The 115,343-nt window shown below is 62.2% G+C and carries 105 protein-coding genes and 6 tRNA genes (2 of these 111 cut by a window edge); 72 read left to right on the top strand and 39 right to left on the bottom strand.

Annotated features, from left to right (window positions below):
• A protein-coding gene (locus I6E04_RS01315; protein ID WP_235421348.1) for a PLP-dependent transferase crosses the window boundary here: on the top strand, positions 1-316 show its 3' end. 788 nt of this gene lie to the left of the window's left edge; 316 of the gene's 1,104 nt are visible here — the last part of the coding sequence; the start codon falls outside the window, past its left edge; the stop codon is at positions 314-316.
• A gap of 78 nt (positions 317-394) precedes the next feature.
• Positions 395-970, top strand: coding sequence for a manganese efflux pump MntP (locus tag I6E04_RS01310; RefSeq protein ID WP_235421347.1), 576 nt, complete (start codon positions 395-397; stop codon positions 968-970).
• Positions 971-1,080: 110 nt separating this feature from the next.
• On the opposite strand, the gene I6E04_RS01305 is transcribed toward I6E04_RS01310, so the two are convergent.
• Entirely contained in the window at positions 1,081-1,416 is a 336-nt protein-coding gene (locus I6E04_RS01305) for a winged helix-turn-helix domain-containing protein (protein ID WP_235421345.1), read from the bottom strand.
• A 218-nt stretch (positions 1,417-1,634) separates the two neighbouring features.
• Between I6E04_RS01305 and I6E04_RS01300 the strand changes: the two genes are divergently transcribed.
• From I6E04_RS01300 to rpoD, 12 genes are all read left to right on the top strand, one after another.
• On the top strand, positions 1,635-3,146 hold the full coding sequence (locus I6E04_RS01300) for an IMP dehydrogenase (RefSeq protein ID WP_235421343.1): 1,512 nt from the start codon (positions 1,635-1,637) through the stop codon (positions 3,144-3,146).
• 490 nt (positions 3,147-3,636) lie between these two features.
• A complete protein-coding gene (gene leuS / locus I6E04_RS01295) occupies positions 3,637-6,204 on the top strand; it encodes a leucine--tRNA ligase (RefSeq protein ID WP_235421341.1) in 2,568 nt (855 codons plus the stop codon).
• Between the two features lie 378 nt (positions 6,205-6,582).
• Complete coding sequence (locus I6E04_RS01290; protein WP_235421339.1) at positions 6,583-8,007, top strand: sodium:solute symporter family protein; 1,425 nt, start codon at positions 6,583-6,585, stop codon at positions 8,005-8,007.
• Positions 8,008-8,338: 331 nt separating this feature from the next.
• Entirely contained in the window at positions 8,339-8,833 is a 495-nt protein-coding gene (gene rimP / locus I6E04_RS01285; RefSeq protein ID WP_235421337.1) for a ribosome maturation factor RimP, read from the top strand.
• Positions 8,833-10,089 (top strand): transcription termination factor NusA, encoded by a 1,257-nt coding sequence (gene nusA / locus I6E04_RS01280; RefSeq protein WP_235421336.1) that lies wholly within the window; start codon positions 8,833-8,835, stop codon positions 10,087-10,089. Before rimP ends, nusA begins: the two co-directional genes overlap by 1 nt.
• Positions 10,090-10,183: 94 nt before the next feature.
• Positions 10,184-12,865, top strand: a complete 2,682-nt coding sequence (gene infB / locus I6E04_RS01275; RefSeq protein WP_235421334.1) for a translation initiation factor IF-2 — start codon at positions 10,184-10,186, stop codon at positions 12,863-12,865.
• An 11-nt stretch (positions 12,866-12,876) separates the two neighbouring features.
• On the top strand, positions 12,877-13,287 hold the full coding sequence (gene rbfA / locus I6E04_RS01270; protein ID WP_235421332.1) for a 30S ribosome-binding factor RbfA: 411 nt from the start codon (positions 12,877-12,879) through the stop codon (positions 13,285-13,287).
• Entirely contained in the window at positions 13,280-14,323 is a 1,044-nt protein-coding gene (locus I6E04_RS01265) for a DHH family phosphoesterase (protein WP_235421331.1), read from the top strand. The genes rbfA and I6E04_RS01265 overlap by 8 nt, the downstream gene beginning before the upstream one ends.
• Positions 14,324-14,334: 11 nt before the next feature.
• Positions 14,335-15,276: a tRNA pseudouridine(55) synthase TruB gene (truB, locus tag I6E04_RS01260; RefSeq protein ID WP_235421329.1), complete on the top strand. Its 942-nt coding sequence runs from the start codon at positions 14,335-14,337 to the stop codon at positions 15,274-15,276.
• Entirely contained in the window at positions 15,273-16,289 is a 1,017-nt protein-coding gene (gene ribF / locus I6E04_RS01255) for a riboflavin biosynthesis protein RibF (RefSeq protein WP_235421327.1), read from the top strand. The genes truB and ribF overlap by 4 nt, the downstream gene beginning before the upstream one ends.
• On the top strand, positions 16,276-18,204 hold the full coding sequence (dnaG, locus tag I6E04_RS01250; RefSeq protein WP_235421326.1) for a DNA primase: 1,929 nt from the start codon (positions 16,276-16,278) through the stop codon (positions 18,202-18,204). Before ribF ends, dnaG begins: the two co-directional genes overlap by 14 nt.
• A 144-nt stretch (positions 18,205-18,348) precedes the next feature.
• Positions 18,349-19,653 carry an RNA polymerase sigma factor RpoD gene (gene rpoD, locus I6E04_RS01245; protein ID WP_235421325.1) on the top strand — a complete coding sequence of 435 codons (1,305 nt, stop codon included), beginning with the start codon at positions 18,349-18,351 and terminating at the stop codon, positions 19,651-19,653.
• 169 nt (positions 19,654-19,822) lie between these two features.
• Here the strand turns inward: rpoD and I6E04_RS01240 are convergent.
• Positions 19,823-19,897 (bottom strand) — tRNA-Asn (locus I6E04_RS01240).
• A gap of 301 nt (positions 19,898-20,198) precedes the next feature.
• Here I6E04_RS01240 and I6E04_RS01235 point away from each other — a divergent pair.
• From I6E04_RS01235 to holA, 15 genes are all read left to right on the top strand, one after another.
• Complete coding sequence (locus tag I6E04_RS01235; RefSeq protein ID WP_235421323.1) at positions 20,199-21,323, top strand: KamA family radical SAM protein; 1,125 nt, start codon at positions 20,199-20,201, stop codon at positions 21,321-21,323.
• 234 nt (positions 21,324-21,557) lie between these two features.
• Complete coding sequence (locus tag I6E04_RS01230) at positions 21,558-22,637, top strand: KamA family radical SAM protein (RefSeq protein WP_235421321.1); 1,080 nt, start codon at positions 21,558-21,560, stop codon at positions 22,635-22,637.
• 322 nt (positions 22,638-22,959) lie between these two features.
• Positions 22,960-23,541 carry a bifunctional pyr operon transcriptional regulator/uracil phosphoribosyltransferase PyrR gene (pyrR, locus tag I6E04_RS01225; RefSeq protein ID WP_235421319.1) on the top strand — a complete coding sequence of 194 codons (582 nt, stop codon included), beginning with the start codon at positions 22,960-22,962 and terminating at the stop codon, positions 23,539-23,541.
• A gap of 5 nt (positions 23,542-23,546) precedes the next feature.
• A complete protein-coding gene (locus tag I6E04_RS01220; RefSeq protein ID WP_235421318.1) occupies positions 23,547-24,491 on the top strand; it encodes an aspartate carbamoyltransferase catalytic subunit in 945 nt (314 codons plus the stop codon).
• Positions 24,475-25,764, top strand: coding sequence for a dihydroorotase (locus tag I6E04_RS01215; protein WP_235421317.1), 1,290 nt, complete (start codon positions 24,475-24,477; stop codon positions 25,762-25,764). Before I6E04_RS01220 ends, I6E04_RS01215 begins: the two co-directional genes overlap by 17 nt.
• Before the next feature lie 171 nt (positions 25,765-25,935).
• Positions 25,936-26,730, top strand: a complete 795-nt coding sequence (locus I6E04_RS01210) for a dihydroorotate dehydrogenase electron transfer subunit (RefSeq protein WP_235421316.1) — start codon at positions 25,936-25,938, stop codon at positions 26,728-26,730.
• An 11-nt stretch (positions 26,731-26,741) separates the two neighbouring features.
• Entirely contained in the window at positions 26,742-27,650 is a 909-nt protein-coding gene (locus I6E04_RS01205) for a dihydroorotate dehydrogenase (RefSeq protein ID WP_235421514.1), read from the top strand.
• The gene (pyrF, locus tag I6E04_RS01200) at positions 27,644-28,363 is read left to right on the top strand and encodes an orotidine-5'-phosphate decarboxylase (RefSeq protein ID WP_235421315.1); all 720 of its coding nucleotides are present in this window, start codon (positions 27,644-27,646) and stop codon (positions 28,361-28,363) included. Before I6E04_RS01205 ends, pyrF begins: the two co-directional genes overlap by 7 nt.
• Positions 28,364-28,566: 203 nt before the next feature.
• Positions 28,567-28,875 (top strand): integration host factor, actinobacterial type, encoded by a 309-nt coding sequence (gene mihF / locus I6E04_RS01195; protein WP_235421314.1) that lies wholly within the window; start codon positions 28,567-28,569, stop codon positions 28,873-28,875.
• The gene (gene gmk / locus I6E04_RS01190; protein WP_235421313.1) at positions 28,876-29,445 is read left to right on the top strand and encodes a guanylate kinase; all 570 of its coding nucleotides are present in this window, start codon (positions 28,876-28,878) and stop codon (positions 29,443-29,445) included.
• Between the two features lie 6 nt (positions 29,446-29,451).
• Positions 29,452-29,733, top strand: a complete 282-nt coding sequence (locus tag I6E04_RS01185) for a DNA-directed RNA polymerase subunit omega (protein ID WP_235421312.1) — start codon at positions 29,452-29,454, stop codon at positions 29,731-29,733.
• Positions 29,734-29,741: 8 nt separating this feature from the next.
• Positions 29,742-30,971 carry a tRNA uracil 4-sulfurtransferase ThiI gene (gene thiI, locus I6E04_RS01180; protein WP_235421311.1) on the top strand — a complete coding sequence of 410 codons (1,230 nt, stop codon included), beginning with the start codon at positions 29,742-29,744 and terminating at the stop codon, positions 30,969-30,971.
• 252 nt (positions 30,972-31,223) lie between these two features.
• Positions 31,224-31,916: a helix-hairpin-helix domain-containing protein gene (locus I6E04_RS01175; protein WP_235421309.1), complete on the top strand. Its 693-nt coding sequence runs from the start codon at positions 31,224-31,226 to the stop codon at positions 31,914-31,916.
• 224 nt (positions 31,917-32,140) lie between these two features.
• A complete protein-coding gene (locus I6E04_RS01170; RefSeq protein ID WP_235421307.1) occupies positions 32,141-34,237 on the top strand; it encodes a DNA internalization-related competence protein ComEC/Rec2 in 2,097 nt (698 codons plus the stop codon).
• 31 nt (positions 34,238-34,268) lie between these two features.
• Positions 34,269-35,228, top strand: coding sequence for a DNA polymerase III subunit delta (holA, locus tag I6E04_RS01165; RefSeq protein WP_235421305.1), 960 nt, complete (start codon positions 34,269-34,271; stop codon positions 35,226-35,228).
• A gap of 428 nt (positions 35,229-35,656) precedes the next feature.
• Here holA and rpsT read toward each other — a convergent pair whose 3' ends face one another.
• Positions 35,657-35,920: a 30S ribosomal protein S20 gene (gene rpsT, locus I6E04_RS01160; protein WP_235421303.1), complete on the bottom strand. Its 264-nt coding sequence runs from the start codon at positions 35,918-35,920 to the stop codon at positions 35,657-35,659.
• 196 nt (positions 35,921-36,116) lie between these two features.
• On the opposite strand from rpsT, the gene lepA reads away from it, so the two are divergent.
• From lepA to hflX, 34 genes are all read left to right on the top strand, one after another.
• A complete protein-coding gene (lepA, locus tag I6E04_RS01155) occupies positions 36,117-37,925 on the top strand; it encodes a translation elongation factor 4 (protein WP_235421302.1) in 1,809 nt (602 codons plus the stop codon).
• Positions 37,926-37,972: 47 nt separating this feature from the next.
• Positions 37,973-39,016 carry a tRNA dihydrouridine synthase gene (locus I6E04_RS01150; RefSeq protein ID WP_328225257.1) on the top strand — a complete coding sequence of 348 codons (1,044 nt, stop codon included), beginning with the start codon at positions 37,973-37,975 and terminating at the stop codon, positions 39,014-39,016.
• A gap of 6 nt (positions 39,017-39,022) precedes the next feature.
• Positions 39,023-40,237: a radical SAM family heme chaperone HemW gene (gene hemW, locus I6E04_RS01145; RefSeq protein ID WP_235421300.1), complete on the top strand. Its 1,215-nt coding sequence runs from the start codon at positions 39,023-39,025 to the stop codon at positions 40,235-40,237.
• A 153-nt stretch (positions 40,238-40,390) separates the two neighbouring features.
• Positions 40,391-40,861, top strand: a complete 471-nt coding sequence (locus I6E04_RS01140) for a deoxycytidylate deaminase (protein ID WP_235421512.1) — start codon at positions 40,391-40,393, stop codon at positions 40,859-40,861.
• A gap of 135 nt (positions 40,862-40,996) precedes the next feature.
• On the top strand, positions 40,997-42,097 hold the full coding sequence (locus I6E04_RS01135; RefSeq protein ID WP_235421299.1) for a DnaJ domain-containing protein: 1,101 nt from the start codon (positions 40,997-40,999) through the stop codon (positions 42,095-42,097).
• Positions 42,098-42,207: 110 nt separating this feature from the next.
• On the top strand, positions 42,208-43,356 hold the full coding sequence (dnaJ, locus tag I6E04_RS01130) for a molecular chaperone DnaJ (protein ID WP_235421297.1): 1,149 nt from the start codon (positions 42,208-42,210) through the stop codon (positions 43,354-43,356).
• Between the two features lie 8 nt (positions 43,357-43,364).
• The gene (locus tag I6E04_RS01125) at positions 43,365-44,687 is read left to right on the top strand and encodes a MiaB/RimO family radical SAM methylthiotransferase (protein ID WP_235421296.1); all 1,323 of its coding nucleotides are present in this window, start codon (positions 43,365-43,367) and stop codon (positions 44,685-44,687) included.
• Positions 44,688-44,695: 8 nt separating this feature from the next.
• Complete coding sequence (locus tag I6E04_RS01120) at positions 44,696-45,703, top strand: PhoH family protein (RefSeq protein ID WP_235421295.1); 1,008 nt, start codon at positions 44,696-44,698, stop codon at positions 45,701-45,703.
• Positions 45,684-46,193, top strand: coding sequence for an rRNA maturation RNase YbeY (ybeY, locus tag I6E04_RS01115; RefSeq protein ID WP_235421293.1), 510 nt, complete (start codon positions 45,684-45,686; stop codon positions 46,191-46,193). Before I6E04_RS01120 ends, ybeY begins: the two co-directional genes overlap by 20 nt.
• A gap of 12 nt (positions 46,194-46,205) precedes the next feature.
• The gene (locus tag I6E04_RS01110; RefSeq protein ID WP_235421291.1) at positions 46,206-46,586 is read left to right on the top strand and encodes a diacylglycerol kinase family protein; all 381 of its coding nucleotides are present in this window, start codon (positions 46,206-46,208) and stop codon (positions 46,584-46,586) included.
• A gap of 24 nt (positions 46,587-46,610) precedes the next feature.
• A complete protein-coding gene (gene era, locus I6E04_RS01105) occupies positions 46,611-47,711 on the top strand; it encodes a GTPase Era (protein WP_419179981.1) in 1,101 nt (366 codons plus the stop codon).
• 63 nt (positions 47,712-47,774) lie between these two features.
• On the top strand, positions 47,775-48,527 hold the full coding sequence (gene recO, locus I6E04_RS01100; RefSeq protein ID WP_235421289.1) for a DNA repair protein RecO: 753 nt from the start codon (positions 47,775-47,777) through the stop codon (positions 48,525-48,527).
• A gap of 263 nt (positions 48,528-48,790) precedes the next feature.
• Positions 48,791-50,620 carry an NAD(P)-binding protein gene (locus I6E04_RS01095; protein WP_235421287.1) on the top strand — a complete coding sequence of 610 codons (1,830 nt, stop codon included), beginning with the start codon at positions 48,791-48,793 and terminating at the stop codon, positions 50,618-50,620.
• A complete protein-coding gene (locus I6E04_RS01090; RefSeq protein ID WP_235421285.1) occupies positions 50,614-52,356 on the top strand; it encodes a [FeFe] hydrogenase, group A in 1,743 nt (580 codons plus the stop codon). Before I6E04_RS01095 ends, I6E04_RS01090 begins: the two co-directional genes overlap by 7 nt.
• 164 nt (positions 52,357-52,520) lie before the next feature.
• Positions 52,521-53,027, top strand: coding sequence for a hypothetical protein (locus tag I6E04_RS01085; RefSeq protein WP_235421283.1), 507 nt, complete (start codon positions 52,521-52,523; stop codon positions 53,025-53,027).
• Between the two features lie 201 nt (positions 53,028-53,228).
• Positions 53,229-53,981: a transposase gene (locus I6E04_RS01080; RefSeq protein ID WP_235421281.1), complete on the top strand. Its 753-nt coding sequence runs from the start codon at positions 53,229-53,231 to the stop codon at positions 53,979-53,981.
• A 96-nt stretch (positions 53,982-54,077) separates the two neighbouring features.
• The gene (locus I6E04_RS01075) at positions 54,078-55,391 is read left to right on the top strand and encodes an NCS2 family permease (RefSeq protein WP_235421278.1); all 1,314 of its coding nucleotides are present in this window, start codon (positions 54,078-54,080) and stop codon (positions 55,389-55,391) included.
• A 339-nt stretch (positions 55,392-55,730) separates the two neighbouring features.
• Positions 55,731-56,009, top strand: coding sequence for a 30S ribosomal protein S15 (gene rpsO, locus I6E04_RS01070; protein ID WP_235421277.1), 279 nt, complete (start codon positions 55,731-55,733; stop codon positions 56,007-56,009).
• 143 nt (positions 56,010-56,152) lie between these two features.
• Positions 56,153-58,405, top strand: a complete 2,253-nt coding sequence (locus tag I6E04_RS01065; RefSeq protein ID WP_235421275.1) for a polyribonucleotide nucleotidyltransferase — start codon at positions 56,153-56,155, stop codon at positions 58,403-58,405.
• Between the two features lie 259 nt (positions 58,406-58,664).
• The gene (locus I6E04_RS01060; protein ID WP_235421272.1) at positions 58,665-60,344 is read left to right on the top strand and encodes a ribonuclease J; all 1,680 of its coding nucleotides are present in this window, start codon (positions 58,665-58,667) and stop codon (positions 60,342-60,344) included.
• A 1-nt stretch (position 60,345) separates the two neighbouring features.
• Positions 60,346-63,159 carry an FtsK/SpoIIIE family DNA translocase gene (locus tag I6E04_RS01055; RefSeq protein WP_235421271.1) on the top strand — a complete coding sequence of 938 codons (2,814 nt, stop codon included), beginning with the start codon at positions 60,346-60,348 and terminating at the stop codon, positions 63,157-63,159.
• Entirely contained in the window at positions 63,159-64,598 is a 1,440-nt protein-coding gene (locus I6E04_RS01050) for a helix-turn-helix domain-containing protein (protein WP_235421269.1), read from the top strand. Before I6E04_RS01055 ends, I6E04_RS01050 begins: the two co-directional genes overlap by 1 nt.
• A gap of 43 nt (positions 64,599-64,641) precedes the next feature.
• Positions 64,642-65,139 (top strand): YajQ family cyclic di-GMP-binding protein, encoded by a 498-nt coding sequence (locus I6E04_RS01045; protein ID WP_235421268.1) that lies wholly within the window; start codon positions 64,642-64,644, stop codon positions 65,137-65,139.
• A 29-nt stretch (positions 65,140-65,168) separates the two neighbouring features.
• Positions 65,169-66,509 carry a 30S ribosomal protein S12 methylthiotransferase RimO gene (rimO, locus tag I6E04_RS01040; protein WP_235421266.1) on the top strand — a complete coding sequence of 447 codons (1,341 nt, stop codon included), beginning with the start codon at positions 65,169-65,171 and terminating at the stop codon, positions 66,507-66,509.
• 10 nt (positions 66,510-66,519) lie between these two features.
• Complete coding sequence (gene pgsA, locus I6E04_RS01035) at positions 66,520-67,158, top strand: CDP-diacylglycerol--glycerol-3-phosphate 3-phosphatidyltransferase (protein WP_328225249.1); 639 nt, start codon at positions 66,520-66,522, stop codon at positions 67,156-67,158.
• Positions 67,159-67,169: 11 nt separating this feature from the next.
• Positions 67,170-67,682: a CinA family protein gene (locus tag I6E04_RS01030; protein ID WP_235421264.1), complete on the top strand. Its 513-nt coding sequence runs from the start codon at positions 67,170-67,172 to the stop codon at positions 67,680-67,682.
• Between the two features lie 270 nt (positions 67,683-67,952).
• A complete protein-coding gene (recA, locus tag I6E04_RS01025; RefSeq protein WP_235421263.1) occupies positions 67,953-69,044 on the top strand; it encodes a recombinase RecA in 1,092 nt (363 codons plus the stop codon).
• Positions 69,044-69,739 (top strand): regulatory protein RecX, encoded by a 696-nt coding sequence (locus tag I6E04_RS01020; RefSeq protein WP_235421262.1) that lies wholly within the window; start codon positions 69,044-69,046, stop codon positions 69,737-69,739. The genes recA and I6E04_RS01020 overlap by 1 nt, the downstream gene beginning before the upstream one ends.
• A 269-nt stretch (positions 69,740-70,008) precedes the next feature.
• Entirely contained in the window at positions 70,009-71,559 is a 1,551-nt protein-coding gene (gene rny, locus I6E04_RS01015) for a ribonuclease Y (RefSeq protein WP_235421260.1), read from the top strand.
• Positions 71,560-71,564: 5 nt separating this feature from the next.
• The gene (locus tag I6E04_RS01010; RefSeq protein WP_235421259.1) at positions 71,565-72,653 is read left to right on the top strand and encodes an ATP-binding protein; all 1,089 of its coding nucleotides are present in this window, start codon (positions 71,565-71,567) and stop codon (positions 72,651-72,653) included.
• Between the two features lie 79 nt (positions 72,654-72,732).
• Complete coding sequence (locus I6E04_RS01005; RefSeq protein ID WP_235421258.1) at positions 72,733-73,059, top strand: stage V sporulation protein S; 327 nt, start codon at positions 72,733-72,735, stop codon at positions 73,057-73,059.
• 3 nt (positions 73,060-73,062) lie between these two features.
• Positions 73,063-74,421 (top strand): tRNA (N6-isopentenyl adenosine(37)-C2)-methylthiotransferase MiaB, encoded by a 1,359-nt coding sequence (miaB, locus tag I6E04_RS01000; protein ID WP_268830255.1) that lies wholly within the window; start codon positions 73,063-73,065, stop codon positions 74,419-74,421.
• Complete coding sequence (miaA, locus tag I6E04_RS00995) at positions 74,418-75,374, top strand: tRNA (adenosine(37)-N6)-dimethylallyltransferase MiaA (protein WP_235421255.1); 957 nt, start codon at positions 74,418-74,420, stop codon at positions 75,372-75,374. The genes miaB and miaA overlap by 4 nt, the downstream gene beginning before the upstream one ends.
• Complete coding sequence (gene hflX / locus I6E04_RS00990) at positions 75,371-76,660, top strand: GTPase HflX (protein ID WP_235421254.1); 1,290 nt, start codon at positions 75,371-75,373, stop codon at positions 76,658-76,660. Before miaA ends, hflX begins: the two co-directional genes overlap by 4 nt.
• Positions 76,661-76,662: 2 nt before the next feature.
• Here the strand turns inward: hflX and I6E04_RS00985 are convergent, their stop codons facing one another.
• Together I6E04_RS00985 and lexA are read right to left on the bottom strand one after the other, a co-directional pair.
• Positions 76,663-77,394, bottom strand: coding sequence for a heparan-alpha-glucosaminide N-acetyltransferase (locus I6E04_RS00985; protein WP_235421253.1), 732 nt, complete (start codon positions 77,392-77,394; stop codon positions 76,663-76,665).
• A 9-nt stretch (positions 77,395-77,403) separates the two neighbouring features.
• Positions 77,404-78,042 (bottom strand): transcriptional repressor LexA, encoded by a 639-nt coding sequence (gene lexA, locus I6E04_RS00980; protein ID WP_235421252.1) that lies wholly within the window; start codon positions 78,040-78,042, stop codon positions 77,404-77,406.
• Positions 78,043-78,196: 154 nt separating this feature from the next.
• Between lexA and I6E04_RS00975 the strand changes: the two genes are divergently transcribed.
• From I6E04_RS00975 to dut, 3 genes are all read left to right on the top strand, one after another.
• Positions 78,197-78,604 (top strand): LysM peptidoglycan-binding domain-containing protein, encoded by a 408-nt coding sequence (locus tag I6E04_RS00975; RefSeq protein ID WP_235421251.1) that lies wholly within the window; start codon positions 78,197-78,199, stop codon positions 78,602-78,604.
• 92 nt (positions 78,605-78,696) lie between these two features.
• Positions 78,697-79,140, top strand: a complete 444-nt coding sequence (gene nrdR / locus I6E04_RS00970) for a transcriptional regulator NrdR (RefSeq protein ID WP_235421249.1) — start codon at positions 78,697-78,699, stop codon at positions 79,138-79,140.
• 4 nt (positions 79,141-79,144) lie between these two features.
• Positions 79,145-79,588 (top strand): dUTP diphosphatase, encoded by a 444-nt coding sequence (gene dut / locus I6E04_RS00965; RefSeq protein ID WP_235421247.1) that lies wholly within the window; start codon positions 79,145-79,147, stop codon positions 79,586-79,588.
• Between the two features lie 65 nt (positions 79,589-79,653).
• Here dut and I6E04_RS00960 read toward each other — a convergent pair whose 3' ends face one another.
• The gene (locus I6E04_RS00960; RefSeq protein ID WP_235421245.1) at positions 79,654-80,850 is read right to left on the bottom strand and encodes an MGDG synthase family glycosyltransferase; all 1,197 of its coding nucleotides are present in this window, start codon (positions 80,848-80,850) and stop codon (positions 79,654-79,656) included.
• Positions 80,851-81,103: 253 nt separating this feature from the next.
• Here I6E04_RS00960 and I6E04_RS00955 point away from each other — a divergent pair, with 253 nt between their 5' ends.
• Entirely contained in the window at positions 81,104-82,051 is a 948-nt protein-coding gene (locus tag I6E04_RS00955) for an NAD(P)/FAD-dependent oxidoreductase (protein WP_235421243.1), read from the top strand.
• Positions 82,052-82,557: 506 nt separating this feature from the next.
• Here the strand turns inward: I6E04_RS00955 and I6E04_RS00950 are convergent.
• On the bottom strand, positions 82,558-83,430 hold the full coding sequence (locus I6E04_RS00950) for a DegV family protein (protein ID WP_235421242.1): 873 nt from the start codon (positions 83,428-83,430) through the stop codon (positions 82,558-82,560).
• Positions 83,431-83,598: 168 nt separating this feature from the next.
• Between I6E04_RS00950 and I6E04_RS00945 the strand changes: the two genes are divergently transcribed.
• Entirely contained in the window at positions 83,599-84,213 is a 615-nt protein-coding gene (locus I6E04_RS00945) for a DUF1836 domain-containing protein (protein WP_235421239.1), read from the top strand.
• 94 nt (positions 84,214-84,307) lie between these two features.
• Here I6E04_RS00945 and I6E04_RS00940 read toward each other — a convergent pair whose 3' ends face one another.
• From I6E04_RS00940 to I6E04_RS00820, 25 genes are all read right to left on the bottom strand, one after another.
• Positions 84,308-85,717, bottom strand: coding sequence for a Sapep family Mn(2+)-dependent dipeptidase (locus I6E04_RS00940; RefSeq protein WP_235421237.1), 1,410 nt, complete (start codon positions 85,715-85,717; stop codon positions 84,308-84,310).
• A 141-nt stretch (positions 85,718-85,858) separates the two neighbouring features.
• Positions 85,859-86,392, bottom strand: coding sequence for an adenine phosphoribosyltransferase (locus I6E04_RS00935; RefSeq protein ID WP_235421236.1), 534 nt, complete (start codon positions 86,390-86,392; stop codon positions 85,859-85,861).
• 10 nt (positions 86,393-86,402) lie between these two features.
• Positions 86,403-87,254, bottom strand: coding sequence for a transcriptional regulator FtsR (gene ftsR / locus I6E04_RS00930; RefSeq protein WP_419179980.1), 852 nt, complete (start codon positions 87,252-87,254; stop codon positions 86,403-86,405).
• Between the two features lie 2 nt (positions 87,255-87,256).
• A complete protein-coding gene (locus tag I6E04_RS00925; protein ID WP_235421235.1) occupies positions 87,257-87,691 on the bottom strand; it encodes an FHA domain-containing protein in 435 nt (144 codons plus the stop codon).
• Positions 87,692-87,736: 45 nt separating this feature from the next.
• On the bottom strand, positions 87,737-88,492 hold the full coding sequence (locus tag I6E04_RS00920) for a CDP-alcohol phosphatidyltransferase family protein (protein WP_235421233.1): 756 nt from the start codon (positions 88,490-88,492) through the stop codon (positions 87,737-87,739).
• A gap of 108 nt (positions 88,493-88,600) precedes the next feature.
• Positions 88,601-88,677 (bottom strand) — tRNA-Pro (locus tag I6E04_RS00915).
• Between the two features lie 120 nt (positions 88,678-88,797).
• Positions 88,798-90,003, bottom strand: coding sequence for a bifunctional phosphopantothenoylcysteine decarboxylase/phosphopantothenate--cysteine ligase CoaBC (gene coaBC, locus I6E04_RS00910; RefSeq protein ID WP_235421232.1), 1,206 nt, complete (start codon positions 90,001-90,003; stop codon positions 88,798-88,800).
• Positions 90,003-90,716, bottom strand: coding sequence for a zinc ribbon domain-containing protein (locus I6E04_RS00905; RefSeq protein WP_235421231.1), 714 nt, complete (start codon positions 90,714-90,716; stop codon positions 90,003-90,005). The genes coaBC and I6E04_RS00905 overlap by 1 nt, the downstream gene beginning before the upstream one ends.
• On the bottom strand, positions 90,713-91,519 hold the full coding sequence (locus I6E04_RS00900) for a Nif3-like dinuclear metal center hexameric protein (protein WP_235421230.1): 807 nt from the start codon (positions 91,517-91,519) through the stop codon (positions 90,713-90,715). Before I6E04_RS00900 ends, I6E04_RS00905 begins: the two co-directional genes overlap by 4 nt.
• 6 nt (positions 91,520-91,525) lie before the next feature.
• Entirely contained in the window at positions 91,526-92,707 is a 1,182-nt protein-coding gene (locus I6E04_RS00895; RefSeq protein WP_328225236.1) for a cysteine desulfurase family protein, read from the bottom strand.
• Positions 92,708-92,712: 5 nt separating this feature from the next.
• Positions 92,713-93,393, bottom strand: coding sequence for a ribulose-phosphate 3-epimerase (gene rpe, locus I6E04_RS00890; RefSeq protein ID WP_235421227.1), 681 nt, complete (start codon positions 93,391-93,393; stop codon positions 92,713-92,715).
• 14 nt (positions 93,394-93,407) lie between these two features.
• Positions 93,408-94,415, bottom strand: coding sequence for an NAD(P)H-dependent glycerol-3-phosphate dehydrogenase (locus I6E04_RS00885; RefSeq protein WP_235421226.1), 1,008 nt, complete (start codon positions 94,413-94,415; stop codon positions 93,408-93,410).
• Entirely contained in the window at positions 94,412-95,119 is a 708-nt protein-coding gene (gene plsY, locus I6E04_RS00880) for a glycerol-3-phosphate 1-O-acyltransferase PlsY (protein WP_235421225.1), read from the bottom strand. The genes I6E04_RS00885 and plsY overlap by 4 nt, the downstream gene beginning before the upstream one ends.
• Positions 95,119-96,465 carry a ribosome biogenesis GTPase Der gene (gene der, locus I6E04_RS00875; protein WP_235421224.1) on the bottom strand — a complete coding sequence of 449 codons (1,347 nt, stop codon included), beginning with the start codon at positions 96,463-96,465 and terminating at the stop codon, positions 95,119-95,121. Before der ends, plsY begins: the two co-directional genes overlap by 1 nt.
• A 31-nt stretch (positions 96,466-96,496) precedes the next feature.
• Positions 96,497-97,906 carry a DUF512 domain-containing protein gene (locus I6E04_RS00870; protein WP_235421223.1) on the bottom strand — a complete coding sequence of 470 codons (1,410 nt, stop codon included), beginning with the start codon at positions 97,904-97,906 and terminating at the stop codon, positions 96,497-96,499.
• Positions 97,903-98,760 carry a 4-hydroxy-3-methylbut-2-enyl diphosphate reductase gene (gene ispH / locus I6E04_RS00865; protein WP_235421222.1) on the bottom strand — a complete coding sequence of 286 codons (858 nt, stop codon included), beginning with the start codon at positions 98,758-98,760 and terminating at the stop codon, positions 97,903-97,905. The genes I6E04_RS00870 and ispH overlap by 4 nt, the downstream gene beginning before the upstream one ends.
• Position 98,761: 1 nt before the next feature.
• On the bottom strand, positions 98,762-99,490 hold the full coding sequence (locus tag I6E04_RS00860) for a lysophospholipid acyltransferase family protein (protein WP_235421221.1): 729 nt from the start codon (positions 99,488-99,490) through the stop codon (positions 98,762-98,764).
• Positions 99,491-99,492: 2 nt separating this feature from the next.
• Positions 99,493-100,170 carry a (d)CMP kinase gene (cmk, locus tag I6E04_RS00855; RefSeq protein WP_235421220.1) on the bottom strand — a complete coding sequence of 226 codons (678 nt, stop codon included), beginning with the start codon at positions 100,168-100,170 and terminating at the stop codon, positions 99,493-99,495.
• Entirely contained in the window at positions 100,167-101,033 is an 867-nt protein-coding gene (locus I6E04_RS00850; RefSeq protein ID WP_235421219.1) for a pseudouridine synthase, read from the bottom strand. The genes cmk and I6E04_RS00850 overlap by 4 nt, the downstream gene beginning before the upstream one ends.
• Complete coding sequence (scpB, locus tag I6E04_RS00845) at positions 101,023-101,730, bottom strand: SMC-Scp complex subunit ScpB (protein ID WP_235421217.1); 708 nt, start codon at positions 101,728-101,730, stop codon at positions 101,023-101,025. Before scpB ends, I6E04_RS00850 begins: the two co-directional genes overlap by 11 nt.
• Positions 101,731-101,732: 2 nt before the next feature.
• Positions 101,733-102,530, bottom strand: a complete 798-nt coding sequence (locus I6E04_RS00840) for a segregation and condensation protein A (RefSeq protein ID WP_235421215.1) — start codon at positions 102,528-102,530, stop codon at positions 101,733-101,735.
• A 52-nt stretch (positions 102,531-102,582) separates the two neighbouring features.
• Positions 102,583-103,272 carry a site-2 protease family protein gene (locus tag I6E04_RS00835; protein ID WP_235421214.1) on the bottom strand — a complete coding sequence of 230 codons (690 nt, stop codon included), beginning with the start codon at positions 103,270-103,272 and terminating at the stop codon, positions 102,583-102,585.
• 7 nt (positions 103,273-103,279) lie between these two features.
• Complete coding sequence (locus tag I6E04_RS00830) at positions 103,280-103,576, bottom strand: hypothetical protein (protein ID WP_235421213.1); 297 nt, start codon at positions 103,574-103,576, stop codon at positions 103,280-103,282.
• Entirely contained in the window at positions 103,563-105,593 is a 2,031-nt protein-coding gene (locus I6E04_RS00825) for an ABC-F family ATP-binding cassette domain-containing protein (RefSeq protein WP_235421212.1), read from the bottom strand. Before I6E04_RS00825 ends, I6E04_RS00830 begins: the two co-directional genes overlap by 14 nt.
• 105 nt (positions 105,594-105,698) lie before the next feature.
• Positions 105,699-105,773 (bottom strand) — tRNA-Val (locus I6E04_RS00820).
• 165 nt (positions 105,774-105,938) lie between these two features.
• On the opposite strand from I6E04_RS00820, the gene I6E04_RS00815 reads away from it, so the two are divergent.
• The 4 genes from I6E04_RS00815 (at position 105,939) to I6E04_RS00800 (ending at position 107,639) form a co-directional block, all read left to right on the top strand.
• Positions 105,939-106,014 (top strand) — tRNA-Ala (locus I6E04_RS00815).
• A 251-nt stretch (positions 106,015-106,265) separates the two neighbouring features.
• Positions 106,266-107,348, top strand: coding sequence for an isocitrate/isopropylmalate dehydrogenase family protein (locus I6E04_RS00810; protein WP_235421211.1), 1,083 nt, complete (start codon positions 106,266-106,268; stop codon positions 107,346-107,348).
• A gap of 92 nt (positions 107,349-107,440) precedes the next feature.
• Positions 107,441-107,513, top strand: a tRNA-Ala gene (locus I6E04_RS00805).
• A gap of 50 nt (positions 107,514-107,563) precedes the next feature.
• Positions 107,564-107,639 (top strand) — tRNA-Ile (locus I6E04_RS00800).
• A 104-nt stretch (positions 107,640-107,743) separates the two neighbouring features.
• Here I6E04_RS00800 and I6E04_RS00795 read toward each other — a convergent pair.
• The 7 genes from I6E04_RS00795 to I6E04_RS00765 form a co-directional block, all read right to left on the bottom strand.
• Positions 107,744-108,322: a haloacid dehalogenase-like hydrolase gene (locus I6E04_RS00795; protein WP_235421210.1), complete on the bottom strand. Its 579-nt coding sequence runs from the start codon at positions 108,320-108,322 to the stop codon at positions 107,744-107,746.
• Positions 108,323-108,439: 117 nt separating this feature from the next.
• Complete coding sequence (locus I6E04_RS00790; protein WP_235421507.1) at positions 108,440-110,143, bottom strand: proline--tRNA ligase; 1,704 nt, start codon at positions 110,141-110,143, stop codon at positions 108,440-108,442.
• Between the two features lie 135 nt (positions 110,144-110,278).
• Positions 110,279-111,343, bottom strand: a complete 1,065-nt coding sequence (ispG, locus tag I6E04_RS00785; protein ID WP_235421209.1) for a flavodoxin-dependent (E)-4-hydroxy-3-methylbut-2-enyl-diphosphate synthase — start codon at positions 111,341-111,343, stop codon at positions 110,279-110,281.
• 52 nt (positions 111,344-111,395) lie between these two features.
• On the bottom strand, positions 111,396-112,763 hold the full coding sequence (locus I6E04_RS00780) for a M50 family metallopeptidase (RefSeq protein ID WP_235421208.1): 1,368 nt from the start codon (positions 112,761-112,763) through the stop codon (positions 111,396-111,398).
• A gap of 29 nt (positions 112,764-112,792) precedes the next feature.
• Positions 112,793-113,980 carry a 1-deoxy-D-xylulose-5-phosphate reductoisomerase gene (gene dxr, locus I6E04_RS00775; protein WP_235421206.1) on the bottom strand — a complete coding sequence of 396 codons (1,188 nt, stop codon included), beginning with the start codon at positions 113,978-113,980 and terminating at the stop codon, positions 112,793-112,795.
• Positions 113,980-114,750: a phosphatidate cytidylyltransferase gene (locus I6E04_RS00770; protein ID WP_235421204.1), complete on the bottom strand. Its 771-nt coding sequence runs from the start codon at positions 114,748-114,750 to the stop codon at positions 113,980-113,982. The genes dxr and I6E04_RS00770 overlap by 1 nt, the downstream gene beginning before the upstream one ends.
• Positions 114,751-114,884: 134 nt before the next feature.
• A protein-coding gene (locus tag I6E04_RS00765) for an isoprenyl transferase (RefSeq protein WP_235421199.1) crosses the window boundary here: on the bottom strand, positions 114,885-115,343 show its 3' portion. 330 nt of this gene lie beyond the right edge of the window; the window shows 459 of its 789 coding nt (coding positions 331-789); its start codon lies off the right edge, out of view — the gene reads right to left on this strand; its stop codon occupies positions 114,885-114,887.

Below are 115,343 nucleotides of genomic sequence, written 5' to 3'. Positions count from 1 at the left end.
GGACGTTCCTTCCGTCGGGTATCCAGGCCTTGCGAGCCATCCCGATCATGATGTCGCCGCGCGCACGTTGCAGCACGGCTTCGGTCCCGCCGTGGACTTCGAGCTTCCCTGGGGTGTGACCGCCGGCGCTTTTCTCGATGCCTGCGACTGCTCCCATCGGGCTTGCCCCGCCGGCGGTCCGCTTACGCGCCTCTCTCCGCTGTGCGGCGATGACGGCACCTACATCCGCCTGATCGCCGGACTCGATGATCCGTTGGATATCGTCGACAGCCTCGATCAGGCGATGCGCCTGTTCTGCGATCCTCCCCACGCCTGATAGGTGCAGGGCCGAGCGGCCTCACATCACAAATCCATAGCACGACCGACTACGATCCATCGCATCGGGGAGGATGTCTTGATCGCTTCGTTTACGCTCGCCAATTTGGTCGAGGCGCTCGTTTTGGGCGTCGCGCTCGCCATGGATGCCATGGCCGTCACCCTATCCAACACGCTGTGCGAACCGGATATGCCGCGTTCGCGTAAGCTCGCCATGCCGGTTGCCTTCGCGCTGTTCCAGATGGGCATGCCGATCGCCGGCTATTTCGGCGGTACGCTCGTGGCCCCGCTCATCGAGGCGTACGCCGGTATCGTTTCGTTCCTCATCCTCGCGTTCGTCGGAGGGAAGATGGTATGGGAGGCCGTACGCGAGCTCCATGAGCCGGAAAGCTGCCCGTCGAGCCGGCTCACCTGGCCGACGATCTTCATGGAGGCCATCGCCACCTCCATCGATGCGTTCGTCGTCGGCGTTTCGTTTGCCGCGAGCGGCAAGGATATCGTGTTGTACGGCGGCGCCATCGGCGTCACGACGTTCGCGTGCTGTTTGGCGGTGCTTGTCGTCGGGCGCAAGCTCGGGTCGCATTTCGGTCCGCGCGCCACGATCGCGGGCGGCATCGTGCTGATCCTCATCGGCCTGAAGGCCCTGTTCGGCTGATTTATCTGCGCGGATGAAATGAGGCTGGACGTAGGTGAAATCACGTCCGACGTACTTTCACATAGTGGACGCATGAGCTCACGTCCGACCTCATATCGCCTGCTCACGCGCTAGAGATCCTCGAGTTCATGAGCGCGACGGGCGAGGATCTCGTCGACGTCGTGCTGGATGGACCAGAACACCTCGAGGGCGCGCTTTCCCTTGTCGGTGAGGGTCGAACCGCGGGCACCGTCGCGCTCGAGCAAGTCGTATCCCAACTGGGTTTCCGCCTCTCGCACGATTCGCCATGCTTTGGAATAGGCCATGCCCATGCGTTTGGCGGCACGGTTGAGCGAGTGCTCCTCCTCGACGCCGGCGAGCAGCAGCGCGATGCCGTAGCCGAAGGCGCCCGGCGCCTCGATGTCGGGGTTCTTGAATTTGAGTCGTGCCGTCGCCACAATCGCCATCCGTGCGCTCCTTTGCGCTAAAGCCCGTCCTCGGCGTTTGGAAAACCGTGGGCAAAATGCTTGAAATCTTGCACCACACGGCATTGTAGCAGCATTTTTGCACTACAATGGCTCAATGAACCGCCTGCCATGCGGTTCGAACGCGAAACCGCGCGACGTGTCCTCGGTGCCGCTGCGCCCGAAGACGGATCGCGCCCGAACTCTGAGGAGGAGTATCCATGGCAATGTTTTTCCCCGGTGAGTCCCACACGTTCTCCGAGTATCTTCTGGTGCCCGGTTACTCGTCTTCCGAGTGCATCCCCAACAACGTCTCGCTCAAGACCCCGCTCGTTCGCTTCAAGCGCGGCGAGGAGCCTTCCATCAGCCTGAACATCCCCATGGTTTCCGCGATCATGCAGTCCGTGTCCGGTGTGGACATGGGCGTGGCGCTCGCCACCGAGGGCGGTATGAGCTTCATCTACGGCTCGCAGACCCCCGAGCAGGAGGCCGCTATGGTCAAGGCCGTGAAGGACCACAAGGCGGGCTTCGTCGAGTCCGACTCCACGCTCACGCCCGATATGACCATGGAGCAGGTCATGGCGCTCAAGGAGACGACCGGCCACTCCACCATGCCCGTCACCGACGACGGCACCCCGCGCGGTCGTCTGCTCGGCATCGTGACGAGCCGCGACTACCGTCCCTCCCGCGACGACCATTCCAAGAAGGTCTCCGAGTTCATGACGCCGCGCGAGAAGCTCATCGTGGGCGACAAGGACATCACCCTCAAGCGCGCCAACGACGTCATCTGGGACAACAAGCTCAACGCCCTGCCGTGCGTCGATGAAAACGATCATCTGGTCGGCATCGTGTTCCGCAAGGATTACGACTCGCACAAGACCAACCCCAACGAGCTGCTCGACGCCAACAAGCGCTACATGGTGGGCGCGGGCATCAACACGCGCGACTACGCCGAGCGCGTGCCGCTGCTCATCGAGGCCGGCGCCGACGTGCTGTGCATCGACTCCTCCGAGGGCTTCTCCGAGTGGCAGAAGCGCACCATCGAGTGGATCCGCGCGAACTACGGCGATTCCGTCAAGGTCGGCGCCGGCAACGTCGTGGATGCCGACGGCTTCCGCTTCCTGGCCGACTGCGGCGCCGACTTCATCAAGGTCGGTATCGGTGGCGGTTCGATCTGCATCACCCGCGAGACCAAGGGCATCGGACGCGGTCAGGCGACGGCGCTCATCGACGTGTGCCGCGCCCGCGACGAGTACTTCGAGGAGACCGGCGTCTACGTTCCCGTCTGCTCCGACGGTGGCATCGTGTACGACTACCACATGACGCTCGCGCTCGCCATGGGCGCCGACTTCATGATGCTCGGCCGTTATTTCGCGCGCTTCGACGAGAGCCCGACCACCCGTGTGAACGTCAACGGTCAGTACATGAAGGAGTACTGGGGCGAGGGCTCGGCGCGCGCCCGCAACTGGCAGCGCTACGACCTGGGCGGCGCGGCGAAGCTTTCCTTCGTCGAGGGCGTCGACTCCTACGTGCCCTATGCGGGCTCGCTTAAGGACGGCGTGAGCAATACGCTCTACAAGGTCAAATCGACCATGTGCAACTGCGGCGCGCTCACCATCAAGGAGCTGCAGCAGAAGGCGCGTCTCACGCTCGTTTCCGCGACCTCGATCGTCGAGGGCGGTGCGCATGACGTCGTGGTGAAGGATTCCCAGCAGACGGTGAGCTACAACTAAGACGGCGACGCGATACCGAAACGCGTATATGGACAGGGGCTTTGCGGCGGCGCCGCAAAGCCCCTGTTTTGCTATGGCGATCGCGTACCGCCGTATCCTTGGGAACCGGATTTCGAGGTTAAATCGTTTGTGCGGAGCGCGTGTCCGATATCAACTTGCTAGATTTGCAGTTTTCGGGGGTTTTGAGTCTGAAATTCAGAAAGTCCACTATGACCGTTAATGAAAGTGCTGGTAAACAGCTATGTCATATTTCGGTGACATACTGAATGACTCGCGTGCAGCCGAAAACCCCCGAAAACTGCAAATCTAGCAAGTTGCCGCATCGGTAGGGGAGCATACGGCATCGTGCCCCCTCCGCGAATGAGCCGGGAGCCCGGGTTTGCGCCATCGTCATGGGAAATGGGGTATATCCCGCTTCGTCCACTCCATCATGCGCGAGCGTTTTGCTAGAATCTGGAACGTTACTGTTTGTATCCGCAAAGGAGCCTGTATGTGCGACTGCACCGATCATAAGGAGATCCCCGCGTACGACGCGGCTGCGATCGAGGCCAAATGGATCGAAGCCTGGGATCGCGACGACGTGTTCGCGGTCGATACCGATTCCGACAAGCCCAAGAAGTACGTGCTCGAGATGTTCCCGTATCCCTCGGGCGATCTGCACATGGGCCACGCCCGCAACTACACGATCGGCGACGCCATGGCGCGTCAGGCCCGCATGCGCGGCTTCGACGTGCTGCATCCCATCGGCTTCGATGCGTTCGGCCTGCCCGCCGAGAACGCCGCCATCAAGCACAACACGCAGGCCGGCGCCTGGACGTACAAGAACATGGACCAGGCTCTTGCCACCATGAAGCGCATGGGCTTCTCCTACGACATGGACCGTTTGGTCAAGACCTGCAGCCCCGATTACTACCGATGGGGTCAGTGGATCTTCGAGAAGATGTGGGAGCGCGGTCTCGTCTATCGCAAGAAGAGCCCGGTCAACTGGTGCCCCACCTGCAAGACGGTGCTCGCCAACGAGCAGGTTACCGAGGGCAAGTGCTGGCGCTGCGGTTCCGAGCCCGAGAAGCGCGATCTGGAACAGTGGTACTTCAAGATCACCGACTACGCGCAGGAGCTCCTCGACGATCTCGAGAAGCTGCCCGGCTGGCCCGAGCGCGTCAAGCAGATGCAGGCCAACTGGATCGGCCGCTCCGAGGGCGCCGAGGTCGACTTCACGATGTGCGACGCAGACAGTGAGCCGATCGCGGGCGACGAGGGTAAGATCACCGTGTTCACCACCCGCGCCGACACGCTGTTCGGCTGCACGTTCTTCCTGCTCGCGCCCGAGTACGAGGGCCTTCACGACCTCGTCGCCGGTACCGAGTACGAGCATGACGTCATGGCGATCGTCGAGGGTGCCAAGAAGATCTCCGCGGTCGAGCGCGCCCAGGGCACGCTCGAGAAGCACGGAGCGTTCACGGGCCGCTATGTCGTGAACCCCGTGTCCGGCCAGAAAGTGCCGGTCTGGGTCGCCGATTACATCGTGTCCGATTACGGCACCGGCGCCGTCATGGCGGTGCCCTGCGGCGACCAGCGCGACTTCGAGTTCGCCCGCAAGTACGACCTGCCCATCGTGCCGATCATCCTCATGGACGATGAGCGTGCTGCCATCGAGGAGGCGGGGGAGTCCATCGATACCTATCATGCCGAGACGGTCGACTGGGACTCCGCGCATGCCGCCGAGGGCACGCTCGTCCAGTCCGGCAAGTATACCGGCATGCGCGGCGGCAAGCACTCCGAGGGTGAGGCCGCGATCGTGGCCGATCTCGAGGCTGCCGGCACCGGTCGTCGCAAGGTCGAGTTCCGCCTGCGCGACTGGCTGATCTCCCGTCAGCGTTACTGGGGCAACCCCATCCCGGCCATCCACTGCGATCACTGCGGTATCGTGCCGGTTCCGGAGGACCAGCTTCCCGTCATGCTGCCGGACAACCTCGATTTGGGCGCGGGCGAGACGCTCGCCGAGTGCGCGGATTTCTACGAGACGACCTGCCCGGTGTGCGGCAGGCCCGCCCGTCGCGAGACCGACACCATGGACACCTTCACGTGCTCCAGCTGGTACTACCTGCGCTATTGCGATCCGCATAACACGGAGTTGCCGTTCTCCCGCGAGGCTGCCGATCGCTGGATGCCCGTCGACAACTACATCGGCGGCATCGAGCATGCGATCCTGCACCTGCTGTACTCGCGCTTCTTCACCAAGGCCCTGCGCGATATGGGTATGCTCGACGTGGACGAGCCCTTCACCAACCTGCTGTGCCAGGGCATGGTCAAGGATGCCAACGGCGAGACGATGTCCAAGTCCAAGGGCAACGTCGTGCCGCCCTCGAGCGTGATCGAGCCCTACGGCGCCGATACGATGCGTCTGGCGATCCTGTTCATCGCCCCGCCCGAGAAGGACTTCGATTGGGACGAGGATGCCGTCGCCGGTGCGAACCGCTTCCTCAAGCGCGCGTGGCGCATCGTGTGGACGCTCGCCAACGCCGGCGATGCGAACGCCGTGCTCGATAAGGGCGCCCTGTCCGCTGCCGCGATGAAGCTGTACCGCGAGCGCCATCGCACGATCGCCAAGTGCACCGAGGATTTCGACCGCCAGCAGTTCAACACCGCGATCTCGGCCATCATGGAGCTCGTCAACGCGGCGAGCGCCTATCTCAACACCGGCGAGGACCTCGACGCCGCGCTCAGCTATCTGGTCGCGACCGACATCGTGTCCGTGCTCGCGCCGATCTGCCCGTTCTGGGCCGATGAGCTGTGGCACAACGCGCTGGGCCACGACTCTTACGCCTATACGGCGAGCTGGCCGACGTTCGACCTTGCCGAGACCGTCGAGGACGAGGTCGAGATCGCCGTGCAGGTGCTCGGCAAGATGCGCGCTCGCGCCATGGTTCCCACGAACGCCACGTCCGAGCAGATGCAGGCGGCCGCCGTCGCCGTCGCCGGCAAGTGGCTCGAGGGCAAGACCCTCGTCAAGGCCATCTGCGTGCCTGGCAAGCTCGTGAATCTCGTGGTCAAGTAGCCGATCGCTCGATAATCCAGCCGCATGGTGAGTCGCGGTCCCGATTGTGGGACCGCGGCTTTTGATTGCAGGCGACAAGGGCGCGGCGGACAGGCTGTCCTGACGACTGCACGACACGATGGGTTGACGATCGCGCCGGGTATCCGAACGCGGGGTGTCGTTGCGACTTCACGAGACGTTGAGGCCGCCTGTCGCTCGCGCTCGCGCGACCTGGTATTCGAGCTGGCGATTCGCATCGGCGTAACGCCCACCCGCCGCATTCCACCGTTCGCCCAACTGATGTGTCGAAATTCCCATCGTGATAATACTCTCTTATTGCGTGCAAGAAATTATTATTGCACTAAGGTTGTCTGCACTCGCTAGGGAAGAAGGGATTCGATGCACCTCAACACGCAAGCCCTGATCATCGTGGGCGTGTATCTTGTCGTGATGCTGTCGATCGGCTTCATCGTCGGCAAGCTCAACATCAAGAACAGTGAAGACTACATGGTCGCCGGTCGACGGATGGGCCTGCTCTTCGTGGCGTTCTCGCTGTCCGCCAACAACATCGGCGGCGGCTCCACCACCGGTCTGGCGCAGCGCGCCTACGGCGAGTGGGGCATCAGCGCCGTGTGGTACGTGCTCGCGGCATCCATCGCCATGATCCCGCTCGCGTACTTCGCGCCCAAGATCCGCAAGACCATGGCCGTGACCATCCCCGAGGTCGTCGGTCGTCGCTTCGGCGACACCTCGAGCACCATCACCGCCGTGCTCTCGGTCCTGTCCCTGTTCTGCCTGACCTCCTCGCAGATCACCGCCGCCGGCAGCGTCGTCTCCACGCTGGTCGGTATCCCCACCAACGTCGCACTCGTCGCGGCGGGTTTCGTCGTGATCTTCTACACCACCTTCGGCGGTATGGTCGCCGACCAGGTGGCCGACCTCATCCAGTTCTGCGTCATCCTCATCGGTCTGGCGATCGCCACGCCGATCGTCATCGAGGGCTGCGGCGGTTGGGATACCGTGGCCGCGGCGTTGCCGCCCGCGCAGCTCGACTTCACGACCATCGGCGTCGTGACGATCATAGGCTACATATTCAACTACTTCTGCACCTTCCTCGCCGGTCCCGAAATGGTTACGCGCTTCGAGTCCGCTAAGGACGAGAAGACCGCCACGCGCGCCGCTTGGCTGTCAGCCGTCTTGATGGCCGCCATGGCGTTCTTCCCGACGCTGCTCGGTCTGTGCGCCGCCGCGACCATGCCCGGCTTGCCGAACGCCGGTGCCAACGCCATGCTCGAGGTGACGACCGCCCATGCGCCGGGCTTCGTCTCCGGCATCGTGTGCGCCGCGATCATCTGCGCCACCATGTCGTCGGCCGACTCCAACCTGCTGTGCATGTCGACGATCCTCATGAAGGACCTGTACCTCAAGTACGGCGGTCGTGAGCTCAACGATAAGCAGACGGTTTTCTACACCCGTGCCTGCAACGTCGTGTTCGCCATCATCGCCATCTGCATCTCGATGTTCGGTGTCCCGATCGTCACCATGAACACGTTCGCCTTCGGCATCCGCTGCGCCGGCCCGTTCGCGGCCTACGGCCTGGGTCTCGTGGTCAAGAACGCCACGAAGAACTCCGGCATCCTCTCGCTGGTGGGCGGTACCATCGGCTTCATCTTCTGGCAGGTGCTGTCCGGCGGCGACTTCCTGTTCGGCATCCTACCCGTCGTGTTCGGCTGCTTTATCTCCGTCGTGGTGTTCTTCGTCGTGAACGCCATCGAGTGGAAGCGCGGCGTGCCCGCGGCTCCGTCCGCCTATCTGGAGGAGTAGCCGCATCACGGCACACGACTCGGTATCGACGGGGTCCCGCTTTCCGCGGGGCCCCGTTTCGCGTGTCCGGGGGATAGGGGGATCCTTCCGATCGTTCGTGCCGACGTGGGGCACGATTCACGGTACCGCGCCTGGCACATCCGCCATGGCGCACCGTCCGCCGAGCGGTATTGTGTGCAATTTGCGAAGGCCCATGGCCAGAAATCGGCCGTCATCGCGCCGTAAACACGCATCTGACCTGCATATGCTATGATAGACGGGCAATTGAAGCTGTAACGGTAAGGGAGTGCGGGTTCGCCCGCGCTTCCTTTCTTGTATGGGGAGGTGCTGCATGGTCAAAAGCAAGCTCGAACAGCAGGTCATCGACGCGCTCGAGGCCGTCGCGCCCGATCACGGCATCGATGTCGTCGATGTCGAGGTCGTCGGTGCGACGAAGGCGCCCTGCCTGCGCGTGCGCATCGATCGCGCGGACGGGGATCCGATCTCGCTCGACGAGGTGACGGCGCAAAGCGCGTGGGTGAGCGCTGTCATCGAGAAGCTCGATCCCATCGCCGGTTCCTACACGCTCGAGGTGTCGAGCCCCGGCATGGCGCGCCCGCTGCGTCGTCCGAGCGATTTCGAGCGCTTCACGGGCGAGGCCGTCGAGCTCACGACCACGGCGACCGAGGGCAGGCGCAAGTTCAAGGGCGCCATCGTCTCGGTCGACGAGCACGCCGTGACGCTTTCGCTCGAGGACGACGAGACCGTGACGATTCCCCACGATGAGATCAAGAAATGCACGCTGAAGCCGGTCTTCGACTTCAGCCGCGGAAAGGATGGCAAGTAATGGCATCGGAGATGATGGAAGCCCTGATGGCGCTTTGCGCCGAGAAGCACATCGACCAGCTCTACCTGATCGACCGCCTGGAGCAGTCGCTCGCCAAGAGCTACGCCGAGATCTTGCATCTGGATTGGGGCGCCAAGGTCACCATCGACCGCGCCACCGGCAAGATCTACGTCTACAAGCTCGTGCCTATCGACGACTCCATGGACGAGGAGGGCAACTACACCGAGTTCGAGGAGATCGACGTCACGCCCAAGGACACCTCGCGCATCGCGGCGCAACACGCCAAGGCCGAGATCAACGCCATCGTGCGCAACTCGGCCCGCGAGCAGATCTACGAGGAGTTCTCGAGCCGCATCGGCGATATCATCACCGGCACCGTCCTGCAGTCCACGCCCGACTTCACGATCGTCAAGATCCGCGAGGGTGTCGAGGCCGAGCTGCCCCATTTCGATCAGCGCCGCTACGAGAACGAGCGCAACGAGCGCCCGCACGGTGAGCGCTACCTGCACAACCAGCGCATCAAGGCCGTGATCATCGACGTGCGCGACCCCAACTCGACGCTGCCCCCGGTCCGCGGCGAGCACTCCCGTCCGCCGATCGTGATCTCGCGTACGCACCCTGCGCTCATCCGTCGCCTGTTCGAGGGCGAGATCCCCGAGATCTACGAGGGCACCGTCGAGATCAAGTCGATCGCCCGTGAGCCCGGCCAGCGCTCCAAGGTCGCCGTCCACTCGCTCGACGACCGCCTGGATCCGGTGGGCGCCTGCGTCGGCCCGAAGGGCAGCCGCGTGCGCGCCGTCGTATCCGAGCTTCGCGGCGAGCGCGTCGACGTCATCCTGTGGGATGCCGATCCGGCGGCCTATGTCGCCAACGCCCTGTCGCCGGCCAAGGTCACGCGCGTGCTCATCGACGAGGAGAAGAACTATGCCGGTGTGATCGTCCCCGACGACCAGCTGTCGCTCGCGATCGGCAAGGAGGGCCAAAACGCCCGTCTGGCCGCCCGTCTGACCGGTTGGCACATCGATATCAAGAACGAGACGCTCGCCGCCGATATCCTGCGCAACGTCCCGGTCGTGCCCGAGCCCGCCGAGGACCTGCTTTCCGATGACGAGCCCGAGCGCTGCGCCTATGTGGGCGAGAACGGCATCCGCTGCCGCAACCAGGCCCGTCCCGGCTCCAATTACTGTGGCGTCCACGATACGCTTTCCGTCGAGGACGGCGTCGACGCATTCGAGGATGCGGAGGATCTCATCTAACGGTGTCGGGTGTCGCGTATGACACCGGCCCCACCCGTTTCCGACGAATGCTGTGCAGGGCGCGTCGCGCGCCCGAGAGGTAGGTGAATGGCATATGGCAAAGGTCCGCGTATCAAGCCTGGCCAAAGATTTTGGAATGTCGTCCAAGGAGCTGCTCGAGCACCTCGCCGAGATGAAGATCCCGGCGAAGTCCGCGTCCTCGACGCTCGAGGATGCCTACGTGTCCATGGTCAAAAAGAAGCTCGCGCCCGTGCTCGAGGCGCGTAAGGCGGAGATCGAGGCTTCGAAGCTCGCCGAGAAGGAGGCCGCCGAGCGCGAGGAGGCCGAGAAGGCCGCCGCCGCCGAGGCCGCCCGCATCGAGGCTGAGCGTCGTCGTGAGGAGGAGCGACGCCTGTCCCAGGCCGCCCTCGCCGCCGAGGAGGCCGCGCGTGCGGCTGCCGCCGAGGCCGAGCGCATCGAGCGCGAGCGCGCCGCCGAGGCTGCGCGCCAGGCCGAACTCGAGGCCAAGCGCCGCGCGGTGCCGGCGAGCGATTCGGGCTCGCGGTTCCGCTCCCTGCTCGACCAGATCGCCGCGCAGGAGGTCGTCCTCAAGGAGAAGAAGGAGGCCGAGACCAAGAAGAAGGCCGAGGCCGATTCGCGTCGCGGCGACCGTCGCGGTGGCCGCAAGGCCGACCATGGCGATCATCGCGGTTCCGACGAGCCCACCGGGCGCTCGCGCCGCACCAACGCCGCGCCGTCGGTGCCCGCCGGCATGGACGTCCCGGCTCCCGACAAGGCCGGTCGCGGCGGCAAGAAGCGCCGTGGTCAGCAGGAGTCGCACGGCGACCATTACTCGCGCATGGCCCGCGAGGCGGAGGAGTACAGCCGCGAGCGCGTCCTCGAGGAGGCCCGTGCCGCCGTCGAGGAGGCCAGCCGCGAGTCGACCGGTCGCCGTCGCAAGCGCAAGGAGAAGCGCGAGCGTGAGGCCGCGCAGCTGCGTGAGGAGAAGAAGATCGAGGAGGCGCTCGCCCAGGGCGTGAACCCCGAGGAGCTCGACGCCGTGCGCGTCTCCCAGGGTGTCACCGTGGCCGAGCTCGCCGAGGCGCTCGAGGTGTCGGCCAACGATATCATCAAACGCCTGTTCCTGCTCGGCACGCCGCTCACCATGACGCAGTCCATGTCCGACGACCTCGTGGAGCTCGTCGCCGACGACCTCGGTCGCCAGATCAAGATCATCACGCCGGAGGAGGAGAACTCCTTCAGCTTCTACGACGACCCGTCCGACCTCAAGCCGCGTCCGCCCGTGGTCACCGTCATGGGCCACGTCGACCACGGCAAGACGAGCCTGCTCGACGCCATCCGCCACACCGGCGTCGCCACGCACGAGGCCGGCGGCATCACGCAGCACATCGGCGCGTCCCAGGTCATGATCAACGGCCGTCAGATCACCTTCGTCGACACCCCGGGTCACGAGGCGTTCACCGCCATGCGTGCCCGCGGTGCCAAGATCACCGACGTGGTCGTGCTGGTCGTCGCCGCCGACGACGGCGTCATGCCGCAGACCGTCGAGGCCATCAACCACTCCAAGGCGGCCGGCGTGCCCATCGTCGTCGCCGTCAACAAGTGCGACAAGCCCGATGCGAACCCCGATCGCGTCCGCCAGGAGCTCGTCGAGTACGGCGTCATCCCCGAGGAGTGGGGCGGCCAGAACATGTTCGTGAACGTGTCGGCGCGTCAGAAGACCGGCATCGACGACCTGCTCGAGACCATCCTGCTGCAGGCCGACGTGCTCGAGCTCAAGGCCAACCCCGACACCTTCGCGTCCGGCTACATCATCGAGGCCAAGCTCGACCGCGGTCGCGGCCCGGTCGCGACCGTGCTTGTCAACCGCGGCACGCTCCACGTCGGCGACTCGCTCGTCGCCGGCATGGCCTACGGTCGCGTCCGCGCCATGCTCGACCAGCACGGCAACCCCGTCAAGGAGGCCCGCCCCTCCGACGCCGTGGAGATCTTGGGCCTCAACTCCGTGCCCGCCGCCGGCGACGAGTTCCGCGTCTTCGAGGACGAGCGCGATGCGCGCGACCTCGCCGAGCAGCGCTCGCTCAAGGCCCGCATCGAGGAGCAGAACAAGGTCAAGCACGTCACGCTCGAGACCCTGTTCTCCGAGATGAGCGAAAACGAGCTCGCCGAGCTCAACCTCGTCGTCAAGGCGGACGTCCAGGGCTCCATCGAGGCGCTGGCCGACGCGCTGGGCAAGATGGACCAGTCCGAGGTCCGTATCAACATCATCCACTCCGCCGTCGGTGCGATCACCGAGACCGATGTCGTGCTCGCCGCCGCGTCCAACGCCATCATCATCGGCTTCGGCGTGCGTCCGCAGGGTAAGGCCCGCGATCTTGCCGAGAAGGAGAACGTGCAGATCAAGACCTACTCGATCATCTACAAGGCGATCGAGGACATCGACGCGGCGCGCGTCGGCCTGCTGAAGCCCACCGAGGAGGAGGTCCGTACCGGCGAGGCCGAGGTCCGCGAGACCTTCCGCGTGCCCAAGGTCGGCCTCATCGCCGGCTGCATGGTCACCGAGGGCGAGATCGAGCGCAGCGACCGCGTGCGCGTCGTGCGCGACGGCGTGGTCGTCTTCGACGGCACCTTCGCGTCCATGCGTCGCTTCAAGGACGACGTCAAGAGCGTCAAGTCCGGCTACGAGTGCGGTCTGGGCATCGAGAAGTTCCAGGATATCAAGGTGGGCGACATCCTCGAGGCGTATAAGGTCGTCGAGGTCGCCCGTACCGAGTAGGGGGTGTCCGCATGAAGCAGACCGCGGCGACGCGCCGTCTTGGCGAGCAGCTTCGCGAGAAGCTCGGCTACATCCTGCTGTTCGAGATCTCCGATCCCCGTCTCGACCTGATCACGTTGACGGGGGTCGAGGTGAGCGTCGATCGTGCCTATGCGCGCGTGTTCGTCTCCTGTGAGGCCGACCGCTACGAGGAGGTGCTCGAGGCCCTCGACAACGCCCGTGGTCGCATCCGCAGCCTGCTCGCGCGGACGCTCGATTGGCGCGTCTGCCCCGAGCTCGATTTCCGCATCGACCGCTCGACCGATGCGGCCGAGACCATCGCCCGCGCGCTCGAGAACGTGCCCGCGACGATGTCCATCGAGAAGGACGAAGAGGGATATCCCATCCAGCCATCCGATCAGGAGGCTCACGACGATGAGTAGCCGCTGCGGGCGCATCGAGCCCGGGCTTGAACATGATTTTTCGCGCGTCCTCGCCATGATCGAGGACGCGCCCTCCATCGCCATCTGCGGGCACACCTCGCCCGACGGCGACGCCTTGGGTTCGGTGCTCGGCCTCGGCCTGGCGCTCGAGGCGCGCTATCCCGACAAGCGGGTCGCCTTGCTGCTCGCCGATAACGGCCAGGTGCCGCGCATCTACCGTTTCATGGCGGGTTCGGGCAGGATCGTGCCGGCGGCGACGCTCACGGCCGATCCGGCGCTGTTCATCGCCGTCGATTGCCCGGTGCTCGAGCGTCTCGCCGACGGTGCGGACGTGCTCCGTCGCTCCGGTGCCGTCGCGTGTTTCGACCACCATCCGGCGCGCGAGGAATTCGCCGAGGTGTCGATCAGGCGCGTCTCCGCCGCAGCGACGGCCGTGCTCATCGAGGAGTTCCTCCGGTGGGCGCACATCCCGTATTCCGGCGAGGTCGCGACCTGCCTGTTGTGCGGGTTGGTGACCGATACCGGCCGTTTCCAGTATCAAAACGCCGACCCCGCCGCCTTCGCCTGCGCCGCGCGCCTCGTCGACGCCGGTGCCGAGCCCTCGCGCGTCGCGCTCGAGGTCTACCAGAGCCAGCGCCTTGCCTACCTCAAGCTCGAGTCGCTCGTCATGAGCCGCATCCATACCGTCGCCGGCGGTCGGGTCGCATACAGTTACGCGTACGCGTCCGACCTTACCGAATACGGCGTCACCTCCGATGAGTGCGACGGTTTGGTCGACGTGGTCCGTTCCGTGCTCGGTGTCGACGTGTGCCTGTTCGTCAAGGAGACGGAGTGCTGTCACAAGGTCCGTGGCAACCTGCGTTCCAAGTGCGATCTCGACGTTTCCGGCGTCGCCGCCCATTTCGGTGGGGGAGGGCATGCCGCCGCGGCGGGCTTCACCTATGAGGGCAGCATCGTCGAGACGCTTTCCGATGCGCTCCCCATGTTGTGCGAGCTGGTCGGTGAGGATGCCGGCGACCTGCATATCGAGCTGTAGGTAGGAGGTCCATGGCCCGTCGAACGCCATCACAACTCAACTGCCTGATCGCCGTCGACAAGCCGGTCGGGTGCACCTCGCACGATGTCGTGGCGCGTGTGCGCCGCGCATGCCATGAGCGCCGTGTCGGACATGCCGGGACGCTCGATCCGCTCGCTTCCGGCGTGATGGTCATCGGCATCGGGCAGGCGACGAGGCTGCTCGGTCGCATCACGCAGGACACGAAGGCCTATATCGCCGATATCGTCTTGGGATCCGAAACCCTGACCGACGATGCCGAGGGCGAGCCCTCGCGCATCGCTCCTTGCGATGAGCGCCATGCCGACATGGCCTTCGCGCACGGCGTGCTGGAGGGCTTCATCGGAACCCAGATGCAGGTCCCGCCTGCGTATTCGGCGATCTCGGTCGGCGGGGTGCGGTCGTATAAGCGCGCCCGTGCCGGCGAGGACGTCGAGCTCCCGGCACGTGAGATCACCGTCTTCGACGCCGATCTGCTGGCCGTCTCGGATATCGAGGGGTCGCCTGTCTGGACGGTCGCCTTCACGGTGAGCAAGGGGACCTATATCCGTGCCCTCGCCCGCGATATCGGTCGCGCCGCCGATACGGCGGCCCACGTCCAATCGCTTCGCCGCACGGCATCCGGCGTCGTATCGCTCGCCTCATGCTGTTCTACGGACGATCTGAGCCCTGACCTTTCCGACGACATGCTGCTCGATCCGGTGCGCATCCTGGGCGTTCCTGCGATCGAGATCTCCGAGTCCCAGTGCGCGGATGTCCTGTGCGGTCGCGCGCTTCCCGTCTCTCTCGTCGAGCATGCGTCCGGTTCGGTCGATGAGTCCGCCGCCGTCGCGATCACGCATGGCGGTCAGCTGCGCGCGCTCGCTCGTCATGACGGCTCGCGTTTGGCGATGACCGACGTGTTTCCCCAGGGTATCACGGGTGTTCGTCCATGATGCCCGATCGCGCCTCGCTGTATCGCGATTTCCTCATGACCGACGTCGCAGCACCGGTCGTCTCGGTTACCCGGGAAGAGGTTCCCATCTGCGAGCCCGTCGACGCCGTCATCGCGATCGGCGCGTTCGACGGTTTCCATATCGGCCATCGCGCCCTGATCTCCCAGACCGTCGAGGATGCTCGCGCGCGCGGGCTTCGCGCCGTCGCCGTGACGTTCGATCCCGATCCCGATCGCGTGGTGGGCCCCGGTCCCGCGCCGAAGCTCATGACTGTCGAGGATCGGTTGCGCGTCCTTGCCGGCAGCGGCGTCGACGAGGTGCTCGTCGTCACGTTCGATCGGGAGCTCGCCGCCTACGACCACGCGGCGTTTTTCGAGCGCGTGCTCGCGCCCAGGCTTCGCGTCCACGCCGTGCACGTCGGTCTGGATTTCCGGCTCGGTCGCGGGGGAGCCTCGAGTGTCGAGGTGATCCGCGCATGGGGTGCTCCGCGGGGGATGGACGTCGTCGGTCACGATCTGGTCAGCCTCGCAGGCGAGGTGGTCTGCTCGACGCGTATCCGCACGATGCTCCAAGCGGGTGACGTCGAGGGCGCCTGCCGTGCGCTGGGCAGGCATTACGCGGTGCGCGGAACGATCGCGTCCGGGCGCGGCCAGGGTACGCAGATGGGGTTTCCCACCGCGAACATCGAGGTTCCCGAACGGATCCTCATGCCCGCCGACGGTGTCTATGCGGGTCTCGCCCTCGTCGGGGATACCGTATGGCCCGCCGCCATCAACGTCGGCTTGCCGCCGACCTTCGCCGATGCCGCCGGTTCCGCTCATCTCGAGGCGAACCTCATCGGCTTTTCCGGCGATATCCGCGGCAGCGATACCGTGCTCGCGTTCTGTCGCTACCTCAGGCCGTCGCGCGTCTTCGCGAACACCGAGGAGCTCATCGCCACGGTTCTGGGTAACATAGAGAGCATTCGCGAGGAATTCGGGGAGAGCGGGGTGAGGTTGCATGATCTCGGATGAGGATAAGGACCGCGTGCGCGCCGCGACCGACCTGGTTCAGTTGGTTCAGGAAACCGTCGAGCTCAAGCCGCGCGGACAGGAGTTTTGGGGCTGCTGCCCCTTCCACGGCGAAAAAACGCCCTCCTTCCATGTGATCCCCTCGACCCAGGTTTGGCATTGCTTCGGCTGCGGCGAGGGCGGAGATGCCTTCACCTACGTGATGAAGCGCGAGAACCTCTCCTTTCCCGAATCGATCCGCTATCTCGCCGACCGTGCCGGCATCGAGATCGCCGACGACGCCCCGACGGCCCGCCGTGGGACCAAACGCTCGCGGATCATCGATGTGTGCGAGAAGACCTGCGAGTTCTACCATACGATGCTCATGCGCGGCAAGGATGGCAGGGGTCGGACGTATTGCTCCGAGCGAGGCCTGAACTCGCAGGTATGCCAGCGGTATCGCCTGGGATACGCGCCCGGTCGCGGTTCGCTCGTCGCGCATCTCTCGGCCGCGGGCTTCACCCCGCGCGAGATGGTCGACGCCAACGTCGCCATCCGGCGAGACCGCGGCACCCTGTCCGATCGCTTCTACGAGCGGGTCATGTTCCCGATCTTCGACGAGCAGGGGCACTGCATCGCCTTCGGCGGCCGTATCATGGGCGATGGGCAGCCCAAGTACCTCAACACCGCCGAGACGAGCGTGTTCCATAAAAAGCGGAACCTCTACGGCTTCAATTGGGCCAAGGAGCATATCGTCGCGCAGAACACGGCGGTCGTGGTGGAGGGTTACACCGATGCCATCGCCTGCTGGGAGGCGGGTATCGGCAACGTGGTCGCCACCCTCGGCACGGCGTTGACCGAGCACCACGTCAAGACCCTCACGCGTTTCGCCAAGCGCATCATCTACCTGTTCGATGGCGATGCGGCGGGGCAGAAGGCCGCGGAGCGGGCGATCCAGTTCGTCGAGACCGGATCGGTCGACCTGCGCTGCGTGATCTTGCCCGACGATCTCGATCCCAACGATTTCATCCATGAGCGTGGCGGTGACGCCCTGCGCGAACTGCTCGATCAGGCGCAGCCGCTGCTCGATTTCGTATTCGGCAAGCTCGAGGAGCGAAGCGACGTGTCCACGCCCAGCGGGAGGGCCCGTGCACTCGAGGACGCCTGCAGGCTGATCTTCCCGTTGCGGTCAAGCTATATGGTCGATACCTATTACATGCAGATCGCCGATAGACTCGGCGTCGATGTCGAGATGGTACGCGAGGCGGCGCAGCGCGTGTTTCGCGACGTCTCGCGTCAGCAGGAGCAGACACGTGCCCGTGAGCGAGCCCGCGAGCAGGCGTCGCGTCCGGCAGACGAGGTCGCCTATTTCGACGATGTACCGTCTGAGCCGTATTTCGACCAGGAAGTACCCGTCGAATCCGTTCCCGAACCGGCTCCCGTCCCCCTGACCGATCTCGAGCGTCGGGCGCTTGCGGGCGAGCGTGAACTGCTGTGCCTGCTCACCACCTATCCGGACAGTTTCCGCCCCTTCGCCGAACGCATCTGCTCGATCGATTGGATCGATCCTCGTCACGAGGCGATCGCCTGGGCGGTCTTGGCGACACCCGAGTCTTCGCCGGTGGGGGAGGTCATGGATGCGGTCCGTGCCGTCTGCCCCGAAGCACCCCAGCTCGTGGGAGCGGGGACGATCGGCGCGACGAGCGCGCATCCCACCGAGACGAATATCGAGTTTCTGCTCGATACGCTCGAGCTCTACACCGTCCGAAGAAGGATGAAGGCCGCACAGGCGCGCCTGCGCTCCGACCGCTCGCTGTTGTCCGACGAGCGTCGCGAGATGACGATCCAGGCGACCAAAGACGCCGCCCGCGCACGCGAGCTCGAGCGCGCCGTCGAGGGCGTCGCCGATCCGTTCCGACTCATCGACGCTCAATCCTGATGCGTGCGCATTCGGTATCGTGCCGTTTGTAGGAAAAAGCTTGACAGGAATGCGATTTAAGCTATGCGGGTATAGAACTGTGTGCTAAAGTATTGTGTCCTGCGTGTCAAGAAGGGAGATTCCGTGCCTAAGAATACCGATAGCATGGGTACTGAACTTGATTCCTATATCGACAAGCTCTTGGACCAAGGGTCTGCAACCGGATCCGTCTCCGAGGACGATATCCAAGTCGTCCTGAAAGACGTCGACGTCACCGATGCCCAACTGAATTCCATCTATCGTACGCTGCGCGATCGCGGCGTGGATATCGTCTCGGCCAACGAGGACGACGATGCGTTGGATGTCGATGCCGGTTCCGATGTCCTGGATGACGATCTGGACGACGAGAGCGTCGAGGATCACGATATCAAGGTCGCCAAGAACGCCGACGCCGAGATGGCGGCGGCCAAGACGCGGAAGAAGTCCCGCGTCCGCACGTCCCGCTCGCGTTCCCGTACGCGCGGCATGGATGCCTCCACCGTCATGCTGACCGGCGATCCGGTCCGCATGTACCTCAAGGAGATCGGTAAGGTCGACCTGCTGACCGCCGCCGACGAGGTCGATCTTGCCATGAAGATCGAGGCCGGACTCGATGCCGGCAACAAACTCGAGGCCGCTGAGGCCGGCGAGCTTGAGCTCACCCGCGCCGAGAAGCGTCGCCTTTCACGCGTCGAGCAGGTCGGACTCGAGGCCAAGCAGGCCCTGATCTCGGCCAACCTCCGTCTCGTCGTCTCGATCGCCAAGCGCTATGTGGGCCGCGGCATGCTGTTCTTGGACTTGATCCAGGAGGGCAACCTCGGTCTTATCCGCGCGGTCGAGAAGTTCGACTACGAGAAGGGCTTCAAGTTCTCCACGTATGCGACCTGGTGGATCCGTCAGGCCATCACGCGCGCGATCGCCGATCAGGCCCGTACGATCCGCATCCCGGTCCATATGGTCGAGACCATCAACAAGCTCGTCCGCGTGCAGCGACAGCTGCTTCAGGACCTCGGTCGCGACCCGACCCCCGAGGAGATCGGCGCCGAGATGGATATGAGCGCCGACCGCGTCCGCGAGATCCAGAAGATCAGCCAGGAGCCCGTCTCGCTCGAAACCCCGATCGGCGAGGAGGAGGACTCCCAGCTCGGCGATTTCATCGAGGATTCGCAGGCGGAGGTTCCGCCCGATGCCGCAAGCTTCTCCATGCTGCAAGAGCAGCTCGCCCAGGTGCTCGATTCACTTGCCGATCGCGAGCGCAAGGTCATCGAGCTGCGCTTCGGTTTGGTCGACGGCCATCCCCGCACGCTCGAGGAGGTCGGCCGCGAGTTCGGCGTGACGCGCGAGCGCATCCGTCAGATCGAGTCCAAGACGCTCGCCAAGCTCCGCCATCCGAGCCGCTCCAGCAAGCTGAAGGACTACATCGAGAGCTAGGCTGCGCACCGACTCTTCTTTATGGTCATGTTCCCCGCCCTCCGCGTTTATCCGCGGAAGGCGGGGTTTTTCGTAGATGGGGAAGCGGTTTTAAGCGCATGCGCGCGTGCGAGTGGGTGGAACCTATGTAAACAAAAACCCCGCCGACAAGCGACGGGGTGTTCTAATCTGGCTCCTCGAGTAGGACTCGAACCTACAACAACGCGGTTAACAGCCGCGGGCTCTACCATTGAGCTATCGAGGAATGTCTCGGTTGCTCTTGCGCAACGAAGATTAGTATACGCAAAACGAGCGGAGCCGCAAGGGGTATTTTCAAAAAAGTTTTCCGACATCTCCGATCACGGGAGATTTGTGGACGCACGCGCCGGTCAACCGAGGTGCCTTGATGGTATTCCAGCGTTTCATGTCTAACGCCCTCGCCGATGTGGAACAGATTATGTAAAGCGTGAATCGCGGGGCGATTCAAGGCGATGTCGAGCGGGCGCCGCCGTTTTGGCGGCGCCCCGTCTTTATCGGTTCGGCGTATGCGTATGAGGAGGATGGTTATGAAGCGTTGGCAGGAGCTGTTGGGTGGATGCGCGAGAAGCGCCGATGAGCTTCGGGATCGGCTGCATCTCGATGCCGGGGAAGTCGCCGAGATGGACCGTATCGCGGCGTCGTATCCCATCTGCATCCCCGAATACTATCTGGACCTCATCGACCCTGCCGATCCGCATGATCCCATCCGCAAGATGTGCGTCCCCGACGTCATGGAGTTCTCGCACGGCGGCAGCATGGATACGAGCGGGGAGCACGATAACACCGTCGTGCAGGGTATGCAGCACAAGTACCGCCAGACGGTCATGATCTTGTCCACGAACCAATGCGCGATGTATTGCCGTCATTGCTTCCGCAAACGCCTGGTCGGTCTCTCATCCGAGGAGGTTGCGGCACGACTGCCCGAAATGGCCGCTTACGTGCGCGACCATCCTGAGATCGATAACGTGCTCATCTCGGGTGGCGATGCCTTCCTCAATACCGATGATGTGATCGCAGACTATCTCGAGACCTTCGCATCCATCCCGCATATCAGGTTCATCCGCTTCGGTACGCGCACGCCGGTCACCTTCCCGTTCCGCATCACCGCAGACGACGGCGAGCTGACCGATCTGCTCGCACGCTACGGCGAGCGTGTTCAAATCATCGTCGTGACGCACTTCAACCATCCGCGCGAGGTCACCGATCAATCCATCCGCGCCATCCGTGAGCTGCAGCGTGCCGGCTGCGTACTGCGCAACCAGACGGTGCTGCTCCGTGGCGTGAACGACGACCCTGCCGTGCTCTCCGCGCTGTTGAACCGCTTGGTCTCGGTCGGTGTGATGCCGTACTACGTCTTCCAGTGCCGACCGGTCGAGGGCGTCAAGAACCAGTTCCAGGTGCCGCTTGTGCGCGGCGCGCGCATCGTCGACGAGGCGAAGGCCGAGATGAGCGGCATCGCCAAGGCGTTCCGTTACACGATGAGCCATCCCGACGGCAAGATCGAGATCTTGGGATCCGCGGGGGAGGGCAAGCTGCTCTTCAAATTCCATCAGGCTAAAGACCGTGCGGATAACGGGCGTCTGTTCGTATGTGACGTGGCCGATGACCAGTGCTGGCTCGACGACGAGCCCTCGCGCGCCGGCACGTTGTGACCCCCTGCGGCCATCGGCGAGGTAAAACCAACCATATATCGGCGTATGCGCATGAAAGCGCATGAAAACTGGTATCACTAATCACATACCGGAGGACGGCATCCAGCACGGCGAGCGGCGCATTCCAAGGTTCATCCTTATCCGCTCGCCGTGCCGTCGTTCGAATCGTCATGGGCCACGGCGGCGGGGGGAGTCCGGTTGAGCATGCCGCCGATTCACCGAAGTGAGGTCAAGATGAAGCGTTGGCAGCAGTTTTTAGAGGAGAGCTACCGGAGTCTGGACGATCTTAAGGAGCCGCTCGGTCTCACCGACGGGCAGATCGAGTCCCTGCGTCCCTTCGAGGAGTGTTACCCGATCTTGGTCACGCCGTACTACCTGCGGCTTATGAACCGTCTCGATCCCGAGGACCCGATTCGTACGATGTGCCTGCCGCATATCTCGCCTCGTGCGGCGGACGATGCGAGCGGCGCCGATTCTGAGATCAACGGTGGTCAGCACAAGTATCAGCAGTCGGTTCTGATCGTCTCCAACAACCAGACGCTTTCCTACAGCCGCAACTGCTATCGCAAGGATTTCCGTAAGCTCGATCCCGACGAGGTGAAGACGCGCATCCCCAAGCTCGCCGAGTACATCTCCGAGCGCCCGGAGATCGACAACATCTCGATCGCCGGCGGCGATGCGTTCCTGAACTCCAACGAGCTGCTCGGCCAGTATCTCAAGGCGTTCGCGTTCTTGCCGACCATCGGCTATATCCGCTTCACCACGAGCACACCCGCCACGTTCCCGCAACGCATCTCCAACGATCCCGAACTCATCAACATGCTCGCGCGCTACGCCAAAGCCAAGGCGATCATCATCGTGACGCAGTTCGACCATCCGCGCGAGCTGACCGATGAGGCCGCCGCCGCGGTGCGCATGCTGCGCGAGGCCGGCTGCACGGTGCGCAACGAGGCCGTGCTGCTGCATGGTGTCAACGACGACGCCAAGACGATCTACGAGCTCATGAACGGCTTGGTGTCGATCGGCGTCGAGCCCTACTACCTGTATCAATGTCGCACCGCCACGGATTTCGACGACCACTTCCAGGTGCCGCTCGCCGACGGTATCCGCATGGTGGGCGAGGCGAAGGCCACGATGAGCGGTATGGCCAAGAGCTTCCGTTACATCATGGGGCATACGACCGGCAAGATCCAGATGCTCGGCTTTACCGATGACGGCCAGGCGGTTTTCAAGTACCACGAGGCCAAGGACCCTGCGAACGAGGGCCGCATCTTCACGCAGGAGCTCGACGAGGCTCAGACCTGGCTCGCCTAGGTTACCGTTCGATCCGCATGCAACGGGGCGGGATGCCGGCGCGCATCCCGCCCCGTTTCCATCGATGCGCCACAATCCGTCTCGCGCATGACCGTTCGTCGTCCCGAATATGCGCTTTGCGGAAAGATATATTCATTCTCGCGCTCATCGCGCGGATGTGTATACTGGTAGGTGACCTTTAAGCGCGTACGAGATACCGCAAGGAACGACATAGCGTTGCCCATGCAATGATTCTTGTGGATGTCTCGCCGCGCGCGGTAGGGGCATCTATTTTTTAGCGCGCCGCCCGGGCGGGGCGCACGGCAACTAGGGAAGGAGATTGATGAGCACGTCTTCACCCAAGGCAGTCATCATGGACGAGGCCGCGGTCTCGCGTGCGATGACGCGCATCGCGCACGAGATCCTTGAGCGCAACGAGGGCTGCGACAACCTTGCCATCGTCGGCATCGTGACGCGTGGCGACCTGCTGGCCCAGCAGCTCGTGGACCGCATCAAGGAGATCGAGGGGGTGGATGTTCCCCTGGGTCGACTGGACATCAGCTTCTATCGCGACGACTTCCAGACCTTCTCCCCGGAGGTCCACGCCACCGACATCCCCTTCGATGTCGATGGTAAGCGCATCGTGCTGGTCGATGACATCCTCTACACCGGTCGTACGATCCGCTGCGCCCTCGACGCCGTCATGGATCTGGGCCGTCCCGCTCGCATCGAGCTCGCGGTCCTCGTCGACCGCGGCCATCGCGAGCTGCCTATCTGCCCCGATTTCGTCGGCAAGAACGTGCCGTCCTCCCACGAGGAGAACGTCCGTCTGTACCTGAAGGAAGTCGACGGCCGCACGTCCGTCGAGATCTTCGACATCGCGCCCGGCGCCCATGTGGGCTCGGCGCCCCTGGGAGGTGAGTAGCGGTCATGGCGTTCAACCATAAGCACCTGATCGATATCACGGAGTACTCCGATACCGATCTTATGACCATCCTCGAGACCGCCAAGGCGTTCTCGCAGGTGAACGAGCGTGCCATCAAGAAGGTTCCCACGCTCAAGGGCAAGACGATCGTGAACATGTTCAACGAGCCGTCCACCCGCACCCGCTCCTCGTTCGAGCTCGCCGAGAAGCGCCTGTCCGCCGATACGCTCAACTTCGGCGGCTCGTCGACCTCCACGGTCAAGGGCGAGAGCCTCATCGACACCGTGATGACGCTCAACTCCTATAAGATCGACATGATCGTCGTGCGCGACAAGCACGCCGGCGCCCCCTACATCATCACCCAGTCCTCGCCCGTGTCGGTCATCGACGCCGGCGACGGCAAGCACGGTCACCCCACCCAGGCCCTGCTCGACCTGTACTCCATCTGGGAGCGTAAGGGCAGCTTCGATGGCCTGAAGGTCGGTATCGTCGGCGACATCGCCCACTCGCGCGTGTGCGGCTCGCTCATCCCCGCGCTCAAGATCATGGGCGCCGAGGTGACGATCGTCGCGCCCGGCACGCTCATCCCCGCCGCGCCCGAGGTTCTGGGTGCCGACCATGTGAGCTACTGCCTCGATGACGTCCTGCCCGATCTGGACGTCGTCTACATGCTGCGCATCCAGCGTGAGCGCCTGGAGGGCGCGCCCTTCCCGAGCCTGCGCGAGTACCATCAGCTGTTCGGCCTGACCAAGAAGCGCGAGCGCCTCATGAAGCCGGACGCGATTATCTGCCACCCCGGCCCCATCAACCGCGGCGTGGAGTTCGATTCCTACATGGCCGACCACCCCGAGCGCTCGGTCATCCTCGATCAGGTCTACGCCGGCATCTGCGTGCGCATGGCCGCCCTGTATCTGCTGCTTGGAGGTGCCGATAATGGCCTTGCTTCTTAAGAACGCCCACGTCGTCGATCCGTCCGTCGAGCTTGACGGCATCCGCGACGTCCTCATCGACGGCGACCGTATCGCCGAGGTCGGCGAAAACCTTTCCGCCGACGGTGCCGAGGTCATCGATCTGTCCGGCAAGTACCTCGTTCCCGGTCTCGTCGACATGCACGTGCATCTTCGCGAGCCCGGTTACGAGCACAAGGAGGACATCGAGAGCGGCACCCGCGCCGCGGCGCACGGTGGCTTCACCGGTGTGTGCTCCATGCCCAACACCGACCCGGTGACGGATAACGGCGTTACGATCGAGTACGTCAAGTCGGTCGCCGCCGCCAAGGGCCACTGCCGCGTGTATCCGTCCGGCGCCATGACCAAGGGTCTCAAGGGCGAGATCATCTCCGAGATGGGCGACATGGTCGCCCACGGGTGCGTCGCCTTCACCGATGACGGCCGCGGTGTCCAGGGCGCCGGCATGCTTCGTCGCGCCATGGACTACGGCAAGATGTTCGGCAAGGTCTTCATGAGCCACTGCCAGGACGAGGATCTGGTCGGCGAGGGTCAGGTCAACGAGGGCGTCGCCTCCACGCGCCTGGGTCTTCTGGGTTGGCCTGCCGAGGGCGAGGAGATCCAGATCGCCCGCGATATCGCCATCGCCAAGCTGACGGGCGCCAAGCTGCACATCCAGCACATCTCCACCGCCCACGGCATCGAGCTCGTGCGTGCCGCCAAGGCCGAGGGCCTGCCGGTCACCTGCGAGGCCACGCCGCATCACATGTTCCTCACCGAGGACGCCATCACCGGGACCTACGACACCAGCCTCAAGGTCAACCCGCCGCTGCGCACCGCCGATGACGCCGCCGCCGTCGTCGCCGCGGTGGTCGACGGCACGGTCGATGCCATCGTCACCGATCACGCTCCCCACGCGGATTGGGAGAAGTCCCGCGAGTTCGAGCTCGCCCCCTTCGGCATGATCGGCCTGGAGACCTCGCTCGCCCTTGTGATCACGAACCTCGTGAAGACCGGCAAGATCGACTATGCGCGCATGGTCGAGCTGATGTCCATCGCGCCGCGCCGCATCCTCGGTGTGGATCAGGTGAGCATCGCCGCCGGCTCGCTTGCAGACATCACCGTGTTCGATGCGGACGCCACCTGGACCGTGTGCGAGGACGACTTCGAGTCCGCCGCCAAGAACTCCGGCTTCAAGGGAGCCGAGCTCACCGGTCGCGCCACCGACGTGTTCGTCGGCGGTGTGGCGACGATGCGTGACGGCGTCGTCTGCTAGCGTTCCGAACGCTTGCACGTCTTATACGTGAGATAATCGAAAGCGGGCACGGCTGGGAATCCGGCGGTGCCCGCTTGGGCGTAACAAGGGAGGCCCGTCACCGTACCGTGCCGCCATCTCGGTGCGGAGGTCGACATCCGCCTTCGTCGCACTATCGGAGAGGAGACGCGTATGCCCCAGCCATCTTCTGCGCGGCTGCACGAGTTCCGGATCGTCTCGAACGACAAGATCGCCGACGGCATCTTCTCGCTCGTCATCGAGGCGCCCGCGCTCGCCGCCGCCATCAAGCCCGGTCAGTTCATGAATTTCGAGGTGCCCGGTAACGCCATGTCGCTTTTGCGCATCCCGCTGTCCTATGCCCGTGCGGATGCCGAGGCCGGTACGGTCGAGGTGTGGTACGCGGTGGTGGGAGAGGGGACCGAGCGACTGTCTCACATGCTTCCCGGCGAAACCTCCACGGTGCTCGGCCCCGGTGGTCATGGTTGGTCCGTTCCCGCCGACTGCTCGCGTGTCCTGCTCGTGGGCGGCGGCATCGGCGTCCCGCCGCTCGTGCCGTTGGCCGAGCAGCTCAAGCGCGACGGCATCGCCTTCGACGTCCGCATCGGTGCCAAGACGGCGTCCACCTGCGTGGGTGTCGAGCATTTCGAGGCACTCGGCGCGTCTTCCGTGTCGGTCGCGACCGATGACGGCTCGCAGGGACATCACGGTTTCGTGACCGATCTCGTGGCCGATGCGCTCGCCGGCGCGTCCTACGACTACGTCGCCACCTGCGGCCCCGGCGTCATGATGGAGAAGACGGCCGGGCTCGCCCTCGATGCCGGCGCATACTGCGAGGCGTCGCTCGAGCGTATGATGAGCTGCGGTTTCGGTGCGTGCAGCACGTGCAACGTCGAGACGACCGAGGGTATGCAGGGCGCCTGCATGTGCGGCCCGGTGTTCGATGCGAGCAAGGTGGTGGTCTGGTGAGCCAGGTGAACATGGCCGTCGATTTCGGCGGTATCAAGATGAGGAACCCCATCAACACGGCGGCCGGCACGTTCGGTCAGGGTTGGCAGTTCGAGCCGTTCATCGACGTGAGCGAGCTCGGTGCCATCACGACCAAGGGATGTGCGGCCGAGCCGTGGCCCGGCAATCCCGCACCGCGCATGTGCGAGATCCCCGGCGGCATGATGAACTCGGTCGGTCTGCAGAATCCCGGTGTTCCCGCCTTCGCCGAGGAGTCCGGTCCCTATCTCGCCGAGCTGACGGATAAGGGCACGCAGGTCATCTGCCAGGTCGCCGGCCATTCGACCGAGGAGTACGTCCGCGCCCTCGAGCTGTTCTGCGAGCTGTGCCCGTGGGCCGCCGGTTTCGAGATCAACGTGAGCTGCCCCAACATCGCCGCGGGCGGTGCCGCGTGCGGCTCGACGCCCGATGGCGCGGCCGAGGTCATGCGCGCATGCCGAAAGGTGACCGACAAGCCCCTCATCGTCAAGATGGCTCCCGTGCGCGTCGCCGAGATCGCCCGTGCGCTCGAGGCCGAGGGCGCCGACGGCCTGTCCGTCATCAACTCCATCTCGGGTATGGCGATCGACGTCCATACGCGTCGCTCCCGCCTTTCCAAACCCACGGGCGGTATGTCCGGCCCGCTGTGCCACCATATCGCCGTGCGCATGGTGTGGGAGGTCGCCAACGCGGTCAAGATCCCCGTCAACGGTGTCGGCGGTGTCATGACCGGCGAGGATGCCGCCGAGTTCATCCTTGCGGGCGCCACCTGCGTGTCGGTCGGTATGGCCAACTTCGTCGACCCCACGGCTTCCGTGCGTATCCTGCGCGAGCTCGAGGAGTGGGCGGCGTCCCAGGGCGTGTCCGACATCAACGAGTTGAGGGGGGCCGTCATATGTTAGAGGCCGATGCCCGTGAGCGCGTGATCGTCGCGCTCGACTGCGATCGTACCCGTGCGCTCGAGCTCGCCGACGCGCTTCGCGGCCATGCCGCATGGCTCAAGGTCGGTATGACCCTCTTCTACGCCGAGGGCCCCGCCATCGTCCGGGAACTGCGCGAGCGTGGATTCAAGGTCTTCCTGGACCTCAAGCTCCACGATATTCCGCATCAGGTCCGCGGAGCGGCCGAAGCCGCCGCGCGTACCGGTGCCGACCTGCTGACGATCCACGGCTTGGGTGCCGGCGCCATGATGGCCGCCGCGCGTGAGGGCGTCGAGGCGGCGGCACGGGACGCCGAGCGTGCCCGTGTGATCGCCGTCACGGTGCTCACGAGCATGGACCAGGCTGCGCTCTCCCAGATCGGTGTCGAGCTTCCCGTGGCCGACGAGGCCGACCGTCTCGCGCGCCTCGCGCATGACAACGGCATCGACGGCGTGGTCTGCTCCCCGCAGGAGGCGGCGCGCATGCGTGAACTTTTAGGTGAGGGCGCGCTTATCGTGACGCCCGGCGTGAGACCCGCCGGAGCGGCCCTGGGAGACCAGAGCCGCGTGGCCACGCCCGCCGAGGCGATCGGCCGCGGCGCGAGCCATATCGTCGTCGGAAGGCCGATTACCGGCGCAGATGATCCCGTCGCCGCCTGCGATGCGATCGTCACCGAGCTCGTCGAGCTCGCCTGATCGAGCGCTTCGGACCGTCCGCGATTCCACCATTATCGCGGACGTTCTATGGAGCGAATGACCGTTTGTCCGGTCTTCCTGCGGTTTTGCTTGAACTTTGCCGAAACATCGACTAAGGTAATCAGGCGCGTGAGATGCGGATACGCTCATCACGCGAGGTAAAACGTTGTATTTGTTTGTAAACCACGTATTTGGAGGTACTCATGGCGCTTCCTCAGCTCACCGATGAGCAGCGCAAGGCCGCTCTGGAGAAGGCTGCTGCCGCCCGTCACGCTCGTGCCGAGCTTCGCGAGAAGATCAAGAAGGGCGAGGTTTCCCTCGAGTCCGTTCTGAACTCCGACGATCCGATCGCGTCCCGCATGAAGGTTTCCACCCTCATCGAGTCGCTCCCCGGTTACGGCAAGGCCAAGGCCGCCAAGATCATGGACGAGCTGGGCATTTCCGCCACGCGTCGCGTTCAGGGCCTCGGTGTCCGTCAGCGCGAGCAGCTCCTCGAGCAGCTCTCCCGCTAAGTGAGCGGCGTTACGCCAAAGCTCTTCGTGATTTCCGGACCGTCGGGTGCGGGGAAGGGAACGCTGGTCGCGCGCGTGCGTGAACAGCATCCCGGACTCGGCCTGACGGTTTCCGCTACCACGAGGGCACCGCGCGAAGGCGAGATCGACGGTCAGAGCTACTACTTCTTGACCGACGAGGAGTTCAAGCGGCGTGTCGACGCCGGCGAGTTCGTCGAGTGGGCGCATGTCCATGGCAACTCGTACGGGACGCTCGTCAGCGAAGTCCAGTCCAAGCTCGCTGCGGGTTCCTCGCTGATCTTGGAGATCGACGTGCAGGGTGCGTTCCAAGTCAAGGAACGCTTTCCCGAGGCCGTCTTGATCTTCATCCAACCGCCTTCGCTCTCCATTCTCCAGCAGCGTCTTCGCGACCGTGGGACCGAGACCGAGCAGTCTCTGGCCATTCGCATGTCCAACGCCGAAGCCGAGCTCGCCCTTGCCGATCGCTATGACGATGTGGTCGTCAACGACGATCTCGACCAGGCCGTACATGACCTGCTGGAAGTTATCCAGAAGCATGAAAGGAACTGAGGCGACGTGTCCGTAATCAAACCTCGTATCGACGACTTGCTCGAGAAGACCGATAACAACCGGTTCCTCCTCGCCTCCCTGGCTTCCAAGCGCGCTTGCGATATCAACAGCATGCTGCGCGGTCAGCACAGCCGTGTCCTCGCGGTGCAGGATGTCGACGACATCACGATCGCGCTTTCGGGCGCCGACACCATCTCGATGGCCATGGACGAGATCATCGATGGCGATATCTCCTACGACCATGAGCGCTTCGAGGCGGCTTTGAAGCACAAGACCGCGGAGGCGTGAGGGCGCACATGGGAAGCCGTGTCTGTCTCGTCCACTATCACGAGATCGGCCTGAAAGGCAAAAACAGAGCTCGTTTCGAGCACATCCTCATGGATAACCTCAAGGCGGCTTTGGCCGCCTTTTCCGTGGCGACCATCGTGCGCATCTCGGGGCATATCCTCGTGACGTTCTCGGTGTCCGGCCAGGCGGAGGAGGCCTATCCGCTCATCGCGCGGGTGCCCGGCGTCGCGCGCGTCTCGTTGGCGTTTCACACCAACCGCGAGCCCCACGAGTATTGCGCCGCCGCCGTTCGCGCGCTCGCCGAGGTGGGGGAGTTCGCATCCTTCAAGGTGGCGGCCAAGCGCTCCAATACCGACTATGAGCTGACCTCGATCGACCTCAACCGTCAGGTCGGCGAGGTCCTGTGCGAGGCCTATCCCGATAAAAAGGTGCAGATGCACGATCCCGACGCGACGGTGCACGTACTTGTGGTCCAGGGGAGCGTGTACGTGTACGCGCGCAGCGAACGTGGCGTCGGAGGCCTTCCCCAGGGGAGCGCCGGCAAGGTCATGACGCTGCTGTCGAGCGGTATCGACTCGCCGGTCGCCACGTGGATGCTCGCGCGTCGCGGTGCCGTCCCCGTCCCCGTTCATTTTTCCGGGCGTCCGCAGACCGCGGATACGAGCGAGTTCCTCGTCCGCGACATCATCGACGCGATGGCGCCTGCGGTGCAGATCGGCCGTCTCTACATCGTCCCGTTCGGTGACTGCCAGCGCGAGATCTCGCTTGCATGCCCCGCGTCCCTCCGTGTGATTATGTACCGACGGATCATGTATTCGGTCGTCGAGCGTCTGGCTGCCTTGGAAGGCGCGAAGGCCATCGTCACCGGCGAATCGCTCGGTCAGGTCGCCTCGCAGACGCTCGAGAACATCATGGCTGTCAACGAGGTCGTCGAGCTGCCGGTGTTCCGTCCCCTGATCGGATCCGATAAGCAGGAGATCATCGCGCGCGCCAAAGAGATCGGCACCTACGACATCTCCACGCAAGACGCGCCCGATTGCTGCACGTTGTTCATGCCGCGCCGTCCCGAGACGCACGCCAAGCTCGATGCGGTCCATGAGGCGTGGGATATGTTCGACCACGACGCCATGATCGATCGCCTTGTCGAGAACGTGGAGTACGTCGACTTCCATAGTCCCTGCTACCGGGTGCCAAAAGCGCTCTCCGTGCATCACGATGACCTGATGCCGGCTCACTAGCTGCGCATTTCCGACTGCATAGTCCGCCGTTTCGTTTCGGCTCACAACCTCTTTTGCGTCCCCGTGCCCGTTGCGTTCCTGCGCATCTTTCGCGGCACGGGGGCGCTTTTTCGTGTATCGCGTGGGAAACGTCACGTTGTGCCTGCGGTGTCGGTCGCCGGTCGGGCATCTGTCGGACGGCGTCCGAGAAGTTTTGTTTCACCATCGGGCTCTCGTCCCTCCATGCAAGGATGGTGTCGAGGAGGTGGGAGCATGGCGCAGCTTCATCGTGGACGGCAGGGGTTCGTCCGAATACTCAAACGCTCTCTCGACAGTTCATCGAATTTCGCGGCGCTTGTCGTTCTCGTGGTTGCGCTCGTGGTCGTATGCGGGTTCGGCGTCGTGCAGGCGCAAGGGGAGGAGCAGTTGATCCTGCGGGATGAATCCTCTTCGCGCGAGGCCGTGACTGCCGATACCGATGATGACGGCGGGGAGGCGGGTGGCGCTGATCAAGTCGAAGATACGGGGACGGAGGTGGTGGTCGTCGATATCGATGGCGCCGTCGTATCGCCGTCGGTCGTGGAGCTTCCCGCGGGATCGCGCGTCGCGGATGCGATCGAGCGCGCGGGAGGGTTGACCGAAGATGCCGATGTGTCGACGGTCAACAGAGCGTCCGTGCTGACGGATGGCCAGAAGATCCATATCCCTTCGGTTGAGGAAGGTTCCTCTCAGGTTCAAAGCGGTGATGCGGGACATGACGACGTCCAAAGTCAAACGCTGATCAATATCAATGTCGCTGGGCTGGAGGAGCTGGATGAATTGCCGGGTGTCGGACCTGCGACCGCTCAGGCGATTCTTGACGACCGGACGCAAAACGGACCGTTTGCATCGATCGAGGATATCATGCGCGTCTCGGGCATCGGTGAGGCGAAGTTCGAGAAGATGCGATCGCGCATCTGCGTATGAGAGACGAGCATCATCCTCTCCCACCTCGTCCGTATCTGCCGCCGTCGAGTTTGGCGGCGGTAGGTGCGTGCCTTACCTGCGCCTGGATCGCGGAGTGTGCATGGCGGGACTATCTGCATGGAACCTCGCGTGCAACCGTCGCCGCGACTTGTGCGCTTTTGTTCGGAGTCCTTCTGCTCGCACTATCGTGCAGCGTGCTTCGCAGACGGGAGGTTCGCTACGGTATGGGCGCGCGAGTCTGGCTGGGATGGCTGGGCGCGTCGATCATGATCGCCTCGATCGCGAGCATCGCATGGTCGCAGACGCGACTCGGCGAATATGCGAGCTTGCAGGGAGCGATGAGCTCGTACGAGTTGGAGATCGTCTCCGATGCGAGCTTGAGCGCCTATGGCGCATCTTTGACCGCATGCGTGATCGACGGGGATGGCGATGCGGTCGCTCATGTTCGCGCGACGACCGATACCGCCTACGATACCGGAGATGTGATCGGCTGTATCGGTCGATTCGAGCAGCTTGATGCGAGCGAATGGGGCAGATCGCGCTTCATGCGCGGGGAGGTCGCATCGGCTTCGATCAAGGTCGTCATCTCTGTCGAGTCAACAAAGCGGCAGGGACCCATCGCTCGCGTGCGCAGCGCGGTGCTGGACGTCATCGATCCGCTCCGCAGCGAGGGTCGGGCGCTCGTTGCGGGTATCGTATGCGGGCACACTTCGGCATTATCCTCATCCGAGGTGTCCGATGTGTTCGCTGCGACCGGCCTTTCCCATCTGGTCGCGGTGAGCGGGGGCCATCTTGCCGTAATCGCATCGTTGCTGCAGCTCGTGCTCTATCGGATGAAGGTCGGGGTTCGCGGACGTGCAGCGGTGCTATGCGTCGTCTCGGTCGTCTATGTACTGTTTTGCGGAGCTGCCCCCTCCGCGGTCCGTTCGGCGATCATGGTGTGTCTCGGGTTGGTCGCGACCGGCTCGCGGCGGCGCCAGCATGGCCTGTCCGCCTTGGCGATCACGGTGGTCCTCTTTACCGTCGTCAATCCGGGCGTGGTGTACGACCTCGGTTTTCAGCTGTCGGTGCTGAGCGTGCTCTTTATCGCGTTGTTCGGGCGCTATGTGGCAGTGGTCTTGCAAAGGATCGGGTTCCCCCATCTGTGTGCCGATGCGCTGTCGCTCACCTTGTGTGCGCAATGGGCGACGGTTCCGTTGACCGTGCCGGTGTTCGGCACCCTTTCGCTGATCGCTCCGATAGCGAATATCATCGTCGGTCCGCTCATGAGCGCATTGCTTGTCGTCGGGCTGGTGCTTTCGCCCGTATGCGCCCTGATACCCTTGCTTGAGCCGTGCATGGCGGTCCCTGAGGCGCTTGCGAATCTTTCGATATATGCCGCACGTGTTGTCGCCGAGGTGCCGTTCGCGTCGATTCCCTGTACGATCGATACCGGAGGCGTATCGGCTATGTATGTATGCGCCGCATCCGTCTATCTCGGGTGGTGGGAAGTGTCCAGGCGCCTCCTTTCGATCGGCGTGGCCGTCGCGATGCTCATTGCGGGCATCTTCGTGTTCAGGTTGCTGTACGCTGCGCCGCCGTCGCTTGTCATATTGGATGTCGGTCAGGGCGACTCGATTCTCATCCGGGACGGACCCCATGCGGTGCTCGTCGATGCAGGCGTCGACGAGCAGGTCGTCGACGCTTTGGCACGACAGCATGTCCTGCGACTCGATGCCGTCGTCATCACACATTGGGACGGCGATCATTGGGGAGGCTTGTCGTACGTGCTCGACACGGTGGAGGTCGATCGGATCTTCGTGGGCGAAGGGGCTCGGGCGACCGCTCCCGATGAGTTGAAGGAGGAGCCCGGCATCGAGTTCGAGGAGCTCCGTCGGGGCGATTCCGTGCAGGTGGGCGACTATTCCTGCAAGATGGTGTGGCCTCGCACGCCGACGGCGGGGGAGGAGAACGCCGAATCGGTCGCGCTCGCGGTACGCTACGGCGAGGTCTGCTCCGGGTTTTCCGCCCTGTTGACGGGCGATACCGAAATCGAGCAGGAATCCGAGTACATCGACGAGGTCGGTACCGTTGACGTCTTGAAGCTCGGTCATCACGGTTCGGCGGCGTCGATCGACGACGAGATCATCGACGTGCTCGATCCCGCCGTGGCGGTGGCGAGTGCCGGCGAGGGGAATGCATACGGTCACCCCACCTCCGAATGCATATCGGTCGTCGAGGAGCAGGGGGCGGATTTCCTCTGCACCATCGATGCGGGCGATATCTCCTTTCTGCCGCGAGCGGACGGATTCGTCGTCCGTACGCAGCACGCGGTAGAATAGGACGGATCAAGATGAGAAAGGTTGCTGATCGATGGCCGACCCCAAGCTGTTGCCCGCATATCTGATCGTCGGTGCCGACGAATACAAGCGCTCCCATGCCGTCGAGCGCATGAAGTCGCGCCTTGAGGCGAGCGGCATGGCCGCGTTCAACCTCGATGAGCGCGATATGACCAAGGACCAGGCGATCGATGACATCATCGCATCGCTTAACACCTATCCCATGGGCACCGATTTCCGCTTGGTGATCTTGGAGGGTTGCGATCGCCTTCCCAAAGCGGTGAGCGAGCCGCTCGTCGACTATCTAGCCGATCCATCGCCGACGACCGTCTGCCTGCTTGTCGCCGCGTCGCTGGCTAAGAACACGCGGCTGTATAAAGCGGTCGCCAAGATCGATGCGAAGGCGATCGTCGATTGCACGCCCAAAAAAGCATGGGAGATGCCCAAGCAGGTTGTCGGTATGGCGCGCGCTCATGGCAAGACCATCGGATTGGCGGCCGCCGAGGAGCTCGTGAGCCGAGCGGGCGAATCGTCCCGCATGCTCGATAACGAGCTCGCACGCCTTGCGTCCATGATCGAGGGCCCCGAGATCACCGTAGCTGATGTCGAGCGACTTGTCATGAGGACCGCCGAGGTCAAACCATGGGATCTGCTCAACGCCGTGTCGGCGCGCGATCTTCCTCGGGCGCTCGAGCTGCTGGCGCTTCAGCCCGATCGTAGCGAGGTTCGCCTGTTCTCGCTGCTTGTCGGACGCATCCGGGAGCTGATCGTCGCCAAGGCGCTCGATGCGCGAGGAGCGGGGCGCGAGCTGGCAGATGCGCTCGGTTGTAAGTCATGGCAGGTTAAGAACCATCTCGGGTGGGCGCGGCGCTACCGCATGGATGAGCTCGTCGAAGCCCTGTCCGCGGCGGCGGATGTCGAGGCCGCCCTCAAGGGTTCACGCGATTCTGCATTGGCGCTGCGCATGTGGATCATCTCGGTGTGCTCGAAATAGCCGGGTATGCATTTCTCGTCCGAAATCATTCGATGATATGCGTCAACTCGTAGTCGGCTGCGTTGTATTTTGGTTCGCTACGCCTTGGCGTTCCAAAAACGAACGCTTTCTAGTTGCATGCGGGTGATGGCGCGAGAGAAGTTGCCGTGTATAGCCTTTGGGCTAAGCCAAGCATTACCTATATGTATACCTGATATTGTCCGAGCATTTAATATCCGGATGCGTAAGGTTCGATTTCCGGAGCAGACAATATTTCCTTATATGTATAGATGCGCGCGATCGAAGATTCAACTAGAAAGTGCCTCATTTTGTAACCGCCGTGACCGGTGAACGAACGATGGCGGGGCTGAGTTTCCATAGGGGCGACGAAGGATACGAAAAAGCCCCGCCGGAGCGGGGCTTGATGCATTCTGGTTGTTTGCGTGCGCTTAGGCGAGCTTGTTGACCAGCTTCTGGACGCCGGACTTGCGGTTGGCGGCCTGGTTCTTGTGGATGACGCCCTTGGCGACGGCCTTGTCCAGCGCACGGTAGGCGCGGGTGGCGGCGGCGGAAGCCGCGGCCTTGTCGCCCTGCTCGACGGCGGCGTGAACATGCTTGATCAGCGTCTTGAGCTCGGAGCGAATCGCCTTGTTGCGGACGCGCGCAATCTCATTGGTGCGGATACGCTTCTTCTGAGACTTGATGTTTGCCACTGGTTACAATCCTTTCAAATGCTTCAATAAGCCTTACTATCCGGCCTCTGAGACACGGTGAGGTCACAACTCGGTGAGTATAGCACGGCGTTACCGGGATGAGAAGCGCAAATGCTGTGGATTAGGCGTGTTGCTCACGAGATATGCACGACCGCGACCTCGCCTGTTCCGCATCGCATCGGGTATGATAGGCCGCATGGATACGAAGAACACATCACACATCAGGAATTTCTCCATCATCGCCCACATCGATCACGGGAAGTCCACGATCTCAGACCGGATCTTGGAGCTGACCCATACCGTCGATGAGCGCGACATGGAGTCCCAGCTGCTCGATTCGATGGATATCGAGCGCGAGCGCGGCATCACGATCAAGAGCAACGCGGTGCGCGTCATGTACACCGCCGAGGACGGCGAGACCTACCAGTTCAACCTCATCGACACGCCGGGGCACGTCGACTTCACCTACGAGGTGTCGCGCTCGCTCGCGGCGTGCGAGGGTGCGGTCCTCGTCGTCGATTCGACGCAGGGCGTGGAGGCCCAGACCGTCTCCAATGCGAACCTGGCGATGAACGCGAACCTGGACATCGTTCCCGCGATCAACAAGATCGACCTTCCCTCCGCGCATCCCGAGGAGGTCAAGGTCGAGATCGAAGACGAGCTCGCAATCCCCGCCGACGATGCCGTCTGTGTGTCCGGTAAGACCGGCGAGGGCATCCACGACCTGCTCGAGGCTATCGTGTTTCTCGTCTCGCCTCCGACCGGTGACGCCGCCGCGCCGCTCAAGGCCCTGATCCTCGACTCGTACTTCGACGAGTACCGCGGTGTCGTCGCGACGGTGCGCGTGTTCGACGGCAGCATCAAGAAGGGCGATACGCTCACCATGATGCAGACCGGTGAGAGCTTCCTCGTCGACGGTGTCGGCATCAAGCGTCCCGCCGAGATGCTCGTCGACGACCTGTCCGTCGGCGAGGTCGGCTTCGTCGTCACCGGTCTCAAGGATCCCGGTGCGGTCCACGTGGGCGATACCCTGACCTATCGCGACCGTCCGTGCCCGGAGCCCTTACCCGGTTATCGCGAGGCCAAGCCGATGGTCTACACCGGCTTGTTCCCGATCGACAACAAGGACTACGAGAACCTCCGCGATGCCCTCGAGAAGCTGCGCGTCAACGATCCGTCGCTCACGTGGAGTCCCGAGACGAGCGTGGCGCTCGGCTTCGGGTTCCGTGTCGGCTTCCTCGGCCTGCTGCACATGGAGGTCGTCAAGGAGCGCCTCGAGCGCGAGTTCGACCTCGATCTCATCGCCACGAGCCCAAGCGTCGACTATCACGTCTATAAGACCGACGGCACCATGATCGACGTGCGCAGTCCGCAGGACCTTCCCGACGTCACGCGCATCGACCATATAGAGGAGCCGTATCTGTCCGCGAAGGTCATCGTGCCGCCCGAGTACACCGGTGCGGTCATGCAGCTGTCCATCGAGCATCGCGCCGTGATGACCGACATGATCCATCTGTCGGCGAAATCGGTGGAGATGCACTTCGATATGCCGCTCGCCGAGCTCATCCTCGACTTCTTCGATCAGCTCAAGAGCCGTACGAAGGGTTATGCGTCGCTCGACTACGAGTTCGCCGACTACCGGACGAGCGAGCTCGTCAAGCTCGATATCCTGCTGTCCGGCGACGACGTCGACGCGCTGTCCTTCATCGTCCATAAGGACAAGGCGTATGCGCTGGCACGCGGCCTGTGCGATAAGCTCAAGGAGATCATCCCGCGTCAGCAGTTCGAGGTTCCCATCCAGGGCGCGATCGGCAACAAGATCATCGCGCGCTCGACGGTCAAGGCGGTCCGCAAGGACGTGCTCGCGAAGTGCTACGGTGGCGATATCTCCCGTAAGCGCAAGCTGCTCGAAAAGCAGAAAGAGGGCAAGAAGCGCATGAAGGCCGTCGGTTCGGTCGAAGTGCCCCAGGAGGCGTTCCTGGCGATCCTCAAGGTGGACGAGTAGGCTCGGTCTCTCGAGTTTTCGTGCCTCCTCATGTCGAAAGGATGAGCGTGGGTCTATCCAATGGAGCCGAGCTGCTTCGCGCCGCCTATGCGGAGCAGCCGTTTCTTCTTGCGCCCATGGCGGGCGTCACCGATGCCGCGTATCGCATCATGTGCCGTCGTCGTGGGGCGCGCATGGCGTTTTCCGAGATGGTGAGCGTCGCGGGGCTCGCCTATGCAAGTGACAAGACCTGGCGGCTCGTGATTCCCGAGGACGAGGAACCGCAGATCTGCGTCCAGCTGTTCGGCTCCAAGCCCGATCAGTTCGCCTCCGCCGTCGATGCCGTGCAGGAGCGGGTCGGCGGCAAGCTCACGCAGATCGATATCAACATGGCGTGTCCGGCGCGCAAGGTCATCACGAAAGGGGAGGGCTCCGCGCTGATGGAGTCCCCCGAGCTCGCCGAGGCCATCGTGCGCGAGACCGTCGCACACGCGGCGGTACCGGTCACGGTCAAGATGCGCGCGTCGTTTCGCGACGGCGGCGTACGCGCCCCCGAGCTCGCGCGCAGGCTCGAGGCGGCCGGTGTCGCCGCGGTCGCGGTCCACGGTCGCACCGCTAAGCAGCTCTACACCGGGCATGCCGACTGGTCGGTGATCGACGAGGTCGCGCGTGCGGTCGAGGTTCCCGTCGTGGGCTCGGGTGATGTCTTTTGCGCCGAGGACGCCGTGCGGATGCTGTCCACGACCGCGGCGAGCGCCGTGTTCATAGCGCGCGGGACCTACGGGAACCCGTGGGTCTTCGACGACGCGCTCGCGCTATGGCGCGACGGCACGCCGGTGGAGCGACGCGCGTCCTCCGTACGTCTCGATGCACTGCGCGAGCACCTCGGGCTCGTCCATAGGTACCTTCCCTTCATGGCGCGTGCCCGCACGTTCGCGACGTGGTATCTCAAGGGCATGCCGCATGCCGCCTTCTGGCGCGGACGTGTCGTTCGCTGCACGTCCTACGAGGAGTTCATGGCCCTCGTCGATGCGATCGAGGCCGACGTGGAGTCGTGCTCGCGCGCATTGGAGCGCGGCGAATCGCTGCCCGAAGCGCCGCAGGGGGCGTAGCCGACCATGGCCATCGGCGCCCTGTACATCCATGTGCCGTTTTGCCACGCCAAGTGCGTGTACTGCGATTTCGATTCCAGAGCATGCGCCGATGGTCGCGAATTCGACCGGTACGTCGAGCGCATGCTCGATCGACTTGCGTCGCTCCGCTCATCGGGGGTGCTCGCCTCGTGTTCCACCGCGTATATCGGCGGCGGTACGCCGACCGTGTTGGGAAGGCGGCTGTGCGAGATCGTCAAGCAGGTTCGCGATATCGCGCCCGGTTTGATCGAGTTGACCTGCGAGGCCAATCCTGAATCCCTCTCGTACGACCTCGCCGCCGGGCTCGCGGCAGCGGGCGCGACGCGCATCTCGCTGGGTGTTCAGAGCTTCCAAGATGACGAGCTGCGTGCGCTCGGACGCCTTCACGATGCGCGACGCGCCCGTGAGGCGATAGGGGAGGCGCTGCGTGCGGGGCTAGACGTCTCGGCGGACCTCATGTGCGGTATTCCCCTGCAAACGGATGAGAGCTGGGATGATACGCTGTCGCAGGCATTCGATTCGGGCATCGGACATGTGTCGGTGTACCCCTTGACGATCGAGGAGGGAACGCCGCTGTCCGTCTTGCTCGAGCGCGGGGTGTGGGACGAGCCGGACGAGGACGCGCAGGCGGGGCGTATGGAGCGCGCCCGTGTGTACGCCGAGCGAGCGGGCATGCACCCCTACGAGGTTGCAAGCTATGCTCGACCTGGCAAGGAATGCCGCCACAACATCGCCTATTGGACGGGCGTCGAGTATCTGGGACTCGGGCGTTCTGCGGCGAGCATGCTCGCTCGTTCCACCTACGAGGGGCTGCGCGAGGTGCTCGGGTTGCCGGCATGCTCCTCGCGGGCGGCGCGCCTACGCGTCGTGCAGGTTGCCGATGATACCGCCGACTCCATGCAGCCGCGTGCGTACGATGTCGAGGAGCTCGATGCGCGCGAGGCGGCTTCCGAGGACCTTATGCTCGGCATGCGTATGACGCGAGGTGTGGGCGCTGACCTGCTCGCGGCGTGTCGCGAGCGCATCGGTGCCGGTCCGCTCGAGCGTGCTATCGAAGAGGCGCTCGGGCGCGGCCTTGCGCGCTGGAGCGAGGATGCGACGCGCGATGGGGTCCCGCGTCTGGTTCCCACGCATGACGGGTGGTTGCTCGGCAACGAGCTGTACGGCCTGTTCTGGGAGCTCGCGCACGATAACGCCTGACGGTACGTCCGGCTCGCATGCGAGCGGTTGCCGCTTGAAATACACCTTGACTTGCGGCATCCTGATGCCAGCGACGTGCGCCCCGCCTTGCACGACGGCATCGCGGGGTGTCGCGTGACCTTCAGTCGAGGATGAACCGGGAGGATGGCCGTCATGCCTGGCAAGCGCGAGGATGTTATCAGCTGGGATGAGTTCTTCATGCGTGCCGCCGTCGCGGCGAGTCTGCGCAGCAAGGACCCGAACACGCAGGTCGGCGCCTGTATCGCCGATACGAACAACCGGATTCTGTCCGTCGGCTACAACGGTACGCCGACTGGTCTGGACGATGACGAGTTTCCCTGGGAAGCCACCGGCGACCCGTTGACCGACAAGCACAACTACGTCATCCACGCCGAGGCCAACGCCATCCTCAACTATCGCGGCTCGCTCAAGGACATGGCGGGTGCTACGGTCTACGTCACGCTCTTCCCGTGCCATGAATGCGCCAAGACCCTCGTGCAGGCAGGGATCGGCGAGGTCGTCTATCTCGACGATAAGTACGAGGGGACCGAGGACAACCTCATCTCAAAGACGATCTTCGACCGTTGCGGCATCACCTATCGCCAGATCGTGCTCAAGGGGTAGACGGCCCCGTCCCCGATGGCGTCTTTCACGTCCTGCGAGCTGATACGTGCAGGTATCGTGGGGTGCGGATATATCCTTGGATGTTCGGTACAATAAACCCCATGTGCCAAGTCACGCAGGAGGTAGCACCGCCGTATGGCAATGATGAACGAGAAGGATTACTACGCCATCCTCGGGGTTTCCAAGGACGCGAGTGCGCGCGAGATCCAAAAGGCGTTTCAGCAGAAGGCTCGCAAGCTCCATCCGGATGTCAACAAGGAACCCGATGCCGAGGAGCGCTTCAAAGAGGTTTCCGAGGCATACGCCGTTTTGTCCGATGACCAGAAACGCGCCCGCTACGACGCGATGCGTTCGGGCAATCCCTTCGCCGGCGCCCCGACCGCCAATCCGTATGGCGGCGGCTATTCCGGCAGCTATACCGGCGGCTCGCCGTTCGGAGGATTCCCGTTCGGAGGCGCGGGGTACACCACATCGCGCCGGTCCGGCTCGGCATTCAATCCCGAGACGGGTGCCGACGTGGTGGTCGATGTCGAACTGACGGCGGCTCAGGCCAAGGGCGGAGCCCGTCGTGCCGTGAAGTATCGCCGCTACGAGCCGTGCGATCATTGCCACGGATCCGGTTCGGTATCGAGCGGGTCGGCTCACACCTGCCCGTCGTGCGGAGGCACCGGTGCCGTGGAGGTCGACCTGTCGTTTCTGTTCGGCGCGGGCATGTTCCAGACCGTGTGCCCCGAGTGCGGCGGCAGCGGTCGCGTCATCTCCGATCCGTGCCCGGACTGCGGCGGCAGCGGTCGCACGCCCGTGGTGACCGAGGCGGTCATCGAGTTTCCCGCCGATACGCATGACGGCGATACGGTCCGTGTCAAATCGATGGGCCACGCGGGAACCAACGGTGCCGCCGGCGGCGACTTGATCGGTCGCGCGCACGTGGCGGCGGAGCGTCTCGAGGGTCCGGCACGTACCGGGTTCTATCTCGTCGGCTTCTCGCTGCCCTTCCTGATCCTGTTCGGAGTGTCGGGCATCGTGTCGCTCGTCACCTTCATCTGCCTGGCCATGCTCGTCTCGGGCATCGTGTCGATCTTCAAGGGTGGCGTTCGCGATCGGTCCACCACGTGGTGGAAGCGCGGTATGAGCCAGGTCGTCAACGGATGCGCCAACGGGTTGCTGCTCGCGCTCATCTCGGTCAGCTTCGCATCGTGCTCGCGGGGCATGATGATGGGGGCGATGCCGCGCTAGGCCGTATCGCGCTGCGGGGGCGCGCGATTGCCTGCGGGCGATGATGGGTATATCTGATGCGGCTGGCTGCATGCCGCCGTCTGTCTTGAAAATCGGGAAGGAAGTTCGTCGTGGCGGACAAGAGGGATTACTACGAGGTGTTGGGCGTCGATCGTGACGCCGATCAGCGCACGATCAAGCGCGCGTTTCTCAAGAAGGCGCGCGAGGTCCATCCGGATGTCTCGGACGATCCGAATGCCGAAGAGAAGTTCAAGGAGGTCAACGAGGCGTACTCGGTGCTCTCCGACGAGCAGAAGCGCGCCAACTACGACCGCTACGGCACGGCGGACGGCCCTGGAATGGGCTCGGGATACGTCGATTTCTCCGATATCTTCGGCGGGATGGGGATGGACGACATCTTCTCATCGTTCTTCGGCGGCGGCGCGTCTTCGGGCGGTCGCGCCCGTGCGCAGCGTCGAGGCGGTCGCGACATGGCCATCACGTTGACCGTCACCCTCGAGGAGGCGGCGCGCGGATGTACCAAGACGATCAGCTACGACCGCTTGGCCACCTGCGAGGACTGCCATGGAACGGGCGCTGCCGACGGCGCGAGCGAGAAGCAATGCCCCCGCTGTCACGGCACCGGTTTCGTGACCACGGTCCAGCGCTCCATCTTCGGCCAGGTACAGTCCAGCTCCCCGTGCCCGGATTGCGGCGGCGAGGGGACCGTCATCGACACCCCATGCGAGATGTGCTCGGGTCAGGGCCGCACGCCGACCCACGAGAAGGTCGATATCGAGGTTCCCGCCGGCATCGCATCCGGCCGTCAGCTCCGTGTGCGCGGGTACGGCGAGGCCGGTTTCAGGGGCGCCGAGTCCGGCGACCTGATCGTGAACGTGCGTGTCGCCGAACATGAACGCTTCCAGCGCTCCGGCGACGATCTGCTTTGCGAGGTCTCCGTTCCCATGGCGAGTGCTGCGCTGGGCTGCACGGTCGAGGTCGAGGGCATCCTCGACGACGAGCGCATCGCCGTCGAGATTCCCGCCGGGACGCAGTTCGGCGACACCGTCACCGTTGACGGTCGTGGCATGCCGCGCTCCGGTGGCGGCGGGTCGCGCGGCCGGCTGATCGTCCGCGTCGCCGTGGTCGTTCCCAAGAAGATGAACGCCGCCGCCCGCGAGGCGCTCGAACGCTTCGCCAAGGAGATGGGCGAGCAGGTCGCGCCGCGCAAGAGCGTCGGCGATCGCATCCGCGACGCGATCGACGATATCCTCGAGTAGGGGCCGCCGTGTCGAATCCCACCGTACACGTCGTGAATCTCGGCTGCCGCGTCAATCGCGTGGAGAGCGACCGCATGACCGTCGAGCTCGATCGCCGCGGCTTCGATCTGGTCGACGAGGACGATGCCGAGATCGTGGTCATCAACACCTGCGCGGTGACCGGCGAGGCCGAGGCCAAGACGCGCAAGGCGGTCCGACATGCGCTCGGGTGCGCCCGCGACCCTTGGGTCATCGTGACGGGATGCGCCGTGAACCTCCATGCGGACGTTTTGACGGCGCTTTCCGAGCGTGTGATCGCCGAGCCTTCGAAGGCCAAGGTCGCTGCGTGTGCCGAGAGGCTCGTCGCCGATCGGCTGCGCGACAGCCCGCATTCGGACGATTACGACGCAACCACCCTGACCGACCTGCTCGGACGCTCGCGCATCGGGGTGAAGGTGCAAGACGGGTGCGATAACCGCTGCTCGTACTGTATCGTGTGGAAGGCGCGCGGACCCGAGCGCTCCGTCGCGCTCGACCGCGTCCTCGATGACGTTCGCGCCGCTGCGGCTTCCGGTATCGCCGAAGTCGTGTTGACCGGCGTGAATCTCGGCGCCTATCGTGCGTCCGACGGCTCCGGTAAGGTCTTGGGTATCGATGGGCTTCTCGAGTCGATCGTGCGCGATACGGACATCCCGCATATCCGTCTGTCCTCCATCGAGCCCATGGATATCGATGAGGCCCTCTTGGCGCGCATGGCCGCTCATCCCACACGCGTCGCGCCGTTTCTCCACGTGCCCATCCAGTCGGGCTGCACCGAGACGCTTGCGCGCATGAATCGACCCTATGATGCCGATGACCTGCTCGATCTTGTCGATATGATCCGCGGTGCGGTTCCCGGGATCGCACTGTCCGGAGACCTGATCGTCGGGTTTCCCGGCGAGACCGACGAGGAGTTCGAGTGCACGCGCGCGCTCGTCGAGCGTATCGGTTTCTCGCGCCTGCACGTGTTCCGGTACAGCGCCCGCCCCGGGACGCCGGCGGCGACCATGCCCGATCAGGTTCCCGCACAGACCATGGCGGCTCGAAGCGCCGTCATCCGTGCGCTCGTGGATAAAACGTCTCGTGCCGATGCCGCGGCGCGTATCGGTACCATCGAGCGCGCCGTCATCGAGTATCCCGGTCGCGGCACGCTCGGTTCGTTCCATCGCGTGATCGTCGACGATGCCTCCGACGACCTCGTCGGTCGGCTGGTCGATGTTGCTATCATGGATGTCGACTCGCACGGTGTGCTGCGCGGTCGCGTGGTTCGATCGGCAGGGGCGGGCGCGGAAGCGTCTGTCGATTCGAGATGAGGGGGAGCATGGACTCGACCAAGGTGAGGCTGACCGTTCCGGACGGTATCGACCCGGCCCGCGTGACCGGTTCGGGCGATGCCGTGCTCCGTGCCATCGAGGCGAACACGACCGCATCGGTCGTCGTGCGCGGCAGCGCGATCTCGCTGTCGGGCTCTCCTGACGAGGTCGAGCTGCTCACGCGTCTGTTCACGCATCTCATCAAGCTCGCCTCCGCGGACGAGGTTCCGGCCCCCGGCGATGCCCTGCGCGCGCTCGACGCGCTTCGGCAGGAGCGCTCCGACATCTCCGGGCTTTCCGATGACATCCTGCTGACGTACCGAGGTCATGCCATCAGGCCCAAGACCCTGGGTCAGAAGCGCTATATCGATGCCATCCGATTGAACACCATCACGTTTTGCACGGGGCCAGCGGGCACCGGCAAGACGTATCTGGCGATGGCGATCGCGGTGGCGGCGCTCAAGCGCCATGAGGTAGGCCGCATCGTGCTCACGCGTCCGGTCGTGGAGGCGGGGGAGAACCTCGGCTTTCTGCCCGGAACGCTACAGGAGAAGATCGATCCCTACGTGCGTCCCCTGCTCGACGCGTTGTTCGACATGACCGATATGGAGCGTGCGACGGCGCTCGTGGAGCAGGGCGTCATCGAGATCGCGCCGCTCGCCTACATGCGCGGGCGCACGCTGAACGACGCGATCGTCGTGCTCGACGAGGCGCAGAACACCACGCCGGAGCAGATGAAGATGTTCCTCACGCGCCTGGGGTTCAATTCCAAATTCATCATCACCGGCGATACGACGCAGCGCGATCTTCCCGGCAAGCGTGGGGGCTTGACCGACGTCGAGGAGATCTTGGCCGGCGTCGACGATATCGCGTTCATCCGTCTGCATCGCACCGACGTCGTCCGTCACGCGCTTGTCGGACGCATCGTCGAGGCATACGATGCCTTCGAGGAGACCCATCCGGCGCATTCGGCGCCGCATACGGGAAGGGGAGCCCATGGCCGTGCTCATCAGTAACGAGGCCGAGCTCGACACGCTGCTCGAGCCGGCGGAAATCGAACGGGTCGTCGCATGCGTGCTTGCGCGTGAGGGCGTGGAGCGCCAGGTCGACGTGTCCGTCTCCTTCGTCGATGATGAGGAGATGCGGGGGCTCAACCGCGCGTGGCGTCACATCGATGCACCCACGGACGTTCTGTCGTTCGAGTGCGACGATCCTTCCGACGAGTCCATTCCCGCCGATGAGGCGGTCGAGCTCGGCGACGTGATCTTGGCACCCGGTGTCATCGCCGCGCAGGCGCCGGAGTTCGGCTTCACTCCCGCACAGGAATGCCGCCTCATGCTCGTGCATGGCCTGCTGCATCTGCTCGGCTACGATCATCTCGATGACGATGAGGCGTCGCTGATGGAGGAACGCGAACTCGAGATCCTCCGCCGGCTTGCGCGCGAGCGCGGCGAGGATGTCGATGCCGTGTGCATCGGACCCACCACGCGCCATCACGACGACTAAGCGAGGTCGCCCATGATTCCCGGTTCCAACAAGGATCACCCCTCCTTCATCCGTTCCTTCGGGTACGCCATGGAGGGCTTCGTCACCGCGGTGCGCACCGAGCGCAACATCAAGGTCATGCTCGTCATGGGTGTGACCGCCGTCATTGCGGGTATCGTGTTGCGCATCGACCTGCTGTCGTGGTGCCTGGTCGCCCTGTGCTTTGGGCTCGTCATCTTCGCGGAGCTGGTCAACACCGCGATCGAGGCCATCGTCGACCTCGCCACGCAGGAGTTCCATCCGCTCGCCAAGCGCGCCAAGGATATCGCCGCGGCGAGCGTCTACACCCTGTCCATCACCGCCGCGATCGTCGGGATCATCGTGTTCGCACGTGCGCTCGGCTTTATCGCGTAGCATTCGGAAAACGCGGAGGAATCCATGGATCACACGACGAATACCCCTCATGACGCCGAGGTGCTTGACCGCGATGTCGATGACCTCGCACTCGATGAGGATCGCGAGTTCGATGAGGATGACGCGATCGAGGAGTTCGACCCGTTCGAGGGCTTGAGCGACGAAGAGATCGATGCGATGGCCGATGCCGAGGATGCCGCTTCCAACCTCGGCCTTGTCGCCGGCGACACGCCCGAGGGATTCCGGAGCGGCTTCGTCGCCCTCGTCGGTCGTCCCAACGCCGGTAAGTCCACGCTGCTCAATGCGTGCATGGGATCGAAGGTCGCCATCACCTCGCCGGTTGCGCAGACCACGCGCCGCCGGATGCGCGCCATCGTGGAACGCGACGGGTACCAGCTCGTCTTCGTCGACACGCCCGGCATCCATAAGCCCAAGGACGGCCTTGGATCCGAGCTCAACCGCTCGGCGCTCGCCGAGCTTTCCGACGTCGATGTGGTCGCGTTCCTCATCGACGCGTCCGTGCCCATCGGCCGCGGTGACGAGTGGATCGCCGAGCGCGTGCGCGCTTCGCATGCGACCAAGATCCTCGTGCTCACAAAGGCCGACAAGGTCGATCAGACTGCGATGATGGTGCAGCTCGACCGCGCTCGCGAGCTCGTCGACTTCGACGACATGATCGTCGTGTCATCTACCGAGCACTTCAACGTCGAACCGTTCATCGAACTCGTCTCGGAGCATCTTCCCGCCGGTCCACGCTGGTTCCCCAAGGGGATGGATACCGACACCGACGATGCGACGCTGGTCGCCGAGTTCGTCCGCGAGAAGGTCCTGCTGCGCACGCGCGAGGAGGTTCCCCATTCCGTGGGCGTCGTCTGCGATGCCTTCGAGCGTACGCGTAAGCTGGTCCGCGCACATGCCACCGTGTACGTGGAGCGTGAGGGGCAGAAGGGTATCCTCGTGGGTCGCCGCGGCGAGATGATCAAGCATATCGGTACCGACGCGCGGCGCGATCTCGAGCGCCTGTTCGGGCGCAAGGTGTTCTTGGCGCTCGACGTGCGCGTCCAGCGCGGATGGCGCGACGACGAGCGCGAGATCCGTCGCATGGGGTACGCGTTCGAGGAGTAGCGGGGACGGCAGCGGCGTGCAGCGATGGGGCCGCGCGTCCGCCACACCATGCGAGGGGGCGCCATGGCGGCATCGCGGACATATCGTGCGAGCGCCATCGTGCTCGATAAGGTCAAGCTCAAGGAGATCGATTTGATCTTGACCCTCGTAGCCGATTCCGGTCGGCAGATCCGTGCCGTGGCGAAAGGTGCCCGGAAACCGGGAAGCCGTCTTGCGGCACGGTGCGAGCTGTTCTGCACGACCGACTTTTTGCTCACGCACGGTCGTAACCTCGACATCGTGTCGCAGGCGGAGCTCTTGGAGGCGCCGCTCGGGTCATCCCCGACCTTCGAGCGCATGAGTGCGGCGAGCGCCGTTGCTGATATCGCGCGTCTGTGCTGCTACGAGGATGCCGAAGATCCCTACATCTACTCGATCACCCGACGTGCCCTGCAGGTTGTGGGGGACGTCTCCACCGATACCGTGCACCTCGATATCGTGGTTGCCGCCTATGCGTTCAAGGTGCTCTCGCATATCGGATACCGTCCGGATTTCTCCTCGTGCGTCGCGTGCGGCGACGCCGCGGTCAGCTATTTCTCGGCGGCTGCGGGAGGTTTGCTGTGCGCCTCGTGCGCCTCGAGCGTTGCGGGCGCCGAGATGATCGATGCATCCCAGGTGGAATGGTTGCGGGCGTTCATCCATGCCCGGTTCGACCAGCTTGCGACCGCTCCGGTCGACACCGCCACCGCTTCGTATCTGCTTGCGCTTGCGCACGTATGGGCCGCCACGCACCTCGATGCCCGACTCCGTGCGCTCGAGTTCATGCTGGGACGGTAGGCTTTTCGTCCGTCAGTCCGATACGTTCCCGATCTGTCGTCCATGCCCTTGGCTCATAGCATGATGATAAAAAGCTATCACTCCACTTGGATAAAGTACGTACAATAGCGATAGGAAGTCTGGGTCGGAGTATTCATGAATACTCCGTTTTCAGGGCACAGCCTGCACGCTTACGAAGCCGTTCCGTCCGTCTGGGGGTTCGTCGTTCGGCCCTGGGTGTATAGGTGATAAAAAGTTATTGACACGATAAGAGGGGAGTATTTATGGCACGACTTCATGTCATGGAGCGCAGCCATGCCCAGGCTGTCATGGACGACCTGCATGATGCGCTTGGACGGCGTCTCGCCGCCCGTTCGCTCGCGCCCTGTCCGGTCGAGTTCACCGCGGCGCTCGTGAACATGTGCGCCACGCAGAGTTGCGGCAAGTGCACACCCTGCCGCGTGGGTCTGAAGGCGCTTGCCGACCTGCTCGAGGAGGTCCTAGCCAATCGCGCGACGCTCGAGACGATCGATCTGATCGAGAAGACCGCGAACACGATCTACCTGTCGAGCGACTGCGCGATCGGCTACGAGGCCGGCTCGATGGCCCTCATGGCGGTGCGCGGTTTCCGTGACGATTTCGAACATCATGTCCGCGAGCACGCGTGCGGCTTCGAGCAGAATGAGCGCGTCCCGTGCGTGGCGGGCTGTCCGGCAAACGTCGATATCCCAGGCTACATCTCGCTCGTCGAGGCCGGACGTTACGCCGATGCGGTGCGCCTGATCCGCAAGGACAACCCACTGCCGGTCGTGTGCGGCCGCGTGTGCGAGCATCCCTGCGAGATGCACTGCCGTCGCGGTATCGTCGACGATCCGCTAAACATCCTCGCGCTCAAGCGCTATGCGACCGATCATATGGAGCACGACTACCGTCCCAACATGGCCGAGCCGACCGGCAAGAACGTCGCCGTCATCGGCGGTGGTCCCGCCGGCATCAGCTGCGCGTACTACCTGGCGCTCATGGGCCATAAGGTCAAGATCTTCGAGCAGCGCAAGCACCTCGGCGGCATGCTACGCTACGGCATCCCGAGCTACCGCCTGCCGCGCGAGGACCTGGAGTCCGAGATCCAGTGGATCTTGGATTGCGGCATCGATGTCGAGCTCGAATCCTCCATCGACGGCGCCGGCCTCGAGCAGCTACGCCGCGAGTACGACGCGGTGTATCTTGCCATCGGTGCCCACAGCGACAAGAAGCTCGGCCTTGAGGGTGAGGACGCCCAGGGCGTCGTCTCGGCCGTCCAGATGCTGCGTGCCATCGGCGATGGCGAGATGCCCGACTTTTCCGGTGAGCGCGTCGTGGTCATCGGCGGCGGTAACGTCGCCATGGACGTCGCGCGCTCCAGCGTCCGTCTGGGTGCCGAGAAGGTCATCATCGCGTACCGCCGTCGTATCTGCGACATGACCGCGCAGGACGCCGAGATCGCAGGCGCCGAGGCAGAGGGCTGCCAGATCATGGAGCTCAACGCCCCCGTGCGCATCGAGACGACCGACGACGGCCGCGTGGCCGGCGTGGTGGTCCAGCCGCAGATCATCGGTGCGCCCCGTCGCGGACGTCCCGCGCCGCGTGCCGCCGCCGCTCCCGAGCAGCTGATCGCCTGTGATCGCGTGATCGTCGCGATCGGTCAGGACATCGACTCGGCGACCTTCGAGACTATCGGTATCCCGTGTAAGTGGGGCCGTATCGTCACGGACACCGAAGGCGCGATTGCAGGATTCGACGGCGTGTACTCCGGCGGCGACTGCCAGACGGGTCCCGCGACCGTGATCCGCGCCATCAACGCCGGTAAGGTCGCGGCCGCCAACATCGACCGCCACCTCGGGTTCGATCACAACATCGAGCTCGATGTCGAGCTTCCGCCCGTTCAGTTCAAGGGCAAGCGCCTGTGCGGTCGCTGCGAGCTCAAGGAGCGCGACGCCGCCGAGCGCATCGGTGACTTCGAGATGGCCGAGATCGGCCTGACCGAGGAAGAGGCCCATCAGGAGGCCTCGCGCTGCCTGCGCTGCGACCACTTCGGCTTCGGTGCGTTCCGTGGGGGGAGGAATTTCCAGTGGTAAAGCTCATCATCGACGACCGCGAGGTCGAGGTTCCCGAGCACACGACGATTCTCGATGCCGCCGCGAGCGTGGGCATCAAGATCCCGACGCTGTGCTATCTGCGCGATCTCAACGAGGTCGGCGCCTGCCGCGTATGCGTGGTCGAGGTCGAGGGCATCGATCAGCTCGTTGCCGCGTGCAACAACTACGTGCTCGACGGCATGGTCGTGCGCACCAACAGCAACAAGGCGCGCATCGCCCGTAAGACCAACGTCGAGTTCCTGCTGTCGCAGCACGACTCCGAGTGCACGAGCTGCACGCGTTCGGGCAATTGCTCGCTGCAGTCGCTCGCCAACGATCTGGGTATCACCGACCTGCCGTTCTCAAAGCATCTCGAGGGCTTCAAATCCGACCCCTCGTTCCCGCTCATCCGCAACAACGATAAGTGCATCAAGTGCCTGCGCTGCATCCAGATCTGCGAGAAGGTCCAGGGTACCGGCGTATGGGATCTCACGAGCCGTGCCAGCCATACGGTCGTGAACGTCGCCGGCGGCAAGAAGCTCTCCGAGACCGATTGCGCCCTGTGCGGCCAGTGCATCACGCATTGCCCGACCGGCGCGCTTCGTGCCCGCGACGACACCGAGCGCGTCTTCGATGCCTTGGCCGATCCGGACAAGATCTGTCTCGTGCAGATCGCGCCCGCCGTCCGTACCTCGTGGGGCGAGTCGCTCGGCCTGTCCCGTGGGGAGGCGACCGTCGAGCGCCTTGCCACCGCGCTGCGCATGATGGGCTTCGATTACGTGTTCGACACCAACTTCTCCGCCGACCTCACCATCATGGAGGAGGGCTCAGAGCTGCTCGAGCGCATCAAGAAGGCCGGGGAGCCCGGCGGCGAGAACATCAAGTTCCCGATGTTCACCTCGTGCTGCCCGGGCTGGATCCGCTACGTCAAGTCGCACTATCCCGACATGCTCGATCAAGTCTCCACGTCCAAATCGCCGCAGCAGATGTTCGGCGCCGTGGCCAAGACCTACTACGCCGATGCGTTGGGTGTCGATCCCTCCAAGGTCTTCTGCGTGTCGATCATGCCCTGCGTTGCCAAGAAGTCCGAGGCCGCGCTGCCTACCATGGTGGGGGAGAACGGCGAGCCCGACGTCGATGTCGTGCTCACCGTGCGCGAGGTCGATCGCATGGTGCGCGCCTCGCATATCGATGCGACGTCGATCGAGGAGCAGGAGCTCGACCAGCCGCTCGGCTTCGGTACCGGCGCCGCCGTGATCTTCGGTGCTACCGGCGGCGTCATGGATGCCGCCCTGCGCTCCGCGTACTATCTCGCCACGGGTGAGAATCCCGACCCCGATGCGTTCTCGGGCGTGCGCGGCCTGGGCGGTTGGAAGGAGAAGACCTTCGATCTGGCCGGAACGCCCTTGCGTGTCGCCGTGGCGCACGGTCTGGGCAACGCCCACCGGCTCATCGAGGCGCTGCGTGCCGGCGAGGTCTCCTATGACTTCGTCGAGATCATGGCATGCCCAGGCGGCTGCGTGGGTGGCGGCGGCCAGCCGATCCACGATGGATGCGAGCTCGCCGGCGAGCGCGGCGACGTGCTGTGGGGGCTCGACGCCGCCTCCGAGGTCCGCTTCAGCCACGAGAATCCGAGTGTGAAGCTCGTTTACGACGACTATCTCGATCATCCGCTCTCCGAGCGCGCCGAGGAGCTCCTCCACACCGACCACACCGCCTGGTCCATGGGAAAATAGGGACAGTCCCTATTTTCCCAGCGAAGGAATAGAGACAGGCACCTTTTCCCATACGCCGCGGCCGGCCGTCTGCCGGTCGCGGTTTTATCTACCGCAAAAGGTTTGTGCCGCTTTGATGTGAGTAGCAGTCCGGTAGGGAAGTACTTCTGGTGTTTGGAGGAACCATGGGCGAGTTCATGCAGCGTTGGCATGCATTGGGAGAGGCTCCTCGTATCGCAATTCTCAAGTGCATCAAATTCGAATTGGTCGTGAGCGCGATCATGGCGATCGCTGCGGCAGGGCGGTACGGGTACGCGGTCTTTGTGCTCGGCGACGAAGATATCTCCGGTTGGTTTCGCGCGCTCGGGCTCGCGAGTCTGCTCATCATCGTGGCCATCATCGTCACCGTCTGCGCGTACGTGCTGATCTACCGAGCGCACCGCGCCGTCAAGCAATGGCTGTTCTCACTCCAGGCTTCTGGATATCCGAACGAGAAAACCTGGACGGCAAAGGAGGGCTGGCTGCTCGGTCTTGCGCTTCTGGGCGGAACGGCGCTGATCCCCAATGTGCTTTTCGGAATCTACTACATTGTCGTGGGCGAATGGAGCTCGGCCATAGGGACATATATCTGGGCGATTCTCGGCATCGTGCTACCGCCCATCGCCGCCCGTCGCTTCATCCCGCTGGGATAATAGGGGCAGTCGATAATTTCCCACTGTGCGCGCAGCGGGAAAATGGGGACTGTCCCTATTTTCCCGCTGCGCGCGGTTTAGCGCATCCGCGGGGCGGGCATAAGAATCCAACCCTCCTCCATGCACGCCTGGTATTCCCAGGGTCGGTTTCATGTGGCGATCCGACCCTACGGGGACCATGGTGAAAAGAGAGGGTGTGCCATGAGGACCGCGAGAAAACGTTCCGAGACGGGCTACTACCATGTGGTGAGCCGCGGCAACAACAAGCAGACGATCTTCGAGGATGATGCCGATCGGCGGAAGTTTCTCGACCTCCTCGATGGTGCCAAGCGGGAATTCGGTGTGCGTATCATCGCATGGTGCCTGATGAGCAACCATGTCCACCTGCTGCTCGATGATGCGGATGATCAGCTGAGCGCATTCATGCACAAGGTCCTCGGTGGGTATGCTTCTTACTTGAATGCTCGTCACAGCCGCGGGGGACACCTCTTTCAGGGGAGGTTCTTCAGCGATCCCATCGAATCGGACAGCCGCCTGTTGGAATGCGTTCGCTACATCCTCAACAACCCCGCCTACGCAGGCATCTGTTCCGCCGGCGCATACAGGTGGAGCTCGTACGCCGAGTACGTGGGCAAGCCCTCTCTCACGGATACGTCGATGGTGCTCGATATGCTCGGGGGCGCAAAGTCCTTCACCCTCTTCATCGCCGCGCGTGATCGTTGCGTCTATGCGTTCGAGGGCGGCCGGTACCTGACGGACGATGAGGCGCGGTGCTTGGCGGTAGCCGTTGCGAGGCGCTTCGGGGTGACTTTGAGCGAGGTTCGCGCAATGCATGTGTCCGCTCGAAACGATGTGATCCGAGCATTGAGCGCCGAGGGCCTGAGCTATAAGCAGATTGGATGCCTGTGCGGCATCAGTTCCTCTGCGGTCGGTAGAGCGGCGGTGGGAAAATAGGGACTGTCCCCATTTTCCCAACTTGCGGCAGTCGTGCTAGAGTGGGCGGGTGGCCTTCGGACGGAGGCCACCCGTTTTGGGAGAGGGAGAATCCATATGGAACAGTTTTTCAAGATCGGTGAGCGCGGCTCCTCGGTGGCAACCGAGCTTCGCGCCGGACTCACCACGTTTCTGGCCATGGCCTACATCATCGTGGTCAACCCGCTCATCTTGGAGGCGGGCGGCGTGCCCATCAACGCTGCCGTCACGGCGACCTGCGTGGGCGCCGGCATCATGACCATCATGATGGGCGTGTTCGCCAACCGTCCGCTCGCGTGCGCGTCCGGCATGGGCATCAACTCCATCGTCGCCTACACGCTCTGCGGCGCGATGGGCCTCGGCTGGCAGACCGCCATGGCCGTCGTGTTCATCGAGGGCATCGCGATTCTGCTGCTCGTGCTGTGCGGCCTGCGCGAGGCCATCATGGAGGCCATCCCTGTGTCGCTGCGCCGCGGCATCTCGATCGGTCTCGGCCTGTTCATCGCGATGATCGGCCTCAAGGACGGTGGCATCATCCTGGCCAATGCCGACACGCTCGTGTCGCTCGGCAGTGTGACCGACCCGACGTTTCTGGTCGGCGCCATCTCCATCGTGGCGACCGTCGTGCTCTATTCCATGAAGGTCAAGGGTGCGCTGCTGTGGGGCATCCTCATCGCCGCGGTGTGCGGTATCCCGCTGGGCGTCACCCAGGCGCCCACCGGCATCGTCGCGCCGCTCGACTTCTCGACGGCCGGTGCGCCGTTCATGAGCGACGCCGACGGCGTGATGGGCCTTGTCAAGGCGATCACCACCCCGACGATCCTGCTGTTCGCCTTCTCGCTTATGATGAGCGACTTCTTCGACACCATGGGCACCGCCATGGCCGTGGCCAAGCAGGGTGAATTCCTGACTAAGGACGGCAAAGTCGAGGACATCAAGCCGATCCTCATCGTCGACTCCGTCGCCGCCGCGGTGGGCGGCCTTCTGGGCGCCTCGTCCGTCACGACGTTCGTCGAGTCCGCCTCGGGTGCGGCTGACGGCGGCCGCACCGGCCTGACCTCGATCTTCACCGGCATCCTGTTCATCCTTGCCGCGTTCCTGTCGCCGCTCATCTCCTGCATCAGCTCGGCGGCGACCTGCGGCGCGCTCGTGTTCGTCGGCTTCCTCATGATGGGCGACGTGGTCATGGTCGATTGGGACGACGTGCTCGAGGGTTTCCCGACGTTCATGATCATCGCCGGCATCCCGTTCACCTACTCGATCTCCAACGGCATCGGCCTGGGATTCATCACCTACATCCTCGTGGCCGTGGTGACGCGCCGTGCGATGTACGTTCGCCCGCTCATGTGGGTCGCCGGTGTCGCGTTCCTGCTGTACTTCCTGCTGCTCTAGTCTCTGGCGAGGTAGCGGCTCGGTACCATGCGCCGCGGTCGGGATCCATTCCCGGCCGCGGCTTTGTTGTTCGCAGCCTTCCGATCTTCCCCATGGGTTTCTTTCACCTAGGGGTCCCTAACTGAAACAAACCCATGGGAAAGATCCCGATCGCATCTTCGGTTGGGCTGTCGGTGCGTAGGACCATGGACTCGTGTCTCCCACGTGCAGCGTATCGTGCAGTTCTCGTGAACGCATGAGGCTGTGGTACCATATGCAGCTGTTGGTTACCCGCACTTAGATGCCCGCTGCACCGGCGGCTTCCCAGTGTTGGGCGTATTCTAGAGAAAGGTGTACACCATGACCGTCTCCAAGGAGCGCAAGGCCGAGCTTACCGCACAGTTCGGCAACAGCCCCGTCGACACCGGCAACCCCAAGGTCCAGGTTGCCATCCTCACCGAGCGCATCCGCGAGCTCACCGAGCACATGAAGTCCCACCAGAAGGACTTCCACACCCGCCGCGGTCTGCTCATGCTGGTCGGCCGTCGCCGTCGTCTTCTGTCCTACATCAAGAAGAACGACATCTTCGAGTACCGTGCACTCATCAAGGAACTCGGCATCCGCGACAACATCCAGTAACACGTTGTGCATGCAGGAGCCCCCGCGGGGGCTCCTTTTCATGTAAGGGGCCGCAACCGCGTCCTCTACACCGTCTGCGGGACGATCCGCAGGCACTATTCGAGGCCCGCACGCAACGGGGCGTGCGGAGATGAAGGAGAAAAATGACACTCGTATCCAAGACCTTCGAGCTCTACGGCAAGACTTACACGCTGGAGAGTGGCGAGCTCGCCAAGCAGGCCACCGGCGCCACCCTGGTCAAGCAGGGCGACACCACCGCGCTCGTGACCGTCGTCGTGTCCAAGGAGCGCAAGAACTACGACTTCTTCCCGCTGACCGTCGACTTCAACGAGAAGATGTACGCGGCCGGCCGCATTCCCGGCGGCTACCTCAAGCGCGAGGGCCGTCCCTCCGAGAAGGCCACCCTCACCGCGCGTATGATCGACCGTCCCATCCGCCCGAGTTTCCCCGACGGCTTCCGCAACGAGGTCCAGATCGTGGCGACCTCGCTCGTGGCCGACCAGGTGAACCCCATCGACGTGATCTGCACCATGGGCGCGAGCCTGTCGCTCACCCTCGGCGGCGTGCCCTTCGAGGGCCCGCTTGCCTGCGTGCGTATCGGCCGCGACAAGGAGACCGGCGAGTTCATCGTCAACCCGACCTATGAGGAGCGCGAGAACTCCGATCTCGACCTCGAGCTCGCGGGCACCCGCGACTTCATCTCGATGGTCGAGGCGGGCGCCGAGGAGGTCACCGAGGACGACATGCTCGAGGCCATGCGCATCGGTCAGGAGGCCATCGGCGCCTTCTGCGACGCGCAGCTCGAGTTCGTCGCCGAGTGGGAGCGCGTCAACGGCCCCATCCAGCCCAAGGAGTACGTGCTCGATCAGCCCGTGCCCGAGGTCGAGGAGCGCATCTTCGCGCACTACGACGAGATGTACGCCGCGCTGTCCGACGCCGACAAGCTCTCGCGCATCGCGCACGTCGAGGAGCTCAAGGAGCGCATCCGTGCCGAGTTCACCGAGGAGGAGCAGCTCGCTTGGGAGCGCGAGATCCCGGTCAACCTCAAGAAGCTCGAGAAGAAGGCCATGCGCACCATGGTCGTCGAGACCGGCGAGCGCGTCGACGGCCGTGCCGCCGACGAGATCCGTCCCATCATGGTGAAGGATTCCTACCTGCCGCTCGTGCACGGTTCCGGCCTGTTCCAGCGCGGCCAGACCCAGGTGCTCTCCGTGCTCTCCCTCGGCATGCTGAACGAGGCACAGCGTCTCGACACCATCGAGCCGGTCGACGGCAAGCGCTATATGCACCAGTACAACTTCCCGCCGTTCTGCACCGGTGAGACCGGCCGTATGGGCAGCCCCAAGCGTCGCGAGATCGGCCACGGCAACCTCGCCGAGCGCGCGCTGATCCCCGTGCTGCCCGACGAGAACGAGTTCCCCTATGCCATCCGTGTCGTCTCCGAGGTCATGGAGTCCAACGGCTCCTCCTCGATGGCGTCTACCTGCGCGAGCTGCCTTGCGCTCATGGACGGCGGCGTGCCCATCAAGCGCCCCGTGTCCGGTATCGCCATGGGCCTCATCCAGGAAGAGGGCAAGACCGTCGTCCTGTCCGACATCCAAGGTATCGAGGACTTCCTCGGCGACATGGACTTCAAGGTCACCGGCACCGAGCGCGGCATCACAGCCCTTCAGATGGACAACAAGGCCACCGGCCTGACGTTCGAGATCCTTAAGACCGCGCTCGAGCAGGCCAAGGCCGGCCGTGCGTTCATCTTGGGCAAGATGCTCGACGTGATCGCCGGTCCGCGCGAGCAGACCCGCTCCACCGCGCCGCGCATCGTCTCGATCACGATCCCGGTCGAGAACATCCGCGACGTCATCGGCAAGGGCGGCGAGACCATCCGCGGCATCCAGGATGAGACCGGCGCCTCGATCGACATCCACGAGGACGGCACCGTCTTCGTCGGCGGTGTCGGCGATTCCGTCGAGGCTGCCGTCGAGCGCATCCAGCTCATCGTCAAGGTTCCCGAGGTGGGGGAGGAGTACACCGGCCGCGTCGTCTCCATCCAGCCGTTCGGCGCTTTCGTGAACCTGTTGCCCGGCAAGGACGGCCTGCTGCACATCTCCCGCGTCGCGCAGGGTCGCGTCGACAAGGTCGAGGACGTCCTGAACGTCGGCGACGAGGTCAAGGTGAAGGTCATCGAGGTCGACGAGCGCGGCAAGATCTCGCTCGATCGCCTCGACAAGCCCGAGGCGCCCGCCGGCTCCGGCTCCGAGGGCGGCTTCAAGGGCAATCGCGAGCGCCGCGAGCGCAGTGACCGTCCGGGTCGTCCGCGTCGTGAGCACGGCGACCGTCCTCGTCGCACTCCCGGCGACAACGGCGGCCGCGCGCCCCGTCGCCATCATGAGGGCTAATCCGCGCAGCTGATCGCATGCGAGCGCCCCGGACCTTGCCAACAGGGTCCGGGGCGCTTTCATCGCGCGACGTCTCTTGTCCCGTTCCGCTGTTCGTGTGGGGACGCGGTCCGCACGGTATTTCGTGTGCATCTTGTTGGTACAATGCAATGTCCATGTGTATCGCCCGCGGCGGTGGCCGCGCGGTGCGTTTCGAACGAATCGGCGGCTCGACCGCCGTTGCATTGTCACGAGTACGAGAAAGGACGTTGCGCCCCATATGGCAACCACGACAAAGAAGAAGGCCGCTCCGCTCAAGATCATTCCCCTGGGAGGTCTTGACGGCATCGGCAAGAACATGACCGTGTTCGAGTGCGGTGAGGACATGGTCCTCGTCGACGCCGGCCTGATGTTCCCCGACGATTCCCAGCCCGGTATCGACCTGGTGCTGCCCGATTACACCTACGTCCTCGAGAACGAGGAGAAGCTGCGCGGCATCGTCGTCACGCACGGCCACGAGGATCACACCGGCTCCCTGCCGTACCTGCTGCAGGACCTCAACAACAAGGTGCCCATCTTCTCCAGCAAGCTGACGCTCGGGTTCATCGAGGGCAAGCTCGCCGAGTTCAGGATCCGTGCCCCGAAGTTCCGTGAGGTCTCCGGCGGCAGCCACGTCAACCTCGGCTGCATCTCCATCGACTTCTTCTCGATGACCCATTCCATCCCCGGCGCGCTCGGCGTGTTCATCCGCACGCCGCAGGGCAACGTCATGCACACGGGCGACTTCAAGCTCGACCAGACGCCCATCGACGGCGTGACGCCCGATTACGCCTCCATAAGCCGCTTTGCGAAGCAGGGTATCGACCTTCTGCTGTCCGATTCGACCAACGCCACCGTTCCGGGCTTCACGAAGTCCGAGGCCGAGGTCGGTCCTTCGCTCTACGCCGCGATCAAGGACGCGCCCGGACGCGTCTTCGTGGCGAGCTTCTCGAGCCACATCCATCGTCTGCAGCAGATCTGCGATGCCGCCCGCAAGTGCGGTCGTAAGATAGTCGTCACCGGCCGATCTATGCTCACCAACACGCGCGTCGCGCGTGAGCTCGGGTATCTCGATATCCCCGAGACCGATATCATCGATGCCTACGAGATCAACAACCTCCCCGAGGACAAGATCGTCGTCATGTGCACCGGCAGCCAAGGCGAGCCGCTGTCAGCGCTGTCGCGCATGGCCAACGGCGAGCACAAGACGCTCTCCATGCACGAGGGCGATACGGTCATCATCTCCGCGACGCCGATCCCCGGTAACGAGAAGGGCGTCCAGCAGGTCATCAACAGCCTCGCCAAGATCGGGTGCGACGTGTACGACAAGAGCCGCACACTCGTGCATGTGTCGGGTCACGGCAGCCAGGAAGAGCTCAAGCTCATGCTCGCCATGACCAAGCCCGCCTACTTTATGCCCGTTCACGGCGAGGCGGTCCACCTGCGTGCCCATGCTCGCCTCGCCCGCAAGATCGGCATCCCGTCCGACCATATCTTCATCCTCGATAACGGCGACACGCTCGAGATGCGCGGCGGCGAGGTGCGTCGCGGTGAGCCCGTCGAGTCCGGCGTCGTCTACGTCGACGGCCTGCGCATCGGCGATACCGATCCGATCGTCCTGCGCGACCGCCAGAAGCTCGCAAACGACGGCATGGTCACGGCCGTCGCCATCGTCTCGCTCAAGCGCAAGCGCATCGACGCGATCGAGTTCTCCGGTCGCGGCGTCTCGTTCACCATCGATGACGAGTTCAGCTCCGACGCCTCCGCCTCGATCATGAAGATGATCGAGAAGGGTTCCTTCAACTTCACGAGCAGCGGTACCGATGCGCTCCGCAAGGCCGTTCGCGATTCGCTGTCCAATTTCATCTGGAATCGCACGCACACGCGCCCGATGATCATCCCGGTCGTCATGGAGGTCTAGCGTGGCGGCAGCGGGTAAGACGAAAAACAACGCGAAGCAGAAGGGTTCGCAGGCCAAGGGCGCGAACGCGAAGGGCAATGCCTCCCCGCACGCGCTGCGCGCTAACCAGAAGGCGCAGGCCGAGCATGTCGAGCCCATCATGGATGCCGGCTCGGGCCGCGATATCGCCGGCGTGCTGTTGGCGGTCTTCGCCGTCGCGTCGTTCATCTCCGTCGTCTCGCCGTCTTCCGCTCCCGTCACGGCCGCTATCGCCGGGTTCTACCACCTGGGGTTCGGCCTTGGCGCGTATGTGGTCCCGCTGTGCATCCTCGGTGCGGCGGCCGCGCTGTTCTGGCGTGGTCCGATCGAGGTTTCCGCACGCACGTGCGTCGGTGTCGCCTTGATCTTCGTCTCCATCGTCGCCGTGCTGTCGCTCTCGGTGCCCTATACCGAGCTTTCGGCATCGGCGATGTTCGAACCCGAGAACCTCTCGGCGTATGGCGGCTATGTCGGCGCCTTCCTGGCGAGCGTGCTGCAAAATGCCCTGGGGAAGACCATCGCCTATGTCGTGCTGGTCGGGCTTATCATCCTCGGTTTCGTCCTCATCGGTTTTTCGATCGGAGACGTCGTGAGGTCGATCGCGCAGCGTGCGGAGCAGATCGCCCAGCGCCGCCGCGTCGATGTCAATGAGCGTCCGTGGGGCGACGATCCGTCCATGGCGGCTCCGGTTGCGAGGGCGGCGCATCCCGCCCAAGCATCCCTGTTCGATGAGGCGGGGAGCGCTCCGACCACGTATCTGGGTAGCCGTGTGGCACCTGTCGAACGCGATTTGGGCCCCGACAACGGTGAGGATCCTTTCGTCGACGTTTCGGCCGAGGTGGCCTCCGAACATGCCAAGACGACTCTGATCCCGGTCAAGGAGCGGTTCGCGACCGGCATGGCCGAGGTCGACGCCGTACCGCCTGTCACCTCGAGGGGTGCCGCTCCGACGCGCGTGCTTGCACGGGACGGGCGCGACGAGCATTCCGAAAGCGACGCCTTCGGGTTCGACGACGATGCCATCGAGTCGTCCGATGCCCTGCCGTGGGATGAACCGTCCGATGCGTCCGATGAGATGTCCTCGCCCATTTCGGCGCCCGCCGCTACCGCCGCCGTTCCGCCCATGAAGGAGCCCCCGGTGCCGGAGTTCCTGCGCCGTGTCGCCGAACAGGCGAAACCGACTGTTGCGTCCGAACATGCGAAGCGCCCTGCCTCCGCCACGAAGCCCGCTGGTTCCTCGAAACCCCAGGGCTCGGCCGCATCCGGTTCCGAGACGGCTGCGCCTGCAGGGGAGTCTCCCGACGGTGAGCGTCAGCTGCCTCCCATCTCCATGCTGCGCCATAATCCTGCATCCGCGTCAAGCTCCAGCTCCGAAAAGGAACTCGAGCAGACCGCTGCCGCGCTGCAGGCGACCTTGCAGGAATTCGGCCTCCATTCCCGTGTGGTGGGATGGATCTCGGGCCCGACGGTCACGACCTTCAAAGTCCAGCCCGGCGAGGGCGAGCGTGTGAGCCGTATCTCCAATCTGGAGGACGATATCGCCCTGTCGCTCGCGACCGACTCGGTCCGTATCTTCGCACCGATCCCCGGCACCTCCCTTGTCGGTATCGAGATCCCCAACCGAACGCGCCAGACGGTCGCGTTCGGCGATATCCTGCCCTATGTCAAGGGCGGCCCGCTCGAGTTCGCCCTCGGCCGGGATGCCGAGGGGCAGCCCATGGTGGCAGATCTAGCCAAGATGCCCCATCTTCTCATCGCCGGCACCACCGGCTCGGGCAAGTCGGTCGTCATCAGCTCCATTCTCATGAGCCTGCTCATGCGCACATTCCCCGAGGACGTCCGCCTCATCATGATCGACCCCAAGCGCGTCGAGTTCGCGCCGTATGATGGGCTTCCGCACCTGTACGTGCCGGTCGTGACCGAGCCCAAGCAGGCAGCGAGCGCGCTGCAGTGGGCTGTTTCGGAAATGGAGCGCAGGCTCAAGATCTTCGAGCGCATCGGTGTCCGTAAGATATCGACGTTCAACGAGAAGCAGGCTGCCGGTGAGTTCGAGAAGTACGACAACCCACCGGCCAAGATGCCTTACCTCGTGATCGTCATCGACGAGCTTTCCGACCTCATGATGGTCGCCGGCAAGGACGTCGAGGCGTCCATCGTTCGCATCGCACAGCTCGGCCGTGCCGCCGGTATCCATATGATCGTCGCCACGCAGCGTCCGAGCTCCAACGTCGTGACCGGCCTCATCAAGGCGAACATCACCAACCGCATCGGTCTTACCGTCGCGACGGGTATCGACAGTCGCGTCATCCTCGACCAGACCGGCGCCGAGAAGCTCATCGGTCAGGGCGACATGCTCTTCAGCCGCGTCGATTGGGGCAAGCCCAAGCGCATCCAGGGCTGCTACGTTTCCGATGAGGAGATCTTCAGCGTCGTCGAGTTCGTCAAGGAGCAAAGCCCTGCCGAGTACCACGAGGAGATCCTTTCCGCGGTCGCCCCCGCGATGGTCGGCGGGTCTGGCTCGGGCTCGCATGACGCCGGCGATGACGACCCGCTGCTCTGGGACGCCGCGCGCATCGTCGTGGAATCGCAGCTCGGCTCCACATCCGGTCTCCAGCGTCGTCTCAAGGTGGGGTACGCCCGCGCGGGACGCATCATGGATATGCTTGAAGAGAAGGGCGTCGTCGGTCCCCCCGACGGCTCGAAGCCCCGTGAGGTCCTCCTCGATGAGGAGGGGCTTGCGGAGCTCGAGGCGCTCGAGGCCCGCATGGCGCAAGATGACGAGTTGGGAGGGTTCTGATGTCCAGTCGTTTCGGCGAGATGCTGCTCAATCGACGCCGTGAGTTGGGCATGTCGATCCAACAGGTCGCCAACGTGATCAAGATCCGTCCGCAGATCATCGAGTTCTTCGAGACGGGCAACTTCGCCTCGATGCCGCCACGCGGGTACGCGCAGGGCATGATCGCGAGTTATGCTCGCTATCTGGGGCTGAATCCCCGCGAGGTCGTCAACGCCTACTTCGATGAGCTCTATGTATACGAGCGCGGAGGTAGCTCTGCCGGCAGCCAGTTCACCGAGGGCGCGACCAACCCCGTTCCCCGCAGCGTGAGCACGAGCGGTCGCTACCTTATGGTCGACCCCGTTCCCGCTTCGCGTTTTGCACAGCGTCCGCCGCAGGCGGGGTATGTCTCCGATTCGACCTCGGGTCATGTCCCCATGCCGGTTGCCGGAAACGAGCGGCGCTATGCGAGCCTGCCGGAGGGTGCACCCCGTCGCTACGGGGATAGCCCTGCGTCGCGACGCGGAGGCGATGGAGAATACAGTCGCGGCCGCGATCTTCCCCGCAGCGGGTCTGCGGGGCGCACGACGCGCATGCGTCGCGTGCCCGAAGGGGAGGGGAGGAGCTCACGATATGCGAGCGGCGCCTCGCGTCGTCCCTCCGCAGATTCGAGCTCACGGCGACGCAGCTCACGACAGGCTCCTTCCCGCGGTCGTTCCTCCGGTCGTTCCCAGGGACGCCGCAACGCAGCTCCGACGATCTTCGATGATCCCCGTGTTATGATCGGTGCGATCGTCATCGCCGTCGTCATTCTGCTCGTTGCGATCATCCTGCTCGTCCGCGGTTGCACGGCTGCCCCCTCGACGCAGCAGACGCCTGAAACCCCGGCCGTCTCGACCGGTTCCACCGATGGCTCGGCTGCGACCGACGATACGACCTCGAAAGACGACGCGGCCGATGATGACTCCTCGGCATCCGCTTCCGACGCCGACGGTGATTCGGATGCCGATGCCAACGCCGATGGTGACTCCGATGGCGATACGGCCGATTCCGATACCGATGCCCAGGCGGTTCCCACCAAGACGACGGTCACCGTATCCTTGGAAGAGGGCGCTTCGTCGTGGGTCGAGGTCAAGGTCGATGGTTCGCTTAAGCTGTCCGAACAGGTTGCGGGGCCATTCGAGATGGACTTCACGCCCGAAAGCTCGATCGAGGTCACGGTCGACCATCCGGGCGACGTCCGTGTCACCAAAAACGGCGACAGCGTCGAATGGGATACGAAGACCTCCGGCGTCGGTCGCCTGACGATATCGGTACCGAAGTCGACCGACGAAGGCGCCTCGGACGGATCGAGCGACGACAGTTCGGATTCCTCGACCGATGGGTCCGATACGTCCGATGATTCATATACCGACGAGTCGTATTACGATGACTCGTACTCCGATGATTCCGAGATGTGATCGGTGCCGCATGGTGCGGATGCCGTAGGAGAAGGGATGCAACATGGCTAAAGATTCGAGCTTCGACGTCGTCTCCCAGGTCGACATGCAGGAAGTCGATAACGCCTATCAGCAGTGCACGCGTGAGATCTCGCAGCGCTATGACCTCAAGGATTCCGGTGCGCGCATCGAGCTTTCCAAGCCCGATAAGCTCCTGACCATCAACGCGCCTGCCGATTTCGTCGCCCGTCAGATCATCGACGTGCTGAACGGCAAGCTCGTCAAGCGCGGCATCGACCTCAAGGCGGTGTCCTGGGACGCTCCGCAGGCCGCATCCGGCGGTACCGTGCGCGTCGTCGGCCATATCGTCGAGGGTATCGACCAGCCGACGGCGAAGAAGATCAACAAGGACGTGAAAGACACCAAGATCAAGGTGAAGATCACGATCGAAGCGGACAAGCTTCGCGTCTCCTCACCCTCCAAGGACGCTCTACAGCAGGTCATCCAGTTCTTGCGTGAGCAGGACTACGGCCAGCCCCTGCAGTTCGTCAACTACCGGTAATCATCGATTGAAAGGCGAAAGCCCCGTTTATGGATGCTTCACAACACGCGATCCTCTATATCACGCTCGGATGCGCTAAAAACGAGGTCGATACCGACCGTATGCGTTCCCTGCTGAATGCCGCCGGCTATTCCGAGGCGCAAGATACCGATGAGGCCGATCTCGTCATCGTGAACACCTGCTCGTTTCTCGCCTCTGCCACATCCGAGAGCATCGAGACGACGCTGTCGCTTGCCGAGGATGTGCACGATGGCGTACGCGAGGTTCCGATCGTGATGTGCGGGTGCGTTCCCTCCCGTTACGGCGACGATCTTCCCGGAGAGCTTCCCGAGGTCGCCGCGTTCGTCAGGGCCGACGAGGAGGACGGCATCGTCGCGGTCGTCGACGAGGTGCTGTCGTGCGAGCGCACGCTGCCTGCCCATGTTCCCGACGTCAAGCGTACCGTCGAGGGCGCTGTCGCCTACATCAAGATCTCCGACGGATGCGACCGGTTCTGCAGCTTCTGCGCGATTCCCTATATCAGGGGACGCTATCGCTCCCGGTCAGCCGACTCGATCCTATCGGAAGTGCGCGACCTGGTCGCCGGAGGCGTTCGCGAACTCGTCCTGATCGGGCAGGATACCGGCATCTGGGGTTCGGATTTCGATCAGGATGTGCCCGGTCCACGCACGCTTGCGCAGCTTCTGCAGCGCGTCGCCGAGGCCGTGAGGCCCGAGCGCGTGTGGGTCCGCGTACTCTATCTGCAGCCCGAGGGCATGACCGATGAGCTTATCGCGACGATCCGCGATACGCCTGAGGTCCTGCCGTATATCGATATCCCCGTCCAGCATTGTAGCGAGCGCGTTTTGCATGCGATGAACCGCAGCGGTTCGGAACGTGAGCTCGAAGCTCTCTTCGCCCGACTTCGTCGCGAGATCCCCGGCATGGTGATCCGCACGACCTATCTGGTCGCCTTCCCGGGAGAAACCCCTGAGGAGCATGAGGAGATGCTCGCGTTCATGGATCGGGAGGGGTTCGACTACACGAGCGTGTTTGCGTTCTCATGTGAGGACGGCACGCGCGCCGCGAAGATGGCCGACCAGATCGATGAAGACGAGAAGCTCGAGCGTACTCAGGCTGCCGTCGATCTTGCGGAGGCGCTCGGATTCGCCGCCACCGCCGCGCATGTCGGCGAGGTCGCCGAGGTCATCGTCGACGGTATCGAACAGGCCGATGACGGTCCCGAGCTGATCGGCCATGCGTGGTTCCAGGCGCCCGACAGCGACGGCGCCGTGCATCTCGATGCTGCCGAGGCGTGCGTCGGGGATATCCTGAAGGTTGAGTTTACCGACAGCTTCTGTTATGAGCTGATCGGTCATGTGGTGGAGTAGGCGAGGTATCGTGAGCCAGCAGCAATCGTCGCGCCGTGAGGGCGATCCTGGGATTTGGACGCCTGCGAATATCGTCACCTGCGTGAGGATCGTGTTCATCCCGGTCTTCATGATCCTGTTGTATCTATCGTATAGCGGGGATTCCACCGCGCCTTCGCCGGTTTTGGCGTTCGCGGCGTTTCTCCTCTATGTCGTCTTGAGCCTAACCGATAAGGTCGATGGCTATCTGGCGCGTTCGCGTCACGAGATCACCGATTTCGGCAAGTTCCTCGACCCGATCGCCGATAAGCTTCTCGTCTTTTCCGCGCTACTGCTGCTCATGGACATGGGGTACGTCAACCTGTGGTTCGTGTTCATCATCTTGGTCAGGGAGTTCCTGGTCAGTGCCCTGCGCATGGTCGCGAGCGCGGCTGGTGTCGTCATCGCCGCCGATAAGCTCGGCAAGGCCAAGACGGCGGTGACCATGGTGGCGCTTTGCGGCTACCTGCTCTCTTTCGCGCTCACGGCGCTCTTTGCCGGAAGCGGCGTGAGCGGTTTGGTCCTCATGCTGAACATCGTCGCCGATGCGCTGATGATCGCAGCCGTGGTGCTGACCGTCGTCTCGGGTGTGCAATATCTTTGGAACAGCCGAGACATCATCACGTCGTAGGGGAGGGGTTCATGGGCGACTCGCAGCTGGCCGAGTGCCTTTCCGGCAGCGCGTCCGATGTCGTACGTGCGTTTTCCCACTCTGGCCTGACGATCGCCTGTGCGGAATCGCTTACCGCCGGGATGGTCAGCTCCACGATCGCCGATGTGCCCGGTGCATCCTCGGTGCTCCGTGGTGGTGCGGTCACCTACGTGAACGAGATCAAGGAGCGTGTCCTCGGTGTTTCCCGCGAGTCGATCGAGCGCTACACCGAAGTCTCCCATCAGGTTGCCCGAGAGATGGCCAGGGGTGCCCGGGAGCTGTTCGGCTCCGACGTCGCCGTAAGTCTGACCGGGTACGCTGGCCCCGGCGGCGGTACCGAGCTCGATCCGGTCGGTACCGTCTATCTGGGAATCGCCGACAAGCAACATGTCAGCTCATGGCGTTGCACCTTCGATGGGGATAGGTCCTCCGTTCGCATGCAGGCGGCCGCCGAAGCGCTCGAGCTCTGCCTTGCGTGGATACGTTCTGTGGAATCCGCGTGACCGGACGGTGCGTTCCGCGCTCGACGTCACATCCCGTGACCGCCTCCTCGTTGCCGATGGATTCTTTGTGCCATAGGTAGCTGGAGTCTTGTTGATGCCGATCGGTAGGCATGCCGTTTGTCGGCATCGTGTCAAGTCCCTGTCGGCGTCTAGCTGATGCCTCTTGGAACGCCTGTCGGTTCCCACCGTTAGGATTCAACGTATAAGGCTTGACTGCGAACAGCTGTTCGCTTATAGTCGTGATGGTTTCAGTTCCAAGGAGGATATCCCATGGCAAAGAGTTCCGCCCCGACCAAACAGGTTCATGAGCGCACCTATGGTGCCGAGCGCGATAAGATGATCGAGGCCACGAAGGCAGACATCGAGAAGAAGTTCGGTACGGGTTCCATCATGCGATATGGTGACGGTGGCCCGGAGCTCGAAGTCGAGGCGATTCCGACCGGTGCCCTCGCGTTAGATGCCGCCCTTGGAATCGGCGGCGTGCCTCGCGGCCGCATCATCGAGATCTTCGGTCCCGAGTCTTCCGGTAAGACGACGCTCTCGCTCGAGATCCTCGCTGAAGCTCAGGCCGCAGGGGGCGTCGTCGCTTTCATCGATGCTGAGCACGCGCTCGATCCCGGGTATGCCGCGCGTATCGGTGTCGATATCGACGAGGTGCTGATCTCTCAACCGGATACCGGTGAGCAGGCACTTGAGATCTGCGATATGCTCGTGCGCTCGGGTGCTATCGACGTGGTCGTCATCGACTCCGTTGCCGCGCTCGTCCCTCGTGCCGAGATCGAGGGCGAGATCGGCGACTCGTCGGTCGGTCTCCAGGCGCGCTTGATGAGTCAGGCCCTTCGCAAGCTTGCCGGCTCCCTCGCTAAGTCCCGTACCACGTGCATCTTCATCAACCAGCTTCGCGAGAAGATCGGCGTGATGTTCGGCAATCCTGAGACTACGACCGGTGGTCGCGCACTGAAGTTCTTCTCCTCCGTGCGCATCGATATCCGTCGTGTCGATAGCATCAAGAGCGGCACCGAGATCGTCGGCAGCCGCGTTCGTTGCAAGGTCGTCAAGAATAAGGTCGCCGCTCCTTTCAGGACCGCCGAGTTCGACATCATGTACGGCACCGGCATCTCCAAGGAAGGTTCCATTCTCGATATGGGCGTCGACTACGAGATCGTCCGCAAGTCCGGTGCGTGGTACACCTATGACGCCGAGCGCTTGGGTCAGGGCCGCGAGGCTGCCAAGGAGTTCTTACGCCAGAATCCCGCACTGGCCGACGAGATCGAGCATAAGGTCCGTGTCGCCTGCGGTCTCGATTTCGAGGACGAGCCGACGGGGGAGGCAGTCGTCGCCCCCGAAACCGATGAGGCGTAATGGACGAGTTTGATCAAGAACCGGGTAAACCCGACATCGATGCGATTTCCATCGATGTCGGGTTGCCCGATGCCGCGGCTCGGGCACGCGCGGCGAACTATGGCAAGAAGCCTATGGCTGAGGTCGCCGTTGAGCTCGATGACGGTACCGTGTATCGAATCGTCGTTCCCGTCCGCGTCGGTCATCTGCTCGATGATGCTGCCGTTGCGCTCCCGCAGTCTTGGCATGATGCGTTTGACGCGATCCACGAGCTTGAATATCGTGTTTGCGTCGCGCAGCTGACCGACCTTCTTTCCCGAAGGGATTATGCCGAGGGCGAGCTTCGCCGCAAGCTTAAGACCTACGGTTATCGCGACCAGGAGATCGAGCGAGCGCTGGAATACGGTCGAGATCACCGTTTCGTCGACGATCTTCGCTTCGCGGAGTACTTTATCGCCGAGCGCGTCCGTCGTGGATGGGGCAAGCGACGCGTGGAACTCGAATTACAGCGGCGTGGTATCGATGTCGATGCGATCGAAGGATACCCGGAGCGTTTCTTCAACGATGAGGACGATCTTGCGCGCGCGTGCAAGATCTTGGCATCGCGACCCGTTCCCACGACGCGCGCCCATGAGAAGTTCATCCGGCATCTCGTGTCACGAGGTTTTTCTTACGCGATTGCCCGTGAGGCAGCTTCGTCGGTTCTCTCCGACTAGACTAAACCTGTCCGTTTACGCACGTCGATATACCGATCGTCCGTTTGTGTATTCATCGTAGTGCCGTTATGGCCGTTTGACATAAGTCGATGGTAAACGTAGGATAAAAACGTCATTTGTTATGTGATATGCGCTCATCATCGATGAGATTGATATTGGATACATTCATTTCATATGGGGTGACCATTCCCTAGCAAATGTCGGGTGCTGTCCGTTTTTTCGGATGGTGCCTTTCTGTTACTTGAAACGTTATGAAGGAGTAATCTAGCATGGAATTCGTAATCGGTATCGTGTGCCTCATCGTAGGTGCAGCCGGTGCCGCTTTGGCCATGCGCAGCGCCAAGAACGGAAGCCTGAAGCAGGCCGACTCGAAGATCGAGTCCGCGCATGCCGAGGCTGAACGTGTCATCGGCGATGCGAAGCGGGCGGCTGAGACCTTGAAGAAGGAAGCCCTGCTTGAGGCCAAAGAGGAGATCCTCCAAAACAAGCAGGCTGCCGAAGCCGAAGAGAAGCAGCGCAAGCGTGAGCTTCGTACGCTCGAGAACCGCGTGATGCAGCGCGAGGAGTCCCTCGACCGCCGCAACGACGCGCTCGATAAGCGCGAGCATCAGCTCTCCAGCCAAGCTGGTCAGATCGAGAAGCGCAGCCGTGAGCTTGACGAGCTCGTCGCGAAGCAGACCAGCGAGCTCGAGCGCATCTCCGAGCTCACCCGTGACGACGCCCATCGAGAGCTGCTCGACAAGGTTCGCGGCGAGGTCACGCATGAGGCTGCGGCCATCATCCGCGATTCCGAGCAACAGGTGCGCGCCGAGTGCCATAAGACCGCGCAGGAGATCATCTCGCTTGCTATCCAGCGTTGCGCTGCCGACCACACCGCCGAGGTCACAGTGACTTCCGTGCACATTCCCTCCGATGACCTCAAGGGTCGCATCATCGGTCGCGAGGGACGCAACATCAGGACGTTCGAGCAGGTGTCCGGCGTCAACCTCGTCATCGATGACACGCCCGAGACCGTCATCCTGTCGAGCTTCGACCCCGTTCGCCGCGAGACAGCCCGCGTCGCTCTCGAGAACCTCATCGCTGACGGCCGTATCCATCCGGCCCGCATCGAGGAGATGTATCGCAAGGCGTCCGATCTAGTCCAGCAGCGCGTTCGCGAAGCGGGCGAGCAGGCGGCTTTCGACACCGGCATCCATGATCTTCATCCCGAACTCGTCAAGACGCTCGGTTCGCTGCGCTATCGCACCTCGTTCGGCCAGAACGTGCTTCAGCACTCCATCGAGGTCTCCGAACTGTGCGGCATCATGGCCTCCGAGCTCGGTGTCGACGTCCGGATCGCCAAGCGGGCGGGTCTACTCCACGACCTCGGCAAGGCCATCGACCATGAGGTCGAGGGTCCCCATGCGGTGATCGGTGCCGACCTCGCTCGTCGGTATGGCGAGAAGCCGGCGATCGTCCATGCGATCGAAGCGCATCACGCCGATGTCGATCCCAACTCCGTCCTCGCCGTTCTCGTGCAGGCCGCCGATGCCATCTCCGCCTCTCGTCCCGGCGCGCGCCGTGAGTCGGCTGAGAACTATATCAAGCGCCTTGAGAAGCTCGAGCAGATCGCGAACAGCCATGATGGCGTCGAGCGCACCTATGCCATGCAGGCGGGTCGCGAGGTACATGTGATGGTTCAGCCCGATAAGATCTCCGATGCCCAGGCGACCGTTCTTGCGCACGATATCGCCCATCAGATCGAGGACGAGATGGAGTATCCCGGTCAGGTGCGCGTCGTCGTGATCCGCGAGAGCCGCGCCGTCGATATCGCGAAGTAACGACGATGGCTGATTCATCCGGGCTCATCTCGTTCATCGCTTCGATGTCCGGCGAGGGAACGCTGCGTGTCGAGGAAAACCTCGGTGAGGGGTATGTCCGGCTGCGCGTTTCGGAAGCCGAGCGCCGTCAGGCGAAACATGATATCCAGCATGTCGAGGATATCGTCATCGAGATGCTTCGTAACGCCCGCGATGCCGGTGCCACGCGAATCTATCTTGCTATGACGAAAGAGGAGGGTGTTCGCACCCTCCTCTTTCTCGACAACGGTAGCGGCGTTCCAGCGGATATGCACGACCGCATCTTCGATGCCCGCGTGACATCCAAGCTCGAGTCCATGAAGATGGACCGTTGGGGCGTTCATGGTCGCGGCATGGCGCTGTTCTCCATTCGTCAGAACGCGCAGGAGGCCTTTGTCGTCTCCTCGGCGCCCAAGCTCGGCTCGTCGTTCAAGGTCGTCGTCGATACCTCCACGCTCAAGGAGCGTGCCGACCAGTCGAGTTGGCCTTCCGTTCAAAAGGACGAGGAAGGCCAACTCGTATGCGTGAAGGGCCCGCACAATATCAACCGTGCGGCTTGTGAGTTCGCCTGTGCCGAGCTTCATGGATGCGATGTCTATCTCGGGTCGCCGACCGATATCGCCGCCACGCTCTTCGCGCACGCCACGCGCTCGGTCGATACGTCCACCTTGTTGTTCCTCGATGACGTGGAGCAGTTGCCCGTCGTAGATAGATTGGGCAGCGCTGCTGACGCCGCGCATTTCCTCTCGATCGCTTCCTCCATCGGGTTGGAGATCTCCGAGCGAACGGCTCATCGTATCCTGTCCGGATCGATCGCACCGCTTCGCAGCGTCGCGTCGCGTGTCTTGCGCGAGCGCACCCATATGGCGCGACCGCAGTCCGCGTCGGTCGATCTTGATCGCGATCGCCGCGGACTCAAGATCGCCCGCGATGATATCGAACGGTTCTCTCGCGCCGTCGAGCGCGATTTCAACGAGCTCGCCGAGCGATACTACCTCTCGCTTACCTCTGAACCGCATGTTCGCGTCACGCGCGACCGCATCACCGTGACCTTTGATATCGGAAAGGAAGAATAGCCCTTGTGGCTTCGGCTCCGATGGGCTACATTTACTATAACTTTGCCTAAACGATGCTTATATGCAGGAGAATCGTAGCATGGAATTTCTGAAAGTCTCCAGCAAGTCGTCACCGGCTTCCGTCGCCGGCGCGATTGCGGGTATGGTCAAAGACGGTGTGCCGGTCAACATCCAGTGCGTCGGTGCCGGTGCGGTCAATCAGGCGATCAAGGCGATCGCCATCGCACGTGGCTTTTTGATTCCCACGGGTTTCGATATCTCCTGTGCACCGGTGTTCTCGGATATCCTCATCAACGGTGAGTCCCGGACCGCGATCAGGCTCGCCATCTATGTCCATAGTCTTTCCACGCATAGCGGCGATGCATTCGATTTCGACCGCACGGACGATAACCTTCGAGTCGGGTAGGGTATGCAATTCACTCATCTTCACGGTAAAACGTATTTCATCCGCACCTTCGGCTGTCAAATGAATATGCATGATTCGGAGCGCGTATCGGGTCTTCTCGATTCGTGCGGTTGTCTTGAGGTCGCAGGGCCCGAGGATGCCGATATCGTCATTTTCATGACCTGCTGCGTTCGCGAGGCGGCCGATACGCGTCTGTATGGCCAGTGCTCTTCGTGCAAGAGCCTTCCGCCGGCTCCTTCGGGGCGTCGCGTCGTCGCCGTCGGAGGCTGTATCGCCCAGCGTGACGGTTCCGGCCTGCTCACGAATCTCGATAACGTCGACGTCATCTTCGGTACGCACTCGATCGCCCATGTCGCCGAGTTGATCGACGCCGCATTTGACGATGGCGAACATCATGTTCGGTGCGAGGAGACCGATAGCGAGGCTGCGACGACCATGCCGTGGCATCGTGCCGAGCAGTATCGTGCTTGGGTTCCCATCATGACGGGTTGTAACAATTTCTGCAGCTACTGCATCGTTCCCTACGTTCGCGGCCGGGAGAAGAGCCGCGCGTTCGAGGAGATCGTCGATGAGGTGACCGGTCTCGTGCGCACCGGCGTCCGCGAGATCACGCTCCTCGGCCAGAACGTCAATTCGTATGGACGCGACCTGTTCGGCTCCCCGCGTTTCGCCGATCTGCTCCGTGCCGTCGGCGAGACCGGTATCGAGCGCATCTTCTTCACGTCCTCGCATCCGAAGGACCTGCTACCCGAGACGATCGATGCGATGGCCGATGTCCCTGCCGTCATGCCCCAGCTCCATCTTGCCGTACAGTCCGGTTCCTCTCGTATCTTGAAGCTCATGAACCGTAAATACACCCGTGAGCAGTATCTGGATCTTATCGACCGCATCCGCGACCGTATTCCTGGCATCGCGCTTTCCACCGATATCATCGTCGGTTTCCCAGGTGAGACCGAAGAGGATTTCGAGCAGACGCTTTCTCTTGCCGAGCGCGTCGGGTATGCTCAAGCGTTCACGTTCATCTATTCCAAGCGCGCAGGCACCCCTGCCGCCGAGATCGTCGATGATACGCCGCGCGAGGTCATCCTCGATCGCTTCAACCGCTTGGTGCACGTAATCGAGGATAGCGCGTACGCGTTCAACCAGCATGATCTGCATACGACCGTTTCGGTGCTCGTCGAAGGCTCCTCTAAGAAGGACCCTTCCATGCTGCTCGGCAAAAGCCCTAAAAATCAAACCGTGCACGCACCTATTCCCGATGGATATTCGATCGATGCGCTTATCGGAAAGATCGTGGATGTCTCGGTCGACCGCGCGAGGACGTGGTATCTCTCCGGTGACGTCGTGAGCGATCCACGATGAGGTTCGACGAAGACACATCTTCGTTGCCCGGACCCGTCGTTGTCGTCGCAGGCCCGACTGCTTCCGGGAAAAGCGCTGTTGCCGATCGTGTCGCGTTGGCGCTCGGTACCGAGGTTATCTCCACCGATGCGATGCAGGTGTATCGCGGTATGGATATCGGTACCGCGAAAACCCCGGTGGGGGAGCGCCTGGTGCCGTTACGTATGATCGACGTGGTCGATCCGGTGGAGGAATACTCAGCCGCGCTGTTCCAGCGCGATGCTCGAGCATGCATCGATCATCTGCTTGCACAGGAGAAGATTCCCGTCCTGTGCGGAGGAACCGGCTTATATATCAAGGCGGCAATTGATGCCATGGAGTTCCCCTCAGGTGAGGTCGGTGGTGTCAGGCGTGAGAAATACGAGTTGATGCTCGACACCCTCGGCGCAGACGGGCTTCATGCGATCCTCGCCCAACGTGATCCCGAGAGCGCCTCGGTCATCCATCCCCATAACACCCGTCGTGTCGTGCGGGCACTCGAGATGCTTGACGAGGGCGTTCGATACGCCGAACAAAAGGCCCGCTTCTCCGTTCCCAAACCGTACTACCGCAGTCTTCAGTTCGCCTTGACCATGGATCGCGATCGGCTCTATCGTCGCATCGATGCCCGCGTCGACGCCATGGTGGAGCAGGGGCTTGTCGATGAGGTGCGAGAGCTGGTCGCACGGGGCGCCGGTGAGGCCATCACCTCTCGACAGGCGATCGGATACAAGGAGATCATGGATGCTCTTGAAGGGATATGTTCGCTCGACGAGGCGATCGAGCTGATAAAACTGCGCAGTCGGCGCTACGCCAAGCGACAGCTTTCATGGTTTCGTCGTGATCCCCGTATCGTGTGGATCGATATGGACGAATGCTCTGTCGAACAAGCCGCCGACATTATCATCCGTGCCGTTCGGGAGGGTTCCGCATGACGAGGTTCACCTTCTTATCCACCGCCATCGAGCCCGAGCGCGCGGTGCTCGTCGGTGTCGAATGGAGACGCGACAGTTGGCCGGTCGAGCGTTCGCTCGATGAGCTCGAGCGCCTTGTCGACACGGCGGGGGCGGTCGTCGTGGGCAGGATGACGCAGCGTCTCGAGCGTCCGGTTCCCAAGTCCTTTATCGGGTCGGGCAAGCTCGAGGAGCTCAAGTCCATGGTCGCTCGCCTTGATGCCGATGTGGTCATCTTCGATGACGATCTTACGCCCGCTCAACAGTCGCATCTGGAGCGTGCGATCGGCGAACCGACCAAGATCATCGACCGCACGGCGCTGATCCTCGACATTTTCGGACTTCATGCCACCACGCGAGAGGGCAGGCTCCAGGTTCAGCTCGCTCAGCTGCAATATCTGCTTCCTCGTCTTCGCGGTATGTGGTCGCATCTTGCCAAAGAACAGACGCGCGGTGGCATCGGAAGCAGATTCGGTCAGGGCGAAAGCCAGCTCGAGGTCGATCGCCGTCTCATCAGAAACAGGATTTCCTCGCTCCGTCGTGAGCTACGTGAGCTTGAGAAGCGACGCGGCGTTCAATCGAAGCGCCGCAGTTCATCCGATGCGTTTCGAATCGCGCTTGCCGGTTACACGAATGCGGGTAAGTCGACTATGTTGAACGCGCTGACCGGGTCGAACGTTTTGTCGGAGGACAAACTGTTCGCCACGCTCGATCCCACCACGCGTTCGTATACGCTTCCCGGCGGTCGCGCCGTCACCATCACCGATACGGTAGGCTTCATCCAGAAGCTTCCGCACGGACTCGTCGAGGCGTTTAAGTCGACGCTTTCCGAGGTTCTCGAAGCGGATTTGATCATCAAGGTTGTCGATTGCGCCGATACCGAGTATCTGCGCCAGCTTGAAGCGGTCGATCGGGTTCTTGAGGAGATCGGCGCCGGCGATCGTCCGACGCTCACCGTCTTCAATAAAGCCGACTTGCTTTCTGATGAGGAGGCGGATCTGTTTCGGCGTCGACATCCCGGCGCGTTGCTGTATTCGGCCTATACCGGACTGGGCACCGTCGAGCTTCTTGAGCGTCTTGTGCAGGAGGCTGCTGCTACCGATCGCTTGCTCAGCGCCGAGATACCGTATCGTGAGGGCGCTCTCATCAAGCTCGTCCATGAGCGGGGACAGGTCGTTTCTGAGGAGTACCTCGATACGTGCGTGCGCATCGTTGCAAAGGTCCCGCATAGGCTCGCGAACAAGTTGGAGCGATTCCGCACGGAATAAATCTAGCGTGAGATGAGCTCGAAGCAGGCGATGAGCAACGGCTGATGGATCACGTAGATTGCCAAGCTATGCCTTCCGAGCCACGAGAGAAACGGAATCGTATCTCGTTTCATCCAAGCGGGATATCCTGCTGGTCGCAGCTTGACGAGCAGTTTTGCGGCAAAGCTTCCCGCAAGGTACATGTATAGAAAGGGGATCGGCGGATAGTAATCTCCCGATGCAAAGCCGGGCCCCGGGAATCCAAGCCAGGAGAAACCAACGACATCGTATGTGCCTCGAGGAATATGCCACAGAAGCCCGAATAACGCGAGCGAGAGGATAAGACCGATTACCGGATTGATACGCTCGTGAACAGGGCGAATAAGCGCGTAGATGAGTGTGCAGAACCCCATGCAGTATATGATGCCGAAGCTCACGGGCGTATCCACCGATACGACACTTGTCGCCAACCATATGATGAACGCGAAGATGCCGTAGACGACAGCGCGTTTGAAGTTGTTTCTGGAAAGGGAGGTCATCCAACCGGCGAGCGCGAGAAACGTCCAACTGATCGTCGCGCGCCAAACATCCTGTATCACCGGATCGGTGAACCAGGGCACATGGAATCCGTAGATATACGCGGCATCATAGGTCGCGTGGAAAGCGATCATCGATATGATGACGAGGCCCCGGAGCATATCGAAGAAGGCGATACGCTCCGGAGCGGTACGGTCGTGCGTCGTCGTTTCGGACATGCGTGTAGCCTAGAAACGCCTCATGAGCGCGACGACCTTGCCTAAGATGGTCGGATTCGTCACGTAGATGGGCTCCATGGCATCGTTTTCGGGCTGGAGGCGCACACGACCCTGTTCTTTATAGAACGTTTTCACCGTCGCCTCGCCGTCGATCATGGCGACGACGATCTCGCCGTTCATGGCGCTTGTCTGCTCGCGGACGATGATGTAGTCGCCGTTGTAGATCCCCGCGTTGATCATCGAGTTACCGTGAACCTCGAGCACGAAGGAGCTCGAGTCGGTCGCGATCTCGGTGGGAAGCGTGAACGTGTCCTCGACGTTTTGCTCGGCCAGGATCGGAAGACCGGCGGCAACACGACCGATGAGCGGCAGCGAAACCGTACCCCGATCGGGAGCCTCCTTGACCTCAGCCAGCTTTGTCGCAGAGCCATCTTCGTTGAACACCTCGAGGGCACGGGGCTTGGTTTTATCGCGCTTGATAAGGCCGTGATCCTCGAGCGCGGAGAGATGGGCATGGACGGTGGAGGGGGAGGAGAGACCGACTGCCGCCGCCATCTCCCGTACGCTAGGCGGATAGCCCTTCTCCTGCTGGTAGGAGCGAATGAAATCGTAGATCTGCTGCTGCCGCTTGGTGATCTTGCGCGCCATGTTCCTCTCCTTATCCAAACATATGTTCCATTTTCCCTTGACAGGAACAACTGTTCGCCCATAATGATATACGAACATCCGTTCCAGTGCCAGAGAATTTTGTCCACACGGCACGGTATACCTATATCGTCATCCAGACGAGAGGAGATAGGGTATGAAGACATATGCGATGATCGACGGCAACCTCGCGCTGGCGCCTGTGGCCGAGAAGCCCCTGTTTCAGGTTGTCGAAGGCCGCCGTGCCACGGTGCCCGCTGCGTCGAACGTGCGTCAAGATAACGCGCATCCCGCATGTGTCTTTGCCGTCGTCGCCATCTGCGCGCTCATGCTCGCATTCGGATTCCTGCAGCTTCACGCTCAACAAGTAGCGTTCGACCAGATGTGCGAATCCTCCTCGCGCACGGAGGTCGTGGTGCAGTCTGGTGATACCCTCTGGTCGCTTGCCCAGTCGCATCCGCTCGAGGGTCTTTCCGTGGACGAGACGGTATCCATCATCCGCTCGTGGAACAATGTGCCCGAGGGCCTGGTGTACCCGGGTATGGAAATCGTGGTGCCCGCCTGATCGTCGTGCGCCTACGCTGTAGGGCTTTTCTTCTCACATCGACGTCATGGTATGCTAACTGAGATGTCCATATGATCGTCGAGGGAGATCCCATGCGTTGTCCAAAGTGCGGTAAAGGCGATACCCGTGTCGTCGATTCTCGTACGCAAGAGGTGACGAACGCCATCAAACGGCGTCGTGAGTGCCGTTCATGCGGCTACCGATTCACGACGTTCGAGCGCTGCGAGGATCCCATCGAGGTGCTTAAAAGCGATGGCACCACACAGCCGTTTGATCGGAATAAGTTGCTTGTCGGTCTTATGCGCGCCACCACGAAGCGCGATATCGAGCTTTCCGCGCTGAACGCCCTTATCGACGATATCGAGCACGAGCTTCGGGGTAGGACGCTTACCGCTGTGAGCTCTCATGATATCGGCGATATGGTGCTCAAGCGGCTTGAAAAGATCGACAAGGTCGCGTATATCCGTTTCGCGTCCGTCTATCGCGATTTTAAGGACATCGACGAGTTCCTTGAAGAGCTGGATAAGTTGAGGTGAATGCATGACCACGTTGAACGTTTCCATCACGCGTCTCGATGACGACGTCGAGCTGCCATCCTATGCCTATGAGGGCGATGCCGGACTCGATTTACGCGCCAATGCCGATGTCGACATCCCGCCGCATGGACGTGTGCTTGTCCCGACAGGTCTTGCCATCGCGATTCCCGATGGATATGCCGGCTTCGTGCTGCCGCGAAGCGGCATGGCGCTGAAGCGCGGCCTTTCGGTTGCGAACACGCCCGGCCTCATCGATGCCCACTATCGTGGGGAGCTGAAGGTCATCGCCATCAATCTCGACCCTGATCACCCGGTTCATATCGAGCGTGGTGAGCGCATAGCTCAGCTTGTGATCCAAGCTGTTCCCGCCGTGCGACTCGTCGAGGTGGATCAGCTCGACGAAACCGACCGTGGCACCGGTGGTTTCGGCTCCAGTGGCGCTAAATAAGGCATCTCGGATCTGATACGTTGTCGCCCTGCATCTCGTCAAGAGGTGCAGGGCGATGTCTTTTTCTATCGGATGTGGGCCGGCTTATCGCCCCAATAGAATTCGGCAAAGTGCTTTTCGCGCTTGACGTCCCTTCCGACAAGACCCATCGTCTTGTCGACGATGATATCTGCGGCATCGGGATGGCGCAGACCCTCGGCATTGACCAGCAACGCCTTCAATGCGGCGGGATTATCGTGCAGGTGCCTGAGTACCATAATGAGTTCACGGGCTGTGGTGGCATGCATGCTGGCGCCGAATCCGGTCAACATGGTGGTGTTCGCCTTTTCCTGGCCATACGATTTGCCGAGCAGGATCATCGGGAGACGCGCACAGAGGCATTCCGTGACCGTGAGGCCTCCGGATTTAAGAATCGCGACATCGCAGATGCGCATCAGTGTCGCCATATCCTCGACATAGTCGAGCACGGTTACGTTCTCGAGCTTCATCGCATCGAAGATCTTGTTCAGGCGATCGGCGTATTCCTTATCGCGACCAGGCAGAAACACGAAATGCATCTGCTCCAAACCCCGTAGAAACGGAAGCGTCTGCTCGATGGCGGCACGGAACCTGACATACGGCTGTGGAAGGCTGGCGCCGGCCATAACGAGCACGAGGAGCTTGTCTTTGGGAAGTCCGAACCGCTCGCATTCCTCGTCATGATCGATGGGATCGTCAAATCCGCCGCGGACCGGTATGCCGGTGATGCAGATCGAGGATTCCTTTACGTGGCGAGGACGCAAGGTTTCGGCCATGAACTCGGTGGCCACGCAGAACAGATCAGTCTCCTTATGCGGCCACCATCCTTCAATCTCATAGTCTGTGGGAATGCAGACGATCGGGTATTCGATTCCGGTGATCATGCGGGCGCCGACCGCCACGTTGGCGGCCGTGATGTGCGTCGCGATGATCGCGATGGGCCGCTTGTTCACGATATATTCGTTGAAAGCCGGAAACATGACACGCGACCAACCCGTTCCGCCGCCCCAAAGCAGTCGGCCGGTGAGCGTATAGCGCCACGTGATGTCGTAGATCGGACGCGTCGCTCCCGTGAAGGCGGCAGCCGTCTTGTTTCCATCGAACTTGATGCGACCGAAGTCCAGGATGTCGATGACCTCGAGCTCGACATCGGCGGGAACGCCATGCGTGCCTCGTAGGCGGTCGACCGCCTGCGCGACGGCGTTGGCAGCGGCCTTATGACCTGAACCGACCGAGGCGTGCATGATCGTGATGATCGGACGCTCGCTGGACGAGACGTTGACGGATGCGCCGTCGGCCTCGCGAAGCGTATCTGCGATTTGTTCGGTCTGTTCGGTCTGCATGGGTGGGAAAGTCCAAACCCTCGGTGTGCTCGCTATCTCCGCTATTGTAGTCTGAACTTGTACCGCAAGGGGTATTCTTCAGTAAATGAACGTCATGGCATACGACGTCTGAAGTTCACATGCCGCCGATTCGGAGCAGGATAGGGAGTTCGCGATGGATGATGTGAAGAACTACGATGTGGTGATCATCGGTGGAGGCCCGGCTGGAAGCACGGCTGGCATATACGCAGCACGTGCAAGCCTGAATACGCTTTTGATCGAGCAGGGTATGCCCGGAGGGCAGATCGCTACCTCCGATACGGTAGATAATTACCCTGGTTTTCCGAGTATCTCGGGAGCTGAACTCGGTTCGAAGATGCTCGACCATGCTCAATCAGCCGGCGTGGACGTCGACTATACGATGGTCACGGGTATCGAGCGCGACGACTCGGGCGACTTCATCATCCAAACCGATTCCGGCTCCGTGCAGGCTCCCGTACTCATCATGGCTACCGGCGCGCAACCTCGTACGGCAGGGTTCGATGGAGAGGATACGTTCCGCGGCCGTGGCGTCTCGTATTGCGCCACGTGCGATGCCATGTTCTATCGCGGCAAGCGGGTCTTCGTCATCGGCGGTGGCAATTCCGCATGCGAAGAGGGTTTGTACTTGTCACATATCGCGCAGGACGTCACCATGGTCGTCAGGCGCGATGCGTTTAGGGCGCCGCGTGGTCGTGTCGACCGACTCCTTGAGCGGGATAACGTCGATGTGAAGTACTCGACATCCATCGCGCGCGTCTCCGGCGATCGTCTGTTGAGCACCATCACGTTTCGCGATAATCGAACGGGCGAGGACTACGACGAGTCCTATCCGGAGGGTTCATTCGGCGTGTTCGTCTTTGCCGGAAACGATCCGGTGGTCGATCTGATTAAGCCATTTATCGATCTGGCTGACGATGGGGGAGTCGTCACCGATGAGTCCATGGCCACGAAGACCCCTGGGCTGTTCTGTGCCGGTGATATGAGGTCGAAGAAGCTCCGTCAAGTTGTGACTGCGGCATCTGATGGCGCAATCGCCGGCAGTGCGGCATATGCGTACCTGGAGACATGCGAACGATTGTAGAGCGGAATACAATTAGGTACCTAACTGTACACTATCAGGCTTGTTGAGACGAAATAGGCGATCCGCGCCCTGTAGACGGATGAAACCGTCTACAGGGCGCGGATTTATCGAGCGAACAAGCGCTATTCAGCTTTTAGGCAAGCTATGAAGCCCCTTAGCGTTCATCTCGAATCAGTGCGATTCTACGGTTCGGCCATCATGGGCCCGCTTGAATCTGAATCATTTGATACGTGACGCGCATAACAGTATCTAAGGCGAAAACCTTGATGGCGATTCCTCGCATCGTCGACCTGAGAGCCGTCGCGGGTCTCTATGGGCGTCATAGGGGCTTTGTACGTGACGTGTCAGGGCGTGCATCGAGTATAGATGCCATTCTGTGGTCTGAGGATTCAAGTAATCTGAAATCACGATAATATATGTTATGTCAGGTTAGTAGATACAAAACGAGAGAGCCGGAACAATTGCTCCTGCCCTCTCGTTTACCTGCTATACGTTGGCGATGAGACCTAAGCCCACTCGAACCCGATGATAAGACCGGACTCCTCGGCGTAGTACGAACAGAGACCGCCACAGGGCACGATCCGTACGGTCGCGTTCGGCCATTGCTCGCAGATGAGCCGCTGCAGTTCCGCTGCAGCGGCCTCGTTATCGACATGGTCGATGTAGACCAAGCCGCCGTGATAGCCATAGCCGGCCATGCAGTCGACGACCTTGCGATACATCTTCTTCTCGCCGCGCGTCGGACCGACGATCTTGATGGTCCCCTCATCGCTTGCACATCCGAGCATGCGGATGTTGAGCTTGCTGGCGATGGAACCCGCGAGTCGCGGCATGCGACCGTTTTTTACGAGATTGTCATAGCGAGACAGCGAGAACAGCACGGTGGACGCCGCATCGAGACTCTGAACGTACTCGACGGCCTCGTCGAATGTCGGGTGATGATCAGTTAGGTACCGATCTAATAGTTCGACGATCAGCTCCATCTTGCCGCCGGTGGCGCGCGAATTCAAAATGAAGATGTTCTTACCGGAGATGACGCCTGCGTGGTCGCGCGTGTACTCGTCGAGCACGATATTTCGTGCGGTACTCGCAGCTTCATAGCTTCCGGACAGGTTGGCGGAAATCGTGATCGCGATGACGTTGTCGGCACGACGGAACTCCTCGGCCCAACGCCCGACGCTCGGGCACGAGCTCGACGATGCCTCCTGCTCCGCGGCGACGGCGCGATTCAGCTCGGCGACATCGAGCTGCTCGTCATCTACGAATTCGGTATCGGCGACATGGATCGTCAATGGTGCAGATACGAAGACGGTATCGGGCGCCGTTGGCGTCCAGGAACGCAGATTGCAGCTGGAATCAGCGACGATAGCCCATGACATTGGACAAATCCTTTCGCGTGACGATGACGTTAGCACCAGTATAGCCCAGTCGTCTCTATCTAGTATCGAAAACGAGATTTCACGGTATGAATGGCTAGAATATGGGGTATCGTTGCGCTATGCTGAGTAGCGATGATGGTACATGTGAGTGGTTGGAAGTGAACGTGCATGCCGCAGCATCCGACGGTCATCCCCATGTCCGATGACGCGAAACCGATTGTTCCCGCCGATGTCGCGCCGACGGTGCTTCCCGATGCATTCCTGTCATCCGAGGAGGCTCTTTCCGCCGGGCGCTTCCATCTGCCCTCATACGATGAGCTTCCTTCCGTCGAACTATACCGTGATCAGGTCCTTTCCTACATCGACCATATCCTCTCCCCTCTTAGCGCATGCTCAGAGGGCTCATGGCTTACCGCGTCGATGGTGAACAATTACGTCAAGCAGCACTTGGTTCCTGCTCCCAATAAGAAGCTTTACCGTCGCGACCACATCGCTCACCTGCTGATTATCTGCATTTTCAAGCAGTTCCTCTCAATCGAGGCGATTCGAAAGCTCATCGGCATCCAGCGTATGACCTATCCGATCGGGGTCGCCTACAACTATGTCGCCGTCGAGATCAACAACGCCGTTTCCGATGCGTTCGATGCGAGCGGTACACGCCATGAGGACACCGCGTCGCTCGTGACGCGTGAGACCGTTCTGGTCCGCAGTGCGGCTTCCGCTTTTGCGGCTAAGGCGTTCCTGATGAGCTATCTTACGTTTTTAGGGTATCGAGACGCATAGGCATCTGTTCGAATGAACGATAGGACGCCCGTGCCCCACGGCTTTCATCGTAGGGCGCGGGCGTCGCTGTTACGTCGCCAGAACGTTTAACGGCTTAGTATTCGATCTTCATGATCTCCTCGATGGCGAGGATGTAGATCTTCAGCGTGGTCTTGAGCAGCTCCTCGCTCACGCCTTCATCGTCGCCATGCATGGGCCCGACCCAAGAGGGCGTCTCGACCCACGGCATCTCGGGCCCGAAGCCCGCGGCGTTCTTGAACTCTCGTGCGTAGGTACCGCCGCCGATCGTGAACGGCTTGCGGTCCTCCCCCGTCACATCGTTGTAGATAGCGATAAGCTTCTGAATCTCCGGACCGTTGGGATCGATATAGAACGGCTCGGTATCGTTGTCGGTCGCGTAGATCGCTCCGAAGCGAGCAGCGGTGGCAGAAAGAGCCTGCTCGAACTGAGCACAGCTGAACGTGGTCGGATACCGCGAGTCGACGGATTGATGAAGCGTTCCATCCTCATCGCGCCACACCATGCCGCCGATGATCGTCAGATCGCCGAAAAGGTCATCGCTGGCGGCGACACCGACACCGGCGCCGGAATAGTCGTCGATCAAGGTCTTCTGGAGGGTCAGGAACTGACGTTCAGATTCGGAGACGAGATCGTTGTCGAGCATATAGTCGACGAGCATACCGATCGCATTGATCGCACCCTGCGGCTGAGAGGCATGGCCGCCCTTGCCCTTGGCGGCGATACGCACCGTGCCGTCGCCAAGATCGGTCAGCGTGATGCCATCGGCCGCAGGGAGCGCGGCGATGTCGGCTGCAACCGTGACATCGGCATCCGTAGGAATGGCGTTGAAGGCCTCACCGGCGTGCCAGTCGACGATCTTGGGATCCGTTATGGGGCCGGAGGTGAAGACACCCTGGTAGATGCCCTTCTCGCCATAGCAGACCGGGAATTCGGCATCGGGGGTCATAAGGAAGGCGGGCTCTCCGAAGTGCTCGAGGTAATACTCGACGTCGCGAAGCGTGGTTTCCTCGTTCGCACCGAGGATCATACGCATGGTGTACGGGAACGATGCGCCGTGGTCATGCCAGTAGCGCATAGCGTAGGCTCCGACGACGAAGGGCCCCTTGTCGTCGAGCGTGCCGCGGCCGATCAGATACCCGTCACGACGGGTCATGATATGGGGGTCCTGGGACCAGCCGGGGCCACAGGGCACGGTATCCAGATGGGCGATCAGGGCGATATGTTTGTCGGGGTCGGCACCGGGATAGTCCGCCGTACCGACGAAGCCCTCATGGTTCTGCGCATCCATGCCGAGGCGCGAACACAGGTCAAGACCGGCGTTCAGCGCCTTGAGCGGACCGGGGCCGAACGGCGCACCCGGTGCGGCGTGATCGAGGTCCTCTTGGCTCGGAATGTTCACGAGTGTCTCGATCTCCGAGATGATCGTCTCCCAGTTCTCATCTATCCAGGCATCGATTTCCTTCATGCGTTGAGCGTCAGCCATGATGATCCTTTCTGTCAGAAACGCGACATCACACTGACAGGATACCCGAGTTATGCAGAATGAACCAAGTTTCATTCATAAACATAGGCAGAAGGACGAACGACGCGATAAAAGGCGCCACGTATGTCGTGTGGTGCGGATCTATTCGACGACGAGGAGCGAATACACGTCGATGTCGCCTTCGCGCGCAAGGACGTATCTCGGATGCAAGAACGAAAGCTCGAGGATACAGCCGTAACCGACAAGCTCGGCACCCTGTCGGTCCACAAGTGAGGCGACGGCTTTCGCGGTACCGCCGGTGGCGATCAGGTCGTCCAGGATGATCACGCGATCATCGGCGGTCAGCGCATCGCGATGGATCTCGATGGAGTCGGTGCCGTATTCAAGTTCGTATGACGCGGAGATCGTCTCGCGCGGGAGTTTACCTGGTTTGCGGGCGGGAACGAATCCGGCACCGAGTTTGTACGCGACGGGCGCACCGACAAGAAAACCGCGGGCCTCAGGAGCGATTACCTTCGTGATGCCGGCATCCTTGAAGTGATCGGCCAAGGCATCGATAACGCTCGCGAGCGCGTGGCTGTCGGTGAACAACGGCGTGATGTCCTTGAACACGACCCCGGGCTCAGGATAGTCGGGAATATCGATGACGAGGGACGAAAGCTCCTGAAGCTCCATGCTCTTACTCCTAACGAGATGTACGGCGCCGCGAGCCAGAGGAAGGACGACGCGTATCGTTCGATGCGGTGCCATCGCTTTGCTGGGCCTTCTTGGATGCGTGCGAGCGTGTGATCTCATCGTCCACGCTATCGAGGTCGGCATCGGAGACGACGGCGTTCAGGGATTCGAAGACGCGATTCTTGAGCAGTGCCGTATGGACACCGTCGGTCAGGTCGTGCAGCTTCTTGAAGGCACGCTCCAGCTTCATGTTGCGTTCGTCGTCTGAATCGTCCATGCCGAGCATGCTGATGAGGACCTGCTCGAACATCGGGGATTCACGGTTCGCCGAGGTGACGTACTGGCGAAGATTGCGCGGTTCGATATGGAAGCGATTGAGCTCGGAGCACAGCCGGATGATCTCGAAGTCACGGCCATCGACAAGCTCGCGATTCTGCGGGCTGCGGATGATGCGGATCAAATCGTTATCGGCAAGTGCGCGGATGAACGAGATCTCGACACCCAGCAAATCGGGAACATCCTCGATGGGATGAAGCTTCTGCTGGGACTCGCGGGGCTCCGCCTTCATGGGAAGATCGGACAGCAGGCCGACCTCGAATGCGAGGGTGGAAAGGTCGGTAGCGTTATCGAGCTTCTGCTTGATAACGTTTAGGGGCATATAACGGGTCTTTTGCAGATGCAGGATGACCTCGAGACGATCGACATCCTCTTTGGAATATTGACGGTACCCCTTGGGCGTACGATGCGGCGTGATGAGCCCCTCGTCCTCCAGAAAACGGATCTTGGAGTTCGAGAGGTCGGGATAGGCCCCACGAAGGTAGTTGACGACCTGTCCAATGCTCAGATAACTGCGCTCAGCCACCGTTATTCACCGGTTTCGATGCGCTCCGAACGGCTTTCGTGGTAGATCAGCGTGAACGTGCCGATCTGGATGGAGGAACCGTCGTGGAGCGGAGCGGAATTGACGATAGCGCCGTCGACCCACGTGCCGTTCAGCGAACCGAGGTCCTCGATGAGGGTGCCGGCGGCGTTGCGGATGATCTTCGCGTGGGCACGGGAAACGGTCATGTCATTCAGGAAGATGCCATTGGAGGGGTCGCGACCGACGGTGGTCTCGGAACCCTCGAGCTCGAACGTGTTGCCGGTCTGCGGACCCTTGATGATGGTGAGGACCGGGATGGTGTTGGACACGCTCTTCATAAGATCGGGCACGGTCGCATCGTCGACGGGCATGCGGAACACACAGGTCGAATCGCTGACGTGATCGAGTCCGTTTTGAGTGTACAGGTTATCGGCCATAGTGAAACTCCGTATCGTGTAGGCGAATGCTCGTGGGCGTTCTTGTTATTCTACCCCAGCTTGTCCATTCGCGGCGGTGACGCTTGCGGCTTCGTCGGTATCGTCGATCTCGGGATTCAAAAAGTCGACGTCCTCCTCCTCGGGATGCTGACGTGCGCGTTTGATGGCGAGCGAGCCCTTTACCGTGTAGACGACGGCGGTGATCATGGAGAACACCACGCCGAGGTATACGAAGAAGATACCGAGCGGCACGGGGCTGCCGTCGAGGCCGGGTAGCCAAACGTTTGAGGCCGAGACGAGCTGAGGCCCATCGATGATCGGGAGGCCGAGCAGCATGAGCGAGAAGCCGGACATGAGCAACGCCGTCGCGATCTTGCCGGTGTAGACGACGTCGATGGGGCGACGATGGAACCGACGCACGATGAAATTGCCAGCGGCAAGGTAGACATCTCGACCGATGATCAGGATGCACACCCAGATGGGGAGCTCTCCCCTACCGACGAGTCCGAGGACACCGGTGAACAGCAGTGCTCGGTCCACGATGGGATCCATGAGCTTGCCGAGCCAGCTGACCGTGCGGGTCATGCGCGCGATCTGTCCGTCGAGCCAATCGGTCGAGGCGGCGATGGCGTAGACGACCAGCGCGATATAGCGGTTCTCGTTGTTGATGAACAGATACAGGAAGACGAAGGTCAGGATGAGACGGACGAACGTGATGAAATTCGAGATGGTGAAGATTTTGTTCGAGGGGTAGTCGGACGTGCCGATCAACTCTTTTTTGATCTTCTTCTTAAGGCTCACGTCACTCCCCCGTGACCGTCGAGAACAGTTTCTCAAATGATACCCCGACACGACCGGAGTATCCCTTCATAGCAAAAAGGGCAGTCGAACGACTGCCCCTGAAGCTTCTGGTCGGGACGACTGGATTCGAACCAGCGACCCCTTGACCCCCAGTCAAGTGCGCTACCAAGCTGCGCCACGTCCCGAAGCAATGCGCTGTCTCGCTGACAGCAAGGGATACTTTACTCAACTCTCGCCCTCGATGCAAGCGTCAATGTAAACTTTTTCGCAACGCCTCCATCTTCGTACAAGAGTAAACGCGATCGTTACCCTTCCGGCCGCAGCGCAAGGGCACGCTCGAAGATGACGCGCGCCAGATCGGATTTATCCATACAGGGCAGCTCCTGTGCCCCGGTGGCATCGATCCACCATGCCTGGTCGGTATCGGCTCCGAAACCGGAATCGTCACGGGAGACATCGTTCGCGACGATAGCATCGCAACCCTTGGTGGCAAGCTTGCGTGTCGCGTACAAGACGACATCCGAGGTTTCCGCGGCGAATCCGATGACGGTTCTGTCGCCTTTGCGCGACGAGAGATCGGCGAGAATGTCGGTCGTCTCCTCGAGCTCGATGCGATCGAGACGCTCGACATCCTTTTTGAGCTTATGGTCAGCCGGGCTGCACGGCGTATAGTCGGCGACGGCGGCGGCGCACACCGCGATCGAGCACTCATCGAACGCCGCACGTGCGGCGTCGAGCATCTGGGACGCGGTTTCCGCGGTGATGCACGTGATGGACGCGGGAACACGGACCGAATGGGGTCCGAGCACAAGGGTCACCTGTGCGCCGAGCGCCTGGGCGGCATAAGCGAGCGCCACACCCATCTTTCCCGAGGAGCGGTTGCCGATAAAACGGACGGGATCGATCGGCTCATGAGTGCCGCCGGCGGTGATCAGCACGCGCTCCCCTTGCAACGGACCGCCGGAGCCGAGGACCGCAAGGGCGCGGTCGACGATATCGGCGGGCTCAGGCAGGCGACCGGAGGCAATCTCACCGCAGGCAAGGTAGCCCGAATCGGGCTGTACGATATGGACGCCGCGGCGGGCAAGCGTGTCGATGTTCTCCTGGGTCGCAGCAGCCTCCCACATCCCGGCGTTCATCGCCGGAGCGACCAGGATCGGCGCGCGCGTGGCCAGCAGCGTCGTCGACATCAGGTCGTCGGCGATACCATGGGTCATCTTGGCGATGATGTTCGCGGTCGCAGGCGCCACGATGACGATGTCTGCCCACTGGGCAAGCGAGATGTGATGGATGGGATCTTCGGGATCGTCGAACAGACAGACGGCGACCTTATGGTGCGTGAGCGCGCGAAACGTCGTAGGACCGACGAACCGCGTCGCGTGTTCGCTCATGCAGACCGTGACGTCGATATCCTGCTTTTGCAGGAGCCTGACGATCTCACAGGCCTTATAGGCGGCGATACAGCCGGTGACGCAGACGAGCGCCCGGCGTTGACGATCGGATGCGGACATCAGGACTCCTCCTGCTCGATCACGAGAATGCGGTGGCAATACGGGCATTCGCAGATATCTGCCGCATGGGCCAGATCGGACATGGAGGATTCCTGGAGAGCGGTGCGGCAGACGCTTGGGACGTTCCCGACGAGACGCTCCACTGCAAGGCCGTTGAAGCGCTGAGACGCCGCATCGTAGCGTGCCTTGGCATCGTCGGATAGCGCATCATAGATGGACGCCCGCTTCGCAGACCCGGCGTCGATACGCTGTTGGATATCGGATGCCTTGGCGCGCGCCGCCTTCGTATCGGCGATGACCGCGGATTCGAACTTGGTGATGTAGTCGTCGAGGTAGGCCTGCTTGGAGTCGATCTCCTCGAGCTGCTTGGTATACTCCGCCCGATCGTATGCGATCTTGTCAAGCAGCTTGGCCAAGCGCGAGAGCTCCTGTTCGAGTTGCTGGACACCGCGGTAATCGGAGGTGTCGGTATGGCGCTGCGCGATGGCGATATCCTCATTCGCGTCGGATTCGGCCTGATCAAGCTCGGATAGATAGGTTTCGAGGTCCTTGCGCTGCGCATAGAGCTTCGTGGCATCCGACTTGAGCTTCTGATACGCACGACGCTTCTTGGCGAGCTCGGCGATCTCGGGCATCGCGGCGAGCTCCGCGCGATCGCGGGCGAGAGCGAGATCGATATCCTGAAGCGCAAGAAGAGAGGTTCCCGTGCTCATAATTGCTCCTGTTCGGTTCGGGTCCACCACTGTCTCGAGGGACCTATTCTACAGATTCGGTCCTTATGGATACCGGCACAATGCACGGCATCCATAAGGATGGCAGTAAACGGCTCTTCGGACCGATCGTGTCCGAGGAGTATGACGTCGCATCCCCGGGCATGCAGATCCTGGGCGACGTGATAACCGGCCTCGCCGGTCACGATGACGTCGGCGCCACAGCGAAGAGCCGCTTCACCGAAGTCCCCGAGTGAGCCACCGAGTATCGCGATGCGTTCGATGCGGCGATTCGGATCGCCCCAGACGCGAGGATCAGTATGAAACGCCAAAGCGCAGCGCGTGACGAGTTCGTCGAGCGACACGGGTTCGCCTTCGCAGACGGAACCGAGGCCGCACCGTTCGGGATCATCGGGGAACTCCAGCGACGATACGGGTCTAAGGCCGAGCTTGTCGGCGAGAACCCGACGCGCCTCATGTGAGCGATCGAGGTTCGTGTGGTAGGAAAGAACGCTCATACCTCGCTCGATCGCATGGAAGATCGCGAAGGAGGACGACGGATACGAGGTACCGTCGGATACGAAGGCGTCAGGCGCCTTGATGTAGACGGGATGATGGGTGACAAGAACGTTCGCACCGAGCTTTGCCGCCGCCTTGATGGAGGCGTCCGAGGCATCGAGTGCGACCGCCACGCGATCGACGGGATCGCAAGGGACGCCGCAGGCAAGGCCGATATGGTCCCATGGCTCGGCATGATCGGCGGGAAATCGTCCCAAGAGATACTCGTTGAGGTCGGAAACGCGCACGATGCATCACTCCACGATATCGAGCAAGACGCGGGCGAACGTATCGAGGTCGGCAGGATCAACCCGGTCATCGAAGGAAATGCGCAGGGAACCGAGGGCAAGATCGCGCGGGATCCCCATGGCGAGCAACACGTGGCTGGCATCGAGACTTCCGCTCGAGCACGCCGAGGCGGCGGAGACCTCGAATCCGGCGGCGTCGAGCTTCAGGATAAGCTCCTCTGACTCATGGCCGGATACCATGATGGAGACGATGCCCGGCAGACGGTCGACCGACGACCAATCCCCCATCGTCGCTTGGATGTGCGGATGCGAGCAGAGCCGTTCGTACAGACGGTCCGCAAGCGAACGGATGCGCTCGCGATGGGCCGCCACCTTCCCGGAAAGCTCGCGCGCGACGGCGGCAAGCGCCACGATGGCACGAAGATCCTGCGTTCCCGGGCGGCGTCCGGATTCCTGTCCTCCACCGAATCCGAGAGGCGAAAACGGCGTGCGCGCACGAAGGTAGAGCGCACCCACACCGACAGGGGCTCCCACCTTATGTCCGGCAAGCGAGAGCGCGTCGACGCCGAGCCGTTCGACATCGACCGGAATATGCAGATAGCCCTGGATGGCATCGGTATGCATGAGGGCACCGGCACCGTGGGCGACGCGCGCAAGCTCATCGATCGGCTGTACGACCCCGGTCTCGTTGTTGGCGATCATGATGGAGACGAGTGCGACATCGGTGTCGATGGCATCGGCGAGCACATGCGGCTCGACGATGCCCGTGCGGCTCGGCTTGAGGACGGTCGTCTCGAACCCGAGTTCATGGAGACGAGGGAGATTGTCGAGCATGGAATCGTGCTCTATGGCGCTGACGATGATGCGCGTGCGTGTGCGATCACGCCGACGGACGCCCTGTGCGATGCCGAGCAAGGCGAGCAGGTTCGCCTCGGTGCCTCCCCCGGTGAACACGATCTCGTTCGCGCGAACCGATCGACCGAGGGACCGCGCCACGTCGCGACGGGCCCGCTCGAGTTCGACGTTCGCCTTGCGTCCGAGGCTGTGCAGCGAGTTCGGATTCGCGCCGGCGATGTCCGAGGCATCGTAGGCCTCTTGTGCCCGCAGGGCTTCGGGGCGCATGGGTGTGGATGCGGCGTAGTCGAGATTGACATACGCGCGCTGCGCAGGTGCTGTCGTCGAGGTCACGTCGGTTACGCCTTCTTGCACTCGAGGCCCAGCGAGGCGAGCTCGCGCATCTCACGGACGATGGAGGCGGGATCCGGGCTCTTGAAGACCGCGGAGCCGGCGACGAGCATCTGAGCGCCCGCCGCGGCCAGCGCGCGGGCATTGGAAAGGCTTACGCCACCATCGACCTCGATGATCGGACCGACCTCGCGGCGGGAGCATATCGCCGAAAGAGCTCGGACCTTGTCGTAGGTCCCCTCGATGAACCCCTGACCTCCGAATCCAGGATTGACGCTCATCACGAGGACGAGGTCGACGAGCTCGATCACATCTTCGAGAACCTCGACCGGTGTTGCAGGGTTGATGACGACACCCGCCTTGACCCCGCGCTCATGCAGATGCGTGACGATGGCGGGCAGGTCGCGAGCCGCTTCGACATGGACTGAGATGAGATCGGCACCGGCATCGACGTACCAGTCGACGGTTTCATCGGGATTGCTGACCATCATGTGGACGTCCAACGGGATGCGCGTGGCACGTTTCGCCGCCTCGACGATCGTCGTTCCATAGGAAAGATTCGGCACGAAATGGCCATCCATGACGTCGACATGGATGTAGTCGGCGTTGGAGACGGCATCGATATCACGACCGAGGTTGAGGAAGTCGGCCGCCAGGATCGACGGTGAGATCATGATGGGTTGTTGCATCGTTGCCGCCTTCCTTAATCGTCCATTCCATAGAATTCTTCGGTCGGGAATCGCTCGATGAGCTCGTTGAACACGGTCTCCTTGGAGACGCCGCGCCACAGGACGGCCTCGAGCGCGAAGGTGATCGGCGCATCCACGCCGAGTCGACGTGCGAGCTCCGCGACGCTCTTCGCGGCAGCCGCGCCTTCGACGACCATGCGCGTGCGCTGCTGGTATTCCTCGAGCGTGCCGCCGTGGGCGAGCGACTCGCCGAACGTGCGGTTGCGCGAGTGCCGCGACGTGCACGTCACGACGAGGTCGCCCATGCCGGCGAGACCCATGCATGTGATGGCGGAGCCGCCGCGAGCGTGGACGAGACGGCTGATCTCCGCGAGACCGCGCGTCATGACGAGCGCGAGCGTGTTGTCGCCGTAGCCCATACCCGCCAGATATCCGCATACGATCGCGATGATGTTCTTGACGGCGCTGCACATCTCGACGCCGATCAGATCGGAGCCGATGTAGATCCTGAAGTGATCGGACAACAGCAGGGATTTGAAGAACTCGGCGACATCCGTCGTTTCACATGCGATGACCGCCGCCGAAAGACCTCCACGGCAGACTTCCTCGGCATGGTTGGGGCCGGCGAGCACCGCGATGCGGGACGGATTGCCGATGCAGTCGGCAACCAGATCGCTCATGAGGTAGCCGGTCCCCTCCTCGATGCCCTTCGTGAGGGTGAGGACAGGGGTGTCGGGATCGATATGGGGGGCCGCACCGGTGAGCACGGAGCGCAAGAACGGCGAGGGAACCGCGAGGATGATGCCGTCGGTATGATCCATGGCCTCTTCATACGAAGCGGTCGCGCGCACGTTGTCGGGCAGGATGTAGTCACCTAGATAGACGGGATTGCGATGGTCCTCGTTGATGCACGCGACGCACTCACCGCCAAAAGACCAGACGCAGACCTCGTCCGCATGGGCGGCCGCCTGGCCGGCGATCGCCGTACCCCACGAACCGGATCCGATCACCGTGATCTTCATGATGCATCACCCTCAGTATCGGCACGCTTGGAAAACGAAAGCTTGTTCTCGTTGCCGGCGGCAAGCTTTTTCATATTGCCGCGGTGCGCCCACACGACCGTCCATCCCAAAAGCGCCCAGATGGCAAGCGCGACAGGGCTCATCTGCGGAAACGCGATATACATCGTCAAGGGGACGACGGCGGCCGTGGCGATCGACCCGACCGAGACGTACTTGGTGATGGCGACGAGCACGATGAAGATGGCGAGATGGATCAACGCGAGCGGCCAAAAGTATCCGAAGAGGATGCCGACGCCGGTCGCGATGCCCTTGCCGCCGTGGAACTTGAGGTACGGCGAGAAGATGTGGCCGTACAGGCAGGCCAGGGCGACCAACGCGATAACCCAATCCTCGCCGGAGCCGGCCTCGAAGCCCCGGGGAGCGCCCCATCCGACGGCGGCGATGACGAAGCGGGAAATGTTGATGCAGATGACGCCTTTGAGAACGTCGAACAGCAGCGTGGCCGCCGCGACTTTGGGACCGGCGACGCGCAGGGCGTTCGTGGTGCCGATGTTGCCGGATCCGGATTTACGGATGTCGACATGTCCCATGATGCGGCCGAGGATCAACCCGAAGGGGATGCCGCAGATCAAATAGGAGCCGATGATACAGGCGACCAGAGCGACCGTGGCGGAAGTGGGAATGGAGACGACGACTGCGTCCATTACTTCTCCCCCTTCGTATCACGCGTATCCTTTTTACGGAAACGCAGCCTGATCGGCGTACCGGCGAATCCGAAGGCATCGCGCATCCGATTCTCGATATAGCGACGATACGAATCGCTCACCAGGTCGGTATGGTTGACGAAGAACGTGAAGGTCGGAGGCTCCGTACCGGTTTGGGTCGCATAGTGCATGCGCAGGCGGCGCTTGCCGTCGACGACCGTATGGCCGAACTCGCGCATCTCGGTGAGGAGACGGTTGAGTGCCGAGGTGGAAACACGTGCCGACCGCGCCGCGGCGGCGGCATCCGCCAAGGCCCAGATCTTCTCGACGGAACGGCCGGTGAGCGCCGAGATGCGAAGGACGCTCGCCCAAGGGGCGAGCGTCAGGCGACGGTCGACCGACTCCATGACATGCTGTCGCGCGTTGTCATCGGTGAGCAGATCCCACTTGTTAAGCAGGATGACCAGCGCGCAACCGCGCTCGATGGCGATGTTGGCGACCTTTTGGTCCTGCTCGGTCATGCCCGTCGAGGAATCGATGACGAGTAGGGCGACGTCGGCGCGGTCGATGGCGCGCAGGCCGCGGACCATGGAGTAGTACTCGATGTTCTCGTACACCGTGCTCTTCTTGCGGATACCCGCCGTGTCGACCATGCGGTACAGACGCCCGTTACGCTCGACGACGGTGTCGATGGCGTCGCGCGTCGTTCCGGCGACGTCGGACACGATGGAGCGCTGGGAGCCGATCATCTTGTTGAACAGCGAGGACTTGCCGGCGTTCGGGCGTCCGATGATGGCGACGGAGAGCATTCCGTCGTCGATATCGAGATCGGGCAGCTCGTACTCGTCGGGGAAGAGTGCGACGATCTCGTCGAGCAGGTCGCCCGTCCCATGGCCATGCAGCGCGGAGATGGGAAGCGGATCTCCGACGCCGAGCGAATAGAACTCCCAGAGATTGTCGTTTTCGCGAGCCGGATTGTCGAGCTTGTTGACAAGTAGGAAGACGGGCTTCTTGATGCGCTTGAGCATGCGCGCGACGGACTCGTCCTCCTCCGTGATCCCGGTCGTGCCATCGACGACGAACAGGATCGCGCACGCCTCCTCGGCTGCCGCGAGCGCCTGGTCGCGAATGGGTGCGGAGAAGACGTCCTCGCTCTTGAGCGGTTCGATACCGCCGGTATCGACAAGGGTGAACTCACGCCCGTTCCATTCGGCGTCGTAGTAGGAGCGGTCGCGGGTCACGCCGCGGCTTTCATGCACGATCGCTTCGGAGGTCTGGGCAATTCTGTTCACGAGCGTCGATTTTCCGACATTCGGGCGACCGACGACGGCGACGATGGGCTTCATACGCACGACTCCTTGAGTTTCGGCTCGTACCTTACGGTTCGAGCGCATCTTCGAGGGCGTCGATGAACTCGAACGGCATCGTGGAGGCGATGATGACCTTCGCTCCGCGGCGCTCGAACTCATCTTGCAGGTTTTTACCATGATACCCGTCAAGGGTCACGCCGTCTGTGTTGAACATGACGCTTGGCAGAATCAGTACAACGTCGGTGAGGTCTCGATCGATCTGGTCGAGCAAATCGCAGCCGCATAGAAGTCCGGTCACATCGACGTTACCGCCGAAATAGCGGTTCTCGATAGGTATGACGCGCCCGCCGAGCGCCTCATGCTCGATGAAGCCGCGAACCGTGTCCGCGGCCGAGGTTCCCGATACGACGCGGAGCGTACGTCCGGTTTCGGCCAAGCGCCCTGCGATACGGGCGAGCGCGTCCGCACGGGTGCGGACGGCGTTGCGAGTATCGTCCAGATAGCTGCGGATCATCCCGATTCCGTCATAGTACTGGGGGTACCCGTCGTACCACGACGCGCCGGGCACCTCCATATGCGCGTCCAGATAGAACTCGTCGGACATCTGGAACGTATGGCGGCCGAAGCGGGCGAATGCACGCTCCTGGTACGGCAGGACATGCTCGATGACGGCACGTGCGGCTTCAGGATCGTCCGAATAGGATGTACTGAATCGATTCTGGTGCTTGGTGAATCCGAGCGGGACGATGCCGAGGCTCGTGATCTGCTCATGCTCCTCGCAGTACGCGAGTGTTCGATCGAGCTCCTCGCCGTCGTTGATACCGGGGCATAGGACGATCTGCGCGTGGATCTCGATACCCGCGTGCATGAGCCGCTCGAGCACCTCGATACCACGTGCGGCGTTTTTACCCATGATGCGTCGGCGTGCATCGGGCGTGATGGCATGCAGCGAGACGTTCATGGGGGAAAGCCCGCATGCGATGACGCGTTCGACATCCTCATCGGTCATGTTGGTGAGCGTGACGAAGTTTCCCTGTAAAAACGAGAGTCGATAGTCATCGTCCCGGATCGAAAGCGAATCGCGGCTTCCCTTGGGCAGCATGGTCATAAAGCAGAACACGCAGGCGTTCACGCACGTACGCATGCCGTCGAAAATCGCGCCGTCGAACTCGATGCCCCAGCTCTCCCCTTCCAGCCGCTCAAGGGTGCACGGACTGACCGTCTCATCGCGAGGATCGTACACCTCGAGATCGACCATGTCGTCATCGGTTTCCCACAACCAGGTGATCATGTCGTCGAGGGGTTTCCCGTTCACGCTGACGACGCGCATGCCCACCTCGATTCCGACATCGTAGGCGGGGGAATCGGGCTGGACGGCGGTGACGAGCGCCCCGGTCGCATCAGGATGCGAAAGCGGGGCGTAGTCGGCATTCGCCTTGGCATACGGCGTCACGGTCGGTGTCCGTTCTCCGGTCATGCACAGGCTCCCGTCAGCGAGTCGATCGCGAGGACAGCGCGCTGGATATGGCTTGCCGGTGTGGACGCGCCAGCGGTGACACCGATGTGCATCGCGCCGGAGAACATCGTCGGCGAGAGCTCCGCCGCATCTTCGATGTGATACGTACGATCGCAGCGCTCACGGCAGATCTCGACGAGACGGCGCGTGTTGCCTGAATTCTTGCCGCCGATCACGACCATGACATCGACGCGCGCCGCAAGGTCGCTCGCCGCTTCCTGGCGTTCCTGCGTCGCGCTGCAGATGGTGTTGATGACGCGCACCTCATCGGAGCGAATGAGCAACTCATCGACGATATCGGTGAGGGTCGCCACCGTCTGCGTGGTCTGCACGACGACGCCCACGCGACGCTGCAGCTCGACGGAAGCAAGGTCGTCGACGCATGAGACCGTGACGGCGGTATCGTCGGCATGCCCCATGATGCCCTCAACCTCAGGATGACCGGATTCGCCGACCACGATGAGTTGATAGCCTTCCCGTACCAGCTTTTCGGCGGCCCTATGGACGCGCTTGACATACGGGCACGTGGCATCGATCACGTGCAGCCCCCGTCGCTTCGCATCGTCGATGACGGAGGGCACGACACCGTGGGCGCGTATGATGACCGAACCCGAGGTTGCGCCATCGAGTTCATCGACCGGAGCGATCCCGCCTTCCGCGAGCTCGTCGACGACGATCGGATTATGGATGAGCGGACCGAGCGTGCGCACGGGCTTCGGAGCTGACTGTGCGGCACCGTAGGCGAGGTCGAGCGCTCGTTCCACGCCGTAGCACACGCCGGCGTGTGCCGCCACTTCGATAGAGGGTCGGGCCATATCAGCGCCTCCCCGGATGCTCTTCGCGCATCTCATCTCGAATCCCGTACATCTGACGCAACGCCTCGTCCTCGAGCCACTTGGTGCGCTCGCGCCGCTTGAGTTCCGACGGGGCGTCGTCGAGCGAGAGCTCGTTCCCAAGACGCATCCAGCACTTCACGGGACGCATCAGATGATGGCCGAGCGGCGTGATGTCCCGGAACCCGCAGACGGCCATGGGAACGACGGGAACCTTGGCCATCTGCGCTATGATGGCGAAACCGCCGTGGACCTCGACGGGCTGGTCGTCGGTGCGGATTCGGGTGCCCTCGGGAAACACGAGGATATCCTCGCCGCGCGCGAGCGCATGACTGGCACGGCGGAGCGACTTCATATCGGCGGTACCACGGTCGACGGGGATGCCGCCGACGCGCGCGAAAAACCAGCGGACGATGCCGGAATCGTTGAACTCCGACTTGAAAATCGGTCGGACGAGACGTCCACGACGCCACAGCGCCGTGACGATGGCGACGACCTCGGCCATGGAGGTGTGGTTCGAGATGATGATCACGCCGGTCGAGCCGTCACGATCCACGATGCGTTCGATATGCTCCATGCTGCAACGCCACATGATCTTACAGAACGCGTACAGGATACCGAGCACAATGGCGTATCCGATGCGAACGGCGGTCGGATAGGAGCGCATCCCGTTATCGTAATAGTCGTCTGCGGTCGAGGTGAAGAACTTCATGGCTATCTCCTGACGTGGGCAAGCTTGGAGATGCGATCGACGATATCGTCGATCGTCGATGCGGTCGAATCGATATGGACGGCATCCTGTGCCGGTTTGAGCGGAGCAGCCTGGCGACTTGCGTCGAGTGCATCGCGTCGTTCGAGGTCGACGAGCGTCTGCTCGACTTCCTGCGCGATCTTGGGATCGCGCTCGTCGGCATCGGGGTGGCGCTGCAACACGCGACGGCGGGCCCGCTCACGGGGATCGGCGGTGAGGAACACCTTGACGTCGGCATGCGGGAAGACGACGGTGCCGATATCGCGGCCCTCGGCGACGATGTCGCGGCTGTCGGCAAAATCCCGCTGACAGGAAAGGAGCGCCTGGCGAACACCCGGGTAAGCAGATACCTTGGATACGATACGGTCGGTTTCCGGCGTGCGGATCTCGACCGTCACGTCCCGCCCGTCGGCAAAGACACGGGCGGGTTCGGTCGACGTGTCGAACGTGATCGACAGCCTGTTGGCGACGCCGATGACGGCATCGGCGTCATCGAGATCGACACCTTCATCGGCGCAGACGAAGGCGACGGTGCGGTACATCGCCCCGGTGTCCAGCTTGATGAAGCCGAAGCGCTTCGCCAGAACGTCTGCGATGGTCGACTTGCCCGACCCAGCGGGCCCATCGATTGCTATGATCATGCGCGATCCTTTCCGTGATGTCGCGATGGTTCCGAGGTCTTACCCTCGGATCGGTCGATTGTGCGTCTCAGTTCCGCAATTTCCGCGGGCGTCAGTGCACGCCAGCTGCCCGGCTCGATTCCGTCAAGATGCAGCGGACCGAAGCTCGTGCGGTGGAGTCGTAGCACCGGATGATGGATGGAGCCGAGCATGCGCTTCACCTGATGTTTGCGCCCCTCGCTGATCTTGATCTCGACAAGCGAGGTGCCCCGCTCCCCTCTCGGGAATCCATAGGGAAGATCCGGCGTATCGTCATCGAGCACGCGTGCCTGCGCGGGCTTGCAAGGCCCGTCGTCCAAGACGATGCCATGGCGAAGCGGCTCGAGCTCATGGTCGTGCATCCGGCCATCTACGGCCGCGATATAGGTTTTGACGACGTGACGCGAGGGGTGCAGGAGCTTTTGTCCCAGATCGCCGTCGGTCGTGAAGAGCAAGAGCCCCGTGGTGTCCTTGTCGAGACGTCCAACCGGGAACAGACCGGGATAGCGCGTCGTGGGCACGAGCTCGGATACGCATCGACGTCCTTGGGGATCTTTCATCGTCGTCAAGTAGCCCTCGGGTTTATACAGCATCAGATAGGCCGGCTGCTGGCTACGGGATATCAAACGCCCGTCAACACGGACCTCGTCACGGGCGGGGTCGACCTTGCTTCCCAGCTCCGTGACCACGATGCCGTTCACGCTGACGCGCCCCGCAGTCATCAGGTCTTCCGAGCCACGGCGGCTGGCGACGCCGGCACGGGCGAGAAAGCGCTGCAGGCGCATCGGCACGATAAGCTCCCCGGTCGCCGGATCTTGTGGCGGCATGCCGTTTCTATCGCTCATCGAAGTCATCATCCGTCACATTGCCGATAAGGACGAGGTCGTCATCGTCGGTATCGTCGATCAGCTCACGCTCCTCCTCGAGCTCGGCATCGGTCTCCTCGAGGGTGGATTGGATCGAGCGACCGGAAAGGCGCTCCCGGATATAGGAACGCGTCTGCTCGTCAGGCGCGAACTGCTCGAGATCAGGCAGGTCGCGAACGCTGCGCAGGCCGAACTTCTCAAGGAAGGCATTGGTCGTGCCGTAGAGGATGGCTTGGCCGCGATTGGGGTCGCGGCCGACCTCGCGGACGAGGCCCTTGTCGACAAGCGACGAGATGACGCCGTCGGAGTTGACGCCGCGCACGCCTTTGACGGTATCGCGGGTAACGGGCTGATGATAGGCGATAACCGCGAGGGTCTCGAGCGAAGCCTGCGAAAGTCGCTGCGTATCCCACGAAAGGACGAACGCCTCGACCTGGTCGTGGTACGCGGGATGGGTGAACAGGCGCCAACCACCGGCGACCTCGCGCAGCTGGAACCCGCGGTTTGCCTCTTCGTATTCCACCTTGAGCTCAGCCAAAAGCGAGGCGGCCTCACCGGGAGCGATATCGAGCGCGCCGGCCAGGGCGGATGCGCTCACCGGATCGCTTGAAACGAGCAGCAGCGCTTCCAGCGCGCCTTTGATCGACGATTGATCGAGCGTCTCGAGGTCGTTCATGATCAGGCCTCCTCAATGGCGAGGGCGTCGCCGGGACGATACGCGGGCGCTCCCTCGATGCGGTCGATGGTGATGGTTCCGAAGTTCTCCTCCTGCGAAACGGACACGGTTCCGCGCTTGGCGAGTTCGAGCACAGCGAGAAACGTCGCGACGATCTGCTCGGTCGTGGCGTCGCCATCCAGCAGGTCCTTGAAGGTGACATGGGGACGGTTCATGGTGAGCCGATCGACCGAGGCGACGGTGAGCTCCAACGGTACGCGATGCGGCGCCACGTGCTCCGCCTCGAGCAGGAACGTCTCTCTTCGCCCGGCCAGATCGGCACAGATGACAGCAAGCCCGCGCAGGGTGATGCCGGCGAGGTAATCGGGCATGAGGTTCAAAAACTCCGGGTCCGGTCCCGCGACGCGCGGATGCATGCGCGACTCGGACTCCATGCGCGCGGCGAGCGCCGCTGCGGCGCTCTTGAACTGCTTGTAGGCGATGAGCCGCGCGATCAGCACCTCACGCAGGGCGTCACCGTCAAGCTCGGCATATTCCTCAAGCCCATCATCCTCGTCGGAAGCAGGGCGCTCATCGGGAACGAGCGATGATGCTTTGATGTCGAGTAGCGTGGCGGCAACAAGCAGGAAATCGCTCGCGACATCCAGATCGAGCGCCTCGAGGCGGTCGACTTCGGCAAGATATTGATCGGCGACCTCGCTGATCGAGATGGATCCGATGTCGACCTTGTTTCGAGACACGAGCTGCAGCAACAGGTCGAAAGGACCTGAGTAGGCCTGCGTCGAGACACGATACGACACCTTATCCCTCCCTCGATTCCATACGTTGATATCGATTCAAGATTCTAGCGCACTACCAGCCGAGCGAAAACGCGAGGAGCGCATTCAGGAGCGGGTAGAGCGTGAAGTTGAAATAGATGCCGACAAGGTCGATGTGGAGTACCGACGGAAGCAGATATAAGACGATGATGAGGATCGGCATCGCATAGCGCTGAATCCGGTAGTACGTGCGCAACGCCTGTCCGCGCAGGAACGGAATGAGGATGGAGGAGCCGTCGAGCGGCGGAAGCGGGATAAGGTTGAAAAACGCAAGCGACAAGTTGATGGACATGAACGACATGAGAAAGACGCCGATCTGCCCGACCGCAGCCGCACCGATCGAATCGGCCAACGGCGCAGCGTTTTGAGCAGCCACGCGAAGCAGCACAGCTCCAACGCACGCAAGGACGAGGTTTGAGATCGGTCCGGCGAGGGCGACAAGCAACTCATCTCGTTTCGGGTGCTTCAGATTATTCAGGTAGACGGGAACCGGCTTGGCAAAAGCGAACACCGGGCCGCCGGCGGCGATCATGAGCAACGGCAGAAGAACCGTCCCGAACGGGTCGATATGACGGATCGGATTGAGGGACACCCGTCCCCGCGACCGAGCGGTGCGATCACCGAGCACGTACGCCACGAGCGCGTGAGCACACTCGTGAATGACGATACCGATGATCAAGGCGACGACGGTGACGAGCAGAGAGGCGATGTAGCTCCAGTTCATGACATTCCTATCGGATGGCACGGCTTACGCGGATCAGGACGTAATCTGCGATGAGCAAAACGACCATGACGAGGGCGAAATCGAATCTGAACACCCCGCCGAACGGCGAGGTTATGAGACCGTAGCCGGAGATCACATCGGGAAGCGCCTGCGTGATGTCGATGACCAAGCCGGTCAGGTTGAGCCGACCGCCGATGCCGGGAAAACACAGGATGACCGTGAGGAATCCCAGAGCGATCGCCAAAGCCCTCAAGATATAGGCGAGAATCGAGCAGGAGATCGCCGCCGCCCTATGCAAGTCCACGTGCCGTTTCCTCCTCGATGGTCGTCGAAAGCTCGAGCCATTCATCTTCGAGAGCGGGAATCTCCCGCTTCAGCGTATTGTATTCCGCAAGGGCCTCGTTGAATTTCGCCTGATCGGCATAGAGCTCCTCGGAGGCCATCAATTCCATAAGGGCATCATAGCGTGCGCGTTTTTTCTCAAGCTCGGCATCGACCTTGGCGAGGCGCGCCTTCGTCGACTTGAGCCGCTTGTTCAGCGTGGCACGCGCTTCGGCCTCGGCGCGTTTCTGCTCCTTGGTCTTCTTGCCGCCCTCGGTGGACACGGTATGTGTGCGACGCGGAACGCGCTCGCCGGCTGTCTTATCTCCCCGCTTGGTTGCAGAGGCGGATGCGGCAGCCTGTTCCTCCTGTGCGGCGCGCTGAGCCAGATCTTCCCGTTTGTATAGATAGTAGTCGTAATCGCCGTCGTAGACGGTCATCTTGCCATCACGGATGTCCACCACACGGTTCGCCACGGCGCGAACGAGATGCTCATCGTGGCTGATGAGCACGATGGTCCCCGGAAAATGCGTGAGTGCGTTCTCGAGCATATCGACGGAATCGATATCGAGGTGGTTTGTGGGCTCGTCGAGGCACAGAAGGGCCTCAGGGGCGACGAGCATCTTAGCGAGCGCCAGTCGCGCGCGCTCGCCACCGGAAAGCACGCCCACGCGCTTATCGACATCCTCGCCGGAGAACAAAAACGCTCCCAACAGGCTGCGCTGCTGAGGCGTCGTCCATGTCGGCGCGACCGAATCGATCTCCTGAAGCACCGTGTTGGATTCCTTCAGGCCTTCGAGCTGATGCTGCGCATAATATGCGACGCCGACATGCGTGCCGAGTTCTCGCGAACCCGATGTGGGCGGCTCGATACCTGCGAGCATTTTGAGCAACGTCGATTTACCGGCACCGTTGGGGCCGACAAGCGCGACATGATCGCCGCGGTACAGCTTGAGGTCGATGCCTTCGTAAATCCGCTTCGCTCCATAGCTTTTGGAGACGTTCTCGAGCGCGATGACCATATCGCCCGAACGAGGCGGATCGGGAAACTTGAAGTCGACGTGCTTGTGACCCTCGGGGAGGATGACGAGCTCGCTTTTGATCTGCTCGATCTTGCGCAGGCGCTCCTGTGCCTGCGCCGCCTTAGTGGGCTTGTAGCGGAACTTGTCGACGAAGACCTGCATATGGGCGATCTCGCGCTCCTGGGCGGCGCGCTTTGCGCGCATCTGCTCGAGATTATCCTCGCGTTGCTTGAGGTAGGAGCTGTAGTTGCCGGTATAGGTCGTCACGCGACGGTTCTCGAGCGCCGCGACGTGGTCCACGCAAGCATCCATGAACGCACGATCGTGGCTGACGATGAGGACCGCACCTTCATAGGATGCGATAAAACCGCGCAACCACTGGACGCTCTCCAGATCGAGATGGTTCGTGGGCTCGTCGAGGAGCAGCAGGTCGGGCCGACGTAGGAAGAGCTTGGCGAGTGCGATGCGCATCTGCCAGCCACCGGAGAACTCGGAGCAGGGACGCTGGAAATCGCGAGGTGCGAAACCGAGTCCTGAAAGGATCTGCCGGGTGTTGCTTTCGAGTTCGTATCCGCCCAGACGCTCGAAGCGGTCCTGCACATGGCCGTACTCGGCAAGCATCGCCTCGAAATCCGGTTCGTCGCCCGTCGCTTGGGCGATGGCAGCCTGAAGCTCCTCGGCACGCGCGCCGAATCGCTTGATCTCCACGGCTGCATCCATGACCTCATCGATGATCGCTTTGTCGGAGGCGAGTTTGGTTTCCTGCTCGAGATACCCGACGTTGACGTCTTTTGCATAGGTCACCGTGCCCGCATCGGCGGAATCGATCCCCATGATGATCTTGAGCATCGTGGTTTTACCCGCACCGTTCGGACCGACAAGCGCATAGCGCTCCCCCGCGTTGATCTGAAACGACGCGCCGCTGAAAAGCGTGCGGGCGCCGAAGCTCTTCTCGATCTTATCGACAAGCAGAATCATGGTTCATCCCACCCGAAGCGTGCCGGCGTGCACATGAGATGTGAGCGGGCACACAAGGCCTATACAGCAAAAGGGCTGCAGTTGCCTGCAGCCCTTGAAGTTCGATGGTGGGCGTTACAAGATTTGAACTTGTGACCCCATCCGTGTGAAGGATGTGCTCTACCCCTGAGCCAAACGCCCATCTGCCTTTCGGCGAAAAAGATACTAACACAGATATCGACAATCGCCAACTACGAATTTCCGGGAATCCTCGGCACTCCACAGTTTGAAGGTGACCGTAAAAAAGTTGCAAAGAATTCCTTGCAATCGTCGAGCCGTTCCCCTATAGTAATTCGCGCACCGCTTGGGGGCGTAGCTCAGCTGGGAGAGCGCTTGACTGGCAGTCAAGAGGTCAGGGGTTCGATCCCCCTCGTCTCCACCATAGGCAATACAGAGGCTTCTGCAATGCAGGAGCCTCTTTTTTGTAACCATAGCCCGGTGATCGCCCATGTAAAATAACCCCTGGGGTTATTTTACATGGGCGATCACCGGGTGGGAGTCGCAATCCAAGATAGCGGAGAGACACGATTTTAATGGTGTGTTTCTTGCAGTTTGATGGCAGCGAACCGTGGCTTATACGTCTAATATTATGTCATCCATACATGATCCCGATAGAGTCAAGGCGGTGTTCCCATGACCCACGATGTAGTGCTTATTCCCGGAGACGGGATCGGCCCCGAGATCACGCGCGCGATGCAGCGCGTCGTTCAGGCGGCCGGTGTCGATATCACATGGCATGAATTCGAGGCAGGCGCAGGCGTGATCGACCAATACGGCACCCCCCTCCCCGCCCACGTCATCGATGCGATCCGCAGCGTCGGCGTCGCCATCAAGGGCCCGATCACGACGCCGGTGGGCACCGGCTTCCGCAGCGTGAACGTCGAACTGCGTCGTACCTTCGACCTCTACTCCTGCGTCCGCCCCTGCCTTTCCATGCCGGGCGACGGCTCGCGATATCAAGATGTGGACCTCGTCATCATCCGCGAGAATACCGAGGACCTGTATGCCGGCATCGAGTTTCCGGCAACCGATCCGGGCGCCTCGGAACTGCGCTGCCTGGTTCGCGAGCAAACCGGTGCCGTGATTCGCGAGGATGCCGCGATTTCAATCAAGCCCATTTCCGTATGGGGATCGGAGCGTATCCTTACCTACGCGTTCGAATACGCGCGTCGTCACAACCGTTCGAAAGTCACCGCCGTCCATAAGGCGAACATCATGAAGGCGACCGACGGTCTCTATCTCGATGTCGCACGCTTCGTCGCGAAGCGCTATCCCGATATCGAGTTCGACGATAAGATCGTCGACGCCGCATGCATGGGACTCGTCATGCATCCCGAGGATTTCGACGTGCTTGTACTCCCCAATCTCTACGGCGACATCGTGAGCGACCTTTCCGCGGGACTCGTGGGCGGCCTCGGCATGGCTCCCGGCGGGAACATCGGGGAAAACTGCGCCATCTTCGAGGCGACGCACGGTTCGGCGCCCGACATCGCCGGTCAGAACATCGCGAACCCGACCGCGGAGATCCTGTCCGCGTGCATGCTGCTCGATCATCTCGGTGAAGATGCCGCTGCCGATACGATCCGCCGCGCTATTCGCACGGCCTTGGATGCCGGCACGCACGTCACCGCCGACGTCAAGCGCGCACTGACGGGCTCTACCGAAGGTGCGGCCGGTACGGATGAGTTCACCGATGCCGTGATCGCTGCGCTCTAACCGACGTACGGGTTTATGACTCGAATCCACAAATTTGAAAATTGTCCTTGCAATCGTTTCGTAAGTCCCGTATAGTAATTCGCGCACCGCTTGGGGGCGTAGCTCAGCTGGGAGAGCGCTTGACTGGCAGTCAAGAGGTCAGGGGTTCGATCCCCCTCGTCTCCACCCAAGAGATATCGCAGCCTCCGGTTTCGGAGGCTGCTTTGTTTTATTTCGGGCTCATGGCGCAACGGTTAGCGCAGGGGACTCATAATCCCTGGGTTGCAGGTTCGAATCCTGCTGGGCCCACCAGAACTTGCACGCCGTCCACATGCTTGGACGGCGTTTTTCATGCGCCATCATCGATTTCGCCGGCAGACGGCGCACCGTATCAGGACATTCATGCTATGGAGACGCTACTTGCCCTCGTCGAACTTGTAGGGCACGACGGTGTTGCCCTTGATTAAAAAAGCGTGCTTCGCGTATCTCATCATCGGCAGATCGACGAGGTTGTCGGTGTAAAACTCATCGGGAACCACATCGTCCCCGTAGGCCTCCTTGAACGCCTTGACTTTGTTGTCACCGAAGTTCAGGTGTATCAGATCGAACGTCTCGTAGTCGATCGTCGAGTAGATGCAGTGCGTGATGCCGTATCGTTTGGCGAACTCGTCCATGGTGTAGTTGAACGACGCGGTGATGATGATGTCATCGGGTCGCGGCGAATACCATGATTTGATCTTATGCATATGGCTATCCCAAAATGCCCGAACCATGGCGGGGATGTCATCGAATGATGCGAGATAGCTATGGCTGTACCTGTTGATGGCACGCTCGAGATCATCGCGCGTGCTGCGCGAGAGCTGATAGCGTATAAGATGGTAGATGACCGGGATGATGAAACGGATCGTCCAGAAGTTGTATCGCAACGAGAACAGGTAGAAATCGAGGGTGCTCTCCCCGTCGTATATGGTGTTGTCGAAATCCAATACACGCATGGACGGAGTAGGCCTTTCTCCTATGGGACATCTTGTCATGATATGACAAAGGGAGGGCATCGACCATATCGATACCCTCCCTTAACGGGACCCTTACACGAGTCGTAAGCAGGCGGATCAGCGACGTTCGCGCTCGACGCGGGCGACGAGCTCCGCGACAGCTCCGTCGAGTACGAGGTCCTCGCGTGTGCCGTCGGCACGGACCTTGAGTTCGACCGTACCGTTTTGCAGGCCTCGCTTGCCGACGATGAGCTGATACGGGAAGCCCATGAGATCGTTGTCGGCGAACTTCACGCCCGGACGCTCCTTGCGATCATCGAACACGACGTCGATACCGGCGGCTGCCAGTTGGTCGGCAAGGTCCGCAGCAGCGTCGAAGGCCTCTCCCTTCTTGTCGAGCGCGATGACGGAGACCTCGTAGGGTGCGACCGAGACGGGCCACACGATGCCGCCGTCGTCATGATGCTGTTCCACGATCGCCGCGAGGGTACGGGAGATGCCGATGCCGTAGCAGCCCATATAGAACGGCTGCTCGCGACCGTTCTCATCGGCGAACGTCGCACCCATCTTGGCAGCGTATTTCTCGGTGCCGATCTGGAAAACCTGACCGCACTCGATGCCGCGACCGCCGTGGAGGATCTTGCCGCAATGAGGGCAGGGGTCACCCGGCTTGACCGTCACAAGATCGGCCCACATATCGACCGCGAAGTCGCGATCGGGGCAGGCGCCGGTGTAGTGGTAGTCGACCTCGTTGGCGCCGCACGCCCAGCGTGTGCTGGACTTCAGCGACTCGTCGCATACCAAGCGGATCCCCGCGGGCAGACCGACGGGCCCGATAAAGCCCTTATGCAGGCCAAACTGCTCGAGCTCCTCATCGCTCATGAGATGATAGTCGCCGAAGAGCTTGGACGTCTTGATATCGTTGAGCTCATGGTCGCCCGGAACGATGGCGACGACGGGCTCGCCGTCGCCATCGATAAGCGCAAGGGACTTGCGGGTGCCGTTCTCGGGGAATCCGAAGAACGCGGCAACCGCCTCGATCGTGCCCAAACCGGGGGTATGGACCTTCTCGAGCGTGCCGTCGCCCGGACCCTCGCTGACGACCACCGTCGTGGATGCAGCCTCATCGTCGGCGGCGAACCCGCAATCGCACCAGACGAGCGACGCCTCGCCGGCCTCGGCAAGCGCCATGTACTCGATCGAGGAATCTCCGCCGATCTCGCCGGAATCCGCGGCGACGGGAAGCGCCTTGAGGCCGCAGCGCTCGCAATAGCGCGCATAGGCGCCCTTCATGTCCTCATAGACCTCCTGCAGCGACTCCTGGGTCGCGGAGAAGGAGTAGGCATCCTTCATGATGAATTCGCGGCTGCGCATGAGGCCGAATCGGGGACGAAGCTCATCGCGGAACTTATCCTGGATATGGTAGAGCGTCAACGGAAGTTGCTTGTAGCTGCGAAGCTCGTTGCGGACAAGATCGGTGAACGTCTCCTCGTGCGTGGGCCCGAGGCAGAAGGTGCGGTCATGACGGTCCTCGAGTCGCATGAGCTCGGGGCCGTATGCACCGATACGTCCGGACTCCTCCCACAGCTCTGCGGGAGTCAGGATCGGCGCCATCATCTCCTGCGCACCGATCGCGTCCATCTCGTCGCGGCAGATCGCCTCGATCTTTCTGATCGAACGCCACGCCAGCGGCAGGTAGCTGTAAAGACCGGCCGCGACCTTGCGGATCATACCGGCTCGAAGCAGCAGACGATGGCTCGCGAGCTCGGCCTCGGCGGGATCCTCCTTCAAGGTGGGAGCGTAGAGGTTCGACATCTTCATAACACGTTTGGTGGTCGCCAAGGTGGTTTCTCCTCAGAACGTAATAAGCCGTACGGTCAGCATTCTAGCGCAGGACCCCGATGGGGGCCGTGCGAACAGGCGATATCGCAAGGTATGCGTAAGCACCGGGCTTGCTCAGAGCGATTCGATCTCACGCATGAGCTCATCGACGATATGGTCCTCGTCGATCTTCCTGATCACCTCACCATGGCGGAACAGCAGCGCCGAACCGCGTCCGCATGCGACGCACACATCCGCATCCGAGGCCTCACCGGGCCCGTTGACCACGCATCCCATCACGGCGACCGAGATCGGCTTGGTGACGTTTTGAAGGCGGCGCTCCACCTCCTGCGCGATCGGGATCAGGTTCACCTGGGTTCGCCCGCACGTCGGACACGACACGAGCTCGGGTCCGCGTCGACGGATACCGAGACACTCGAGGATGCCCCATGCAACCGGAGGCTCCTCGACGGGGTCGGCCGTCAACGAGACGCGCAAGGTGTTACCGATTCCCTCGGCGAGCAGAACGCCCAGTCCGACAGAGCTTTTGATCGTCCCCTGGCGCACGGTACCCGCCTCGGTCACACCGAGATGCAGCGGAATGTCGGGAAGTTCACGCGAGAGCGCACGATAGGTGTCGATCGTCGTGGGAACGCTGTGGGCTTTCGCGGAAAGCACGATGTCGCGAAAGCCCCGCTGCTCGAAATGATCGACGAAGCGCAACGACGACGCGACAAGCTTTTGAGGCAGCGTCAGATCATCGCGCTCGGCGATATCCTGCTCGAGCGAACCGGCGTTGACGCCGATGCGGATGGCGGCGCCACGCTCCCCCGCCGCATCGATGACGGCATCCACGCGTTCCCACGAGCCGATGTTACCGGGATTGATGCGGAGCTTGGCAGCACCGGCGCGAACGGCAGCGATGGCGAGTCGATAATCGAAATGGATGTCGGCGACGATCGGCACGGGACTCAAGGCGCAAATGCGCGCGAAGCTGTCGATGGCATTCTTATCGGGCAGGGTGACGCGGACGATATCGCATCCGGCATCGGCAAGAGCGCGAACCTGGGCGAGCGTAGCCTTGGTATCCGATGTCGGCGTGCAGGTCATGGACTGGACGACCACTGGCGCATCGCCACCGATGGCCACGTCACCGACGTGAACCTTGCGCGTCAACGTACGGGGTGCTACCTGCTCCATCGGAAAACCTCCTTGACGGGCATGATACGTGCGGGATATCGCAAGAGGACCATCAGATCAAGCGCGCGATATCCTGTTGGAACATATAGACGAACAGCATCAAAAACAGTGCGATGCCGATATACGAGACCGCGTTCTTTATCTTGGCGGGCACCGGTCGCCTGACGATCAGCTGAAAAACCTCGAAGAGCAGTTTGCCACCGTCGAGCGGCGGAATGGGAAGGAGGTTCATGAGGCCGAGCGAAAGGGAGATGAGCGACGCAAACGTCAGGTAGACCACAGGTCCGCTTGCCGCCGCCTGCGCGGAGATCACCGAAATGCCGACGATCGAGGTCGAGTTATCGAGCACTTCCATGGTTTGCGAAGGGATGAGCAGCTGGATCACGCCGGAAGCGGTTTGGTAGATGTAGTCCGCCGATACGCGGATCGCATCGATGACGCCGAGACGACGATGCTCGTACATGATGCCGATGCCGACCAAGCCGTCATCGTCGGGCGAAAGGGTCACCGTATCGAGAGCCCCGTCGCGCTCGAAGGTGATGGCGAAAGAGGGTTCGTCCGACGTTTCGGACAACTCCTGTATAGCAGCAAGGATGTCGGTCCAGGAATCCGTCTCGATATCGGAGATGGAGACGATTTCATCGCCTGCACGAAGGCCGGCCTGCGACGCAGGCGAAGATTCCTCGACGGAACCGATCACGTTCGAATCGATCGCGACGTCGAATCCGATGACCGAGTAGACGAACACGAGCAAGGCGAACCCGAGCAACAGGTTCATGACAACACCGGCGACGAGCATGAAGACGCGTTTGGGGAACCCTTTGCCGGCATAGGTATGCGAGCGTTCGGCACAGTAGAACGCTCGCTCCCCCATCGACGGATCCCAAGGCTCACCTTGCCGTGTCGCATGCGAAGCGTCGAACGCACGACCGTCATAGATGGTGTACCCTTGCGCATCTCGAGGCATGGCCGCATACGCGCTCGGATAATAGCGACCTTGCGGTCCGTCGCCGTCGAGGTAGACGGGGGCGATCGAACCCCATTGCTCAAGTTGGGCACATGCCTCCTGGACCACCTCGATATCCAAACCGAGCTCGGTCGACAATCGCTGACACGAAATCGTGCCTGCCCGATGGATCGCGGATAGGACCATGGGCGCATAGGCGGATTCGGAATCCTCCATACCGCAGATCGCGGCATACCCTCCGAGCAGAATCGGCGTCACGCCGATCTTGGTGCCGGTCCTCTTCGAGACGACATGGATATTCTTACTGCAGGGCATGCCGAGGAAAAACTCAGTGACGCGAACATGGCATGCGCGCGCTGCAAGGAAATGGCCGAGCTCGTGGATGAACACGAGCACCGATAGCGTGAGCACGCCCCAAAAGAGCGACGAGATGAATGTGAAGACGGCGGTCATAGGCAAGATCCCATCGTCAGCCGAGCGGTTTACGAAAGATCGGAGACCACCTGCGAGGCGCGTGCGCGGGCCCAACGGTCGACGTCGGCGAGCTGTTCCAGCGACTGGACACGCTGTGCGTCGTGATCGTCCATGCAGCGTTCGACGATACGGTCGATATCGGTGAACGAGCACGTGCCACCAAGAAAGGCGGAGACGGCGATCTCGTTCGCCGCATTGAGCACGCACGGAAGCGTGCCACCGATACGACCGGCACGCTCGGCCAAAGCAAGACAGCGGAACGCGTCCGTATCGGGCGCGCCGAAATCGAGACGGCCGAGCTCACGGAAGTCCATGCGAAGCGCCGGTGACGCCCAGCGCTCGGGATACGAGAACGCATACTGGATGGGGATACGCATATCCGATACGCCAAGGTGGGCGATGACCGATCCGTCTTCGTATTCCACCATCGAATGAATCTTAGACTGCCGTTGGATGACAACGCATATATCGTCCATGCCGACGCCGAACAGATGCATGGCCTCGATACGTTCGAGCCCCTTGTTCATAAGCGTCGCCGAATCGATCGTGATCTTGGCCCCCATATTCCAGGTGGGATGCGCGAGCGCGTCATCGACACCGACATGGGCGAGCTGATCGCGCGAACGACCGAAGAACGGGCCACCGGAGCACGTCAACCAGATCTTATGTACCTCACGGGGGTTTTCGCCGAGCAGGCATTGAAAAATCGCGGCATGTTCGGAATCGACGGGCAGCAGCTGTCCCGGTGACACCATGGGCATGAGCAGCTCGCCACCGACGACCAGGGACTCCTTGTTCGCGAGCGCCAAGCGCTTGTCAGTGGCGAGGACCGCCGCACTCGCGGCAAGACCGGCAGCCCCGACGATGGCGACGAGCACGCAATCGACATCGTCATGAAGGCAGATATCCACGGCAGCCTGCGCGCCGACGGATAGGCTCGTCGCATCGGGAAGGTCTTGCAGGATGGGGTCGTGGCGATGAGCGGGGTCGGTCACGGCAACACGCCGAACGCCGAACTCGCGCGCCGAGGCGACGAGCCGTTCGGTACCGGAATGCGCCGAGAGCGCAACGACCTGGAGCTTGTCGGCATGCTGACGGCATACGTCGAGCGCCTGCGTTCCAATCGAACCGGTGCACCCGAGAATCGCCACGCGAAGACGGTCGGATGATGGGGAGGATACGCCGCTTTGAGTCATCAGATGACGCCCCCGATCTTCAAAATGAGATAGGCGGTGATGCAACCGAAGATCAGCGAGTCGGATCGATCGAGCATGCCGCCGTGGCCCGGGATGAGATTGCCGGAATCCTTGACTCCGACTCCGCGTTTGATGCGGGATTCGAGGAGGTCGCCGAAGACGCCGAGAATCGCCACGGCAAGACCGGTGATGACCGCGAAAGCGAGGTCGATACGGTACAGGCCGGTCACCAAAAGGATCAGCCAGATGATAACGGAACCAAAAAGACCACCGAAAAAGCCCTCCCAGCTCTTATGAGGTGAGATCTTGGGCACCATCTTGTGCTTGCCGAAGCGGCTTCCCACGAGATAGGCGAACGAATCGCTCACCCACAGCGACGCGCATACGCCGATCGGCAGGAGCGCGCCGGGAAAACCATCGATGGAATCGCGAAGCAATACGATCGACGACAGCATGAAGCCGGTGTAGATCGGTCCGAATGCCGTGACGGCGATATCCGCGATGCGGGTCCTCGGCGAGAAGACGTACCAAAGCCCAAGCGTGAGGACGAGCAGGAAGATCAAGGCGGTCAGCCAAAGCGGATCGACAAGTGCAGACAGCGGAAACAGCACCGCCGCGGTGAGCCCGAGCAGCTCGTTGGGGACCTTGCCGTCAAGACGCATCATACGGAAGAACTCGAAACAACATAGCCAGCTCATCGCCGCGACGAACAGCGCGGTCGGCAGCGTACCGAGCAGCAGGCACCCGATGAACAGGGCGGCGTAGATCAAACCGAATGCCGTGCGGACAACAAGCCCGTGCAGGCCGGATGTTTGTGACTCGGTATCGGGTGCCGTCTGCTTCCGCGCACCCCTAGAAACGGGTTCCAACAAGATGCTCCTTGAACGACTGCGTCGGGATGGGATCAGCGCTTGGCGCTGAGCCCTCCGAAACGCCGGTCTCGATTTTGGAAGGCCAAGATAGCTCGAATGAGCTCCCAGCGATCGAAATCGGGCCAGTAGGTATCGGTAACGTAGAACTCCGCGTACGCGATCTGCCAAAGCAGATAATTCGAAACGCGGAGCTCACCGGAGGTCCTGACCACGAGCTCGGGATCAGGAAGGCCGGCGGTATAGAGCTGCTCGGACAAGGACGCCTCATCGATGTCCTCGACGTCGAGCGTACCCTCGAGAACGCGCTGTGCGAGTAGCTTGGATGCGCGTACGAGCTCGGCACGGCCGCCGTAGTTCACGGCAAGTGCGAGTACCATGCCGGTATGAGATGCGCACTCCGCAAGACCGTACTCGAAGACCTCGCGCGTGCGCGCCGGAAGGGCGCTGATATCGCCCAGGAAACGTACCTGGACGTTCTCCTGCTTGAGCAG

Origin of the sequence: Collinsella tanakaei, from assembly GCF_021531055.1 — a bacterium.
GTDB lineage: Bacteria > Actinomycetota > Coriobacteriia > Coriobacteriales > Coriobacteriaceae > Collinsella > Collinsella tanakaei_B.
The sequence above is the reverse complement of the archived record's forward strand: the minus strand, read 5'-3'. Positions and strand labels throughout refer to the sequence as shown.

Coding starts and splice junctions, on each gene's coding strand:
- I6E04_RS00810 (WP_235421211.1), top strand. CDS start 106,266: ATGACCCACGATGTAGTGCTTATTCCCGGAGACGGGATCGGCCCCGAG.
- holA (WP_235421305.1), top strand. CDS start 34,269: ATGGCCGACCCCAAGCTGTTGCCCGCATATCTGATCGTCGGTGCCGAC.
- lexA (WP_235421252.1), bottom strand. CDS start 78,042: ATGGCGCGCAAGATCACCAAGCGGCAGCAGCAGATCTACGATTTCATT.
- leuS (WP_235421341.1), top strand. CDS start 3,637: ATGTGCGACTGCACCGATCATAAGGAGATCCCCGCGTACGACGCGGCT.
- ybeY (WP_235421293.1), top strand. CDS start 45,684: ATGGCCGTGCTCATCAGTAACGAGGCCGAGCTCGACACGCTGCTCGAG.
- ribF (WP_235421327.1), top strand. CDS start 15,273: ATGATGCCCGATCGCGCCTCGCTGTATCGCGATTTCCTCATGACCGAC.
- recA (WP_235421263.1), top strand. CDS start 67,953: ATGGCAAAGAGTTCCGCCCCGACCAAACAGGTTCATGAGCGCACCTAT.
- rpoD (WP_235421325.1), top strand. CDS start 18,349: ATGGGTACTGAACTTGATTCCTATATCGACAAGCTCTTGGACCAAGGG.
- I6E04_RS01170 (WP_235421307.1), top strand. CDS start 32,141: ATGGGCGCGCGAGTCTGGCTGGGATGGCTGGGCGCGTCGATCATGATC.
- rny (WP_235421260.1), top strand. CDS start 70,009: ATGGAATTCGTAATCGGTATCGTGTGCCTCATCGTAGGTGCAGCCGGT.
- I6E04_RS00795 (WP_235421210.1), bottom strand. CDS start 108,322: ATGCGTGTATTGGATTTCGACAACACCATATACGACGGGGAGAGCACC.
- pyrF (WP_235421315.1), top strand. CDS start 27,644: ATGTTAGAGGCCGATGCCCGTGAGCGCGTGATCGTCGCGCTCGACTGC.
- I6E04_RS00960 (WP_235421245.1), bottom strand. CDS start 80,850: ATGCACGCCTCGGTCGGTTCAGGTCATAAGGCCGCTGCCAACGCCGTC.
- infB (WP_235421334.1), top strand. CDS start 10,184: ATGGCAAAGGTCCGCGTATCAAGCCTGGCCAAAGATTTTGGAATGTCG.
- I6E04_RS01075 (WP_235421278.1), top strand. CDS start 54,078: ATGGAACAGTTTTTCAAGATCGGTGAGCGCGGCTCCTCGGTGGCAACC.
- I6E04_RS01230 (WP_235421321.1), top strand. CDS start 21,558: ATGAAGCGTTGGCAGCAGTTTTTAGAGGAGAGCTACCGGAGTCTGGAC.
- I6E04_RS01235 (WP_235421323.1), top strand. CDS start 20,199: ATGAAGCGTTGGCAGGAGCTGTTGGGTGGATGCGCGAGAAGCGCCGAT.
- I6E04_RS00905 (WP_235421231.1), bottom strand. CDS start 90,716: ATGAGCACGGGAACCTCTCTTCTTGCGCTTCAGGATATCGATCTCGCT.
- I6E04_RS01045 (WP_235421268.1), top strand. CDS start 64,642: ATGGCTAAAGATTCGAGCTTCGACGTCGTCTCCCAGGTCGACATGCAG.
- dnaG (WP_235421326.1), top strand. CDS start 16,276: ATGATCTCGGATGAGGATAAGGACCGCGTGCGCGCCGCGACCGACCTG.
- I6E04_RS01080 (WP_235421281.1), top strand. CDS start 53,229: ATGAGGACCGCGAGAAAACGTTCCGAGACGGGCTACTACCATGTGGTG.
- I6E04_RS00825 (WP_235421212.1), bottom strand. CDS start 105,593: ATGATTCTGCTTGTCGATAAGATCGAGAAGAGCTTCGGCGCCCGCACG.
- I6E04_RS01005 (WP_235421258.1), top strand. CDS start 72,733: ATGGAATTTCTGAAAGTCTCCAGCAAGTCGTCACCGGCTTCCGTCGCC.
- rimP (WP_235421337.1), top strand. CDS start 8,339: ATGGTCAAAAGCAAGCTCGAACAGCAGGTCATCGACGCGCTCGAGGCC.
- ispG (WP_235421209.1), bottom strand. CDS start 111,343: ATGGAGCAGGTAGCACCCCGTACGTTGACGCGCAAGGTTCACGTCGGT.
- hemW (WP_235421300.1), top strand. CDS start 39,023: ATGGCCATCGGCGCCCTGTACATCCATGTGCCGTTTTGCCACGCCAAG.
- I6E04_RS01050 (WP_235421269.1), top strand. CDS start 63,159: ATGTCCAGTCGTTTCGGCGAGATGCTGCTCAATCGACGCCGTGAGTTG.
- coaBC (WP_235421232.1), bottom strand. CDS start 90,003: ATGTCCGCATCCGATCGTCAACGCCGGGCGCTCGTCTGCGTCACCGGC.
- pyrR (WP_235421319.1), top strand. CDS start 22,960: ATGAGCACGTCTTCACCCAAGGCAGTCATCATGGACGAGGCCGCGGTC.
- I6E04_RS01135 (WP_235421299.1), top strand. CDS start 40,997: ATGGCAATGATGAACGAGAAGGATTACTACGCCATCCTCGGGGTTTCC.
- mihF (WP_235421314.1), top strand. CDS start 28,567: ATGGCGCTTCCTCAGCTCACCGATGAGCAGCGCAAGGCCGCTCTGGAG.
- rimO (WP_235421266.1), top strand. CDS start 65,169: ATGGATGCTTCACAACACGCGATCCTCTATATCACGCTCGGATGCGCT.
- truB (WP_235421329.1), top strand. CDS start 14,335: ATGGCCCGTCGAACGCCATCACAACTCAACTGCCTGATCGCCGTCGAC.
- I6E04_RS01020 (WP_235421262.1), top strand. CDS start 69,044: ATGGACGAGTTTGATCAAGAACCGGGTAAACCCGACATCGATGCGATT.
- I6E04_RS00790 (WP_235421507.1), bottom strand. CDS start 110,143: ATGAAGATGTCGAACCTCTACGCTCCCACCTTGAAGGAGGATCCCGCC.
- I6E04_RS01095 (WP_235421287.1), top strand. CDS start 48,791: ATGGCACGACTTCATGTCATGGAGCGCAGCCATGCCCAGGCTGTCATG.
- nusA (WP_235421336.1), top strand. CDS start 8,833: ATGGCATCGGAGATGATGGAAGCCCTGATGGCGCTTTGCGCCGAGAAG.
- rpsO (WP_235421277.1), top strand. CDS start 55,731: ATGACCGTCTCCAAGGAGCGCAAGGCCGAGCTTACCGCACAGTTCGGC.
- I6E04_RS00860 (WP_235421221.1), bottom strand. CDS start 99,490: ATGAAGTTCTTCACCTCGACCGCAGACGACTATTACGATAACGGGATG.
- I6E04_RS01085 (WP_235421283.1), top strand. CDS start 52,521: ATGGGCGAGTTCATGCAGCGTTGGCATGCATTGGGAGAGGCTCCTCGT.
- I6E04_RS01175 (WP_235421309.1), top strand. CDS start 31,224: ATGGCGCAGCTTCATCGTGGACGGCAGGGGTTCGTCCGAATACTCAAA.
- I6E04_RS00945 (WP_235421239.1), top strand. CDS start 83,599: ATGCCGCAGCATCCGACGGTCATCCCCATGTCCGATGACGCGAAACCG.
- I6E04_RS00975 (WP_235421251.1), top strand. CDS start 78,197: ATGAAGACATATGCGATGATCGACGGCAACCTCGCGCTGGCGCCTGTG.
- I6E04_RS01205 (WP_235421514.1), top strand. CDS start 26,742: ATGGCCGTCGATTTCGGCGGTATCAAGATGAGGAACCCCATCAACACG.
- I6E04_RS01265 (WP_235421331.1), top strand. CDS start 13,280: ATGAGTAGCCGCTGCGGGCGCATCGAGCCCGGGCTTGAACATGATTTT.
- rbfA (WP_235421332.1), top strand. CDS start 12,877: ATGAAGCAGACCGCGGCGACGCGCCGTCTTGGCGAGCAGCTTCGCGAG.
- dut (WP_235421247.1), top strand. CDS start 79,145: ATGACCACGTTGAACGTTTCCATCACGCGTCTCGATGACGACGTCGAG.
- thiI (WP_235421311.1), top strand. CDS start 29,742: ATGGGAAGCCGTGTCTGTCTCGTCCACTATCACGAGATCGGCCTGAAA.
- cmk (WP_235421220.1), bottom strand. CDS start 100,170: ATGATCATAGCAATCGATGGGCCCGCTGGGTCGGGCAAGTCGACCATC.
- I6E04_RS01290 (WP_235421339.1), top strand. CDS start 6,583: ATGCACCTCAACACGCAAGCCCTGATCATCGTGGGCGTGTATCTTGTC.
- I6E04_RS00950 (WP_235421242.1), bottom strand. CDS start 83,430: ATGTCATGGGCTATCGTCGCTGATTCCAGCTGCAATCTGCGTTCCTGG.
- plsY (WP_235421225.1), bottom strand. CDS start 95,119: ATGGACGCAGTCGTCGTCTCCATTCCCACTTCCGCCACGGTCGCTCTG.
- der (WP_235421224.1), bottom strand. CDS start 96,465: ATGAAGCCCATCGTCGCCGTCGTCGGTCGCCCGAATGTCGGAAAATCG.
- I6E04_RS01140 (WP_235421512.1), top strand. CDS start 40,391: ATGCCTGGCAAGCGCGAGGATGTTATCAGCTGGGATGAGTTCTTCATG.
- I6E04_RS00850 (WP_235421219.1), bottom strand. CDS start 101,033: ATGAGCGATAGAAACGGCATGCCGCCACAAGATCCGGCGACCGGGGAG.
- I6E04_RS01010 (WP_235421259.1), top strand. CDS start 71,565: ATGGCTGATTCATCCGGGCTCATCTCGTTCATCGCTTCGATGTCCGGC.
- lepA (WP_235421302.1), top strand. CDS start 36,117: ATGGATACGAAGAACACATCACACATCAGGAATTTCTCCATCATCGCC.
- I6E04_RS00870 (WP_235421223.1), bottom strand. CDS start 97,906: ATGACCGGAGAACGGACACCGACCGTGACGCCGTATGCCAAGGCGAAT.
- rpe (WP_235421227.1), bottom strand. CDS start 93,393: ATGCAACAACCCATCATGATCTCACCGTCGATCCTGGCGGCCGACTTC.
- I6E04_RS01065 (WP_235421275.1), top strand. CDS start 56,153: ATGACACTCGTATCCAAGACCTTCGAGCTCTACGGCAAGACTTACACG.
- I6E04_RS01120 (WP_235421295.1), top strand. CDS start 44,696: ATGGACTCGACCAAGGTGAGGCTGACCGTTCCGGACGGTATCGACCCG.
- era (WP_419179981.1), top strand. CDS start 46,611: ATGGATCACACGACGAATACCCCTCATGACGCCGAGGTGCTTGACCGC.
- I6E04_RS00940 (WP_235421237.1), bottom strand. CDS start 85,717: ATGGCTGACGCTCAACGCATGAAGGAAATCGATGCCTGGATAGATGAG.
- I6E04_RS01210 (WP_235421316.1), top strand. CDS start 25,936: ATGCCCCAGCCATCTTCTGCGCGGCTGCACGAGTTCCGGATCGTCTCG.
- hflX (WP_235421254.1), top strand. CDS start 75,371: ATGACGAGGTTCACCTTCTTATCCACCGCCATCGAGCCCGAGCGCGCG.
- nrdR (WP_235421249.1), top strand. CDS start 78,697: ATGCGTTGTCCAAAGTGCGGTAAAGGCGATACCCGTGTCGTCGATTCT.
- I6E04_RS01030 (WP_235421264.1), top strand. CDS start 67,170: ATGGGCGACTCGCAGCTGGCCGAGTGCCTTTCCGGCAGCGCGTCCGAT.
- I6E04_RS01220 (WP_235421318.1), top strand. CDS start 23,547: ATGGCGTTCAACCATAAGCACCTGATCGATATCACGGAGTACTCCGAT.
- scpB (WP_235421217.1), bottom strand. CDS start 101,730: ATGAACGACCTCGAGACGCTCGATCAATCGTCGATCAAAGGCGCGCTG.
- I6E04_RS00925 (WP_235421235.1), bottom strand. CDS start 87,691: ATGGCCGATAACCTGTACACTCAAAACGGACTCGATCACGTCAGCGAT.
- I6E04_RS00985 (WP_235421253.1), bottom strand. CDS start 77,394: ATGTCCGAAACGACGACGCACGACCGTACCGCTCCGGAGCGTATCGCC.
- I6E04_RS01305 (WP_235421345.1), bottom strand. CDS start 1,416: ATGGCGATTGTGGCGACGGCACGACTCAAATTCAAGAACCCCGACATC.
- I6E04_RS01300 (WP_235421343.1), top strand. CDS start 1,635: ATGGCAATGTTTTTCCCCGGTGAGTCCCACACGTTCTCCGAGTATCTT.
- miaA (WP_235421255.1), top strand. CDS start 74,418: ATGAGGTTCGACGAAGACACATCTTCGTTGCCCGGACCCGTCGTTGTC.
- I6E04_RS00955 (WP_235421243.1), top strand. CDS start 81,104: ATGGATGATGTGAAGAACTACGATGTGGTGATCATCGGTGGAGGCCCG.
- I6E04_RS01215 (WP_235421317.1), top strand. CDS start 24,475: ATGGCCTTGCTTCTTAAGAACGCCCACGTCGTCGATCCGTCCGTCGAG.
- I6E04_RS00835 (WP_235421214.1), bottom strand. CDS start 103,272: ATGAACTGGAGCTACATCGCCTCTCTGCTCGTCACCGTCGTCGCCTTG.
- I6E04_RS00935 (WP_235421236.1), bottom strand. CDS start 86,392: ATGGAGCTTCAGGAGCTTTCGTCCCTCGTCATCGATATTCCCGACTAT.
- I6E04_RS00885 (WP_235421226.1), bottom strand. CDS start 94,415: ATGAAGATCACGGTGATCGGATCCGGTTCGTGGGGTACGGCGATCGCC.
- miaB (WP_268830255.1), top strand. CDS start 73,063: ATGCAATTCACTCATCTTCACGGTAAAACGTATTTCATCCGCACCTTC.
- I6E04_RS01110 (WP_235421291.1), top strand. CDS start 46,206: ATGATTCCCGGTTCCAACAAGGATCACCCCTCCTTCATCCGTTCCTTC.
- I6E04_RS00780 (WP_235421208.1), bottom strand. CDS start 112,763: ATGACCGCCGTCTTCACATTCATCTCGTCGCTCTTTTGGGGCGTGCTC.
- I6E04_RS01060 (WP_235421272.1), top strand. CDS start 58,665: ATGGCAACCACGACAAAGAAGAAGGCCGCTCCGCTCAAGATCATTCCC.
- recO (WP_235421289.1), top strand. CDS start 47,775: ATGGCGGCATCGCGGACATATCGTGCGAGCGCCATCGTGCTCGATAAG.
- ispH (WP_235421222.1), bottom strand. CDS start 98,760: ATGGCCCGACCCTCTATCGAAGTGGCGGCACACGCCGGCGTGTGCTAC.
- dxr (WP_235421206.1), bottom strand. CDS start 113,980: ATGACTCAAAGCGGCGTATCCTCCCCATCATCCGACCGTCTTCGCGTG.